This is a genomic window from Mycobacteroides sp. CBMA 271 (assembly GCF_009729205.1).
Taxonomy (GTDB): Bacteria; Actinomycetota; Actinomycetes; order Mycobacteriales; family Mycobacteriaceae; genus Mycobacterium.
On record NZ_VTHB01000002.1, the window covers coordinates 460,611 to 571,608 of the forward strand.

At 63.9% G+C, this 110,998-nt stretch carries 119 protein-coding genes, 2 pseudogenes and 1 riboswitch (2 of these 122 only partly in view); of the genes and pseudogenes, 43 read left to right on the forward strand and 78 right to left on the reverse strand.

Features of this window, described 5'->3' with window-relative positions:
* The 3 genes from FZI91_RS07575 to FZI91_RS07585 all read right to left on the reverse strand — a co-directional run.
* Positions 1-199, reverse strand: partial view of an MlaD family protein gene (locus tag FZI91_RS07575; RefSeq protein WP_162526502.1) — the 5' end (the start) only. 1,331 nt of this gene lie to the left of the window's left edge; 199 of the gene's 1,530 nt are visible here — the first part of the coding sequence; it begins with the start codon at positions 197-199; the stop codon falls past the left edge of the window.
* Positions 200-438: 239 nt separating this feature from the next.
* Positions 439-2,031, reverse strand: coding sequence for a fatty-acid--CoA ligase FadD5 (gene fadD5, locus FZI91_RS07580; RefSeq protein ID WP_162526503.1), 1,593 nt, complete (start codon positions 2,029-2,031; stop codon positions 439-441).
* Between the two features lie 11 nt (positions 2,032-2,042).
* Positions 2,043-2,849 (reverse strand): enoyl-CoA hydratase, encoded by an 807-nt coding sequence (locus FZI91_RS07585; protein WP_155938600.1) that lies wholly within the window; start codon positions 2,847-2,849, stop codon positions 2,043-2,045.
* A 105-nt stretch (positions 2,850-2,954) separates the two neighbouring features.
* Here FZI91_RS07585 and FZI91_RS07590 point away from each other — a divergent pair, with 105 nt between their 5' ends.
* Positions 2,955-3,632 (forward strand): GntR family transcriptional regulator, encoded by a 678-nt coding sequence (locus FZI91_RS07590; protein ID WP_155938192.1) that lies wholly within the window; start codon positions 2,955-2,957, stop codon positions 3,630-3,632.
* 57 nt (positions 3,633-3,689) lie between these two features.
* Here FZI91_RS07590 and FZI91_RS07595 read toward each other — a convergent pair.
* The 3 genes and pseudogenes from FZI91_RS07595 to FZI91_RS07605 form a co-directional block, all read right to left on the reverse strand.
* Positions 3,690-4,166, reverse strand: a pseudogene (locus FZI91_RS07595) (SRPBCC family protein); the annotation flags it as partial.
* A gap of 4 nt (positions 4,167-4,170) precedes the next feature.
* On the reverse strand, positions 4,171-5,088 hold the full coding sequence (locus FZI91_RS07600; RefSeq protein ID WP_162526504.1) for an alpha/beta fold hydrolase: 918 nt from the start codon (positions 5,086-5,088) through the stop codon (positions 4,171-4,173).
* 12 nt (positions 5,089-5,100) lie between these two features.
* Positions 5,101-5,793, reverse strand: coding sequence for a TetR/AcrR family transcriptional regulator (locus tag FZI91_RS07605; RefSeq protein WP_155938193.1), 693 nt, complete (start codon positions 5,791-5,793; stop codon positions 5,101-5,103).
* Between the two features lie 150 nt (positions 5,794-5,943).
* Here FZI91_RS07605 and FZI91_RS07610 point away from each other — a divergent pair, with 150 nt between their 5' ends.
* A complete protein-coding gene (locus FZI91_RS07610; protein WP_155938194.1) occupies positions 5,944-7,122 on the forward strand; it encodes a low temperature requirement protein A in 1,179 nt (392 codons plus the stop codon).
* Positions 7,123-7,164: 42 nt separating this feature from the next.
* Here the strand turns inward: FZI91_RS07610 and FZI91_RS07615 are convergent, their stop codons facing one another.
* From FZI91_RS07615 to FZI91_RS07665, 11 genes are all read right to left on the reverse strand, one after another.
* Positions 7,165-7,518, reverse strand: coding sequence for a hypothetical protein (locus FZI91_RS07615; RefSeq protein WP_155938195.1), 354 nt, complete (start codon positions 7,516-7,518; stop codon positions 7,165-7,167).
* Positions 7,519-7,591: 73 nt separating this feature from the next.
* On the reverse strand, positions 7,592-7,975 hold the full coding sequence (locus FZI91_RS07620) for a hypothetical protein (RefSeq protein ID WP_162526554.1): 384 nt from the start codon (positions 7,973-7,975) through the stop codon (positions 7,592-7,594).
* 89 nt (positions 7,976-8,064) lie between these two features.
* Positions 8,065-9,510, reverse strand: a complete 1,446-nt coding sequence (locus FZI91_RS07625) for an NAD(P)(+) transhydrogenase (Re/Si-specific) subunit beta (RefSeq protein WP_162526505.1) — start codon at positions 9,508-9,510, stop codon at positions 8,065-8,067.
* Entirely contained in the window at positions 9,507-9,836 is a 330-nt protein-coding gene (locus FZI91_RS07630; RefSeq protein ID WP_155938196.1) for an NAD(P) transhydrogenase subunit alpha, read from the reverse strand. Before FZI91_RS07630 ends, FZI91_RS07625 begins: the two co-directional genes overlap by 4 nt.
* Positions 9,837-9,838: 2 nt before the next feature.
* On the reverse strand, positions 9,839-10,927 hold the full coding sequence (locus FZI91_RS07635; protein ID WP_155938197.1) for a Re/Si-specific NAD(P)(+) transhydrogenase subunit alpha: 1,089 nt from the start codon (positions 10,925-10,927) through the stop codon (positions 9,839-9,841).
* A gap of 131 nt (positions 10,928-11,058) precedes the next feature.
* Positions 11,059-12,102, reverse strand: coding sequence for a glutathione S-transferase family protein (locus FZI91_RS07640; RefSeq protein WP_162526506.1), 1,044 nt, complete (start codon positions 12,100-12,102; stop codon positions 11,059-11,061).
* A 91-nt stretch (positions 12,103-12,193) separates the two neighbouring features.
* Positions 12,194-13,120, reverse strand: a complete 927-nt coding sequence (locus FZI91_RS07645) for a class I SAM-dependent methyltransferase (protein WP_155938198.1) — start codon at positions 13,118-13,120, stop codon at positions 12,194-12,196.
* A complete protein-coding gene (locus FZI91_RS07650; RefSeq protein WP_155938199.1) occupies positions 13,117-14,055 on the reverse strand; it encodes a class I SAM-dependent methyltransferase in 939 nt (312 codons plus the stop codon). The genes FZI91_RS07645 and FZI91_RS07650 overlap by 4 nt, the downstream gene beginning before the upstream one ends.
* A gap of 9 nt (positions 14,056-14,064) precedes the next feature.
* Positions 14,065-14,997, reverse strand: a complete 933-nt coding sequence (locus FZI91_RS07655) for a class I SAM-dependent methyltransferase (protein WP_162526507.1) — start codon at positions 14,995-14,997, stop codon at positions 14,065-14,067.
* Positions 14,998-15,164: 167 nt separating this feature from the next.
* Positions 15,165-15,923: a crotonase/enoyl-CoA hydratase family protein gene (locus FZI91_RS07660; RefSeq protein WP_155938201.1), complete on the reverse strand. Its 759-nt coding sequence runs from the start codon at positions 15,921-15,923 to the stop codon at positions 15,165-15,167.
* Between the two features lie 46 nt (positions 15,924-15,969).
* The gene (locus FZI91_RS07665; RefSeq protein WP_155938202.1) at positions 15,970-17,028 is read right to left on the reverse strand and encodes a phosphotransferase family protein; all 1,059 of its coding nucleotides are present in this window, start codon (positions 17,026-17,028) and stop codon (positions 15,970-15,972) included.
* Between the two features lie 104 nt (positions 17,029-17,132).
* Between FZI91_RS07665 and FZI91_RS07670 the strand changes: the two genes are divergently transcribed.
* Positions 17,133-18,431 (forward strand): nucleoside permease, encoded by a 1,299-nt coding sequence (locus FZI91_RS07670; RefSeq protein WP_155938203.1) that lies wholly within the window; start codon positions 17,133-17,135, stop codon positions 18,429-18,431.
* Entirely contained in the window at positions 18,428-19,258 is an 831-nt protein-coding gene (locus FZI91_RS07675) for a tyrosine-protein phosphatase (RefSeq protein WP_162526508.1), read from the forward strand. Before FZI91_RS07670 ends, FZI91_RS07675 begins: the two co-directional genes overlap by 4 nt.
* Before the next feature lie 74 nt (positions 19,259-19,332).
* Here the strand turns inward: FZI91_RS07675 and FZI91_RS07680 are convergent, their stop codons facing one another.
* From FZI91_RS07680 to FZI91_RS07755, 16 genes are all read right to left on the reverse strand, one after another.
* On the reverse strand, positions 19,333-19,812 hold the full coding sequence (locus FZI91_RS07680; protein WP_155938205.1) for a DUF456 domain-containing protein: 480 nt from the start codon (positions 19,810-19,812) through the stop codon (positions 19,333-19,335).
* 12 nt (positions 19,813-19,824) lie between these two features.
* On the reverse strand, positions 19,825-20,571 hold the full coding sequence (locus tag FZI91_RS07685) for a hypothetical protein (protein WP_155938207.1): 747 nt from the start codon (positions 20,569-20,571) through the stop codon (positions 19,825-19,827).
* A 45-nt stretch (positions 20,572-20,616) separates the two neighbouring features.
* Entirely contained in the window at positions 20,617-21,975 is a 1,359-nt protein-coding gene (locus FZI91_RS07690; protein WP_155938209.1) for an MlaD family protein, read from the reverse strand.
* Positions 21,972-23,153: an MlaD family protein gene (locus FZI91_RS07695; RefSeq protein WP_155938211.1), complete on the reverse strand. Its 1,182-nt coding sequence runs from the start codon at positions 23,151-23,153 to the stop codon at positions 21,972-21,974. Before FZI91_RS07695 ends, FZI91_RS07690 begins: the two co-directional genes overlap by 4 nt.
* 5 nt (positions 23,154-23,158) lie before the next feature.
* Entirely contained in the window at positions 23,159-24,292 is a 1,134-nt protein-coding gene (locus FZI91_RS07700) for an MCE family protein (protein ID WP_155938213.1), read from the reverse strand.
* 34 nt (positions 24,293-24,326) lie between these two features.
* Entirely contained in the window at positions 24,327-25,352 is a 1,026-nt protein-coding gene (locus FZI91_RS07705) for an MCE family protein (RefSeq protein WP_162526509.1), read from the reverse strand.
* Positions 25,349-26,401: an MCE family protein gene (locus FZI91_RS07710; protein ID WP_155938217.1), complete on the reverse strand. Its 1,053-nt coding sequence runs from the start codon at positions 26,399-26,401 to the stop codon at positions 25,349-25,351. Before FZI91_RS07710 ends, FZI91_RS07705 begins: the two co-directional genes overlap by 4 nt.
* Positions 26,398-27,921 (reverse strand): MlaD family protein, encoded by a 1,524-nt coding sequence (locus tag FZI91_RS07715; protein ID WP_162526510.1) that lies wholly within the window; start codon positions 27,919-27,921, stop codon positions 26,398-26,400. Before FZI91_RS07715 ends, FZI91_RS07710 begins: the two co-directional genes overlap by 4 nt.
* Position 27,922: 1 nt before the next feature.
* The gene (locus tag FZI91_RS07720) at positions 27,923-28,783 is read right to left on the reverse strand and encodes an ABC transporter permease (RefSeq protein WP_155938221.1); all 861 of its coding nucleotides are present in this window, start codon (positions 28,781-28,783) and stop codon (positions 27,923-27,925) included.
* A gap of 11 nt (positions 28,784-28,794) precedes the next feature.
* Positions 28,795-29,661: an ABC transporter permease gene (locus FZI91_RS07725; RefSeq protein ID WP_155938223.1), complete on the reverse strand. Its 867-nt coding sequence runs from the start codon at positions 29,659-29,661 to the stop codon at positions 28,795-28,797.
* Between the two features lie 427 nt (positions 29,662-30,088).
* Positions 30,089-30,544, reverse strand: coding sequence for a MaoC family dehydratase (locus tag FZI91_RS07730; protein ID WP_155938225.1), 456 nt, complete (start codon positions 30,542-30,544; stop codon positions 30,089-30,091).
* The gene (locus FZI91_RS07735) at positions 30,544-31,509 is read right to left on the reverse strand and encodes an NADPH:quinone oxidoreductase family protein (RefSeq protein WP_155938227.1); all 966 of its coding nucleotides are present in this window, start codon (positions 31,507-31,509) and stop codon (positions 30,544-30,546) included. The genes FZI91_RS07730 and FZI91_RS07735 overlap by 1 nt, the downstream gene beginning before the upstream one ends.
* Positions 31,506-32,372: an SDR family oxidoreductase gene (locus FZI91_RS07740; protein WP_155938229.1), complete on the reverse strand. Its 867-nt coding sequence runs from the start codon at positions 32,370-32,372 to the stop codon at positions 31,506-31,508. The genes FZI91_RS07735 and FZI91_RS07740 overlap by 4 nt, the downstream gene beginning before the upstream one ends.
* A gap of 66 nt (positions 32,373-32,438) precedes the next feature.
* The gene (locus FZI91_RS07745) at positions 32,439-33,857 is read right to left on the reverse strand and encodes an aldehyde dehydrogenase family protein (protein WP_155938231.1); all 1,419 of its coding nucleotides are present in this window, start codon (positions 33,855-33,857) and stop codon (positions 32,439-32,441) included.
* A gap of 156 nt (positions 33,858-34,013) precedes the next feature.
* A complete protein-coding gene (locus FZI91_RS07750) occupies positions 34,014-34,889 on the reverse strand; it encodes a class I SAM-dependent methyltransferase (protein WP_375234389.1) in 876 nt (291 codons plus the stop codon).
* 68 nt (positions 34,890-34,957) lie between these two features.
* Positions 34,958-35,875 (reverse strand): class I SAM-dependent methyltransferase, encoded by a 918-nt coding sequence (locus FZI91_RS07755; protein ID WP_155938233.1) that lies wholly within the window; start codon positions 35,873-35,875, stop codon positions 34,958-34,960.
* Positions 35,876-36,247: 372 nt separating this feature from the next.
* Here FZI91_RS07755 and FZI91_RS07760 point away from each other — a divergent pair, with 372 nt between their 5' ends.
* Positions 36,248-37,504, forward strand: coding sequence for a KasA/KasB family beta-ketoacyl-ACP synthase (locus FZI91_RS07760; protein ID WP_155938235.1), 1,257 nt, complete (start codon positions 36,248-36,250; stop codon positions 37,502-37,504).
* A 333-nt stretch (positions 37,505-37,837) separates the two neighbouring features.
* Positions 37,838-38,350: a hypothetical protein gene (locus tag FZI91_RS07765; RefSeq protein WP_155938237.1), complete on the forward strand. Its 513-nt coding sequence runs from the start codon at positions 37,838-37,840 to the stop codon at positions 38,348-38,350.
* Here the strand turns inward: FZI91_RS07765 and FZI91_RS07770 are convergent, their stop codons facing one another.
* Positions 38,351-39,553 (reverse strand): acyl-CoA dehydrogenase family protein, encoded by a 1,203-nt coding sequence (locus FZI91_RS07770; RefSeq protein WP_155938239.1) that lies wholly within the window; start codon positions 39,551-39,553, stop codon positions 38,351-38,353.
* Between the two features lie 330 nt (positions 39,554-39,883).
* Here FZI91_RS07770 and FZI91_RS07775 point away from each other — a divergent pair, with 330 nt between their 5' ends.
* From FZI91_RS07775 to FZI91_RS07790, 4 genes are read left to right on the forward strand one after another with little or no spacing between them, the layout of a single operon-like run.
* Positions 39,884-40,261 (forward strand): DUF427 domain-containing protein, encoded by a 378-nt coding sequence (locus tag FZI91_RS07775; RefSeq protein WP_155938241.1) that lies wholly within the window; start codon positions 39,884-39,886, stop codon positions 40,259-40,261.
* A 46-nt stretch (positions 40,262-40,307) separates the two neighbouring features.
* Positions 40,308-41,009, forward strand: a complete 702-nt coding sequence (locus tag FZI91_RS07780) for a class I SAM-dependent methyltransferase (protein ID WP_155938243.1) — start codon at positions 40,308-40,310, stop codon at positions 41,007-41,009.
* Positions 41,006-41,734 carry an alpha/beta fold hydrolase gene (locus FZI91_RS07785; RefSeq protein WP_155938245.1) on the forward strand — a complete coding sequence of 243 codons (729 nt, stop codon included), beginning with the start codon at positions 41,006-41,008 and terminating at the stop codon, positions 41,732-41,734. The genes FZI91_RS07780 and FZI91_RS07785 overlap by 4 nt, the downstream gene beginning before the upstream one ends.
* Entirely contained in the window at positions 41,722-42,951 is a 1,230-nt protein-coding gene (locus FZI91_RS07790) for an MFS transporter (RefSeq protein WP_155938247.1), read from the forward strand. The genes FZI91_RS07785 and FZI91_RS07790 overlap by 13 nt, the downstream gene beginning before the upstream one ends.
* On the opposite strand, the gene FZI91_RS07795 is transcribed toward FZI91_RS07790, so the two are convergent.
* On the reverse strand, positions 42,942-44,363 hold the full coding sequence (locus FZI91_RS07795; RefSeq protein WP_155938249.1) for a short-chain fatty acyl-CoA regulator family protein: 1,422 nt from the start codon (positions 44,361-44,363) through the stop codon (positions 42,942-42,944). The genes FZI91_RS07790 and FZI91_RS07795 overlap by 10 nt on opposite strands.
* 118 nt (positions 44,364-44,481) lie before the next feature.
* Here FZI91_RS07795 and prpD point away from each other — a divergent pair, with 118 nt between their 5' ends.
* From prpD to FZI91_RS07810, 3 genes are read left to right on the forward strand one after another with little or no spacing between them, the layout of a single operon-like run.
* Positions 44,482-45,996 (forward strand): 2-methylcitrate dehydratase PrpD, encoded by a 1,515-nt coding sequence (gene prpD / locus FZI91_RS07800; RefSeq protein ID WP_155938251.1) that lies wholly within the window; start codon positions 44,482-44,484, stop codon positions 45,994-45,996.
* Positions 45,993-46,913 (forward strand): methylisocitrate lyase, encoded by a 921-nt coding sequence (prpB, locus tag FZI91_RS07805; protein WP_155938253.1) that lies wholly within the window; start codon positions 45,993-45,995, stop codon positions 46,911-46,913. Before prpD ends, prpB begins: the two co-directional genes overlap by 4 nt.
* Entirely contained in the window at positions 46,910-48,031 is a 1,122-nt protein-coding gene (locus FZI91_RS07810; protein ID WP_155938255.1) for a bifunctional 2-methylcitrate synthase/citrate synthase, read from the forward strand. Before prpB ends, FZI91_RS07810 begins: the two co-directional genes overlap by 4 nt.
* On the opposite strand, the gene FZI91_RS07815 is transcribed toward FZI91_RS07810, so the two are convergent.
* The 6 genes from FZI91_RS07815 to metE all read right to left on the reverse strand — a co-directional run bounded on the left by FZI91_RS07815 (position 48,028) and on the right by metE (position 53,983).
* Entirely contained in the window at positions 48,028-48,522 is a 495-nt protein-coding gene (locus FZI91_RS07815) for a hypothetical protein (protein WP_155938257.1), read from the reverse strand. The two genes, FZI91_RS07810 and FZI91_RS07815, sit on opposite strands and share 4 nt — an antisense overlap.
* Positions 48,523-49,074, reverse strand: a complete 552-nt coding sequence (locus FZI91_RS07820; protein WP_155938259.1) for a hypothetical protein — start codon at positions 49,072-49,074, stop codon at positions 48,523-48,525.
* A gap of 21 nt (positions 49,075-49,095) precedes the next feature.
* On the reverse strand, positions 49,096-49,905 hold the full coding sequence (locus tag FZI91_RS24290; RefSeq protein WP_162526512.1) for a DUF6578 domain-containing protein: 810 nt from the start codon (positions 49,903-49,905) through the stop codon (positions 49,096-49,098).
* A gap of 99 nt (positions 49,906-50,004) precedes the next feature.
* Positions 50,005-50,535 (reverse strand): GNAT family N-acetyltransferase, encoded by a 531-nt coding sequence (locus FZI91_RS07830; protein WP_155938261.1) that lies wholly within the window; start codon positions 50,533-50,535, stop codon positions 50,005-50,007.
* Positions 50,536-50,681: 146 nt separating this feature from the next.
* Positions 50,682-51,572, reverse strand: a complete 891-nt coding sequence (locus tag FZI91_RS07835) for a mycobacterial-type methylenetetrahydrofolate reductase (RefSeq protein WP_155938606.1) — start codon at positions 51,570-51,572, stop codon at positions 50,682-50,684.
* 140 nt (positions 51,573-51,712) lie between these two features.
* Positions 51,713-53,983 carry a 5-methyltetrahydropteroyltriglutamate--homocysteine S-methyltransferase gene (gene metE / locus FZI91_RS07840; RefSeq protein WP_155938263.1) on the reverse strand — a complete coding sequence of 757 codons (2,271 nt, stop codon included), beginning with the start codon at positions 53,981-53,983 and terminating at the stop codon, positions 51,713-51,715.
* 139 nt (positions 53,984-54,122) lie between these two features.
* A riboswitch (cobalamin riboswitch) is annotated at positions 54,123-54,332 on the reverse strand.
* A 99-nt stretch (positions 54,333-54,431) separates the two neighbouring features.
* On the opposite strand from metE, the gene FZI91_RS07845 reads away from it, so the two are divergent.
* Both FZI91_RS07845 and FZI91_RS07850 read left to right on the forward strand, forming a co-directional pair.
* Positions 54,432-54,854, forward strand: a complete 423-nt coding sequence (locus FZI91_RS07845) for a PaaI family thioesterase (RefSeq protein WP_162526514.1) — start codon at positions 54,432-54,434, stop codon at positions 54,852-54,854.
* On the forward strand, positions 54,854-55,450 hold the full coding sequence (locus tag FZI91_RS07850) for a TetR/AcrR family transcriptional regulator (RefSeq protein WP_162526515.1): 597 nt from the start codon (positions 54,854-54,856) through the stop codon (positions 55,448-55,450). The genes FZI91_RS07845 and FZI91_RS07850 overlap by 1 nt, the downstream gene beginning before the upstream one ends.
* Here the strand turns inward: FZI91_RS07850 and fadD8 are convergent.
* The 6 genes from fadD8 to FZI91_RS07880 all read right to left on the reverse strand — a co-directional run bounded on the left by fadD8 (position 55,447) and on the right by FZI91_RS07880 (position 62,630).
* Positions 55,447-57,036 carry a fatty-acid--CoA ligase FadD8 gene (gene fadD8 / locus FZI91_RS07855; protein ID WP_155938265.1) on the reverse strand — a complete coding sequence of 530 codons (1,590 nt, stop codon included), beginning with the start codon at positions 57,034-57,036 and terminating at the stop codon, positions 55,447-55,449. The genes FZI91_RS07850 and fadD8 overlap by 4 nt on opposite strands.
* 161 nt (positions 57,037-57,197) lie before the next feature.
* Positions 57,198-58,145, reverse strand: a complete 948-nt coding sequence (locus tag FZI91_RS07860; RefSeq protein WP_155938268.1) for a D-2-hydroxyacid dehydrogenase family protein — start codon at positions 58,143-58,145, stop codon at positions 57,198-57,200.
* Positions 58,145-59,413, reverse strand: a complete 1,269-nt coding sequence (locus FZI91_RS07865) for an amidohydrolase family protein (protein WP_155938270.1) — start codon at positions 59,411-59,413, stop codon at positions 58,145-58,147. The genes FZI91_RS07860 and FZI91_RS07865 overlap by 1 nt, the downstream gene beginning before the upstream one ends.
* An 18-nt stretch (positions 59,414-59,431) precedes the next feature.
* On the reverse strand, positions 59,432-60,205 hold the full coding sequence (locus FZI91_RS07870) for a class II aldolase/adducin family protein (protein WP_155938272.1): 774 nt from the start codon (positions 60,203-60,205) through the stop codon (positions 59,432-59,434).
* Positions 60,192-61,790, reverse strand: coding sequence for a class I adenylate-forming enzyme family protein (locus FZI91_RS07875; RefSeq protein ID WP_155938274.1), 1,599 nt, complete (start codon positions 61,788-61,790; stop codon positions 60,192-60,194). The genes FZI91_RS07870 and FZI91_RS07875 overlap by 14 nt, the downstream gene beginning before the upstream one ends.
* A 57-nt stretch (positions 61,791-61,847) precedes the next feature.
* The gene (locus tag FZI91_RS07880; RefSeq protein ID WP_162526516.1) at positions 61,848-62,630 is read right to left on the reverse strand and encodes a FadR/GntR family transcriptional regulator; all 783 of its coding nucleotides are present in this window, start codon (positions 62,628-62,630) and stop codon (positions 61,848-61,850) included.
* Between the two features lie 120 nt (positions 62,631-62,750).
* On the opposite strand from FZI91_RS07880, the gene FZI91_RS07885 reads away from it, so the two are divergent.
* Positions 62,751-63,650, forward strand: coding sequence for an MBL fold metallo-hydrolase (locus FZI91_RS07885; protein ID WP_155938276.1), 900 nt, complete (start codon positions 62,751-62,753; stop codon positions 63,648-63,650).
* A gap of 11 nt (positions 63,651-63,661) precedes the next feature.
* Entirely contained in the window at positions 63,662-64,894 is a 1,233-nt protein-coding gene (locus tag FZI91_RS07890; protein ID WP_155938278.1) for a cytochrome P450, read from the forward strand.
* A gap of 3 nt (positions 64,895-64,897) precedes the next feature.
* Here FZI91_RS07890 and FZI91_RS07895 read toward each other — a convergent pair whose 3' ends face one another.
* Positions 64,898-65,995: an LLM class flavin-dependent oxidoreductase gene (locus FZI91_RS07895; protein ID WP_162526517.1), complete on the reverse strand. Its 1,098-nt coding sequence runs from the start codon at positions 65,993-65,995 to the stop codon at positions 64,898-64,900.
* A gap of 52 nt (positions 65,996-66,047) precedes the next feature.
* Here FZI91_RS07895 and FZI91_RS07900 point away from each other — a divergent pair, with 52 nt between their 5' ends.
* Positions 66,048-66,731, forward strand: a complete 684-nt coding sequence (locus FZI91_RS07900) for a VOC family protein (RefSeq protein WP_309224175.1) — start codon at positions 66,048-66,050, stop codon at positions 66,729-66,731.
* Positions 66,732-66,741: 10 nt separating this feature from the next.
* Complete coding sequence (locus tag FZI91_RS07905) at positions 66,742-67,623, forward strand: AIM24 family protein (protein WP_155938280.1); 882 nt, start codon at positions 66,742-66,744, stop codon at positions 67,621-67,623.
* Here the strand turns inward: FZI91_RS07905 and FZI91_RS07910 are convergent.
* Positions 67,610-68,488 (reverse strand): helix-turn-helix domain-containing protein, encoded by an 879-nt coding sequence (locus FZI91_RS07910; RefSeq protein WP_155938282.1) that lies wholly within the window; start codon positions 68,486-68,488, stop codon positions 67,610-67,612. The two genes, FZI91_RS07905 and FZI91_RS07910, sit on opposite strands and share 14 nt — an antisense overlap.
* A 92-nt stretch (positions 68,489-68,580) precedes the next feature.
* On the opposite strand from FZI91_RS07910, the gene FZI91_RS07915 reads away from it, so the two are divergent.
* Both FZI91_RS07915 and FZI91_RS07920 read left to right on the forward strand, forming a co-directional pair.
* Entirely contained in the window at positions 68,581-69,372 is a 792-nt protein-coding gene (locus FZI91_RS07915) for an SDR family oxidoreductase (RefSeq protein WP_155938284.1), read from the forward strand.
* Positions 69,369-70,442: a diacylglycerol kinase gene (locus FZI91_RS07920; protein ID WP_155938286.1), complete on the forward strand. Its 1,074-nt coding sequence runs from the start codon at positions 69,369-69,371 to the stop codon at positions 70,440-70,442. Before FZI91_RS07915 ends, FZI91_RS07920 begins: the two co-directional genes overlap by 4 nt.
* Here the strand turns inward: FZI91_RS07920 and FZI91_RS07925 are convergent.
* Genes FZI91_RS07925 through FZI91_RS07935 form a run of 3 tightly spaced genes read right to left on the reverse strand, consistent with a single transcriptional unit; the run spans position 70,417 to position 72,014 of the window.
* Entirely contained in the window at positions 70,417-70,902 is a 486-nt protein-coding gene (locus tag FZI91_RS07925) for a hypothetical protein (protein WP_155938288.1), read from the reverse strand. The two genes, FZI91_RS07920 and FZI91_RS07925, sit on opposite strands and share 26 nt — an antisense overlap.
* Positions 70,895-71,410 (reverse strand): hypothetical protein, encoded by a 516-nt coding sequence (locus FZI91_RS07930; RefSeq protein WP_155938290.1) that lies wholly within the window; start codon positions 71,408-71,410, stop codon positions 70,895-70,897. The genes FZI91_RS07925 and FZI91_RS07930 overlap by 8 nt, the downstream gene beginning before the upstream one ends.
* A 37-nt stretch (positions 71,411-71,447) precedes the next feature.
* The gene (locus FZI91_RS07935; RefSeq protein ID WP_155938292.1) at positions 71,448-72,014 is read right to left on the reverse strand and encodes a TetR/AcrR family transcriptional regulator; all 567 of its coding nucleotides are present in this window, start codon (positions 72,012-72,014) and stop codon (positions 71,448-71,450) included.
* A gap of 118 nt (positions 72,015-72,132) precedes the next feature.
* Here FZI91_RS07935 and FZI91_RS07940 point away from each other — a divergent pair, with 118 nt between their 5' ends.
* The 7 genes from FZI91_RS07940 (at position 72,133) to FZI91_RS07970 (ending at position 77,303) form a co-directional block, all read left to right on the forward strand.
* A complete protein-coding gene (locus FZI91_RS07940; protein WP_162526518.1) occupies positions 72,133-73,386 on the forward strand; it encodes an NADH:flavin oxidoreductase/NADH oxidase family protein in 1,254 nt (417 codons plus the stop codon).
* Complete coding sequence (locus FZI91_RS07945; RefSeq protein ID WP_155938296.1) at positions 73,383-73,799, forward strand: nitroreductase/quinone reductase family protein; 417 nt, start codon at positions 73,383-73,385, stop codon at positions 73,797-73,799. Before FZI91_RS07940 ends, FZI91_RS07945 begins: the two co-directional genes overlap by 4 nt.
* Before the next feature lie 51 nt (positions 73,800-73,850).
* Entirely contained in the window at positions 73,851-74,774 is a 924-nt protein-coding gene (locus FZI91_RS07950; RefSeq protein ID WP_155938298.1) for an oxygenase MpaB family protein, read from the forward strand.
* Positions 74,771-75,352: a TetR/AcrR family transcriptional regulator gene (locus tag FZI91_RS07955; protein WP_155938300.1), complete on the forward strand. Its 582-nt coding sequence runs from the start codon at positions 74,771-74,773 to the stop codon at positions 75,350-75,352. The genes FZI91_RS07950 and FZI91_RS07955 overlap by 4 nt, the downstream gene beginning before the upstream one ends.
* Before the next feature lie 26 nt (positions 75,353-75,378).
* Complete coding sequence (locus FZI91_RS07960; RefSeq protein ID WP_155938302.1) at positions 75,379-76,272, forward strand: NHL repeat-containing protein; 894 nt, start codon at positions 75,379-75,381, stop codon at positions 76,270-76,272.
* Between the two features lie 49 nt (positions 76,273-76,321).
* The gene (locus tag FZI91_RS07965; protein ID WP_162526556.1) at positions 76,322-76,942 is read left to right on the forward strand and encodes a TetR/AcrR family transcriptional regulator; all 621 of its coding nucleotides are present in this window, start codon (positions 76,322-76,324) and stop codon (positions 76,940-76,942) included.
* 73 nt (positions 76,943-77,015) lie between these two features.
* Complete coding sequence (locus tag FZI91_RS07970; protein WP_155938306.1) at positions 77,016-77,303, forward strand: YiaA/YiaB family inner membrane protein; 288 nt, start codon at positions 77,016-77,018, stop codon at positions 77,301-77,303.
* Here the strand turns inward: FZI91_RS07970 and FZI91_RS07975 are convergent.
* Together FZI91_RS07975 and FZI91_RS07980 are read right to left on the reverse strand one after the other, a co-directional pair.
* Positions 77,300-78,205 carry a hydroxymethylglutaryl-CoA lyase gene (locus FZI91_RS07975; RefSeq protein WP_155938308.1) on the reverse strand — a complete coding sequence of 302 codons (906 nt, stop codon included), beginning with the start codon at positions 78,203-78,205 and terminating at the stop codon, positions 77,300-77,302. The genes FZI91_RS07970 and FZI91_RS07975 overlap by 4 nt on opposite strands.
* On the reverse strand, positions 78,202-79,401 hold the full coding sequence (locus FZI91_RS07980; RefSeq protein WP_155938310.1) for a CaiB/BaiF CoA-transferase family protein: 1,200 nt from the start codon (positions 79,399-79,401) through the stop codon (positions 78,202-78,204). Before FZI91_RS07980 ends, FZI91_RS07975 begins: the two co-directional genes overlap by 4 nt.
* 121 nt (positions 79,402-79,522) lie before the next feature.
* Between FZI91_RS07980 and FZI91_RS07985 the strand changes: the two genes are divergently transcribed.
* The 5 genes from FZI91_RS07985 (at position 79,523) to FZI91_RS08005 (ending at position 82,636) form a co-directional block, all read left to right on the forward strand.
* Complete coding sequence (locus tag FZI91_RS07985; RefSeq protein WP_155938312.1) at positions 79,523-80,077, forward strand: RNA polymerase sigma factor; 555 nt, start codon at positions 79,523-79,525, stop codon at positions 80,075-80,077.
* Entirely contained in the window at positions 80,074-80,769 is a 696-nt protein-coding gene (locus FZI91_RS07990) for a Rieske (2Fe-2S) protein (RefSeq protein ID WP_155938314.1), read from the forward strand. Before FZI91_RS07985 ends, FZI91_RS07990 begins: the two co-directional genes overlap by 4 nt.
* Before the next feature lie 66 nt (positions 80,770-80,835).
* Positions 80,836-81,300 (forward strand): cupredoxin family copper-binding protein, encoded by a 465-nt coding sequence (locus FZI91_RS07995; protein WP_239001895.1) that lies wholly within the window; start codon positions 80,836-80,838, stop codon positions 81,298-81,300.
* Complete coding sequence (locus tag FZI91_RS08000) at positions 81,297-82,229, forward strand: metallophosphoesterase (protein ID WP_155938316.1); 933 nt, start codon at positions 81,297-81,299, stop codon at positions 82,227-82,229. The genes FZI91_RS07995 and FZI91_RS08000 overlap by 4 nt, the downstream gene beginning before the upstream one ends.
* Positions 82,226-82,636 (forward strand): hypothetical protein, encoded by a 411-nt coding sequence (locus FZI91_RS08005; RefSeq protein ID WP_155938318.1) that lies wholly within the window; start codon positions 82,226-82,228, stop codon positions 82,634-82,636. The genes FZI91_RS08000 and FZI91_RS08005 overlap by 4 nt, the downstream gene beginning before the upstream one ends.
* On the opposite strand, the gene FZI91_RS08010 is transcribed toward FZI91_RS08005, so the two are convergent.
* Complete coding sequence (locus FZI91_RS08010; protein ID WP_162526519.1) at positions 82,637-83,410, reverse strand: SDR family oxidoreductase; 774 nt, start codon at positions 83,408-83,410, stop codon at positions 82,637-82,639.
* Between the two features lie 149 nt (positions 83,411-83,559).
* Between FZI91_RS08010 and FZI91_RS08015 the strand changes: the two are divergent.
* A pseudogene (locus FZI91_RS08015) lies at positions 83,560-84,554 on the forward strand (LysR family transcriptional regulator).
* Positions 84,544-85,176: a phosphoribosyltransferase gene (locus tag FZI91_RS08020; RefSeq protein WP_162526557.1), complete on the forward strand. Its 633-nt coding sequence runs from the start codon at positions 84,544-84,546 to the stop codon at positions 85,174-85,176. The pseudogene FZI91_RS08015 and the gene FZI91_RS08020 overlap by 11 nt, the downstream one beginning before the upstream one ends.
* A 43-nt stretch (positions 85,177-85,219) precedes the next feature.
* Here FZI91_RS08020 and FZI91_RS08025 read toward each other — a convergent pair whose 3' ends face one another.
* Genes FZI91_RS08025 through FZI91_RS08035 form a run of 3 tightly spaced genes read right to left on the reverse strand, consistent with a single transcriptional unit; the run spans position 85,220 to position 87,824 of the window.
* Positions 85,220-86,374 (reverse strand): NotI family restriction endonuclease, encoded by a 1,155-nt coding sequence (locus FZI91_RS08025; RefSeq protein ID WP_155938322.1) that lies wholly within the window; start codon positions 86,372-86,374, stop codon positions 85,220-85,222.
* Entirely contained in the window at positions 86,371-87,639 is a 1,269-nt protein-coding gene (locus FZI91_RS08030; RefSeq protein ID WP_155938324.1) for a DNA cytosine methyltransferase, read from the reverse strand. The genes FZI91_RS08025 and FZI91_RS08030 overlap by 4 nt, the downstream gene beginning before the upstream one ends.
* Entirely contained in the window at positions 87,636-87,824 is a 189-nt protein-coding gene (locus FZI91_RS08035) for a hypothetical protein (RefSeq protein WP_155938326.1), read from the reverse strand. The genes FZI91_RS08030 and FZI91_RS08035 overlap by 4 nt, the downstream gene beginning before the upstream one ends.
* Before the next feature lie 202 nt (positions 87,825-88,026).
* Here FZI91_RS08035 and FZI91_RS08040 point away from each other — a divergent pair, with 202 nt between their 5' ends.
* Positions 88,027-88,686: a DedA family protein gene (locus FZI91_RS08040; protein ID WP_155938328.1), complete on the forward strand. Its 660-nt coding sequence runs from the start codon at positions 88,027-88,029 to the stop codon at positions 88,684-88,686.
* Here the strand turns inward: FZI91_RS08040 and FZI91_RS08045 are convergent.
* On the reverse strand, positions 88,683-89,303 hold the full coding sequence (locus FZI91_RS08045) for an ABATE domain-containing protein (protein ID WP_155938330.1): 621 nt from the start codon (positions 89,301-89,303) through the stop codon (positions 88,683-88,685). The two genes, FZI91_RS08040 and FZI91_RS08045, sit on opposite strands and share 4 nt — an antisense overlap.
* Positions 89,304-89,437: 134 nt before the next feature.
* Here FZI91_RS08045 and FZI91_RS08050 point away from each other — a divergent pair, with 134 nt between their 5' ends.
* Together FZI91_RS08050 and FZI91_RS08055 are read left to right on the forward strand one after the other, a co-directional pair.
* A complete protein-coding gene (locus tag FZI91_RS08050) occupies positions 89,438-89,752 on the forward strand; it encodes a hypothetical protein (RefSeq protein WP_155938331.1) in 315 nt (104 codons plus the stop codon).
* 225 nt (positions 89,753-89,977) lie between these two features.
* Positions 89,978-90,259, forward strand: a complete 282-nt coding sequence (locus FZI91_RS08055; protein WP_155938333.1) for a hypothetical protein — start codon at positions 89,978-89,980, stop codon at positions 90,257-90,259.
* Between the two features lie 51 nt (positions 90,260-90,310).
* On the opposite strand, the gene FZI91_RS08060 is transcribed toward FZI91_RS08055, so the two are convergent.
* Positions 90,311-91,393: a hypothetical protein gene (locus FZI91_RS08060; RefSeq protein ID WP_155938335.1), complete on the reverse strand. Its 1,083-nt coding sequence runs from the start codon at positions 91,391-91,393 to the stop codon at positions 90,311-90,313.
* 140 nt (positions 91,394-91,533) lie between these two features.
* Positions 91,534-92,247: a DUF1326 domain-containing protein gene (locus FZI91_RS08065; RefSeq protein ID WP_155938337.1), complete on the reverse strand. Its 714-nt coding sequence runs from the start codon at positions 92,245-92,247 to the stop codon at positions 91,534-91,536.
* Positions 92,248-92,465: 218 nt separating this feature from the next.
* Between FZI91_RS08065 and FZI91_RS08070 the strand changes: the two genes are divergently transcribed.
* On the forward strand, positions 92,466-93,365 hold the full coding sequence (locus FZI91_RS08070) for an amidohydrolase family protein (RefSeq protein ID WP_155938339.1): 900 nt from the start codon (positions 92,466-92,468) through the stop codon (positions 93,363-93,365).
* On the opposite strand, the gene FZI91_RS08075 is transcribed toward FZI91_RS08070, so the two are convergent.
* The 8 genes from FZI91_RS08075 to FZI91_RS08110 are packed head-to-tail and all read right to left on the reverse strand — an operon-like array spanning position 93,320 to position 100,906.
* Positions 93,320-94,396 carry an NAD(P)/FAD-dependent oxidoreductase gene (locus tag FZI91_RS08075; protein WP_155938341.1) on the reverse strand — a complete coding sequence of 359 codons (1,077 nt, stop codon included), beginning with the start codon at positions 94,394-94,396 and terminating at the stop codon, positions 93,320-93,322. The two genes, FZI91_RS08070 and FZI91_RS08075, sit on opposite strands and share 46 nt — an antisense overlap.
* 10 nt (positions 94,397-94,406) lie before the next feature.
* On the reverse strand, positions 94,407-96,023 hold the full coding sequence (locus FZI91_RS08080) for an AMP-binding protein (protein WP_162526558.1): 1,617 nt from the start codon (positions 96,021-96,023) through the stop codon (positions 94,407-94,409).
* A 23-nt stretch (positions 96,024-96,046) separates the two neighbouring features.
* Complete coding sequence (locus tag FZI91_RS08085; protein WP_155938345.1) at positions 96,047-96,352, reverse strand: acyl carrier protein; 306 nt, start codon at positions 96,350-96,352, stop codon at positions 96,047-96,049.
* A complete protein-coding gene (locus tag FZI91_RS08090) occupies positions 96,349-97,086 on the reverse strand; it encodes an ABC transporter ATP-binding protein (protein WP_155938347.1) in 738 nt (245 codons plus the stop codon). Before FZI91_RS08090 ends, FZI91_RS08085 begins: the two co-directional genes overlap by 4 nt.
* A gap of 5 nt (positions 97,087-97,091) precedes the next feature.
* Positions 97,092-98,198 carry an ABC transporter permease gene (locus tag FZI91_RS08095; RefSeq protein ID WP_162526520.1) on the reverse strand — a complete coding sequence of 369 codons (1,107 nt, stop codon included), beginning with the start codon at positions 98,196-98,198 and terminating at the stop codon, positions 97,092-97,094.
* Positions 98,195-99,385 (reverse strand): cysteine desulfurase family protein, encoded by a 1,191-nt coding sequence (locus tag FZI91_RS08100; protein ID WP_155938349.1) that lies wholly within the window; start codon positions 99,383-99,385, stop codon positions 98,195-98,197. The genes FZI91_RS08095 and FZI91_RS08100 overlap by 4 nt, the downstream gene beginning before the upstream one ends.
* The gene (locus FZI91_RS08105; protein ID WP_162526521.1) at positions 99,360-99,761 is read right to left on the reverse strand and encodes an iron-sulfur cluster assembly scaffold protein; all 402 of its coding nucleotides are present in this window, start codon (positions 99,759-99,761) and stop codon (positions 99,360-99,362) included. The genes FZI91_RS08100 and FZI91_RS08105 overlap by 26 nt, the downstream gene beginning before the upstream one ends.
* A complete protein-coding gene (locus FZI91_RS08110) occupies positions 99,761-100,906 on the reverse strand; it encodes an acyl-protein synthetase (protein ID WP_162526522.1) in 1,146 nt (381 codons plus the stop codon). The genes FZI91_RS08105 and FZI91_RS08110 overlap by 1 nt, the downstream gene beginning before the upstream one ends.
* A 130-nt stretch (positions 100,907-101,036) precedes the next feature.
* On the opposite strand from FZI91_RS08110, the gene FZI91_RS08115 reads away from it, so the two are divergent.
* Positions 101,037-102,581, forward strand: coding sequence for an acyl-CoA carboxylase subunit beta (locus FZI91_RS08115; protein WP_155938351.1), 1,545 nt, complete (start codon positions 101,037-101,039; stop codon positions 102,579-102,581).
* Between the two features lie 17 nt (positions 102,582-102,598).
* Here the strand turns inward: FZI91_RS08115 and FZI91_RS08120 are convergent, their stop codons facing one another.
* Positions 102,599-104,041: a carotenoid oxygenase family protein gene (locus tag FZI91_RS08120; protein ID WP_155938353.1), complete on the reverse strand. Its 1,443-nt coding sequence runs from the start codon at positions 104,039-104,041 to the stop codon at positions 102,599-102,601.
* A gap of 77 nt (positions 104,042-104,118) precedes the next feature.
* Positions 104,119-104,793, reverse strand: a complete 675-nt coding sequence (locus tag FZI91_RS08125) for a hypothetical protein (RefSeq protein ID WP_155938614.1) — start codon at positions 104,791-104,793, stop codon at positions 104,119-104,121.
* Between the two features lie 141 nt (positions 104,794-104,934).
* On the opposite strand from FZI91_RS08125, the gene FZI91_RS08130 reads away from it, so the two are divergent.
* A complete protein-coding gene (locus tag FZI91_RS08130; protein WP_155938355.1) occupies positions 104,935-105,354 on the forward strand; it encodes a PPOX class F420-dependent oxidoreductase in 420 nt (139 codons plus the stop codon).
* Between the two features lie 19 nt (positions 105,355-105,373).
* Positions 105,374-106,168, forward strand: coding sequence for an alpha/beta fold hydrolase (locus FZI91_RS08135; RefSeq protein ID WP_155938357.1), 795 nt, complete (start codon positions 105,374-105,376; stop codon positions 106,166-106,168).
* A 1-nt stretch (position 106,169) separates the two neighbouring features.
* Here the strand turns inward: FZI91_RS08135 and FZI91_RS08140 are convergent, their stop codons facing one another.
* The 6 genes from FZI91_RS08140 to FZI91_RS08155 form a co-directional block, all read right to left on the reverse strand.
* A complete protein-coding gene (locus FZI91_RS08140; protein WP_155938359.1) occupies positions 106,170-106,946 on the reverse strand; it encodes a glucose 1-dehydrogenase in 777 nt (258 codons plus the stop codon).
* 118 nt (positions 106,947-107,064) lie between these two features.
* Positions 107,065-107,580: a hypothetical protein gene (locus tag FZI91_RS08145; RefSeq protein ID WP_155938361.1), complete on the reverse strand. Its 516-nt coding sequence runs from the start codon at positions 107,578-107,580 to the stop codon at positions 107,065-107,067.
* A gap of 442 nt (positions 107,581-108,022) precedes the next feature.
* Positions 108,023-108,568: a nitronate monooxygenase gene (locus FZI91_RS24295; protein WP_375234386.1), complete on the reverse strand. Its 546-nt coding sequence runs from the start codon at positions 108,566-108,568 to the stop codon at positions 108,023-108,025.
* Between the two features lie 9 nt (positions 108,569-108,577).
* A complete protein-coding gene (locus FZI91_RS24300; protein ID WP_375234387.1) occupies positions 108,578-108,751 on the reverse strand; it encodes a nitronate monooxygenase in 174 nt (57 codons plus the stop codon).
* The gene (locus FZI91_RS24305; protein ID WP_375234388.1) at positions 108,733-108,864 is read right to left on the reverse strand and encodes a hypothetical protein; all 132 of its coding nucleotides are present in this window, start codon (positions 108,862-108,864) and stop codon (positions 108,733-108,735) included. The genes FZI91_RS24300 and FZI91_RS24305 overlap by 19 nt, the downstream gene beginning before the upstream one ends.
* 5 nt (positions 108,865-108,869) lie before the next feature.
* Complete coding sequence (locus FZI91_RS08155) at positions 108,870-109,886, reverse strand: alcohol dehydrogenase catalytic domain-containing protein (RefSeq protein WP_166548239.1); 1,017 nt, start codon at positions 109,884-109,886, stop codon at positions 108,870-108,872.
* A 518-nt stretch (positions 109,887-110,404) separates the two neighbouring features.
* Between FZI91_RS08155 and FZI91_RS24195 the strand changes: the two genes are divergently transcribed.
* Positions 110,405-110,542, forward strand: coding sequence for a hypothetical protein (locus FZI91_RS24195; RefSeq protein ID WP_309224176.1), 138 nt, complete (start codon positions 110,405-110,407; stop codon positions 110,540-110,542).
* 137 nt (positions 110,543-110,679) lie between these two features.
* On the opposite strand, the gene FZI91_RS08165 is transcribed toward FZI91_RS24195, so the two are convergent.
* Positions 110,680-110,998: the 3' portion of a hypothetical protein gene (locus tag FZI91_RS08165; RefSeq protein WP_155938363.1), read on the reverse strand. The gene runs 2 nt beyond the window's last position; 319 of the gene's 321 nt are visible here — the last part of the coding sequence; its start codon straddles the right edge of the window (only 1 of its three bases is visible, at position 110,998); its stop codon occupies positions 110,680-110,682.

Here is a 110,998-nt window from a genome sequence, read left to right on the forward strand (position 1 = left end):
TGACGTCTGACTTGGCCGGCAGGCCGTCTCCCACGTTCGTCAGCTCGGCCTGCACCCGCACGTAGTCGTTGAACCGGCCCGTCGACTTGATCAACAGTGCCCCCGCCACCAGGGCCGCGACCACAGCCATCACCGCGCCGCTCAGAAGAAGCTGGCGATCCGATGGGCCACGGCCGTCGGACTCAAAGGAGTTCGGCACGCAGACTCCCTCCAGCATCTAGGCATGCATCGAGGCTGCGCCACAGCGGGATCCGAAGCACCACCTGGTCCCTTTCGTCAGCAACGTGGCCCACAATATCTGCGAGTTCAGTCACACCGATCCCCCCGATGTGACGGTGATTACAGGAATGTACATGACGTACAGTTCTGCGTACTGCGCTTTACCAAATTATTCTGAATCCAGATTCATATTTGCTGCGATCCCCGAGACTGCACTGCCTATCCGGCTCCGCCGTACAGCTTGCGCAGGTCCGTCTTGAGCACCTTGCCCGACGGATTGCGTGGCAGTGCATCCACCACTACGAGGTCTTTGGGGTGCTTGTATCGGGCCAGCCGCTCGGTGAGGAACCCGTCAAGATCACCGATGCTCAGCCCCTCCCCGTGGATGGCCGCCACGGCGACCGGCACCTCGCCCCACTTCTCATGTGGGCGGCCGATCACGGCCACCTCCGTGATCTGCTCATGTTCGGCGAGCACGTTCTCCACCTCGGCGCAGTAGATGTTCTCTCCACCGGAGATGATCATGTCCTTCTTGCGGTCGACCACCCACACGAAACCGTCTGCATCCTGGCGAACTAGGTCACCGGAGTGGAACCAGCCACCCGCGAAGGCATCGGCAGTCGCCTCCGGGTTGTTCCAGTAGCCCTGCATCAGCGTGGGCGCCCGGTAGACGATCTCCCCGACCTCGCCGACCGGCACATCGTTCATGTTGTCGTCGACCACGCGCGCCGACACCGTGGGGATCACCCGGCCGACCGAACCCATTTTCCGGATTGCGTCCTCCCCCATAAGCATGCAGGTGACCGGCGACATCTCGGTCTGCCCGAACGCCGCGAGAATTCTTGCGTCGGGGAAGGTCTCGGACATCGTCCGCAGCAACACGTCGCTGGCCGGTGCCGCACCCCAGGAAAGGGTCTTGAGCTTGACCTTGTGCGGATTTGCTCGCTGCGCCGCACAGACCGCCTGCCACTGCGCCGGAACCAAGAAGATCCCGGTGACTCCCTCTGCCTCCAGCACGTCCAGCAGGGCTCCCGGATCGAATGCGCCGAGCGGGTGAATGACCGTGGGTAACCCCAACAGCAATCCCGTGATCATGTTCCCCACACCGGCGATATGGAACATGGGGACACCGATGAATGCGACGTCCGAGCTCAGGTCGACAGTGGTGCTCATCATGTATGTCATGGCCTGGCCCGACAGGTTGAGATGCGTCAGCACCGCCCCCTTGGGCCGTCCCGTCGTCCCGGAGGTGTACATGATGAGCGCCGGGGTATCGCCGGGCAGATCCACCTCGGGATGCGCATCACCCTCTTCGGACAGCACCTCTTCGTATCCGAGCGCGCCATCCTCGGTCTCCGAACCGGCGACAATCACCGTCTCGAGCGCCGGCACCTGCTGACGTACCACGGCGGCCACCGGAGCCAGCACCGTCTCGGTAATGGCCACCTTGGCCCCGCTGTTCTCGACCAGGAATGCGACCTCGGGAGGCGTCATCCGGAAGTTCACCGGGATCGCAATGGCACCGAGTTCGTTGATGGCGAGCCATGATTCGACATACTCGGGGCGGTTGAGCATGAGGATCAGCACGCGGTCTCCGAATCCGACACCGCGCCGGGACAGCGAGTCGGCCAGCGATTGCACCCGCTGATTCAGCTCCCCCCACGAGATGCTGCGCCCGAGATACCTGATCGCGGTGGCATTGGGTTGCATCAGCGCATGCCGCGACAGCTGGTTACACCAGTTCTGCCGCCGCGCGCGGTAGGGCTGCTCCAGGCTGGCGCTCTGGGCGGTCACGTCGATCGTGTCGGTCACAGACTCTCCTACTAACTGAAGTTGGGGCGACGGCCCTCGAGGAACGCGGCGAAGCCTTCTTGGGCATCGGGTGAGGTCAACAACTCGATCTGCCCCTCCCGCTCGCGGGCGATGGCCTCGTCGAACAGCTTGAGCGACACCGAGTTCATGGCCTCCTTGGTCAGCCGCATCGCGCGACGGGAACCGTGGGCGAGCCTGCGCGCCGATTTGTCAACCCGCTCGCGCAGTTGGTCCCCGGGCAGCACCTCGTTGACCAGTCCGGCCGCGAAAGCGTCTGCGGCATTGAGAGGTTGCGCCAACAACGCCATGGCATTGGCCTTCACCCTCCCGATCGACGCCGAGACCAGCGCACTCGATCCTCCATCGGGCATCAGCCCGATGTTGGCGAAGGCCAGCAGAAAGAAGGCCGTGTCGGCGGCATACACCAGGTCACATGCCAGGCCCACCGAGGCGCCGATACCGGCGGCCGCCCCCGTCACCTCGGCGATGGTCGGCGCCGGGCAATTCAGTACCGCACGGACCAAGCGTTCGGCGTTGTCCATGGTGAATTCGGCGGCCTGCAGCGGAGTCAGATCGCCGGATCCCGCCGCCAGCTCGGCGACATCGGCACCGGCGGTGAATGCACTCCCGGGTGCGCCGCCGCTGATGACGACGACCCGCACATCGTCACGTCCAGGGACCGATTCCAAAGCCTCCATCAGTCCCGTGGTGGCCGCGGCGTTGAGTGCATTCATCCGATCGGGCCTGGTGAACGTGATCCGCATGATGCCGTCGTCGACGGTTACATCGGGTGCACCGACAGGTTCATCGGGACTCAAGGTCATTGCCTCCTGGTTTGTCGCTTCGTCACGTCGGCTCAAATATATTTGATATGACTTTAGATGCAAGAGCGTCACCACAAGTGGAAATGGCAGGCAGATCGGATGAAAACTCCCCGGGCTCAAACCCGCGAAATCCGTCGGCCGCAGCTGTCCGAAGAAGTTGCTGGCCGACTTCGCGCAGCGATCATGACCGGCGAGCTGCGGCCCGGCGAGTACATCCGGATGGACGAGACGGCGGCTCAGTTAGGTGTCAGTGTCACACCCGTCCGCGAGGCGCTGCTGACACTGCGCGGCGAAGGCATGGTGGACGCGGTTCCTCATCGCGGCTATGCGGTGGCCGCGCTCAGTCGACAAGACGTCAAGGACATCTTCGCCCTGCAGTCCCATCTGGCGGTCGAGCTCGCCAAGGCCGCCGCGGCACGTATCACCCCGGAGCAGGCCGATGCTCTGGACGAGCTCAACGACGCACTCCGCAAAGCCACCTCGCCAGAGGAAATAACCTGGGCCGAGTTCGAGTTTCACCGTCTTCTCAACCATGTGGCAGACCGCCCCAAGCTGGCCTGGTTCCTACTGCAGGCGGTGCGCTACACGCCGCATCAGCTCTTCGCCGAGGATGCTTCGTGGATCGAGCCCACGACGAAAACTCACGACAAGCTCATTGCGGCACTGCGCGCGGGAGACATCGCCGAGGTGGTCACCCACACCGAGGTGCAGTTCATCGACGGCGCGCGCCGATTGATCGAGGTGCTAGACCGCGCCGGGATGTGGTCCGAGGTTTAGCGGCGGGCTGACCGGCGGCTGGTGCCCCGGCTGCGGCTGGTACGACGGGACAGATGCCGGCGGTTGCTGCGCGGGCGCCACAGTCGGCGGAACCTGTCCGGAGGCGATCTGCTCGGAGCGACTCTTCAGCGCCTCGGCCAGATGCTCGAGGACCTGGTTGGCGAGCTTCTTCACCATCGGCTTGGGGATCGGGAGCTTGATTTCGACGTCCATATCGACCGTGAGCAGACAGGTGGGCCCCATCGGGACGATCGAGAACGTCTGCTCCTGCTTCTCGAAGATGTCGCTCTCGAGCAGCCGCGTCGCCACCTGGGAGGCGTTCAGATAGGCGATCTCGGCGACATTTATCGAGGACATCCCGGACGTCTCCACCTTCAGCCGCACGATCTGTGGACGACCGTCGGGGAGGCGCTGCAGGATATCGACGCTGGTGATTTCCTTGTTCCACTCGGGGTAAGCCTCGTAGTTGGTAACAATGGAGACGATCACCTGCGGCGGCGCGGCCACCTCGACGGTCTGACTGACGACTGGCATTGGTTCACTGTACCTTCGTCGTCGCCGAACCCAAGAACTCGCGCACCTTGCCCTGGACCACGTCCGGCCGTTCCAGATGCACGAAATGCCCGCCGCCATCAATGATTTCGAACTGGCAGTCGGACAGATCTCGGCGTGCCGGCTCCACCAATCGCTGCGTCATGCATCCGTCATCACGACCGTGCAGATACAGCAACGGAGTGTGCGCCCCGTCCAGGAAAGATCTCTGGGTCTTCCAATACTTCCGCGAGGGCAGCAGCGCCCGCCGAATGTTGGCGCGGTAGTAGCCGATGACCGCCCGGCGGTTCCCCTTTTGCAGCATGGCGTCACCGGTGTATTGCACATCCTCCCCGGCGTCGTACCCCGGAGACCAGCGTCGCCAGTACAGCCGAAGAAGCCAGGGCAACAACAACTCTGGCAGCAGCGGCAACTGGTGGAACACCGTGTACCAGCTCATCAGCAGCTGCCGACCGACCACGCCGGGCCAGCCCAGCGGCCCCAACGAGGCGAACGCGGACCCCAGCACTTCGAAGGGCGGTACGGCCATTGTGACGATGCGGGCGAATGGCGACAGGCTGCTTCGAGCAAGCGCATTGCCGACCAGCGCTCCCCAGTCGTGGCCGATGTACACCGCACGCTCGTCGCCGCCGAGCAGCGCATGGATGTCAAGAATGTCCTGCATCAGGGCGCCCAACCCGTACTCGCCGTCGGCGGGTATCTCACTGGGTGCGTAACCGCGGGTGAACGGCGCCACCACCCGCCAGCCGTCGGCGGCCAGCTGCGGGCCGAGTAGGCGCCAGGTGTGGGCAGAGTCCGGAAAGCCGTGTCCACAGATCGCCAGCGGACCGTCCTGCGGGCCCCAGGTCAGCGCCTGCAACCTGACATTAGGCAGGTCCAGAGTCAGCGTGGGATCCGACACCACTGGGGCGCCGTCCTACTGGCTGCCGTCGGATGACGGCAGCGCTGCCGTCGTGGCAACTCCCAGCGGGTCGTTGATCCGGGTGGCCTCGTCGCGAATCAGTCCGCGGAGCAACGTGGTGCTGAACTCCACCGCGATCTCCTGGGCAGTGCGGCGTCCGCTCGGATTGAGCCAACGGTAGGAGCCCAGCACCATGCCGATGTATCCGAGCGCCATCACATGCGAGTCGCATTCGACGAATTCGCCGCTGGCGATGCCCCGCTCGATAATGTTCTGCACCCGTTCCTGCACCATGTCTTCGCGCTTGCGGATCTCGGCGACCTGCTCGGTCGACAGCCATTCCGAGAGGAACGGGTTCTCCTGGAAGTACACCGCGCCCTGCTCGCGATTCGAGAAGATGAGCGCAAGCATCCGGCTGGTGCATTGATACAGGGATTCACGCGCCGACCATCCCGGATCGTCTTGCAGGCACGCCAACGTCTCCTCGGCCGCCTTGAAATAGATCTCGTACAGGATGAGCGCCTTGGACGCGAAGTAGTGGTACACCGTGGCCTTGTTCAGGCCCGCGACATCGGCAATGTCGTCCATGCGGGTGCCGTGGTACCCACGGGCCGCGAACAACTTGGATGCCACGGCCACCAATTCCTCGCGGCGACCAGCACGGCGCTGCGAGGAGCCGCCTGCCTTACTGTCGGTCACCGGTTGCATGGTGCCTCACTATATGCGCAGGGTTTGCGCGCGCGGACAGAATCCCGATCAACTGGTTGGATTAGTGGATGATGCGTTCGCCGGCCGGGTAGGCATGAGCACGTTAAGCTGCCGACGTCCGCCGCTGCCTCGAGACCGGTAGGTAACCATATGATCGGTGGCCTGCGGGCCATGGTGTCCCGCGATCCGGCACAACCGCACCGCGCGTCCACCCCGCTAGAACTGCTTTTCGACCTCGTCTTTGTCGTCGCGGTGTCCCGCGCGTCCGGAACCCTGCACCATTTCTGGTCCGAGGCGCATTTCATCGACGGACTCCTCGGGTATGCGATGGGGTTCTTCGCGATCTGGTGGGCCTGGATGAACTTCACCTGGTTCGCGAGCGCCTTCGACACCGACGACTGGCTATACCGGGTGACGACGTTCGTCCAGATGGCCGGGGCGCTGACCATCGCCGCGGGAGTCGAGCGCGCGATGACGGGCTCGGACTTCGGCATCGTGATCGCCGGATACGTGCTGATGCGGATCGCGGCAGGCAGTCAATGGGTGCGCGCGGCGATCAGCGATCCCGCGATGCGCGCCACTTGTCTGCGGTACGTGGCGGGTATCGCCGTCGTGCAGGCGGCCTGGATCTGTTGGGGGTTCTTCGCGCCCGAGCATCTGCACTTCGGGCTGTTCATCGTGATCGCACTGGCCGACGTGTCGGTGCCCTGGTTCGCCGAACGCGTCGCCGCCACGTCATGGCACCCCGAGCACATCGCGGAGCGCTACGGCCTGTTCACCCTGATCGTGCTCGGTGAATCCATTCTGGCGTCGGCGAACTCGATCATCGGGGGCATCGACGAGAGCGACCACGCGGGCAGCATGATCGGCATCGCGGTGTCCGCCTTGGTGATCGTCGCGGCCGTGTGGTGGATCTACTTCGACGAGGAACAAGACTGCAAGGACGCCTCCCTGCGGGCGAGCATGCTGTGGGGCTACAGCCACTACTTCATCTTCGCCGCCGTCGCCGCACTGTCAGCCGGGTTCGAGATCGCCGTCGACGAGGGGCTGGGCAAGAGCCACCTGAGTCCCACCACCGCGGCCCTCACCACCACCGTGCCGTTCGCCGTGTATCTGGTGCTGGCGTGGCTAGTGCTACTCCTGCAGCGCCGAGACACCATCCTGAACATCGGGCTACCGACGATCGCCGTTGCCGCAGTAGCAACTTCGTCACTCCCCCATCCGTTGTACTGGCTGGCGGGCTGGGCGGCCTCGGCCGCGGCGCTAGTGACCTGGAGACGCATCGAGGACACCGAACCCGCATCGGCCGACACGCCGCGTTCTGTGTGACTCTCTCGGGACACGCGTCCAAAACCGTAGTCTCGACGACTCTCACCCGGGGATCGGACAGACCCCTTCCAAGGCAACGATCGGCGTCAGCGAGCCGGTGAGCGCTTCTTGGCCTCGCGGTGTCGCAAGATCCTCCGTGCCGGTGGCCGTGCCAAGAAAATCAGCCCACTGATCAAAACCTGCCGCCGCAGCAGCTGCGCGATCACGCACAATCGGATCCACTGACTCCGCGGCGGCAGTCCGGAAGATCGTCGCAAGAGCGCGATTCCGCGCGGCCCCCGCAGCGAATTCGCTCGAAGGATTCTGTTCACGCGGCAGCTGTCGCATCTGCACACGAGCACGCTCCACAGCGTCGCAGCGTGAGCCCTCAGCCGAGGCGAGCACCGGGTTCATCATGCATACAGCAACTATCAATCCCCCGCCAACCACTCTAGATAAAAGCATGAGCGAAGAATACCGGGTTGCGCGGTCAGCGTGCGGGACAGACCCGGTCCAACGCGGCCATCGTGTTCACCGCGCGGGCCATCTCTTCGCCGGGCGGCGCGAGCACTCCGTCGACGGAAGTCTGAGCCGCCATCACATCGGCGTAGCGCTGTGCAGCGCCCGAGGCGTCCAGTGCGCGCTCTTGCACGGTCACATCCGACGTGTCCTCCGCCGCCGTCCGCAGCAGGGTGGCAATCGCACGATTTCGGGCAATGGCGGTCTGACGAACCGCGACACCGTTCTCCAGTGACAGTCCCCGAATCTGAACCCGGGCCCGATCCACCGAGGCGCAGTCGTATGGGTCGGCCGCGGCCTTCCCAGGTGTCAACAACGCACAGACCCCGACGACAGCCGCCAACACCCGACGCACGACACCCTTCATACGCCGAGTGGGAATCTCGCGAGGATTTCCTACCGGATTTCCACGTGAGATTCCCACTCGACGGCAAAAAGACTGGGCTACAGCGCCTTCAGTTCCTCGATGACCGCGGACACCGACTTCTTGGCATCCCCGAACAGCATCGAGGTCTGCGGCTGGAAGAACAACGGGTTCTCGATACCGGCATAGCCCGAGCTCATCGAACGCTTCAACACGATGACCGACCGCGACTCGTCGACATTGAGAATCGGCATACCGTGAATCGGGCTGGACGGGTCATTACGAGCCGCTGGGTTGGTGACATCGTTGGCGCCGATCACGATGGTGACATCGGTCCGGTTGAACTCGCCGTTGATGTCGTCCATTTCCTTCATGGCGTCGTATTCCACATCGGCCTCGGCCAGCAAGACGTTCATGTGGCCGGGCATGCGACCGGCAACCGGGTGGATGGCGTACTTGACCTCGACGCCCTTGCTCTCCAGCAGATCCGCCATCTCCTTGACGGTGTGCTGGGCCTGCGCGACGGCCAGACCGTAACCGGGCACCACGATCACCTGGTTGGCGTAGGCCATCTGGATCGCGGCGTCAGAAGCCGAGGTGGCCTTGACCGCGCCCTGCTCGGCACCGGGGCCTGCCGCCGCGCCCGAGTCGCCGCCGAACGAGCCGAACACAATGGCCGGAATGGACCGGTTCATCGCGACGGCCATCAGGTTGGTCAGAATCGAACCGGACGCGCCGACGATCATGCCGGCCACGATCATCGCGGTGTTGTTCAGCGCCAAACCGGCTGCGGCAGCCGACAAACCTGTCATCGCGTTGAGCAGCGAGATGACCACGGGCATATCCGCGCCACCGATCGGGAACACCACGAACAGACCCATCACGCCGGCGAAGACCAACACCGCGACGATCAACCAGACAGGCTTGCCCGGGTGCAGCCCCAGGTACACGGCGGTGCCGACGGCCGCCAGCAGCAACACGATGTTAGAGGCCTGGAACAGCTTGGCCGAGGCGACCAACTTCTTCTCGACACTCTTCGGGATGGACTCCTGCAGTTTGGCGAAGGCCACCAGCGAGCCCCAGAAGGAAACCGAACCGATGATCGCGGCGAACAACGACCCGACTACCAGCGCGACGGTCGGCGACTGATCCGGCTTGAACTCCGAGAATCCCTTGGTCTCAATGAATTCCGTCCAGGCGATGAGTGCGACGGTGCCACCGCCGACGCCGTTGAACAGCGCCACCAGCTGCGGCATGGCGGTCATCTTGGTCTTCAGGGCCGGCGGGATTCCCAGCGCGACACCGATGGTGAGACCGGCGGCGATCAGGATCCAATCCAGCGTGGTCGCGGTCGGGATCACCTTGATCAGCGTGGCGACCACGGCGATGCCCATACCAACTGCGGCAAGCAGGTTTCCGCGTACCGCAGTCTTGGGCCCGGTCAGCCCGGACAGGCCGTAGATGAACAGTGCAAACGCGGCGATGTACAGGACGTCGACAAGGTAGGTGAGGCTTTCGGTGCTCACTTGGCCGCCTCTTTCTGCTGCTCAGACTGTGCCGGCTTCTTCGACTTGAACATGCCCAGCATGCGGTCGGTCACCAGGAAGCCACCGATCACGTTCAGGGTTCCGAAGATCAGCGCGACAAACGCGATGATCCGAGTGCCCCAGCTGGCGTCGGCGGGCAGGTTACCCAACACGATCAGCGCGCCTAGCACCACGATGCCGTGAATGGCGTTGGTGCCCGACATCAACGGCGTGTGCAAGGTATTGGGCACCTTGGAGATAACGGCGAACCCGACAAACCCGGCAAGCACCAGGATCGCGATGTTGGCCAGCAATGGTCCATACATATCTAGGAGACCTCCCGGGTAACGCAGGATCCCGCGACGATTTCGTCGTCGAAGTCCGGCGCGAGCGCGCCGTCTGTGATGAGTAGATCCAGCAGGGTGGTGATGTTCTTCGAGTACAGCTCGCTGGAGTGCTCGGGCATCGTCGCCGGCAGGTTGAGCGGTGAGGCGATCGTGACGCCGTGCTTGACGACGGTCTGGCCCGGCTCGGTCAGCTCGCAGTTGCCGCCGGTCTCGCCGGCGAGGTCGATGACGACGGAGCCGGGCTTCATGCCCTCGACCGCGGCGGCGGTCACTAGGCGGGGGGCCGGCCGGCCGGGCACGAGCGCCGTGGTGATGACGACGTCGAATCCCTTGATGGCTTCTTCGAGCGCCTTCTGCTGCTGTGCGCGCTCCTCCTCGGTGAGTTCTCGGGCGTATCCGCCCTCGCCGGCCGCATCTATGCCGAGATCGAGCCACTGCGCCCCCACCGAGCGGACCTGGTCGGCCACCTCGGGGCGCACGTCGTAACCGGTGGTGCGGGCGCCAAGGCGCTTTGCGGTCGCCAACGCCTGCAGGCCGGCCACACCGACACCCAACACGAGCAGGAGAGCCGGCTTCACGGTGCCGGCAGCGGTGGTGAGCATCGGGAAGAACCGGGTGGACTCGGAGGCCGCCAACACCACCGCCTTGTAGCCGGACACGTTGGCCTGCGAGGACAATGCGTCCATCGCCTGCGCCCGGGAGATACGCGGAATCGCTTCCAGCGCAAAGGCTTGCACGCCTGCACTGCGCAACGCGCCGATGCTGTTGTCGGCATTGCGCGGCGCCAGGAACCCAATGAGGGTCTGTCCCTCGCGCAAGCGAGCGACCTCTGCCGCAGTGGGCGGCGCAACCTTCACGACGACGTCGGCAGACCAGGCGTCACCCGTTGAGGCCCCGGCCTCGGTGTACAGCTCGTCAGGCAGCAGCGCGCGCTCTCCGGCGCCACTTTCGATGACGACGTTCACACCCTTGCCAATCAAGCCGGCGATCGCCTTCGGCACCAACGCGACGCGTCGCTCGTCGTCGCCCGACTCGCGGGCAACTCCAATAGTCACTGGTTGATCAGTCATCTAATCGCCCTTCACCCTGTTCAATGCTCTTCGCGCTAGCGCTCATCGCCGTGGTGCAGCATGCCGACGGATCCTAAGGAAAGGCATGCTTGTTAACAAGTCTTCCGTTTTTGTAAATCTTGCAAAGGTAGTTAACCAGGGCAAGGACCGCGATCTGGTACTCGTTCTGAATCGGCCGGCGGCCCCGGCGGACTTCCCTCACCGAACGGGCGACCACCCAACGCTTCCCGCCCGTGTGGCGTGAGCCAACCGCTCAGATCCGGCCCCTTCGGGACCACCCGGGTGGGATTGATGTCGGTGTGCACCACGTAGTAGTGCTCCTTGATCTGCCCGAAGTCGACGGTGTCACCAAAGCCGGGCGTCTGATAGAGATCTCGCGAATAGGCCCACAGCGCGGGCATCTCGGTCAGCTTCTCGCGGTTGCACTTGAAGTGTCCGTGATAGACCGGATCGAACCGGACGAGGGTGGTAAACAGCCGCACGTCGGCCTCGGTGATGGTTTCTCCGACGAGATAACGTTGTCCGGCAAGCCTTTCCGACAACCAATCCAGGGCCGTGAACAGGCGGTCATACGCGGCGTTGTACGCCTCCTGACCTCCGGCGAAACCACACCGATAGACACCGTTGTTAACCTCGGTGTAAATGCGGCGGCTTACCTCGTCGATCTCTGCACGCAGCGCCTCCGGATACAGCTGCGGCGCTCCGGGGCGGTGGTACTCGGCCCATTCGGTGGAGAAGTCCAGCGTCATCTGTGCATAGTCATTGGTGACGACCTCGCCCGTGGACTCCTCGACGATCGCGGGAACCGTGATGCCGCGCGGATAGTCCGGATACCGCTTGAGGTAGGCGTCACGCAGGAAATGGATTCCCAGTACCGGGTCCACCCCACCCGAATCAAGATCGAAGGTCCAGCTGCGCTTGTCATGCGTTGGACCGCAAAGACCAAGTGAAAGAACATTTTCCAGTCCAAGGAGGCGGCGGACAATCAGGGTGCGGTTGGCCCAGGGGCACGCTCGCGCGGCGACGAGTCGATACCTGCCGGATTCGACCGGATAGCCGTCACGGCCGTCCGCCGTGATCCGGGTGGTGATGTAGTTGGTGTCCCGCTTGAACTCACCGGGCTCGACGTACGTGGTGTTCTCGGAGGTCTCGGTGTTCTCTGGGGACGGGCTCACACACTCCAGTCTTGCACCGCGAGCCGCTGCGGAGACGGGGTTCATTGCGCTGTTTTGTCAGGTCCGCTCCACCACTGCCTGCCAGCCGCCCCTAGCCGGGCCGAACGGCGGTGAGGTAGTTACCTTGCTTCGTCAGCTCGACGATCTCCTGCGGCAGCTCCGGGACCTCCACCCCGTACGCGGCGGCCAGTTGCAGGGCATCCGCGCCCTGCACCGTCCACCCACGCGCGGCCAACCACTCCTGTACGTCTGCTCGTTCTTCGTCATAGAACAGCGAACTGATGTCCACCTTCGACATGGGATGGTCCTCGTCGGCGTATTTCTTCTGCACCTCACCCCATTTGGAGAAGTCCGGCCTTCCGCGCAGGGCTTCAACGGCGATCTGGCTTCCCGGCGCCGACAGCGCCACAACCCGCTCGAACAGCAGATCCTGTGCCGCAGAGGGCAAATAGATGATCAAGCCTTCGGCCGACCATGCCGTCGGAGCCTCGGGATCGAAACCCGCCGCGAGCAATGCGGCAGGCCAGTCGTCCCGGAGATCGACAGCGATTTCGCGCCGGTCGCTGGTCGGAGTGGCGCCGTGTTCGGCGAGGACCCGGTCCTTGAACTCCAGGACCTGGGGTTGATCGAGCTCGAAGACCTTGGTGCCCTCCGGCCACGGCAACCGATGTGCGCGCACGTCCAGTCCAGCGGCCAAAATCACCGCTTGTGTGCACCCGGAATTCGTTGCGCTCACAAAGAACTCATCGAAGAACTTGCTGCGCAAGCCGATCTGCCGCAGCGCGGTGGTTGGGTTCGTACCCTGCGCCTCGGGATTGTCCAGCAGCGCGATCAGGTTCGGTTCGCCTGCGGCACGCACGAAATGCTCCGCATACGTATCGCGCACCAACGGCTCGGCGTGTGCGTTCTCGATTGCACGCGCCGCCGCCACGCCCAGCGCCGTGAATCCGACACTCGACACGATGTCCCAGGAGTCGCCCTCGGTGCGCGACCAGTCCTTGTCCTCGAGATTGGTCATCGTGTGGTCCTTTCAGCCAGGGTGCACGTCAGGTAGTGCATAGCGCTGGCGAGCTCGCGGATGTCCTCGGGGACTTCCGGGTACTGCACGCCGTAACTATCCGCAAGCGCAAACATGTCCAGCCCCTGAGTGTTCCATCCACGTTCGGAGAACCACACCACGGGCGGCGTCTTCTCGTCGTCGTAGAACAGCTCAGTGATATCTATCTTGCCGAACGTGTCCTTCTCGGACCGGTACTTCTGTTCGACCTTGGCGAACTGAGTCATACCCAAGGCACCCGTCGGCCCCTCGATGGCGGCGCGGCTACCGGGAGCCGACAGCTCGGCCACCCGCTCAAACAGCAGTTCTTGCGCTGCCGCAGGCAGATACGGCAGCAGCCCTTCCGCCGACCAGGCGGTGGGCTGGCCGGGATCGAATCCGGCCTCCTTCAGCGCGGTGGGCCAGTCGTCGCGCAGGTCCACCGCGACGACTCGCCGATCACATGTTGGCGCGGCTCCCTGCTCGGCGTACACCCGGTCCTTGAAGGCCAGAACCTCCGGCAGGTCCAGTTCAAACACCGTGACGCCAGCGGGCCACGGCAGCCGGTGCGCACGTGCGTCCAGACCCGCCGCCAGAATCACCGCCTGCCGTATGCCGGAGGCCGCGGCCTCCAGAAAAAACTCATCGAAGAACCGGCTGCGCAAGCCCATACCGCGCAGATACTCGAACGGAGATGCTTGCGGCGCATCACGTTTCGTTATTGTCCCGATCAAATGCGGTTCGCCCGCCGCGAGCACGAAATGCTTTGCGAACGGGTCATCGATCAGCGCGTCGGGCCGCTCGCTTTCCACGGCACGCTGCGCGCTGACACCGAGCGCGGTGTATCCCACACTGGACACGATGTCCCATGAATCGCCGTCGGTGCGTGCCGAGCTTCCCTGGTCCGTACTGGTCATCTCAGCCTCTCAACGATCTCGAACGGCGGTGAAGTACCGGCTCTGTGCCATGGCGTCGGTCAGATCGTGCTCGCCGGCCAAGGGAGCGCGGTTATACCGCTCCAGCAGTTCACCGGCGCTGGTCGCGTCGACGGCCCATCCATGTCCGGTCAGCCACCGCGCCGGATCCTCGCGCTCGTCGCCGAACCACAGGCTCGACGGCGGGCCATCCTCTTCCACGAGACTCTTGAAGATCCGCTGCAGCGTGCCTTCGTCCTTCTCCATCGCATCGGACATCCGGTCTGCCTGAGTCCCCGGAGCACCGAAATCCTCGACGGCAACCCGGCTCCCAGGTGCGGAGAGGTCGACGATGCGCTGAAACAGCAGATCCTGGGCGGCGCCGGGCAGGAAAGGAAGTAGCCCCTCGGCCAGCCAGGCCGTCGGTTGCGTGGAATCGAATCCGACGTCCTTGAGCGCCGCTGGCCAATCGTCGCGCAGATCGATAGGCAGATCACGGACCGTGGTCGTGGCCTGTACGCCGTGCTCGTCGAGAACCCGGGTCTTGAACTCAAGCACCTTGGGGAGGTCAAGCGCGTAGACCGTGGTGCCCGCGGCCCATGGCAGTCGGTACCCACGGACATCGAGCCCGGCCGCCAGGATCACCGCCTGCCGAATGCCCGCTTCCCCGGCCGCGAGAAAGAACTCGTCGAAGTACTTGGTCCGTGCCCCGAGATAGCTCGAGAACAGCTGAACGTCCGGCTCCTGGGCGACCGCAGGATCGTCCAACAACTCAGAGAACACGGGAGCCTGGGCCTTCGTCGCAGCGACAAAATGCTGCGCATAATCGTCGCGCGCCAGCGGCTCGGGCTTACGCGCCTCGACGGCCCGCATCGCACTCACGATGAGCGCGGTGGCCCCCACGCTCGTCACGATGTCCCAGGTGTCACCTTCGGTTCTGGCCACAGCAGGTCTCCCATCAAACGCTGATGTCAGGTGTGCGTACATCTGAAAGCGCTGGTCACAGCCCTAACTCACTCGTGAGTTCGCACAACTAACAACAGTACGCCGATTGCCCGAGAGCGCCACTTGTCCGTTTTCGAAGAGACCCGAGGCTCCGCGAAAAGCTAAAGCTACTTGCCCTTCCAGACGGGGGCGCGCTTCTCGGCGAATGCCCTCGCGCCTTCCTTGGCGTCCTCGGACACAAAGATCGGCATGAGGATCTCGCCCTGCTTGGCGAAGGCCTCCTCCGGCGCCCAGCTCGCCGACTCGACGACGATGCGCTTAGTGGCAGCGACGGCCAAGGGACCGTTCGCGGTGATCTTTGCGGCCAGCTCTAGCGCGGTCTCCAAGGCCTGCCCGTCGTCGACGAGCCGGTTGATGAACCCGTACTTGGCGGCGTCCTCGGCGGTGAATGAGTCACCGGTCAGCGCCAGCTCCATAGCGACCTGGTACGGAATCCGATTCGGCAGCCGTAGCAGACCCCCGGCACCGGCCACCAGGCCGCGCTTGACCTCGGGGATGCCGAACTTGGCGCTGCGACCCGCCACCACCAGGTCGCAGGACAGCACCAATTCGGTGCCACCTGCCAGGGCGAAGCCTTCCACCGCAGCGATGATCGGCTTACGCGGCGGCACGTTGGTGAAGCCGAGGCCACGCTCGGAAAGTACCGCCTCGCCGCTCACGAATGCCTTGAGATCCATTCCGGCACAGAAGTTTCCACCCGCACCGGTGATAATCGCGACGGACAGATCATCGGAGCCGTCTAACCGCTCTGCCGCAGCGGCGAGTCCCAAGCTGACGGCCCTGTTGACCGCATTCCGCGCATCCGGGCGGTTGATGGTGATTAGCAGGACACGGTCACGCTGTTCAATCAGGACTTCGTCTGACATGGCTTTCCTTTGGGTAGCGAGCGAGTCGGTGAGTTAGTACGCGATGCTATCCGGCGGCCGGAATGAGGCTGCGGGCAACCGAAAGCAGCCTCGGAACGCCCTCGTCCAGCTCCGCAAAGAACGGGTCGTCGGTGGTACCCGCCAGATGTCGCTGGTAGGACACCTCCAGCAGGGTGGCGAGCTTCCAGCCGCCCAACACCTGATAGTAGATCAAATCGCCTGGGGTCCAATAGCTTTGATCACCAGTGCGGGCACCGCGGTAGGCCTCGGCGATCTCCAAGTGAGTGGGGCAGCCGTCCTGAGCGGTCACCGATCCGGTGAGCTCTGCCATGGCGACCTCCCCACCGGGTTCCGGGGTCATGTACAACAGGTATCCGAGGTCGGCCAGCGGATCACCGACGGTCGCCATCTCCCAGTCCAGGACGGCCGTGATCTGCGCCGTTGCCGAGTCGACGAGCACGTTATCCAGCTTGTAATCCCCGTGCACCACGGCCGCCGGACGGTCTCCGGGGTAATTCTCGGTGAGCCAGGTGGTGATGGCGGTGTGATCCTCCAGATCGCGGCCGGTGGGCAGCTCGTTGATGGACTCCCACTGCCCGCCCCACGTCTTCAATTGCCGTGCCAGATAACCCGATTCACGTCCCAGCTTGGCCTCCACCAACCGCGCGGGATCGGCATTGTGTATCTCGGCGAGCGCGACAGCCAGGTCCAGCACCAGCTCTCGCCGCGCGGGCCCGACGAACCATTCCGGCGAGACATCCCGGATCACCTCCCCCTCCTGACGCTCCATCAGATAGAAGGGAGCGCCGAAGATCTCGGCGTCGGTGCTGGCCAGGGTGACGCGCGGGACCCGCACCTGGGCGCTGCTGAGCGCGTCGAGCACGCGGTACTCGCGCATCACGTCGTGCGCACCCGCCTGCAGCCGACCGAACGGCGGACGCCGCATAATCCACTGCGCGCCAGAGCTTCCCGCAACCACATAGGTCAGGTTGGAGTGTCCCGCGGACAGCCGGCGAACCGTTACCTGCTCGCCCAGCTCCCGATTGAGGTAGTCCAGCAGGCTCGCGGGGATGGCGTCAGCGTCCGGTGTCACGTCATCGTCCATGACACATGTTTACCTGACGGCCTAAACCCTGAGAAAGGCACTAGGTCGTTCCTTAGCCATTCGCGCTGCCAACTGGGGCGATCTCATCCAGTATGGGAACTCGTATGAGAAATCGATCCACTCTCTCGACTCGACTGGTCGTGATGAACTTCCTGCAGTTTTTCGTGTGGGGAGCATGGCTGCTGACGCTCGGGGCGTACTGGTTCAACAACAAGCACTGGTCGGGTGCGCACTTCGGGGCCGCGTTCTCCACCATGGGCATTGGCGCGATCATCACCCCACCGATCATGGGCGCGATCGCCGACAAGTGGCTCAACGCCGAAAAGCTCTACGGGATACTGCATCTTGTCGGGGCCGCAGCACTGTTCGGTCTTCCCCTGGTGAACAGTCCCACCGTCTTCTTCTGGGTTCTGCTGCTCAACATGCTGTGCTACATGCCGTCGCTCTCGCTCGCGATCACAGTCGCCTTTAACGCCCTCAAGAACGCCGGCAGGGACACCGTCACTAGCTTTCCGCCCATCCGGGTGTGGGGCACGGTGGGATTCATCGCGGCGCTGCACACGGTGAGTCTGCTGAGGCTGGAGACCTCGGCCGGCCAGTTCTACGTCGCGGGTACGGCGGCTGTTCTTCTGGGTCTGTACGCCTTCACGCTGCCCGCATGCCCGCCGAAACTGGACAGCACGCGCAGCAGCACGTTCGCCGACAGGTTCGGCCTCACCGCCTTCACGCTGTTTCGTCATCGCAAGATGGCGGTCTTCCTCATCTTCGCGATGCTGCTCGGCGGCGCCCTGCAACTCACCAATGCCTATGGCGACACGTTCCTGCATGACTTCGCGAACGTGGATGCCTACCAGGGTCTGTTCACCGTCGAGCACCCGGCCATCATCATGTCTATCTCGCAGATCTCCGAGACTTTGTTCATCCTGGCCATCCCATTCTTCTTGCGCCGCTTTGGAATCAAGACGGTGACGCTCATGAGCATGGTGGCGTGGACGCTACGTTTCGGTCTGTTCGCGTACGGCAATCCCGGAGACGGGCTCTGGATGATCGTGCTGTCCTGCATCATCTACGGCATGGCCTTCGACTTCTTTAACGTCTCGGGCCAGCTGTTCGTCGAGGATCAGTGCGATCCGGCGATCAGGGGGAGCGCGCAGGGCCTGTTCATGCTGATGACCAACGGGGTGGGCGCCATGTTGGGCAGCCTCATCAGCGGGGCCGTCATCGAGAACTTCTTTACCTACCCCGACCAGAGCAAGGACTGGCACAGCATCTGGCTGAGCTTTGCCGGATACGCCCTGGTGGTCGCGGTCGCCTTCTTCGCGCTGTTTCGCCACAAGAGGGGCGAAGGCATCGGCGTAGACCCTGAAGACGCAGGAACACCGCCCGCTACCGTGGGGGTGTGACGATTTCCAGCGCCGAATCGACCGCCTCCCCCGCAGACAGCACCGTGGAGGGCATCTGGAACTTTCGAGATGTCGGCGGGCCCGATTCCCCCGTCTCCATCCGGCCCGGCGTGCTGTTCAGATCCTCTGAGCTCAGCGGTCTCACCGCGGCGGGTGCCCAGACACTCCGTGAATTCGGCGTCACCGACCTGTACGACCTACGTAGCCCCTCCGAGATCGCACGCACCGGATCAGACAGGGTGGACGGCGGAATCCGGGTACACGAGGTTCCGTTTGCCACTCCGGTGGCCGGGGAGGAACGCGCCCCCCACGAGATCGCCTACCGGCAGATGATGATCGAAAGCATGACCTCGGGCCGCGGCCCCGACCCGGCATCGCAGGTCGAGTTCATGCTCTCCGAGTACCGGCGATTCGTCGAACTACCCGGTACGCTCGTCGCCCTCAAGGCGGTGGCCGATCAACTCGCCAGCGGTGCAACGGCTTTGGTGCACTGTGCGGCGGGCAAGGACCGAACCGGCCTCCTGATCGGGGTCGTGCTGCATTCGGTCGGCATCGACTACACCGATATCGCCGCCGACTATCTGTTGAGCAACGCGGCGATCAGCGCCATGCGCGCCCACATCTCCGCGCAGATGAACGCCGCCGAACCCGAGCTCGCGCAAACCATGGCCGCCATGCTCTCCGACGAGGTGCTCGGCGTCCGCGAGGAGTACCTCGACACCGGATTCAGCCGAGTTGCCAACGTTTTCGGGTCATCCGAGGCGATGCTGACGGCCGCTGGGATCGACGGCGACGGCCTCACCGCGCTGCGGTCGGCGCTGATCTGATCCGGCGAGAAGGCACTCAGGTACAGAAATCGATTGTTTTGTGTACCTGAGTGCCTTCTCGCGGGGCATAGGAATCAGACCAACACAGCGCCGAGCCAAATTCCGGCCGACACCATGGCGCCCACCATTTCAATACCGATCGAGGTGGCCACCGCTTTCACCGCGGTGACCGTCGCACCCCACGCCTGTTTCTGACTGTTGCGTCGAATGAATTCGACGAGGTAGATGCCCAGCACGAAGCCGATCACCAACCCCACCACCGGGATGACGAAAAACCCGATGATTGCCGCGATCCCGCCAAAAACCAAGCTGAGCGCGGGCACCCCCGCCTCTCGCATGCGTTGGGCCGGCCACACGTACTTCACCACCGTGGTTGCTATGGCCAACGCCACCACGATTCCCAGGACCACCCAGGCCTTCGTGGTTGATTCAATCAACGCCCACGTGCCGACAGACAGCACCACCAAGGTGGTTCCGGGAACCATCGGCACCACGATGCCGACCATCCCGATAGCGATCCCCAGGGCAACGAGCAGCAGCCCACCGACGGCCATCGAAGGCGGGTCTTAGGCCAGCTCGACGTTACTGGCGAGCCAGCGTCCGTCGACCTTCTCCATCGTTATCTGCACACGGCTGCGGTCCATGCGCGGTTCCTGAACCGCCACATTGGTTACTGCCTGATCGATGAACAGCAGCACCTCGACCTTATCCGGCGTTGCCGACTTCACAGCGGAGTCAACGACAGCTCCGGTTGCCTTTGCCTTGTTCTCGACCATGACCTGACGCAAGGCGGCACTGGATTCGGCGTAGTTCTTCTTGAAATCGCCAGTCGACTTGTCCAAGGTCTTGCTGGACGTGTCATCGAGCTTCGTGCTGTCCACGTTGATCATGACGTTGGCGAATTCCTGCGCCGCGACCAGCGCCTCACTCGACGAACTCTGTTCGATGCGCTGCTCTTCGTAGAGCCGGCCGATGACGGCCGTCCCCGCGGCTACAGCGATCACGGCAACGGCGGCAGCGGTCAAGGCCCAATGACGGCCCTTCATGCCCCCGGACTTGCCGTCTTCCTCGTCATCCGGTTCGAGGCTGATGTCCTCGTCGTCTTCCGAGTCATTCTTTGAGTCATCTTTCGAGTCATCGGAATCCTTCGGCGATGCCTCGGCATCGAAGTCGGCGACCTCCGAAGAGTCCGCTACTTCCGAACCCGAATCGGCGGCGGTGTCAGCCGCCTTGTCCGCGGTGGACTCGACGTTCTCCGTTACCACGGCCTCTTCCGCCTTCTTGGCGTCCTTGCCTGCAGCGTCGTCTGCCATGGTTGTGCTCCTTGCGCTTCCTACTGATACCTATCCGGGTACGCCTTAACGACCGGTAGGCGGAGTATTACCGAAACCGGGCGGTGGCGCAGGCGCCTCGGGAGGCAAGGGTGCATCCCCAGGAATCGGGAGAGGCCACTGCGGTCCACCATACGGCGTCGGAACGCTCCACTTACCCCGTGGCGTCGGATCGGACACCTTCGCCAGGTCCGCATTGGGCGGCGGACCCGCGGTGTCGTCATCTGCGGGCCGCGGCGCGTTCCGAGCACCACGAACCAGCACCGCCGGATCGGGATTGGCGCAGTAGGTGGAGTACAGCGCCGGCTCATAGAAGCTGGCATCCGACACAGGCCTGCGCGGTGTCGCGTAATCGCAGGTCGGCCGCGGATACAGCAGGTCTGCCAGCGCCCAGATGGCGCCGTCGTGGAAAATCGTCGAGACGCTCTCCAGCGTAGATCCGCGCACCTCGGGCCCCGGGAACAGCGCGTTGAGCGCGGGCACCCGCACGTAGTTGATCTGCGCGACGGTGGCGAGGTTGCCCAGCAGTTGCACCATGGTGTCGGAGTTGTCGGCGAAGATGTTGTCCACACCGTGCAATGTCTGCGGCGCCCGACCGAGCAGTGTCCGGAATCCGCCGTCCATCTTCTTCAGCCCGGCGAAGGTGCTGCCCAGCTGCTGGCCGGTCGAATCCAGGCCCGAGTTGAGGTCGACGAGGGTCGAGAAAGTCACCCTGCCGGACTTGAGCAGGTCAACCGTTTCCGGCAGCACCCCGTCCAGGGTGGTGATCAGGAAGGTCCCGCCGTCGAAGATATCGGCGAGCTTGTCGGCCCCCTGGGTGCTGACACCCATCTCCTGACGAATGACCTTGAGCTTCTCGGTATCGAGCTGCGCGAGCAGACCGTCGGAATCCGCCAGCACCTGCGCAAGGGTCATCGGCGTGCTCGCCTGGCCCATCGCGACGATGCTGTTGTTCCCCAGGAACGGGCCGTCGTTGGTCGTCGGGCGGAAATCGAGGTACTGCTCACCCGCCGGCGAGAGTCCAGAGACCCGCACTTCGCTGCTCACCGGTAGCTTCACGCCGCTCTCGATCGACGCCGTCGCGACCACGCCGCCCTTTTCCAGGTTGACGGACTGCACCCGGCCGATCGGGACGCCACGCAGCGTGACTTCCTGATTCGGCAACAGCCCACCGGATTCGTGCAGCTGCACCTTCACCTGGTACTTGGACTCGATCGGGTTGACCTTCAAGGTTCCGAACATCACGTAGCCGGCACAGACAACGAGAATCCCCACCAGGCCGACCACGGACAGCCACTTCCAGCTGCGCTTGAAGACGTCGGACAATGCCACCAGTCCGCGGGAGATCGACTCCAGCAGACCCCCGCTTGTCTGGGGCGCGGTCATCGGCCCGGTCCCGGTTCCGGCGAGGCCGGCGCGGCGGCCGGTTGAGGCGCGGCTGGCGGTTCCGGGGCTGGCGGGTTGGGTCCCTGACCCACGACCCGTTCCTGCAACCGGTACAGCGAATACTTGAAGCTGCCAACGAGATAGCCCCAGTCGGCCTGCTTAGGACCGTGGAACGTTGGGTCGCCCTTGTACCCGGCATCGGGCCAGTTGCCGAGCGCCAGCTTGGCCATGTTGACGTCGACGGACAGTCCGCTACCCGAATTGGCCTTGACGGCAACCGGTATCAACCGGTTCAGTGCGACCAGGCTGGTATTGGGGCTGGTGGTGATGTCGTTGAATCCGCGGGCGATCGAGTTCAAGTCGGCGATCATACTGCGGGTGTCGGTGCCCTGGATCGACGGGAACTTCGCCAGCTGATCGGAGATGTGGCCCGCCGTGTCGGCCAAATCGCCGACCTGATTGGGGTCGATCGCCCGCAGCGCGGGTGCCGAGGACTCCAGCAGATCGTTGATCGTCTTTTCCCGCGCCGACAGCGTCGAGGCCAACCGGGAGGTCTTGTCGAGCGAGTTCTGGATCTGGGCCGACCGGCCGTTGAGCGTGCCCATCAACTGATCGGACTGCTTGACGATCTCACCGAACACGATGCCGTTGCTGCCTTGTCCGCCAGACGACTTTCCAAACCCGTTGACCAGGTGTGTCAGATTCCTGATGACACCGCCGTTGACGAGGACGGCCGCGGAGGCGAGCACACCCTCGACCGTGGCGGCCGAGGACGTCGTGTCGAGACCCAGCTTGTCGCCGTTCTTGAGAAGCTGGCCCGATGCCTTGGCAGGTGGCGTGACGGCCACGAAAACGTCGCCGAGCGGGGTTGCCGTGCGGAGCTGCGCGGTCGTACCGACGGGCAGTCGCACACCCTCACGAATCCGTAGCTGCACCACCGCCACGTAGTCGAGCGCCTCCATCGATTCGACCTCGCCGACATCGGCGCCGCCCAGACGAACCTTGGCCTTCGCAGGGAGGTTGAGCGCATTGGCGAATCGCGCGGTCAGCTTGTAGGAATCCGAGCCCATGTTGGGGGCGGGAAGCGGCAGGCTGTCGAGTCCCGGTGGGGTGCACGCAGATACGGCAAGAACACCGGCCAGGGCGAGCGCGGCCAACCTGGGCTTCGAAATGCTCATCACAACTACTGCCCCATCCTGGCCATGCCGTCGAGCATGTACGTCAACCCGAAGTCGGGTCCGTAATCGGCCATCGTGCCGGTGCTGCATCCGAGCTGCCGCAACCCCATCATGTTGCAGATTTCCTTGGTGAACTGGCTCTCGAACAGCAGCTTGTCCAACAACGGATGCAGCCGAATCGACCCGTTCACCGGGTCGATGACGCGGTCCAGATTGTCCAGCGTCAGCGGCAGCAGATCCAGGGTTTCCTTCAGCTCGCGCTGGTTGTCGGTCAACGACTGCATGGTGACGTTGGTGTTGCCCAGCAGACCCTTGATGACGTCGCGATTCTTCTCGATGAGCTCGGCAGTGTTCTTGAGGACCTCGTTGGCCTTGCGCCCCGTGGTTCCGGTACCGAACTTCTCGGCCGCCAACACGTCTGAGGTGCCGTGCACCGCCGAACCGAACTGGCGAATTGCCTTGTCGTTCTCCGCCATCGCATTTACCAGTGAGCTCACGCTCTTGATGATGGTGCTGAGCTGATCCTTGGTCTCGGCGCCATCGGTGGTCATCTTGAGCGCCTTCGACAATTCGTCGAGCGCGGTCTTGACCTGTTCGCCGTTACCGGCAGCGGTCTGTGCTCCGATGTTGACGAGGTCCGCGGCCGGTCCGCCGCCCTTGCCGTCGCCCTTCATCGCCGAGCTGAGCTTGTCGACGGTGGCGAGCACCCGGTCGAATCCGACAGGCGTGCGGGTGCGGTCGAGCGGGATGGTGTCGCCGTCCTTGAGCACCGGCCCCTCGGTATAGGGCGGGCTCAACGCGACATGCCGGTCGGTGAGCACCGAGCTGGTGAAGGCGGCCGCGACGACGTTCGCGGGCACCTTCACGTCCCGATCCACGTTGAACTTGACCTCGACGTAGGTGCCCTTGGCGGTCACCGACTCGATGCTGCCTACCGGCAGGCCGAGCACCTCGACCACATTGCCTACGAAAAGGCCCGACCCCTCATCGAATTGGGCGGTGACGGAGATCTTGTCATCCACCACGCCGGCCTTGCGTAGACCCAGGTACCCGCCGATCAGGGCCAGCACCACGAGCACCGACACCGCACCGATCATCAGTACCCGGCGAGACTTGGAACCTTGCTGCGGCATGGTCATGCAGGGTTCCCTTCCTTGCGCTCATTCGCGATGCTCATTCGCAGTCCTTGAAGTATTCGAGCATGCCCCACTGCTCGGCGCGGCTGCTGATGGCGCACATCCAGTTGTCGACGACCAGACCGTTGATCAGGTTGATGTTCAGGGAGTAGGCCGAGCCGGTCGCGTTGGTCAGGTTCCGCAGCGGTACGGGCAGGATCTGCAACAGGTTTCGTATGTAGTCGTCGTGATCGCTGGCCATCGCGGTCACGTCCTTGAGCTGGCGCAGCAGCGTCTCGAATGCGGGCCGATCCTTGACAACAACCTTGCTCAGCAGATCGACCACCTTGGTGATCGAAACCATCAGGCGCTGGAACGAAGCCTTGCGGGATACAAACTCTCCCAGCAGGTCCCGGCCTTGGTAGACCAGGTGTCCGAGGTTCGCCTGCTGCCGATGCAGCGTTGACGTCACGGTGGATGCACTCTTGAGGAGCTCACCGATCTGCGTGCGCCGGGTGGCGACGATTCCGGACAGTTCCTTGAGGTTCTTCATGGCGTCGGGCAGCGCCTCGGGTAGCCCGTTGAGCTGCTTGGCCAGAATCTCGATGGACTGGGCCAACTTGGCCGTGTCCACCTGCTCGTAGGTGGCGGCCGTATCCGCGAGCAGCGCCTGCAGGTCGTACGGCACCTCGGTGTGCGACAGCATGATTCGCTTGTTCGGGATGGCGCCCGCACCACGCGGACGCAACTCGACGTACCGCGAACCCAGCAGTGTGGTGGTCTTGATGGCGGCCTGGGTCTCGGAGCCCAGCTTCACTTCGTCGCGCACCCGCATGTCGACGAGCACCTTGGTGCCGTCGAGCACAACGCTTTTCACCTCGCCGATGTCCACCCCGGCGACGCTGACGTAGTCACCCTTCTTGAGCTGAGCCGCCTGCGCGAACTCGGCCTGGTACCGGGTGTACCCGACACCGATCTGGCGGAACATCAGCATGGCCGCGATGATCGCCACGACAACTCCGACGGCGATCATGCCGATCCAGAACTTGCTGCGGTCTTCTAGCGTGCGTTCACGGGGGCTCATTCGATCCCTCGGCATTTCGGTGTGTATTTGGCGACACCACCGTGTGTGGCGTGCCGGACGATGGCGGGCACCAGGTCGTTGAGGCCCGGGAAGAATCCGTTGATATTCAGCGAGCAGGCGTACGAATTGCCGTACGCGCCATCCTGAGTCGTGCGCGCCAGACCCTTGAGGAGCAGCGGCAGGTTGGCGCCGAGGAACGCGAACTGATCCTTGTTCGCAAGGATGTGCGCCGCCGTGCCCGGCTCGCGGTAGATCATCTCCTGCAGTTGCGGGTACACGTTGTCGCCGATGGTCTGGATCCGATTCACCACGTGGGTGGCCGAACCGAGCGAGGACACCAGGGTCTTGCGGCGGTTGTCCAGCTCGCCCACCACGTTTTGGCCCTGCACAACGAGTTGGTCCAGGTTGTCGTTCTGCTTGGCGACGTTGTCCAGCACCGTGTTGAGGTTCTCGATGAGCTCACCGAGCGACCGATCGCGTCCGGCAAAGGATTTGGTGATCTCGGTGGTCTGCGCAACCACATGGGCCAGCGCGCCGGTGTCACCCGCGAAGGCATCGATGAGCCCGTTGGACAGGTTGTCGACCTGCTTGGGGTCCAGCAGGGTGAACAACGGCTCGAATCCGTTGAGCAACGCGCCGACGTCGAAGGATGGTTCGGTGCGCTCTACCGGGATCACGCTGCCCTCGGCGAGACGTTCCGGGCTGCCATCGGGTCCCCGGGACAGCGAGATGTACCGCTGCCCGATGATGTTCTGATAGGTCACCGAGACAATCGAATTGCCGTACAGGTTCTGGTTGCTCTTGACCCGGAACTTGAGCTTGGCGAGCGCACCATCCAATTCGATCGAATCGACGCGGCCCACGCGCACACCGGCGATACGTACGTCGTCGCCGGACCGCACGCCGGTGACATCGGTGAAGATCGCGGTGTAGCTCTTGGTATCACCGGTGGTGTCGCGGCGCAAGGTGCCGTACACCAGTGTCGTCACGCCAATGGCGAACGCGACGAACAGCGACAGCCCGATCACCGCGGCCCGGAAGTTCTTCATCGTGTTCCTCCCCGGCCCGCCTGCGCACCGACCGGATTCGCTTGCGCCGAATCACCTTCGGCGTTGTCCTGGCTAACCGAGATCGTCATCCCGCGAGCCACCGGGCCGAGCAGCAGCTGCTGCGCGGTGTTCGGATTGCCCCCCAGTGCCTTTCCGAGCTGGTCACGCTCGACCGCACTGCCCACGGGTCCAACGTTTCCGCCGAACGAGGCGGGCGCCACGCCTGCAGGCGCAGGATTGGGCGGCGGTCCAAATGGCGGCAGCACCGGATTGGCGGACCTGTCGACCTCCTGCGGGTTGGGACCTCCGCCGTGCAGCATGATGTCGGCCGCGGTCGGCGGGAAGATGGTTCCCGCCGGCGGCGCGATGTCCGGCGGCGGCTTGTAGCTGCCCGGCTGGAGCACCTCGGGGATGTCGATCCATTGGCGCGTCTCGGGCGCCGTGGTGCAGCTGGGCCCGGCGAGCTCGCCATAGCGCGGGCAGTCATCACGCACATAGGTCCAGGCCGGCGTGAACGACAGGATCAGGTTCAGGCCGAGAACCTGGCGACCGGGATCCCAACCGTTGGCGAAAATCGAATCCGACAGCACCTTGATACGCGAGGCGATCGGCTCGAACTTGTCCGAGTTCTGCGCGAGGACACCGACCACCGGGGTCAGATGTGTGCCGATGCCGATCATCTGGTCGATGTGGTTGTCAATCGCGGTAGACGCGGTCCCAGTCGTGTGCAGACCCGCCGACAGCAGCCCGCGTACGTCGGACTCCTTCTGCGCGATGGTGCGCAACGGCACCAGCGCGTTCTCCAGGTTGTCGAGCAGTCGCGGTGACGTGGTGCTCAGCGCCTCGGTCATCTTCTCCAGCGCCGCGATCGTCGAAGGATCATTGGGGCTGGCGGTGACCATCGCATTGAATTCGGTGAGGATGCGTTGCAGCCGGGCACCGGAGGTCAACAGCTTGTCGCCGCGTCCCTGGGTGGCCTGCCCCAGCACGCCGATGATGCCGATAGGCGGGTCGCCGCGTTGCCGTTCGGTGGCGGCGAGCACCTCACGCAGCTTGTTGGTCGTGGTCTGGAAGAGCACGGTGGGCAGCTTGGTGTCTTCGGAGATCACCGCGCCGTTGCGCAGCGCGGCACTGTCACCGTTGTCGACCAGCTGTACCGAGGACACCGCGAACACGTTGCTCGGCACCACGCGCGCGGTGACCGTGCTCGGAATTCCACTGGCGTGCTCCGACTTCAGGTCGATGTGCACGACGTTCGGCTTGCCGTCTTCGGCAGGAGTGACGGACGTGACGGCGCCGACAAGCATGCCGCGGAACTTCACGTCGGCCCGTTCGGGCAGGCCGTCGCCGACGTTCGTCAGTTGCGCCTCAACCTTGACGGTGTCCTCTAGGTAGCCCTTGGACTTGGCGAGCAACAACCCGGTCACCAAACCCAGGATGGCGAGCACCGAAACGCCCGCGATGAGCAGACCACGATCGGACCACCCACGACCACTTGCCGAGAAGGAGCTGCTGCTCACGTCAACCACCGAACCTTGCGCCGGCATCGACTCCCCACAGCGCCATGGTGAGCAGCATATTCACGATGATCACGACGGTGATGGCCGCGCGCATCGCGTGCCCGGCGGCCACACCCACGCCCTCGGGTCCACCGGAGGCGTTGAATCCGAAGTAGCACTGGATGGTCGAGGCGATCCAGACGAAGATGACGGCCTTGATCACCGAATAGACGATGTCGGTACCGGTCAACATCATCGTGAAGTAGTGGTTGTAGGCACCACCGATCGAGCCGCCGCTGGAGATCCCGACGAGCAGGCGGCAGGTGATGTAGCTGATCACCAGGCACAGCAGATACAGCGGAACGACGGCGATGGTGGAGGCCAGCAGTCGCGTGGTGACCAGGTACGGGATGGGCCGGATCGCCAGCGCGTCCAGTGCGTCGATTTCCTCGTTGATGCGCTGCGCGCCCAACTGTGCGGTGAAGCGGCAACCGGCCTGCATCGCGAAGGCCAACGCCGCCATGACGGGCGCGAGCTCGCGGGTCGACACCAGGGAAGAGATAAAGCCGGTGGCCGGACCCAGGCCGATGATGTTCAGGAGGTTGTAGGCCTCGATACCGATGAGGGCACCGATCGTGCCGCCCAGCACGGCCGCGACGCCGACAGTGCCGCCGCCGGTAACCAGCGATCCGTTACCCCAAGTGACATCGGCCAGCAGCCGGAAGAACTCCTTGGAGTAGTAACGCAAGGCATTCGGGATGGACGCGAGGGCTTCGACGAAGAACGCGAGCATGTGCCCGAGCCGCCGGATCGACTGAGCGATCGCATGCCCGAAATCGATGATGGGCTGAACGCCCTTGGGGCGATACGCAGAGATAGTCATAGCCCGCCCCCTTATATCCCGTGCCGGGGGAAGACCATGACGTACACCTGGCTGACCAACACGTTCACCAGCATGAGAATCAGGATCGATTCGACGACGGCGGCGTTCACCGAGTTGGCCACACCTGCGGGACCGCCCTTGGTGGTCAGACCCTTGTCGCAGGCAACGACGGCGACGATGAGGCCGTACAGAATCGCCTTGAGGAGCGCCAAGATCAGATCGTCGACTCGCGTGAAGGAGGCGAAGGTGGCGACGAAGCTGCCGGGTGCTCCGTGCTGGAAATACACGTTGAACAGATAACTCGCCAGGAAGCCGACGAAGCAGGTAGTACCCGTCAGCCCGACACCCACCAGGACCGCCGCGGCGACGCGGGGCACGACGAGGCGGCGAATCACCGACACACCCATCACTTCCATAGCGTCGATCTCTTCTCGCATGGTTCGCGATCCCAGGTCTGCGGTGATGGCCGAGCCGACCGCGGAGGCCATCAGCACCGCGGCCACCAACGAGGCGCCCTGGCGCACGATCGCGACACCGCTGGCCGCACCGGCCAGCGAGGCCGCACCGACCTGGCCTGCCAGCAACGCGAACTGGATGGAGAGGGTGACACCGATGGGGATGGCAACGAGCAGCGTCGGCACCACCGCGCTGCCGGCCATGAACGCACCCTGGTGGATGAATTCCTTCCACGGGAAGACGCGGTGAACGATGTCGGAGAACATGTACTGCATCGACCGAACGCCGAGCACGACCTGGCTGCCCGCGGTCTCCACGGCCTGCACCGGATGCTTGCGTACGTACTCCTTGAACGCGCCCGAAACCGCGTCGCGAGAAGGTGTGGCGGGCCGCGCCGGGCTGGTCCCCTCAAAAGTGGTCATCGTGTGCTCGCGATCGACAGCACCGAATACCCAAGGGCAACACGTCCGCGTGCTGGCTGACCCACGTGATGCCCTCTCATCCAAACCTCTCGGGCCCACCATCTTCGCTGGTCACAGAGAATCGAAGAGTCCGAACTGAGCAGTAACATAACACCTGACTGACGTGATCTACACATCGTCGTAGATCCAGTGAGATTTTCGCCACCCCGTCAAGTTTTGTGTCCAAATCGTTGACAGCGGGCGACAAACCGGCAGGTCGCGATTCTATTGGGCCAGACCGAAAATGACCACAGGAGCCTTGCTGTCCTTCGCCCTTCCCGCGCAGTGCGCGAAATGCGCTGTAGCGCCGCCCCTCCGCGCCGAGAGTGAAGCCATTGCGGGATTTTGGCGGATTTTCCTCATTAGCTTCACTCTCGGCGAGGCGAGGCTATGCGATGTAGCGCGAAATCGATTCGGCCACACAGGCCGGCTTGTCAGAACCTTCGATCTCCACCGTCGTCACGATGGTCACGTCTACGGCACCGGGCTTCTGCTCGACATTGGTCACCTCGGCGCAGGCCCGCAGCCTCGATCCCACCCGCACCGGATTGATGAATCGAACCTTGTTGTAGCCGTAATTGATTCCCATGGCGATGTTGTCGACGCGAATGAGCTGCAATTGAAACTGCGGCAACAAGGCCAGCGTGAGCAGCCCGTGGGCGATGGTGCCACCGAACGGGCCATCCGCGGCACGCTCGGGATCCACATGAATCCACTGGTGATCGCCGGTGGCATCGGCGAAAGTGTTGACGCGCTCCTGATCCACCAGCAGCCAATCGGTGGTCCCGAGATCTCCGGCGGCGACCTCGTCAATCCCGTTGAAGATCTTGCCTGTTTGGCCCATCACGGAACCAAAACCATCTTCCCGAATACCTTGCCGTCGGCGAAGTCCTGCAGCGCCTGCCGACCTTCCGACAGCGGAACCCGCACGCTCACCGGAGGCCTCATACCCTCGGCGACAAGCTTCTCCAGTCCTGCCTGGGTCTCGTATAGGTAGTCCGAATGCGTACGCAGAAACTCGCCCCAGGCCACACCGACAACCGAGGCATTGCGCAGCAGCAGGCGATTCACCTTGACGGTCGGTATTGCGCCCGCGGCGAATCCCACCACCAGCAACCGTCCTTCGGAGGCCAGCGTGCGCACCGCATCGTCGAAGGCGGGCCCGCCAATGGGGTCGACCACCATGTCGACTCCGACGCCACCGGTCGCCTCACGCACCGCCTGGGCCCAGCCCTCCCGCAGCGGCAGCACGACGTCGGCACCCACGCTGGTGACGAATTCGGTTGCGGCCGTCCGGTTGACCACGGCGATCACCCTGGCGCCCATGCCCTTGGCAATCTGGATCGCGGCGGTACCGATACCGCCCGCCGCACCCAGTACCAACACCGTCTCCCCCGGCTGCAGCTTTCCGCGGCGGGCGTACGCGAAGTACATGGTGTGGTAGTTCGCGATCAGCGCAACGGCCTCGGCATCGTCCAGCTGCGGTGGGGTGGGCAAGACGTTGGAGGGAGCCACTGCCACGCGTTCGGCATATCCGCCAATGAAATTGAAAGCCATCACCCGGTCGCCGGGGTTGATCCCGGAGCCCGCCGGTGCCGATCGCACCACGCCGGCAGTCTCGATTCCCGGGACGAAGGGCGGCTCCATTTTCAGCTGGTATTCGCCCTTGGTCATCAGATAGTCGGGGAAGCAGACTCCCGCGGCCTTGACGTCGACGATGACGACATTAGGGCCGGCTCCCGGTGTTTCAACATCGGTGTAGACCAGACCTTCGGGGCCCGAGAGCGACTGCGCCTGAATCGCTTTCATGCGAGCGACGGCGGGCCGGCCTTGGCGGCATCCGCTAGGTCAGCAATTACCGGCCACGCATGTGCGATGTCGTCCACGCTCGGCGGGCGCTCGAAAGTAACTCCGGCGTTCTCAAACAGCGCGACCCGCTGCACCTTTCCGCCACCCACCACGAAAACCGACCCATTGTCGGTGCTTTCCTCGGTGCACAGGTATCCGACGACCGGGGCCACGAACGACGGCGGCAGTTTGTCCAACACCGCCTCCGGGGCGATGTCGACGGTCATGCGGGTTGCCGCGATCGGCGCGATCGCGTTGGAGTGGATGTTGTACTTCGCACCCTCGAGGGCCAGGGTGTTGATGAGGCCGACCAGGCCGAGCTTGGCCGCACTGTAATTGGCCTGCCCGAAGTTGCCGAACAGTCCGCTGGTCGAGGTGGCGACCACGATCCGTCCGTAGCCCTGCTCACGGAAATGCGGCCACGCGGCGCGGGTGATGTTGTATCCGCCGTACAGGTGAACCTGTTGCACCGCATGCCAACTGTCGTAGGTCATCTTGTGGAACGTGCCGTCCCGCAGGATGCCGGCGTTGCTCACCACGCCGTGGATGGCACCGAACTCGTCCAGCGCGGTCTTGACGATGTTGGCGGCGCCCTCTTCGGTCGCCACGCTGTCGTAGTTGGCCACGGCGCGACCACCGGCCGCCTTGATCTCGTCAACCACACCGTCGGCCATCACCGAACCGGCCCCGGATCCGTCACGGGCACCGCCCAAATCGTTGACGACGACCTGCGCGCCCTCTCCGGCGAGGGTGAGCGCGTATTCGCGGCCCAATCCCCCACCGGCTCCGGTCACGACGATTACCCGGTCTTGCACTCCCGGCATGCAGAACTCCTATTCACTTGACACTTCATTGGGTTGTTGAATAGCACAGCGAATCGAACCTCTTTGCTACATAAGCTTTTTCATCAGCTTTAGGTTCTTATCGAGGTATGGCGGATATGGCAGCTTGATGTCCATCTTGGTGCTCTTGTACAGGGTCGACTTGAGGTGGCTGAACTCATCAAAGCCGGCCTTGCCGTGGTAGGCACCCATACCGCTGGCACCAACGCCACCGAAGGGCAGCTTCGGGATGACCGCGTGGTACAGCAGGTGGTTGATCACCGTGCCACCGGCCGGCACCTCGTCGATGTATCGGTTACCCACCCGCTTCGACTCGGTAAATGCGTAGGCCGCCAAGGGCTTTGGGCGTGAGTTGATGAATCCGATGGCGTCATCCAGCGAGTCGGCCGTCAGCACCGGCAGGATCGGCCCGAAGATCTCGTTCTCCATGAGCGGCTCGTCCGCACTCGGGTCGACCACGATCGTCGGCTCGATGGTGAGCTCAGACGCATCGGAGCCACCGCCGGTGACGACGGCTCCTTCTGTCGCGGCCAGGTACCCCACCAAGCGATCGAACTGACGCTGGTTAACCACCCGAAGTCCCTTGGATTCCTTGTCGGACTGGAACTCCGCCCACGCGGCCGTGATCTTCTCGACCAGTTCGTCACGCACCTTCGGGTCGACAAGGACGTAGTCGGGGGCCAGGCAGACCTGACCCGAGTTGAGGCCCTTCATGTATCCGATACGGCGGGCGGCCACCTCGATGTTCGCGTCGGCGGCCACATAGACGGGCGACTTGCCACCCAGCTCCAGTGCGACCGGCGTCAGGTGCTGCGCGGCACCTTCCAGAATGCGCTTGCCGATCTCGGCGCCACCGGTAAAGAGCGCCTTGTCAAAGCCCTGGGCCAGCAGTTCCTGCGTGACCTCGCCGTCGCCCTCGACGACGGCCACCGCATGCGGGTCGAGGTACTGCGGAATGAGCTTGGCCATCAACGCCGACGAGGCAGGTGCGATCTCCGACGGCTTGATGGCCACGGTGTTGCCCGCGGCCAGCGCACCGACCACCGGTCCAAGCGTCAGATACAGGGGAAAGTTCCATGCACCGATGACCAGCACGGTGCCGTACGGCTCGGGCACCGACCATGCCTTGGCGGGCAGTTGGGCGAGCGGAAGACCCCGCACCCGCCGGCGTCGCATCCACCGGCGAAGGTTCTTGCGCGCATGGACGACCTCGACGACCGACCCAACCACATCGGCGATCCAGGCTTCGGCCGAGGATCGACCCAAGTCCTCGTGCAGTGCGGTGGCGATGACGGCTTCGTTCTCGGAGAAGAGTCGCTCCAAGCCGACGAGCTGCGCCTTGCGCCAGTGGTAGTCGCGGGTGCGACCGGTCGCGAACGTTTCCCGCAGGCCCCGGACGATCTCCGGAATCCGCGAGGGTTCGGGCGCAGCGTGCTGGTCGGCGGGCGTAGAGATCTCGGTGGTCATATCCGTTCCTCTCGATTGCAGGCTCATCATCGAGCGCATCTCCGCAGGTCACGCATATTCACACGGCCCAGCGATGGCAGCTAAGTGAGCTGTATCACCGATGGTAACCAACTGGTTGGGGCGTGAGAACCCCAGCACCCCTGCCGCGAGTGAGCCCTAGCGCTTGAGCTCGGCCTCGATCAGGATGTTCCCGCGCACATCCTCATCGGCGTAGGCCGGTCGGCCCGCATCCGCCATCTCCACCTCGGCGGGTATCGCCCGAACCGTCCAGCCCCGGCCGGCGAGCCACTGTGGGACATCGGTGCGGTCCTCGTCGTGGTACATCAGCGAGCCGACGTCGATCGACTCGCCGTCGATTCCGGCGAGCGTGCGCGCCCGGTCGAAGTGCTCGCGCATCCTGCTGCGGAACTCTTGGCGCTTGGCATTGTCTGGGCCGACGGCCTCGACAGCGATCCGACTACCCGGCGCGCTCTGGTCCGCGATCAATTCGAAGAGCCGGTCCTGCGCCTCCGTCGGCAGATACATGAGAAGCCCCTCGGCCAGCCAGGCGGTGGGCAATGCGACATTGAAACCCTCCTGCTGCAGTGCCGCCGGCCAGTCCTGTCGCAGATCGATCGGTACCTCACGTCGCAGGCAGGCGGGTTGCACATGATGCTCGCCGAGTGTTTCGCGCTTGTACTGCAGCACAAGCGGCTGGTCGATCTCGTACACCGTGGTCCCCGCCGGCCAATCCAGGCGATAGGCACGGGAATCCAGCCCAGCAGCCAGGATCACCACCTGGGTGATTCCCGCGTCGGCCGCCCGCCCGAAGAATCCGTCGAAGAATCGGGTACGCACAGCCTGGTAGTCCACCGCGTACTGCATGATGCGCTCGGCCTCGGGATCGAGTTCGGCGAGCTGCCGGCGCAGGTTGTCGCTAGCGATCGCCGACCAGGCCCCATCTCCCGCCCGCTCCACCAGCAGGTGCGCGAAGGGGTCACTGATCAGCGGTGTGGCACTGCGGGTTTCGGCTGCCCGCGCCGCGGCCACCATGACAGCGGTAGCACCCACACTGCTCGCGATATCCCAGCTGTCGTTCTCGGTCCGCGTGGTCCCGTTCGTCACCGGAGCTCTCCCTGGATCAGCTGGCCTCGGAACGTCCCCTTGTCGACGTCCTCGGGTACCGGCCGGCCGAGCCGCGCCATCTCGTCGTGCGCGTCGGTCTTGGTCACCGACCAGCCGCGCGCCCCAAGCCATTCGGCGGCATCTGCACGGTTCTCGTCCTCGTAGATCAGGTTCTCGATCTTGACGTCGATATCGACGGCGGTTTTGAAGGCGGCGCGCACGCGTTCCCGACGAGCGGCCTCTTCTTCACTCTCGTCGAGCACCAGCTTCCCGTCGTACCCCTCCACGGCGATGCGACTTCCTGCGGCACTCAACGCGCCGACGTCGGTGAAGAGACTGTCTTGCGCGTCGGCGGGTAGGTAAGGCAGCAGACCTTCCGCGAGCCACGCGGTCGGTTGGGCGGCGTCGAACCCGGCCGCACGCAGCGCGGTCGGCCAGTCCTCACGCAGATCGATGCCGACGGTACGGCGCTGTGCGGTCGGCCGATGAGCGGAGAGAGTTAACGCCTTGAACTCCAGAACCTGGGGCTGATCGATCTCGTACACGGTGGTGCCCGCCGGCCAGTCGAGGCGGTACGCGCGGGAATCCAGGCCGGTCGCCAGGATCACGATCTGCCGGATGCCCGCAGCGGTCGCGGCGAGGAAGTACGCGTCGAAGAAATGCGTGCGGGTGGCCTGGTAGTCGACCATCCGGCTGTAGATTTCGCCGGCCTCGGGGTCCGGCCAGTCGATGTTGCCGGCGGCGAGCCGCTCCCAGCCCGTCGACTTGCCGGTCGCGTCGACGAGAACTCGCGCAAACGGATCGCGGATCAATGCGTCGGGCCGCAACGTTTCCACGGCGCGGGCCGCCGCAACACCGAGAGCGGTCGCCCCCACGCTGGACGTGATGTCCCAAGTGTCCCCATCGACCCGCATGTGGCTCCCATCTCAAGGCAAACTAGACCCAATAGTGAGCAATGCTACAGATCTCCATCCGTGGCGGGCACTGTGCGGCGGGTCACATCCGCCCTGGTTGAGCGCAGGTAACTCGACCCTTCATTCATTTGCCCGTTACCTTGGAGACGCTGCGCTATGGGGCGTCAACCGTCAGGACACACCTCATCGATTTGTGCAGTTCCCACACAAATTTCGCATAAGGTTCATGACCGAATCTGCTTGGTGACCCACCCTGACGGAGTTCGCTAGCAGACGACTTACTAAAATTCGGTCTAGCAGACAGCTCGAAGAAGAGTTTGGAAAGGGGATAAACGTGCTCGCCACGTACATGTCCACGGGGGGATCTCGATAATGACCCGACCATCCACCGCAAATGGCGGCTTCCCGAACATCGTCATCACCGGTATGTCGATGATGACCTCGATCGCGCCAGACGTCGAGGGCACCTGGCGGGGGCTCTTGAACGGCGAGAGTGGCATCCACACTCTCGAAGACGATTTCATCGCCCAGTACAACCTGCCCGTCAGGATCGGCGGCCATCTCAAGGTCCGCGACTTCGACAAGGACATGACCAAGATCGAGCACCGTCGACTGTCCTATGTCCAGCGCATGGCGGCGTTCCTGGGCCGCCAGGTGTGGGAGGACGCCGGCGCACCCGAGGTCGACCTGGAGCGACTCACGGTCTCCGTCGGCACCGGCCTCGGCGGTGCCGAGAAGATGGTCGAGGCGTACGACGCGATGCGCGTCAACGGATCAAAAGTCGTTTCACCCCTGGCCGTTCAGATGTTTATGCCCAACGGGCCGGCCGCCGTCATCGGGCTGGAGCGCAAGGCTCGGGGCGGCGTCATCACGCCCGTGTCGGCGTGCGCCTCGGGCAACGAGGGTATCGCCCACGCATGGCGCCAGATCGCCTACGGCGATGCCGATATCGCCATCTGCGGTGGTGTCGAGGCGGTCATCGAGGCCGTGCCCATCGCGGCGTTCGCGAACATGCGCATCGTGATGTCGACGAACAACGACAACCCAGCGGGGGCATCACGTCCCTTCGACAAGGACCGCACCGGCTTCGTGTTCGGTGAGGGCGGTGCACTCCTGGTCATCGAGACCGAGGAGCACGCCAAGGCCCGTGGCGCCCGGATCTATGCCCGCCTGCTGGGGGCGGGGATCACCTCGGACGGCTTCCACGTGGTGGCCCCGCACCCTGACGGCATCGGCGCCGCCAAGGCGATGACCCGCGCGCTGGAGACCGCGGGGCTCGACGCCAAGGACATCGATCACATCAACGCCCATGCCACCGCGACGAGCGTCGGCGATGTAGCGGAGGCCAACGCGATCCAACGCGCAGGCTTGCAGCACACCGCGGTGTACGCCCCCAAGGGTGCGCTGGGCCATTCGGTAGGTGCGGTCGGCGCCGTCGAGGCGATCATCACGGTGAAGTCGTTGCAGGAAGGCGTTATTCCACCCACGCTGAACCTGGACACGCTGGATCCGGAGATCGACCTCGATGTCGTCAGCAAGGCGCCCCGCACGGGCGACTACAAGTACGCCATCAACAACTCATTCGGGTTCGGCGGCCACAACGTGGCCATCGCTCTCGGCAAGTACTGATCTAGTCCCCGACACGCCGTCTGGCGGCGGATTCGTCTCGCACGATTCCGCCGCGAGGCGGCGTGTCGGCGTTCGCACACAAATTCGATGGAACCCAGGTCCACCCCGGCGGCGTCGTATAGACGCCTGCAGACCTAGAGGGGGACCTATGACGTCAACAGAGCCGGGGCCGGCGCGGCCGATACCACCCGTGAAGACGTACACATTCCACGCGAACACAGGGGACGAATCCGCACCAGGAGGCGACACGCGTCATCCCGGCAGTCCAGGCCCGCGATGACGTACTTCACCGGCGACGTCACCATCCCTGCGGAACCCACTGCAGGAGAGGTCATGTCGATAGAGTGGCTCCAGTCGCCGATATGCGCCCCCCACGGCCGGGGAGCCAACCAGCAGCTCGATTGGTTCATCGAACGCTCGGCGGCCGAGCGCGGGGTGTGGCAGGCGTTGTTCAACACCGCATGGTTCGTGTCGTCTGTCGATCGGGAGCGAAAGCGACGGTTATTAGGAATCAAGGCGAGATGGCCCGTCTGCGATCTCTGCGTAAAACGGCTCGATCAGCGTCGACTTGCGTTCCGGCTCTTGGTATTTCTCTGGCTGGTCGCGATTATCGCCCTCATTGTGGTCGACGACCACGCATCGGCCGCGGTGCTACTCATGTTGTCTTGCGGGCTCTTCGTATCCGCGATTGTGGCGGCGATCCAATCCGGTATCGGCCGGATCATGCAGAGCCGGGTGAATAACGGGGTGACCGCGGTGATCGTGCATGACCCGCATCCCGCGTTCTACGAGGAAGCCACTCGGCAGATCCGCCTGCGCACGCAGAACGGCTCCAACATGTACTAGCTACCGGAACGCCGCGATACCCGTGAGTGCCTGGCCGATTACCAGCGTGTGCATTTCACTGGTGCCCTCGTAGGTCAACACCGACTCCAGATTATTGGCATGCCTCATGACGGGATACTCGCCCGAAATGCCATTGGCGCCAAGGATTGTGCGGGCCGTCCTGGCAATCTCGATGGCCTCCCGCACATTGTTGAGCTTGCCCAAGCTCACCTGCGGAGTGATGAGCGTGCCGGCATCCTTGCGGCGCCCTAGGTGCAACGCGAGCAGCACACCCTTGCCGTACTCCAGCGCCATGTTGGCCAGCTTCTCCTGGGTCAGCTGGAATCCCGCGATCGGACGATCGAACTGTTCTCTGGTCTGGGCGTAATCGAGTGCGGTACGTAGACATTCGCGTGCGGCACCCATCGACCCGAAGATGATGCCGAACCGCGCCTCGTTCAGGCACGACAACGGCGCCTTGAGCCCAATCGCCTGCGGAAGCCGATTCTTCTCCGGAACTCGCACGTCACTGAGACTGAGTTCTGCCGTCACCGACGCGCGCAACGACATCTTGGAGCGAATGGTCTGTGCGTTGAATCCCGCCGAATCCGTCGACACCAAGAAGCCACGCACACCATCGTCGGTCTGCGCCCAGATGACCGCGACATCGGCTATCGATCCGTTGGTGATCCACGTCTTGGTTCCGCTGAGAATCCAGTCGCTGCCCTCACGTCGGGCGTAGGTACGCATTCCGCCGGGATCGGATCCGAAGTCAGGCTCGGTCAGGCCGAAACAGCCCAGCTCCTCCCCTGCCGCCATCCGGGGCAGCCATTTCTTCTTCTGCTCATCGCTGCCGTAGGCATAAATGGCGTACATCGCCAGCGATCCCTGCACGCTGACTAGTGAGCGTATCCCCGAGTCACCCGCCTCCAGCTCCATGCACGCCAATCCGTATGCCAGAGAGGAAGTTCCGGGGCATCCGTAGCCCTGCAGGTGCATGCCGAGCACACCGATCTTGCCCAGCTCCAAGGCCAGCTTGCGGACCGGTAGATCGCCGTGCTCGTACCACCGCTGCACGTTGGGCACCACGCGTGCGTTAACCAGCGCACGCACACTGTCGCGGATCGCGCGCTCCTCGTCGCTGAGCAGCGCGTCAATGCCGAACAGCTCGTCGGGGTCACTTCGTTTCGAACCGCTTTCTCGAAGATCAGGTTGGGCTGCCATGTCGCAGACGATAGCGCTCTAAGGCCATGCGCCGACTAGAAACTGAAGCGGTACAGCCGATCGAAGCTGTGCAACCACGGCAGCCGAGCCAGCGCCGCGTAGATCGTCCGAAAGAACCGTGCCGGCACCGGGGATACAGCCGTCAGGGTGTGGTGCTCTCCACGCAATACAACCGCGAATCAAGTACAACCACGCGACCTCGGTCACCGAGTAACCAATCATCCGATAGTTTGGCTTGCCGACGCCCGCGCGGCGGGCCACCCGTTTCGGTATCCGCACTTCAGAACTAGCACTGATCGTGCGCACCGAAAACGGCCTACCCTCGAAAAGATGTCCACCCCCGATCGGCCTCATCTGGTCCCCGGCCCGGACCACCCCATCGACATCGGCCACTCCGGCGCTCGCGTCGTCGTCACGGCGGGCGATATCACGATCGCCGACACCACCCACGCCCTGCGGCTGCAGGAGGCGTCGTATCCGGCCGTGCACTACCTGCCGCCGGAGTCCGTGAACTGGGAGATCCTGGAGCAGACCGATACCCACACCTACTGCCCCTTCAAAGGCGAGGCCTCCTACTACTCGGTGCGCACGCCAGACGGGACCATCGAGGACGCCGTCTGGACCTATGAGGAGCCCTACCCGGCGGTTGCCCAAATTGCCCGTCATCTCGCGTTTTACCCGGACCGGGTCAACATCACGGTCGAGTGAGCACACAGCTCTGGCAAGCTCCGGGTTGCTCGCGTACGTTGACCCCATGACGTTCGATGGTCTTCGCGCAAGCGGCTCATCCGCCAATGGTCTTCGCGCAAGCGGCTCATCCGCAGTCCAACGGCGAGCTTTCAACGACTACGTGACGCGGTTCTGGGGCCGTGCCGCCAAGGCCTACGACTGGGCACCGCTGCAGCAATGGGTGTACCGGCCTGCCCAGGACGAGATGCTCGCCCTGCTGCGTCTGCATCAATCGCAGCGCATTGTTGATATTGCGTGCGGCACAGGCATTCTCGCTTCCCGTATTCACGATGAGCTCGCACCCGAGCAGGTGTACGGGGTCGACATGTCCGAGGGGATGCTCGCGCAGGCCAAGACGCGCTCACCGTTGGTCGATTGGCGGTTCGGTCCCGCCGAGCAACTGCCGTTCGCGGACGGTGCACTCGACGCAGTGATCACCACCTCGGCGTTTCACTTCTTTGACCAGCCGGCTGCGCTCGCCGAGTTCCATCGAGTGCTGGCCCCGGGCGGGTTCGCGGCGGTCACCACCTTCACCCCCGACCGCACATCCCCGCTGCTCCGACGCTTTCTTGGCGACCGCGTGCCTGCCAGCATGCCGACGACGACCGAGATGCGGCAGATGTTCGAGACCGCCGGTTTCGACATCGCCGTGCAGCGACCGGTCCACCATCCCGTCACCATTCCGTTCGTGGAATTCGATCGTTTGACGGTGGGCGTCAAACGATGACGCGGTGGCTGCTCCTGCGCGGCCTGAGCCGCGAGCAGCGCCACTGGGAACAGTTTCCCGAAGTATTCGCCAAATCACTTGGCGTCCAGGTCGAATGCCTGGACGCGCCAGGATTCGGTACCGAGTCGCACCGCACCTCGCCGGCAACCATCTCCGCGATCACCGATGACATCCGGTCCCGACTAGACCGAGGGAACGACGACTGGTCGCTGCTCTCGATATCGCTCGGCGGCATGATCGGACTCGATTGGTGCGCGCGCTATCCGGGGGACTTCGAGCGCGCCGTCATCATCAATTCGAGCACCGCCTCGACGCCGGTGTGGAGGCGCTTCCTCCCGTCGTCGATACCGAACCTGGTGCTCGGACGGTTCCGCGACGACGAGCCTCGTGAGCGCGCGATCCTGGCGCAGACCGCCAACAACCCCGATCTCGACCTGGATGCACTCGCCCGACGCTGGGCGGGATACCTACAGACACAACGGCCGTCCGGCACCAGCATCGCTCGTCAGATCAGCGCCGCCGTCACTTTCCGGATGCCGCGGCGCATCGACATTCCGCTGCTGGTCCTCACCTCTACGCACGATCGAATCGTGAGCTGCTCCGCGTCGCGCACGATCGCCGACACGTTCGGCGCGCCCGTGGCCGTGCACCCCACCGCCGGACACGACATCCCGCTCGATGACGGCCCCTGGATCGCTGGACAGGTGGCCCAATGGATCAGCTGAGCTCAAAACCAGAATACGGCACTGTGTCACAACGCATTTCGGCATGGCGGTTCGTCACTACCTTCGGCGTCATCAGCATGCTCGCCGATATTGTCTACGAGGGTGCGCGCTCCATCACCGGGCCGCTGCTGGCTTCCCTGGGGGCTACGGCACTCGTAGTCGGTGTGGTCACCGGAATCGGTGAGGCGGCGGCGCTGGCCCTGCGCCTGGTGTCGGGTCCCCTCACCGACCGCACCCGCATGTTTTGGGCGTGGACCATCGCTGGTTATGCGCTCACCGTGATCACGGTGCCGTTCCTGGGGGTGTCCAGCGTGCTCTGGATCACCGCCACGCTGGTGATCGCCGAACGCGTCGGCAAGGCGGTCCGCAGTCCCGCCAAGGACACACTGCTATCGCACGCCACCTCGGTCACCGGTCGCGGCAAGGGTTTCGCCGTACATGAGGCGATGGACCAGCTGGGCGCCATCACCGGCCCGCTCGTGGTTGCGGGCATGCTCGCGATCACCCACGGTGCCTACCTGCCGACGTTCGCAGTGCTTGCGATCCCGGGGGCCGCCGCACTAGCCCTGCTATTCTGGCTACGCCGACGGGTGCCTCGCCCCGAGCTGTACGAGGATCCGTCTGATTCGCCCGACGTACCGGTCGTCGTACGCCAGAAACTCCAACTTCCACTGAAGTTTTGGCTGTACGCGGGATTTTCCGGGCTCACGATGTCCGGCTTCGCCACCTTCGGCGTGCTGTCGTTCCACATGGTCACCCGCGGCATCCTGTCGCCCGCGGCCGTGCCCCTTGTGTATGCAGTCGCGATGGCCGCCGACGCCGTAGCCGCGCTGGCCTCCGGTTGGGCCTACGACCGGATTGGCCCGAAAACCCTTGTAGTTCTGCCTATCGTGGGAGCCGCCGTGCCCATGCTGGCCTTTACGGAATCGCTGACGGGCATCGTGCTCGGTGCACTGTTGTGGGGTGCTGCGGTGGGCATCCAGGAGTCCACGCTGCGCGCGGTGGTCGCCGATCTCGTGCCGTCGGGGCGCCGAGCCACCGCCTACGGTGTCTACGCGGCCGTGCTCGGTGTGGCCACTGCGATCGGCGGAGCCCTCACGGGTTACCTGTACGACGTATCGATCCCCATGCTCATCGGGGTAGTCGGCGTGATCCAGCTGGTGGCCCTGATCGCCGCGGGACCATCGGTGCTGCGGCACACCACTCATCAGGTGTAGGGCAAGCTACTGCTGGCATCCTCATCGACGCGGACGCTGCGCCCAATATAGGGAAACGCCCTCTGCGCACACGACTCCCGCACGCACACCTTGCAACCAGGACCCATCGGTACGGCATTGGACGGATCCTCCAGCGCGATGCCGGTCGAGTACACCAGCCGATGCGCATGGGCGATATCGCACCCCAACCCGATCGCGAATGACTTTGGTGTACTGAGGAACCCACCCGTCGACGTGCTACTTGTCCGTGCGACCCAAAAGTAGGTGCGCCCGTCGGGCATCTCGGCAACCTGGGTGACGAACTGGCCCGGATTCGAGAACGCTTCGTGTACGACCCACAGCGGGCAGTTTCCGCCCACCCGCGAGAAGTGAAATGCCGTGGCAGATTGGCGTTTCGATATGTTGCCGGCCCGATCGGTCCGCACCAGGATGAACGGAACACCCCGCATCGAAGGGCGCTGCAGCGTGGATAGCCGGTGACAGACCGTCTCGTGCCCGACCTCGAACTGCCGCGCCAAGAGGTCGACGTCGTAGCGGGTTGACTCCGCCGCGCGATGAAACTGCTTATAGGGCAACAGAAACGCGCCCGCGAAATAATTGGCCAGTCCGATCCGGGCGACGCCGATGGCCTCGGGGCTAAGCTGATCGGCGCCAGACAGGATTGCCGCCATGGTTTCGGTCTGGGTCAACAACGCGAGTTGGGTGGCCATTTGGAAGGCGCGCTGGCCGGGTGCGAGCCAGTGCGCAATGCGCAGCACCCCGGTATCGGTGTCGAACCGGCGCTTCGCCGAATCCGTCAGTGCACCACCCTTATCTAGGGCGACGGTGATGCCGTGGTCTTGCTTCAGCACCGCCGCGAGCTGCACATCAAGCTCACCCGTGTGCAGCCCATAACGCTCAAACAGATCCTCGGCGGCGGTGTCGAGTTCGCCCAGATAGTTCTTGTGATCGTAGAAGAAGTCACGAACCTCCTCGAAAGGCATGGGGCGCAGGGGTTCACGTATCGAATCACCGATCGTGGCGGCGTTCTCGGTGGCGCGGTAGCTCTCCAGTTCTGCAGTGACATCCCGCAGCCTCCGGTGCATGCCCACAAGGGTCTGGCCCACCGACGGCATGCGGGCGACCAGCTCTTCCAGTTGCAGATCGCTGACCTCGCCCACCGCCGCCTCGGTGAAGATCTCACCGAGATCCGCGACCAGCCGAGCGTCGGAATCCGGCGAGAAGTAGTGCGGCGACAAATCGAACCGTTCGGTGAGCCGCAGCAGCACCGCCACAGTGACCGGGCGCGCGTCATTTTCGAGTTGGTTCACGTAACTCGTGGACAGATCCAGGACACGCGCGAGCGCTGCTTGCGTCAGGCCGCGCTCCTCGCGCAACCTCCGCAACCGCGCTCCGGCGAACGGTCTGGACATGCACCCAGGATAACCCTCCATGCATTCGCAATGTTTGCAACATCCACGAACTAAGGATACAGAAATACGCATTTACATGGCCTTTTAATCACCTTCGCAGCTGCGTAACGTGCGGATCATGCACGTTCACTCAGTACGCACCCGCCGCAGCGCCGAGGACTTCCCCCGCGACCAACACCTCGCCTGGAAGATCGCGGAAGTCGCCGCCGACCCCGTCGCTGTTCCCGCCGATACCGAGGCGATGGTCATCAATCGGGTCATCGACAACGCCGCTGTCAGTGCGGCGTCTGTCATCCGTCGTCCCGTCACGGTCGCACGCCGTCAGGCGCAGGCGCATGCGGTTCCTTCCGGTGCGCGCGGCGCCAATGTCTTCGGTGTGAGTGGCGGATACTCGGCCGAGTGGGCCGCCTGGGCCAACGGGGTCGCGGTGCGCGAGCTGGACTTCCACGACACCTTCCTGGCCGCCGACTACTCGCATCCCGGGGACAACATTCCCCCGCTGGTGGCGGTCGCTCAGCAGCTCGGCATCGGTGGCAACGACCTCATTCGCGGCCTGGCCACCGCCTACGAAACCCAGATCAACCTCACCCGTGGGATCTGCCTGCACGAACACAAGATTGACCACGTCGCACATCTGGGGCCGTCTGTGGCGGCAGGCCTGGGCACCATGCTGAAGCTCGATACCGAGACGATCTACCAAGCGATCGGCCAGGCACTCCACCTCACCACCGCGACCCGGCAGTCACGCAAGGGACTCATCTCCAGTTGGAAGGCCTATGCCCCGGCCTGGGCAGGCAAGGTCGCCATCGAAGCCGTCGATCGCGCGATGCGCGGCGAGGGTGCACCCTCGCCCATCTGGGAAGGCGAGGACGGCGTCATCGCGTGGCTGCTCGGCGGTCCCGAGAAGGTCTACGAGGTACCGCTGCCGGGACCGGGCGAGGAGAAGCGGGCGATCCTGGACAGCTACACCAAGGAGCATTCGGCCGAATACCAGAGCCAGGCCCCCATTGACTTAGCACGCAGGCTCCGTGACCGCATCGGCGATCTCGAGCAGATCGCCACGATCGTCCTGCACACCAGCCATCACACGCATGTGGTCATCGGCACCGGGTCGGGTGATCCGCAGAAGTTCGACCCCGACGCTTCACGCGAGACGTTGGACCACTCGGTGATGTACATCTTCGCGGTTGCGTTAGAAGACGGAACCTGGCATCACGAGCGGTCGTACGCGCCTGAGCGCGCGCACCGTCCGGAAACCATCGAGCTGTGGAACAAGATCAGCACCGTCGAGGATCCTGAGTGGACCCGCCGCTACCACTCGACCAATCCCGATGAGAAGGCGTTCGGCTGCAAGGCAGTGGTGACCCTCAAGAACGGTGAGGTCATCACCGACGAGCTGGCAATCGCCGACGCACACCCGCTGGGTGCGCGGCCCTTCGCGCGGGAGAACTACATCAACAAGTTCACGACGCTATCGGACGGCGTCATCGAGCCGCACGAGCAGAGCCGATTCCTTTCCGTGGCACAGGGATTGGTGGATCTGAAGGCGGGATCGCTCGGTGCACTCAACCCGCTCATCGACGCCGTGGTGCTGGACAAGGCGCCAACGACCCCGGGCGGGATTTTCGGATGAGCGCGCTGTTGGCTTCCACCACAGACGCGGCGGCAAAACGTGCCGCGTTTCGTACGGGCCTGGCCTCCGGTGAGCTGCTGCGCCTGCCTGGCGCCTTCTCTCCCTTGGTGGCCAAGCTGATTCAGGAAATCGGATTCGAGGGCGTGTACGTGTCCGGCGCGGTGCTCTCGGCCGACCTGGCGCTGCCCGACATCGGGTTGACGACGCTCACCGAGGTGTCGGCTCGTGGCCGGCAGATCGCCTCGATGACCGATCTGCCGACGCTGATCGACGCCGACACCGGTTTCGGTGAGCCGATGAGTGCCGCCCGCACGGTGACCGTACTCGAAGATTCCGGTCTGTCGGGCTGTCACTTCGAGGATCAGGTAAACCCGAAGCGATGCGGGCATCTTGACGGCAAGGCCGTCGTGGAGACCTCGGAGATGGTTCGACGGCTGCGCGCAGCGGTGTCGGCCCGACGCGACCCCAATTTCGTGATCTGTGCACGCACCGATGCCGCGGGCATCGAGGGGTTGCCCGCGGCGATCGAGCGCGCCAAGGCCTACGCCGACGCCGGTGCCGATCTCATCTTCACCGAGGCGCTGAGCACCATCGGCGAGTTCGAACAATTCCGGGCCGCGATCGACGTTCCGTTGCTGGCCAACATGACCGAGTTCGGCAAGTCCGAACTGGTGACGGCGGACCAGCTCCGTGAGGTCGGCTACAACGTCGTCATCTATCCCGTCACCACCCTGCGGCTCGCGATGTTCGCGGTGGAGCAGGGGCTACGTGAAATCGATTCGGCCGGAACGCAGTCGGGCCTGCTGGATCAGATGCAGCACCGCAGCCGGCTGTATGAGCTGCTCCGGTACGCCGAGTACAACCAGTTCGACACCGAGATCTTCAACTTCAGCCTCAATGGAGGAGGAGCCCGATGACTACCGCAACACCAACCATTCACAAGGGTCTTGCCGGCGTCGTAGTAGACACCACCGCCATTTCCAAGGTGGTGCCTGAGACCAACTCGCTCACCTACCGGGGCTATCCGGTGCAAGACCTGGCCGCCCAGTGCAGCTTTGAGCAGGTCGCCTACCTGCTCTGGCACGGCGAGCTGCCCAGCGAGGGCGAGCTCGCCCTGTTCAACCAGCGAGAGCGTGCACAACGTCGTTTGGATCGCTCGTTGATGTCGCTGCTGGCCAAGCTGCCGGACACCTGCCATCCGATGGACGTGGTGCGCACCGCCATCAGCTTCTTGGGTGCCGAGGATCCGTCCGAGGATGACAGCACACCAGATGCCAACTACGCCAAATCACTTCGCATGTTCGCGGTGCTGCCGACGATTGTCGCCGCCGACATGCGCCGCCGGCGCGGACTAGACCCGATACAACCTCACAGCCATTTGGGCTACTCGGCGAACTTCCTGCGGATGTGCTTCGGCGAGGTGCCGGATCCGGTGATCGTCAAGGCGTTCGAACAGTCGATGATCCTGTACGCCGAGCACAGTTTCAACGCCTCCACGTTCGCCGCCCGGGTGGTGACCTCGACGCAGTCGGACATCTACAGTGCGGTCACCGCGGCGATCGGCGCACTCAAGGGTTCGCTGCATGGCGGCGCCAACGAGGCCGTCATGCACGACATGATCGAAATCGGCGATGCTGCCAAGGCCGCGGAATGGCTGCAGGGCAAGCGCTCCCGCAAGGAGAAGATCATGGGCTTCGGCCACCGTGTCTACAAGAATGGTGACTCCCGGGTGCCGACGATGCGCGCCGCGCTCGGCGACATCGCGCGGGTGCGCGATGGGCGAACCTGGCTTGAGATCTACAAGGTCCTCGAGAACGAGATGAATGCCGCCACCGGTATCAAGCCCAATCTTGACTTCCCAACCGGACCTGCCTACTACCTGATGGGCTTCGACATCCCCAGTTTCACACCGATTTTCGTGATGAGCCGCATCACGGGGTGGACAGCCCACATCATGGAGCAAGCCGCGGCGAACGCACTCATCCGGCCGCTGAGCGAGTACTCCGGTAAGCCACAGCGGTCGCTGGCGTCCTAATTCTCGACGATCACCGAGGCACTTTCCCAGTAGCCACCCTGCCCAGGGACCGCCAGGACCCCGATGACACGATCGCGTGGCGGTCTATCTGGACAGTGCTCGGTGACTCGCACATCGAATCGATATGCAGGCAACGGCAACTGATGGATGATCGTGGTGGGCTGTACTCCCCGGTCCTTCATGGACATCAGCCGCAGGGTGCAGCCAGGTGCCGGCATCGCCGCCGCTATCCGCTTGTCCAGCTCGACGTTCTCGGCGGTTGGCTCAGTGATATCCCGAGCGTGTTTGATGAGGCCAAGCCTGTTGGCATCACGGCTGTTTAGCCCCGCCACGACGCGCTGCGCGGCGAGCCGCTGCTGGTCCGCCGGATACTCGGCTTGCCCAGGGTGGTGACTAGCTTCGAGCGCGGTGCCATAGACGCATGCGGTCACGACTACTTCCACGAGCACTATCACCAGAGCCAGGAGTGCCCACTTCCACACCTTTCCCATCTACAGCTCGATCACGAATGCTGACGGGGTCCAGTACCCGCCTTCGGTGGGCCTGGCAATCACCCCGATGGTGCGCGGCAACGGCGGCTTGTCCGGGCAGTGTTCGGTGAGCAGCATGTCGAACCGGTGGGTCCGCGAGATGCCCCACGGAAATGTCTTGCCACCCTGCTCACCGAGGTCGGCGACCGCATCGAACGTGTATTGGCATCCGGGAAGCGGCATCGCAGCCTGAATGAGCCTGTCCAGTTGGGCATTCGCTGCTGCTTCCCTCGGGTCCCCACGGCTCACCCGGGCCGTCGAAAAAACCATCGCCGGGGCATGGGTGTTCAAATCGGCGACCAATTCCCGAGCCTGCAGCTCCTGCCGTTCGGCCGTGTACTCCTTCAACTGGCCTTGCGCGAGATCCTCGGCTTTCACCCATCGGATCGTCAGCACCACGGGGGCAATCAATGCAGCCGCCACTACGACGGCGATCAGTCCATGTCGTATCCATTTCCGCGGTCCGCTGATAATCGGGCCGGCGGATTCGGCCACCTGTTCGTCATCCACCATGACGTCCCCCTCTGTGCGCCTTCAGTCACAGAGTAGACGCACAAACAGCTCCTCCGGTGGCGCTGCGGACCTGTCGATGGTCTCGAACGCGGTGTAGAAGCCGCAATGCTCGGTGCGGCTGACCTGCAAGGCTTCCCCGGCGACAATCCCGCCGCCACACTCGCAACCTTCTGTCGACAGCCGCGGATCGCAGAGATCCACGACAACGCGATCGCCCACGACAGGCAGCGTCGATCCGAACACCTCGGGTGGCCCGGTGAGGTGGATGGTTCGGGCCGCACAGTCCCGCTTCTCCCGCAGAGCCAGCACCTCAGCCTCGGAGGGTTCCATAACCGACCTGACCCGCAGCCCCACAACGGCTCCCGAGATCGTTCGGCGTCCAATTTCACCCGTCGGCGGCCTCTCGGGCCATCGTGTCGCAAGCTCCACGGGTCTGTACTGAAACGATGACGGCCGGTGCCGCATGCAACCGGACTCATCCAGGTAAGTGATGCCGGATACGTCGTACAGCTCCTCGACGACTCCCGACAGGCGCGGCCAACTTTGATCCTCATGCCATGTGGCCCAAAGGATTACCAGAGCCTCAGCAGGATCACCGAGGTCTGGATCCCACGCCGCGCAGCCGTAAGGAAACCTGACAATCTCGCGATCCGCCTCCCAATCGACAGCGGACGCCGTTGCTAACAGATAGCCATCCCCCGCAGGGTGCGCAGAGACCTGCCATTCGACGGACTGACCCAGCTCGGGAGTCCGGCCGCAGCACTGATACTCCCAATGTGTAATACCAAGATATACAAGAGATTCATTCCGAGTGGGAATCTTGTTGAGCACTCACAGCACCGGGTGTTAGACGGACGGAGCACGAACGCTCCGGACCCGGTGTACCTCCAAGGAGGTTAGCCAGCGTCACCGCTGGACGTCAATACCCCCTCATTCGGGCCGCGATAACAGTCCGCCCACCCACCAGTCCCTTGGCTCGCCCGCTTGGTAGGCCCGCCGCCGCAGCAGCCCCTCCACCTGGAACCCGAGGGCCTCCGCGACGGCGCGTGAACCGGTGTTTCCGACGACAGCCCACCAATCGATCCGGTGGATGTCCAGCTCATCAAATCCCCACTGGCACAACCTTCGAGCCGCCTCAACTGTGAGCCCCTGACGGCGGTACTTGGGGGCCGCCCAATAGCCAAGATCCACTACCCCGCGCTCCAGACACTTGAGCACGCAGGTGCCCACAAGTTCGCCGGTGGCCGCCAGATAGAAGCCCAACCCGTATTGCACCCCATTCGCCCATCCGGCAGTCGACGCTGCAACGAACCGCCGTGCATCTTCGGCCGTGTAAGGCGAGGGCACTGGAACGTACCGCGCGATCAGCGGGTCGTTACAGGCCTCCGCCAATGAGGCTTCATCAGCAGGCGTCACACAGCGCAACAGCAGCCGCTCCGTGTGCAAGGTAGCGGGCTCCATGGCGTCAGTCTCAACGGCAGAGTCCCGTCAGTCAAAGGATTTCGGAGCACACAAACAAGTGCCCGCCTATGAGCGGCATTCGATCCAATGCTGTGTTGTCGCTCGTAGCCGGGCACATGTCATGTTGGTCCGCCGCCGGACTTCGGTCAGGACATCTGGTCCGGCGCCCAGTAGCCGAGCATCTCGGCGAAGGTTTCAAACGCCGGCCTGGCAAGACCGTACGGCGCTTCGAAGTGCAGACTCAATGGGAATCCGAGCTCCGCCACGCCATCGATGACGCGTTTGTAGAGATCGACAAGTCGGCGCCGCCTGACATCGGGTTCACAGCCGGCGAGTGACCGGACGAAGGCCTGCTCCTGCGCGACGGCCTCGTTTCCAGGGTCCTGAATAAGCCAATTGATGAGGCTCACTTTGGATTCCATCTTGGCAACAAACCCAAAAGACAACAAGATCTCGGGCCGATGATCACTGGTGCGGGCGAACTCACGCAGAAAACCAACTACCGCATCGGAATACAGCAGCTGGGTCATGCCGAAGGTGGCACCCTTGTCGCATTTGAAGGAGAACCTGCCCTGTTCCCCCGCCCGCGTGGGGATCAGAATCGCACCCCTGTTCACCACAAGGTCATCGAACTTGGACAGCGCATCGGTCGGCGGGATTCCCTCCCCATCACCATCGTTCATGGTGCGGGGCACACCCACGAAGATCACGCCGTCGAACCCGGCACTGCCGAGACCCGTCAGGCGATTCCGCAGCGACGTCTCATCCGAGAAGGAGGTGACCTGCGTGCACAACCCGCGCATACCGGGAATCTCAGACTGAACGATCGACCAGTAGTCGACAACATCCAGTTTGGGCTTCATTTCCAGCGGCCGGTCACCGTCTTCCACGATCATCGACGGAATCATGACGTGGCGGATGCGTCCTTCGATGCCGGTCTCGGCCGAGAACTGCACCAGCTTCCGCAGTTCCTCCGACCCGCGGTCGAGTCCGCCCTCGACGTTGGGTGGCACCAACTCCAGCGCAATGGTCTTCAAGGGCACGAGGTACCTCCAGAACTTTCCTGACCAAGATCGGTCAACCAGACGATCGTAGCGGCGGCATCATCTGCCGAGGACCGCTGACGCTGGGGTGTGGAACGGGCTTCGATCGTTCCACACCCCGGCGAGACAAGGGTTTACGCCCCGGCGCGAACCTCGGCGGCCGCGACCACCAGGTTTCTCAGCGAGGCGGTCACCTCATCAACCTTCCGGGTCTTCAGACCGCAGTCCGGGTTGACCCAAAGACGCTGAGCCGGAACGGCCTTCAACGCCTCGCGGAGCGAGTCCGCCATTTCCTCACTGGACGGAACCCGCGGCGAATGGATGTCGTACACACCCGGCCCCACACTATTGGAAAACCCGATCGCGTTGAGGTCGCCGAGCACCTCCATATGCGAGCGCGCCGCCTCAATCGACGTGACGTCGGCATCCAGATCCGCGATGGCGCCGATCACCTCGCCGAACTCCGAGTAGCACAGATGCGTGTGGATCTGTGTCGCATCGGACACGCCCGAGGTCGACAAACGGAAGGCCCCGACAGCCCAGTCCAGGTACGCCCGCTTGTCGGCATCGCGCAGCGGTAGCAGTTCGCGCAGCGCGGGCTCGTCCACCTGGATGATGGCGATCCCGGCGTTCTGCAGGTCGACCGTCTCGTCCCGGATAGCCAGAGCGATCTGATTTGCAGTGTCCCCCAACGGCTGATCATCGCGTACGAACGACCACGCGAGGATGGTCACCGGCCCGGTCAGCATGCCCTTGACATGCTTCGCGGTCAGCGACTGGGCATAGGTGGCCCACTCAACGGTCATCGGGTTCTGCCGTGCCACATCGCCGTACAGAATCGGCGGACGCACGCAGCGGCTGCCGTAGGACTGCACCCAACCATTCTGGGTGGCAAAGAAGCCGTCCAGCTGCTCGGCGAAGTACTGCACCATATCGTTGCGCTCTGGCTCGCCATGCACCAGCACGTCCAGGCCCAGGTCCTCTTGCAGTGCAATGACATCGGCCACCTCGGCACGCATCCGCCGCAAGTATTCTGCGTCGTCGATCTCCCCCTTGGTGAGGGCCTGACGCGCCTTACGGATCTCGACGGTCTGCGGGAAGGACCCGATGGTGGTCGTCGGCAGTTCAGGCAGCTTCAGCCGTTCATCCTGGCTGCGGCGACGCTCCGCCGCATCGCCACGCGAAACACCAGCGGCCAGAATCGAATCCAGACGATCCCGGATCTGGCCGTTGTTCAGACGCGGGTCCGCCTTACGTGATTCGACGGCCGCGTTGGAGGCCGCAATCTGTTCAGCAACTGCGCCACGACCTTCGTTCAGTGCCCGCGACAAGATGACGACTTCCTGGACCTTCTCATCGGCGAAGGCCAACCAACTCCGCAGCCGATCATCGAGCTCGGTCTCGGGCTCCAGCGAGTACGGCACGTGCAGCGTGGAGCAGGACGTAGCGACAGCCACCGACTTCGCGCTTCCCCGCAGCGTGGCAAGCGTATTCAACGCCGACTCCAGGTTGGTGCGCCAAATGTTCCGCCCGTCGACAACGCCTGCCACCAGGGTCTTTCCGGCAAGTTCCGGTACCGACGCCACGCCTGACGCCGATCCGTAGATCAGGTCAACACCGATCGCCTCAACCGGAGTGCGCGCCAACGCAGGTAGGGCCGCACCGAGGTCGCCGAAGTAGGTGGCAACGAAGATGGCCGGTCGGTCGGCAACCGTACCGAGGCGGCCGTACACCCGCTCGGCAAGCTCCGGGCCATTCGGCAGGATGTCGGTGACGAGCACCGGCTCGTCGATCTGGACCCAGGTAACGCCGGCCTCGGCAAGCTGCACCAGTAGTTGCTCGTAGAGCGCGGCCACTTCGTCAATGCGCTCGATAGGCGCATTCGCACCGTCGACCGACTTACTCAGCGCCAGGAAGGTGATCGGCCCGACGACTACCGGACGCGCGGGAATGTTCAGCGCCTGAGCCTCTTTCAGCTCACCGAACAGCTTTGCCGGATTGAGCTCAAACTTGGTGTCCGGCCCGATCTCCGGCACCAGGTAGTGGTAGTTAGTGTCGAACCACTTGGTCATTTCCAGCGGCGTGACATCGGCATTGCCGCGCGCGGCGGCGAAATAGCGATCGAGGTCGTCGGCGATGCCGGCAACACGCGGCGGCAGCGCGCCCAGCATCACCGCGGTGTCGAGTACCTGGTCGTAGTAGGAAAAGGTGTTCACCGGAACGGAATCCAGCCCGGCGGTGGCCAACGCGGTCCAGTTGTCGCGGCGCAATCCGGCGGCGACGGTCTCCAGCTCGGTACGGGTGGTGCGGCCAGCCCAGAAACTCTCGGTGGCCCTCTTGAGCTCACGCCGCGGCCCAATGCGCGCGGAACCGAGGGTGGTGACGGTAAATGGTTGTGCAGTCATGAGCAGTCCTTCATCCACAGCGGGGTGGGCCACCGCCAGGGGACGAAGAACCGAGCACGGCACCACCGATACGCATATCTGTTCGGTGAAACCGATTCGGCCATACGCCCATTCCGCGAGGCGATGATCCGTCGGGTGCGGCGCACCCGACACAACTGGCAGGTCTTCGGACTTACAGGCGTTACCCGGGCTCAGGTTTTCCTACGGGCCGTCGCTTCCCAGGTCAGTGGTGCTCAACCCAGTGCATAAGACGGCGATCGTTCCTGCATACCGCTGCGGGACAGTCCCGGATTCTCACCGGGTTCCCTCTCATGACGGATCCCGCGGGACCTGTCATTCGATGCCAGCAGTGACCCCGGACGAACCCGAGCCACTCCTAGCAGACCAGCTGCATCTTCATCATATGCGCGCTACCCAATCCAATTATTAGCGACTATTCTCTATTATTGTGATCACCCTGGATCAAGCCCAACAGGTTCTCGATGCGCAGCCCTTCAGCCGGCTCCTGGGCACATCCATCGGCCGAATCGACGAATCGGGAATTCAGCTCGTCCTCGATATCCGCGACGAGCTGCGCCAGCAGAGCGGATTCATTCACGGCGGGGTGCTGAGCTACCTCGCCGACAACGCCATCACCTACGCGTGCGCACTGGGTCTGGGCGGCGACATCGTCACCAGCGGATACACCATCGAATACGTGTCCCCAGCACGTGACGGCGCGCGCCTTCTCGCCGATGCATCTCTGGTCAGTTCCGGACGAACCAAGGCCCTCGGTCGCTGCGAGATCTCCGTCGAGGACCACGACGGCAATACCAAGCTTGTCGCGGTAGCCCAAGGCACGAGCATGGTTCGGCCTAGTGGTTCGGCCTAGTGGGGCGTAAGCCGCAGTACACCACCGACGACATCCTCGACGCGGCGCTGGGCTTGGTGACCTCGGCCGGCCCCTCGGCCGCCACCGCGACCGCCGTTGGCAAGGTGCTTGGCGCCCCGTCGGGTTCGGTGTATCACCGGTTCGCCAGCCGCGATGAGCTCATGGCTCGCCTCTGGCTGCGTTCGATTACCCGCTACCAGGACGGGCTTCTCGCGGCGCTCGCCCTGCCCGATGCCGAGATTGCGCTGCACGCGGCGATCGACCATGCCTTCGACTGGACTCAGGAGAACCGCAACGAGGCGCAGCTGCTCCTTCAATACGACAAGGCCGATCTGGTCGCCCATTGGCCCAATACCCTCGCGGCCGAGCTCAAGGCGCTCAACGCACGGGTGCGGAAATCCTTGCGCGAGTTCACCGAACGCCGATATGGCTCGGTAACTCCCGAACTGCTCGACAAGGTGATGTTCGCGCTGATCGATATGCCGTACGCGGCGGTTCGCCGGCACCTACCCGATAGGGGTGAGCCCGCGCCGTGGTTGCGCGAGTTCATCCATGCCGGCGCACAGAACCTTCTCTCGGGAGCAGAGAAGGCCTAGACCGTCGCGTACTTCTGGCGCAGGGCCTTCTTGTCCAACTTGCCCAGCGCCGTCAGCGGCAGCGACTCGGCGATGATCACATGCTTGGGCGACTGCACCGAGCCCTTGCGTTCCTTCACCGCGGCCTGAATCTCCGATGTCATCTTGGAAACCGCCGCGTCATCGGCGGACGCATCGGAACGAAGCACCACGATCGCGGTGACCGCCTCGCCCCACTTCTCGTCCGGTACGCCGATGACACCGACCTGGGCGACCGACGGATGTTCGGCGACAACGTCCTCCACCTCACGGGGAAATACGTTGAAGCCGCCGGTGACGATCATGTCCTTGGTGCGGTCGACGATGAACCAGAAGCCGTCCTCGTCCTCTCGTGCGATATCGCCGGTGCGCAGCCAGCCGTTCTTGAAGGTGTCGGCGGTCTGCTCGGGCAACTCCCAGTAGCCGCCCGCCACCAACGGTCCGGCCACGCAGATCTCGCCGGGCTCGCCCTGCTTGACCGGCTTGTCGTTCTCGTCAAGAAGCGCGGTCCGCAGGAACGCCGAAGGCCGGCCACAACTGGAGAGCCGCTTGGCATCGTGGTCACCCTTGGCCAGGTAACTGATCACCATGGGCGCCTCGGACTGACCGAAGTACTGCGCGAAGATCGGTCCGAATCGCTCGATGGCCTCCGCCAACCGCACCGGGTTGATCGCCGAGGCGCCGTAGTAGACGGTCTGCAGCGAGGACAGATCGCGGGTGTGCGAATCCGGGTGATCCATCAGCGCGTAGATCATCGACGGCACCAACATGGTGGCGGTGATCTTGTGCTCCTCGATCGCGGCCAGCACGGCAGCCGCGTCGAACTTGGGCAGCACCACCATGGAGCCGCCCTTCATCAGGGTCGGCATGAAGAAGGCGGCACCGGCATGTGAAAGCGGGGTACACATCAGGAATTTGGGACGCTCCGGCCATTCCCATTCGGCCAGCTGGATCTGCGTCATGGTCAGGATGGACTGCGAGGTCCCGATGACGCCCTTGGGCTTGCCGGTTGTCCCGCCCGTGTAGGTGAGGCCGTTGATGTGGTCCGGTGACAGATTGGTCGGCGTCAGGGGCTTCGCCTCGAAATCCTTGGCTGCCGCGACCAAATCATGTCCGACCGCGGCGAGTTCCGGCGGCACCGGCCCGAGCGTCAGCACGCGGGTCAGGGTCGGAACCTTCTCCACCAGGGCAGCAGCCCGCTCCACGAATTGCGGCGTCGGGTCGATGACGAGTGTGGTGATCTTGGCGTCCGCCAGCACGTACGCGTGGTCGTCCAGTGATCCCATCGGATGCAACGCGGTGCGGCGAGTGCCCAGCAGCTGCCCCGCCCCAATCACCAGCAGCACCTCGGGTCGGTTGAGGGCCAGCATGCCCTGACCGTCGGTCGTATCCGGCACCAAGGACGTGAACGCCTGGATGTACCTGCTGATCTCGTCGGCCATCTGCGCACCGGTCAAGGTGACGTCGCCGAGCACCAACGCGGGCGCATTGGCGTTCCGCTTGAGTGCGGAAACCAGCAGGTGCCCGGAGTTGATCGACCCGTGCAGCGGGTCAAATGGATCAGGCATCGCACTCCTTGTTGAATCGTCGCAGATCAGCCACTCCGCTCGACGGTAGAACATGTTCTAGTTTTGGGCAAGAACGCACCTGCGCACCGAAACCGATGTTGTGGCGGTTTCGTCTCCCACATATTCGCCACAACCTCGGTTTCGACGGCTGCGACAGCCCGCTACGGCGTCAGCAGTCGGATCGGATTGCCGGTGCAGTAGGCCGCGATGTCCTCCACAATCTCGCGGTAGAACAGCCCCATCAGATCCTTCGTCACGTAGCCGAGGTGTGGGGTCAGCAGCGTGTTCGGGAGCGCGGCGAGCGGATGGCCCGGAGGGAGCGGCTCCTGTGCGTAGACATCGAGTGCCGCGCCGCGAATCTGCCTGCTACGCAATGCCTCGATGAGGGCGGGCTCATCGACGAGACCACCCCGGGAGGTATTGACCAGCACCGCATCGGGTTTCATCAGCGCCAATTCGTCCTTCCCGACGATCCCTCGGGTGGATTCGGCGAGCACCAGATGCAGGGACACCACGTCCGCGGTGGCCAGCAGCGTCTCCCGGTCCACCCGCTGCACGCCGGCACGCTCGGCCCGTTCATCGGTGAGGTTGGGGCTCCAGCCGATCACATTCATGCCGAACGCGTTTCCCACTGCCGCAACCCGACGGCCGATACGACCGAGGCCCACCAGTCCCAGCGTCGCTCCGGCCAGATCGGTACCGACCGTCGTCTGCCACCGGCCGTACCGCAGCGCCCGATCCTCGGCAATGAGATGGCGCTGCAGCCCAAGGATTAGCGCCCAGGTCAGCTCGACTGTGGGCGTGATCGACCCGCCGGTTCCCGACACCACGATCCCGCGGTCCAGGGCGGCGGCGACGTCTATGGCCGCATTGAAGGGACCCGTCGTCACCAGCAGCCGAAGATCCGGCAGCCGCGCCAACAGGTCACGATCGATGCGGGTGCGTTCCCGCATCGCGACCACAACCTCGTGACCGACAAGCGCGTCGGCCAGCCGATCACCTGGCGGGATGTGCTCCCGGATCGACGTCACCCGCACTCGCCGCGGAATGCTGGACCAATCGACGCTGTCCGCCAGACCCTGATAGTCGTCCAGAACCGCGATGCGCATCAGTACGCGTTCGGGTCGTTCTGCACCTGCACCGGCACCGGATGCCGGTACAGGTTGGCAGCGTTCTCCCATGTCAGCTTCTTGACGACGTCTGCCGGTAACCAACCGATTTCCTCGTGGATGACGCGCTGCGTGTGCGGCCACGTCGAGTCGCAGTGCGGGTAGTCCGCCTCCAACATGATGTTCTCGGTGCCGATGCGCTCGTGCTGGATGAAGGAGGATTGGTCCTCCACCGCGCAGAACCAGAAGTTCCTCGTGAACACCTCGGCCGGGGACAATGTTTCGCCGAGCGCCTTCCACGTCCCGTACATCTCGTGATAGCTCAGCATGTGATCGAGCCGGTCCAGAAGACCAGCCACCCAGCCGATTCCGCCCTCGGACAGGCAGATCTTCAGGTCCGGGTATCTGCTGGGCAGCCCCGAATACAGCCAGTCGACACCCGCCGAGATGGCGTAGGCGAAGAACAACACACCCTGTACATCTGGGGGTGCGTCGTCGGTGGTGGACGGCGCCGACCCCGACGAGCCGATGTGCAGGTTCACCACCGTTCCCGTTTCTGCGCAGGCCGCCATCATCGGTTCCCAGTAACCGGAATGAATTGACGGCAGCCCCAACATCGCCGGATTCTCGCTGAATGTCACGGCGTGAAAGCCTCTTTCGGCGTTCTCGCGGATCATCTGCGCACCCACCTCAGGGTCCAGCAGCCACGGCAGCTGACACGGAATGATCCGTCCCGGGTAAGAGCCCGCCCATACCTCGTGGTGCCAATCGTTCCAGGCGCGTACCGAGGCCATCGCGAGGTCGCGGTCCTTGGTAACCAACTGCAGTCGCTGGCCGGCGAACCCCGGCAGGAACGACGGGAAGTTCAGCGAGGCGTACACCCCGTTGAGGTCCATGTCCTTCACCCGCTCGTGGATATCCCAGGCACCCCTGCGCATTTCATCGAACCTGGCCGGCTCGAACCCGTACTCCGAGACCGGTCTGCCCACGACGGCGTTGAAGCCGACATTGGGCAGGGCCTGCCCGTCATACATCCAGGTTTGTCCGCCGCTTTCGGTCTCAATGACCTTGGGCGCGAGGTCGGCGAATTTCGCGGGCACCCGGCCCTCGAAGGTGTCGGGCGGCTCGACAATGTGATCATCGACGGAGATCACCGTGTACAGCCGTTCGGCACGTTCGGGTTCGGGCAAGAACGTGACGACGCGCTCATCACCGGTCTGTGCGGTGGTGAAGTCGAGAGTGTTGGCAAGATCGTCCAGGGATTTCATCGGTTTCCTTGCAAGAAGTTACGACAACACGTCGGGGTCGGCTTTGATGGTCATGCGGGCGGCCCCGGCCCAATAGATATCGGCCGCGCGCTCGATGAGTGAGGCCCGCATGCCGTACATGTCGGCTCGGTCCATCTCCGAGGGCTTCCGGCCGGTAAGCATGACGTGGTACGCGAGCTTGCACACCCGCTCAACGGAGGCCGCCCGATACACCGCCTCGGCGAGGTTGCCTCCTGTCGCGATGACACCGTGATTGGCCAGGATCGTCAGGTTGACGTTTCCGATCCTCTCCACGAGATCCCTTGCCCGGGAAGGGGTATCAATCTCGCCGTCATAGACATCGATAAAGCGCATATCGTCCAGAAACAGTGCGCCCGTCTGGTGAACCAATATCGGCAGCTCCCCCAGGGCCGCGATCAGGCTGACGTAGTACGGATGGTTGTGGACGACTACACGCGCGTCGGTACGGGCCCGGTGCAGCTCGGTGTGGATGTGGATCGCCGGGGTGACATCCCACCTGCCGCGCACCACCTGCGCGTTATCGTCCACCTCGCAGATGTCCGACGCGGTGAGTTCCTGCCACCACAGTCCCCAGGGATTCACCAGCATGCCCGGCCGCCCCGCTGGCTGCCAGGTGATGTGTCCGGCCATGTTTTCCGCGAAACCTATTGTTGCCAAATGCCGGAACGCGATCGCCAGCGCCTGCTCATCGGTCAGGTCTACGCCGATCGGCGGGATCACCGACGGCCCCCAGACCTTCAGACCGCCGTCGCGCACCCTATCGGCGTTCATAATCGGCTCCCAATCGCGAACGGATATCTTCGCGCAGTAAACCTTTGGCCACCTTGCCGCCCGATGAACGCGGCAACTCGTCGAGGACGACTAGTCGCTCCGGCAGCAGCTCTTTGGAAACGCCTTGGGCCAATAGATGTTCGACGAGCGCGCCGAGGTCAATCTGCTGCAGGCTGGCCAGTTCGGCGTATACACATACCTTCTCGCCGAACACCGGATCTGGCATTGCGACCGCCGCCACCACCGCGATGGCGGGGTGCGTGGCCACCGCCTCCTCCACCTGCACCGCGCTGATGTTCTTTCCGCCGCGCACCACGAAATCGGAGGTGCGGCCGGTTACCGTCAGGTATCCATCCTCGTCGACCTCGCAGATATCGCCCATGCGCATCCAACCGTCGGGCGTGAACAATTTGTCGTGGTCCGCACCGTCGAGGTAGCCCAAGCTGGTCGCCGGCCCCTTGCAGGCCGGCTGGCCTCTGCCGCCGCCAGTCACGTCGCGATCTCCGTCGAGCAGCCGCACCGACATTTCCGGCACCACGCGCCCCGCGGTACGCAGCCGGCGTTCGCGCGTGTCGTGCAATGTAGTGCCGCTGAGCAGACCGGTCTCATTGGATCCGTAGAACTGCAGAATCGTTGCGCCGGTGAGATCCTCGAACTCGGCGGCCCGCCGATATGGCAACGGTTCTCCACCGGTGAACACGACGCGCAACGAGCTCAGGTCGTAGTCACGGGAAGCCCTATCGGCCAAGATCATCATGAGTTGCGTACTGACACAACACAGCACGGTCACTCGGTGCCGCGCGATGGCGTTGCACACCGCCGTCGGACTGAATCGCTCAACAAGAACGGTGCTGGCACCGAGGTAGATCGGTGTGGTGTGCGTGGTCCAGATGCCGAAACCGAATGGTGTCGGGATGACGGGCAGGAACACGTCATCGGGGGTCAAAGCCCCGTTCTCCATCGCCTTCTGATGAAAGTAGTGCCACCGATTCTGGGTGTGCACCACACATTTCGGCAGTCCTGTGGTTCCCGAGGTGGAGTTGATCAAGAAGACGTCGTCGGTACCCAGCGCTTCGTGGCCGGAGAGCTCTTTCGGTATCGACTCCGTGTCAATCCGCAGACCGACGAAATCATTTTGCAAGACAAGGGTTTTCGGCGCGTTTCCGGTCTGTTCGGCAAGTTCCCGGTGTGCGGGGTCACAGATCAGTAGCCTGGGTTGAGTCGCACGCAGGATCTCGGCGGCCTCTCGCGTTCCGGCCCGAGCTCCGATGCCAACCACTGCGGCCCCACTGCGTTCCGCCGCGACGAACAGCACGTGGATGCCGACGGTGTCGGCATGCCACACCGCGACCCGATCTCCCGGCGTTACGCCCAGCCCGTGCAATTGGGCGGCAAGGGCGTCTGCCGCGAGATCGAATTCTTGCCACGACATCGGCGCATTGGGGTGATCGATGTAGGCGGGCCTATCCGGCCGAGACCGTGCAGAGCTGCGGACGGCTTGCGACAACGTCAGGTCCGACCACCAGCCCCGAGCGCGGTATCGGGCGGCCTCATCGGATGCCATACCTGAGCCCTCCGCCGTCATATCCAAATAATAAGGAAATGATGGTCGGTGTCAACGGCCAGCCGACTCCACCGCTGCCTATGCCCCGCGCCCCGCGGACTTCGTCCATGTGCGCACCATCGCCGGATCTACCACTCCGCTCCACCCCGGATAACGCTGCGCGTTCACCAGATGCGCGGCAGCGAGATCGCGTGCGCGCTGAGCGTCGCCCACGTCGATCGCGTCGATCACCTGGCGGTGATCCTCCAACACCGCACGCCGCTCCTCGACGGGGACCGCGCCATGGTCGGTTACTTGCGCAGACCAGTTTTGCTCGTGGCTCGACCACAACGCTTCCAGCGCACCCGCCAGGATGATCATCGTCTCGTTTCCGCAGTACTGGACCAGCGCCTCGTGGTACCTGCGGCTGGCCGAAGTCACCTTCTGCAGATCCTCCACCGACTCCAGCGCTTCCTCATGCAGGCGTCGCAGAACGGGCACCACCACACTCTTGCGGTCCGAGCGCTGGGCACACAGCGCGGCGCAGGCCGGTTCCACTTGCAGCAGCGCGGTGCCCACATCGGCCAGACCGACCGCCTGGGTCCCCAGCACCAGCCCCAGGGTGTACGCCACGTTTGCCGCCCGCGGTCGATGAACCACGGCGCCACCGAGTTTTCCGCGCCGTACCGTCAGGAGGCCCTCGGCCTCCAGAATGCGCATGGCCTCGCGCAGCGACGGCTTACTGACGTGGTACTGCACCAGCAATTCGTCTTCCTTGGGCAGGATGCTGCCGTCAGCCAGCTCACCGGCAAGGATCCGTCCCCGTAATTGGTCCGCTACCTGCTCGGCAAGCCGCTGAAAGCGAACGATCGGCTCCCGCACGCATCGAGTGTGCCAGAACAGGGCGCCTAAGCCGGGGCACCGCGCTTCTTTCTCTTGAATCCAAATGATTTGTATCGTAGCGTGAGCCGGGTCACCTAGGTTCGGCACGATGGACGGTTCATGGACGATGGTCTTCGCGCAAGCGGCTCATCCACACACGACGGTCTTCGCGCAAGCGGCTCATCCACACAGCAGTGGACTATCGGCGCGGTCACCATTCACTCGGTGCTGGAGGCGGTGATCCCCACTCGTCCTGAGCGCTTGTTCCGAGAACTTCCCGCCGAGCTGCCGCCGTCGTTGTCGCCCCACTACGTAGACGATGCGGGCTTGCTGTCGGTTGCGATCCAATCCTTCTTCATCGAATGCGGCGAAGACCTCGTTGTCGTCGACTCGTGTTTCGGCGAGGACCACGACCTTCCCTATCGACTGCCCATCGATCCCGACCAGTACGCGCGCTCGCTGGCCGCCGCCGGGTTCACCCCCGACGCCGTGACGGCCGTCGTGTGCACGCACCTGCACCTCGACCACGCCGGGCGCAACACCACCCTCGTCGACGGCGTCTGGGTGCCCACCTATCCCAACGCCGAGTACCTGATCACCGAGCCCGAATACACTTTCTGGCAAGACAATCCGGAGATGAATCGCGCCAAATCGGAAAGCGTGGAACCTCTTGCTCGGCACGACGTGCTGCGGCTGACCGATACCGACCACGCCATCACCGAGAACATCCAGCTGGTACCGACCCCCGGGCACACGCCCGGGCATTGCGCGGTGCGGGTCGAGTCGGCCGGCGCGGCGGCATTGATATGCGGCGATGTCATCCATCACCCATTGCAGATCGCCTACCCCGATATCTGTGCCTTTCCCGACGCCGATCCTGAGACGTCAGTGGCGACCCGCACCCGGCTGCTGGAACAACTCGCAACCGATCAGACATTGCTGGTCGGCACGCATTTCGCCGCACCGTCCAGCGGAACCATCAAGCGCGGCAACGAATTCTACGAGTGGGTGCCGAGCTAAGGAGAACAGCGATGACATGTCCGTTCGGAGCCGGATTCGACTTCACCGATCCGCAGCTGATCCGGCAGCGGATTCCGCACGAGGAGTTCGCGCTGCTGCGTAGGACCACGCCGGTCTGGTGGAATGCCCAGCCGCGCGGCGCCTCCGGGTACGACGACGAGGGCTACTGGGCGATCACCAAACACGCCGATATCCGGGAGGTTTCGCTACACGACGAGATCTTCTCCTCACACGCCAACACCGCCGAGATTCGCTCCGCCACCGCGCATAACCCGGACGTGCACGAACTGAGCCGCAAGAACGTCATGCTCTATCTGGACGCACCCCAACACACGAAGCTCCGGCGGATTGTCGCGCGCGGTTTCACACCACGAATCATCAACGGCCTCAAGGACGAGCTGACCAAGCAGGCGGAGGCCGTCGTGCACGCCGCCGCCGACAAGGACTCCGGAGATTTCGTCCACGACATCGCGGCCGAACTGCCACTGCTGACCATCTGCGAACTCATCGGGGTGCCCATCGAGGACAGAGAGCAGGTGTTCGCGTGGAGCAACCGGTTGCTGGCCGGCGGCAACCGAGATGATGCCGCCATCGCCGATTCCATGGCGGCGTCGGCCGAGGTGCTCGGATACGCATATCAGATGGCCGAGGACCGCACCCGCCATCCGCGCGACGATATCGCCACGGCCCTCGTCAACGCGACGGTCGATGGAGAAGCCTTGACACCCTTGGAGTTCGGCTACTACGTGATGATGCTGATGGTGGCCGGCAACGAGACCACACGGAATGCGACCACCCACGGGATGCAGGCCTTCTTCGACCACCCGGAACAGTGGGAGCTGTTCGTGCGCCAGCGCCCTGCCTCCGCGGCCGACGAGGTGGTGCGCTGGTCCACTCCCATCACCTGCTTTCAGCGCACTGCCGTGCAGGACACCCAGATCGGCGGTGTCACCATCGCCCGGGGCGAGCGCGTCGGGATGTTCTACAGTTCAGGAAACTACGACGAAGAGGTCTTTGCCGAACCGTTCACCTTCGACATCCTTCGAGACCCCAATCCGCACTTGGGATTCGGCGGTCACGGTGCCCACTATTGCATCGGAGCCAACCTCGCACGCCTGGAGATCGACTTGATCTTCAATGCCATCGCCGATATCGCACCACGCATCGCACCCACCGGCGCCCCGGCGCGGGCCGCACTGCCCTGGGTCAACGGCATCGAGTCGTTACCCGTCCGGTACGGGTAACGGTCAGAATGCAGTAAATCCCTTGGCCCGCTGCGTGTCCCGCGGTCCCCACAGCGTCGAGGAGACCTCCGCACGCACCAGCGGAATCACCTCTTCGGCGAATCGGCGCAGCGTGTCCTGCTGTTCCTCGAAATCCGCCTCGGCGCTCAGCGCGATCGATTGGAAATCGTGACCAAAAGCCTCGTGCCACTCCAGGATCTTCTCGGCCACGCGCTCGGGCGATCCTGCCAGCACCGGGCCGCGATCGGCAGCGTCCTCAATAGACTCGAAGGACGGGAACTTGCCCACGGCCTTCGGGTGATCCTTGAGCGTGGCCCACTGTGCGAGTCGCGCCTCATAGATCGGCCGGTATTGCGCTATCGCCTGCTCGGTGGTGTCGGCCAGGTACAGCCCGCCCGAGCCGGCACCGACATACTGCCGCGCCGGATCGTGCCCATGTTTCGCGTACAGCTCGCGGTATCTGTCGATCAGAACCTTGTAGTTTTCCTTGGGCTGCAAGGCATTCGCGGTGACGATCGGGTCGCCCCATTTGGCGGCGAGTTCGACGGCGAATGTCGAGGTCGCCGACCCGTGCCAGATCCGGAACGGCCCGTCGTAGGGCCGGGGCAAGGTGGTGGCGTCGGTCAGCGGATGCCGGTGCGCGCCCGTCCAATCGACGTTTTCCTCTCGAAGTAGACGCCGCAGCAGCTCATAATTCTCCTGCAGGTATTCGTACTGCTTGGCGATGTCGAGACCCATCAACGGGTATTGACGGTCTTCATTGCCCTTGCCGATGACGATCTCCAGACGACCGCGGCTCAACTGGTCGATGGTGGCGAAGTCCTCGGCGGCACGCACCGGGTCCAGCAGGGACAGCACCGTGACGCCGGTGGACAACAGGATTCGGTGGGTCGCGGCGGCTACGGCACCCAGCAGCACCGTCGGCGCCGAGGACAGCACGTCACCCGCGTGCCGTTCCCCGACGGCGAAGGAATCGAAGCCCAGGCTCTCGGCCAGTACAGCCGTCTCTACGACGCGGTTCAACCTGTCGGCTGCTGGAAGCAGCGCCCCGCTGGCGGGATCGGGCAGATGGAAGACGATATCGAGCAGCTGAAACCGCACGCTCTTCAGTATGAGTCGGCGGCCCGTCCACTGGCTCGGGCAGGATGAAGCTGTGACCGGGACATCTACAGGAATCACCGCACTTCACGGCGTCATTATTGACACACCGAATCGCGATGAGGCGAAGGCGGCGTACGCGCGATTGTTCGGAGTGCCGGACGTGCATCCACAACTGGAGCTGGGCCTGCCGTCCTGGGCCTCCGCTCCCGGCCTGGCCTTCGCCACCGAATCGCTGGACGAGACCGCGCGAGTGCTGGCACGCCGAGGGCTCGAGCTCACACCGTCGGCGGGATACCGCAGCGGTGTCGCTAACGGGCTCACATACGGCTTCACCCTCGCCTCACCGAACCAACCGGTCGCCGAAGCCGACGCACGGGAGATCGATCACCTGGTACTCGTTTCCCCTAACCGCGACCGGATCATCGCAACGTTGTGCGGACGACTCGGCTTCGATCTGCGTTTGGATCGCCAGCAGCCGTGGGGTGTGCACCAATTGTTCTTCCGCTGCGCCGGTCTGGTGGTTGAGGTGGTGTTGAGTGGCGACGACCCTGCCGGCCCGGACGCGCTGTGGGGAATCGCCTGGCGCACCGCCGATATCGAGGCCTCACATGCTCGCCTGACGGCAGCCAATGTCACGATCAGTGACATCCGCGACGGTCATAAGCCCGGAACGCGGGTCGCCACCGTCAAAGATCGAGGGCTGGCGGCGCCCACGATACTGATCGAACAGCGCTAGCTTGGTTGTCATGACGACTCCGAACCCCGGAAGCTGGCAACCCGATCCCGACGGACGGTTCGAGTTCCGGTGGCACGACGGCCAGCGCTGGACCGATCAGGTCGCGCACCAGGGGAAGGTCAGCGCTGTTCCGTTGGGTGGCGCCGCGCCCGCCGAGCCGCAGTCCGCGCCTCAGGCCGCCGCGCAGCCAGCGGCTCAAGCTCAGCCCATCGGCGACGGATTCTCGGGCATCAGCGGCGAATTGGTGGACGGGCGGTTCAGCGAGAACGAGGCGAAGCCAATCTCCAACCAGAACTCCAAGCTGCTGCGAGTGCGCCTCGGAGAACCCTTCCTCGCGCGTCAGGGATCGATGGTCGCCTATCAGGGCAACGTCGACTTCTCCTTCGAGGGTGGTGGCGCAGCCAAGTTCCTGAAGAAGGCGCTGACCGGCGAGGGCCTGCCGCTGATGCGCTGCTCGGGCCAGGGCGACGTGTTTCTGGCCGAGCGGGCCTTCGATGTGCACCTGCTGAACCTGAACAACGCGGGCCTGTCGATCAGCGGGAAGAACGTGCTCGCGTTCTCGGCGGGACTGAACTGGAACATCGAGCGAGTCAAGGGCGCCAGCATGGTGACGGGCGGGCTGTTCAACACAACGCTGCGTGGCACCGGTTGGGTCGCGCTGACCACCGACGGTCCGCCGGTGGTGCTCAACGCCGCTGAGGCCCCGACCTTCGCCGATACCAATGCGGTGGTCGCATGGTCGGCGAACCTACAGACACAACTCAAGACCAGCTTCAAGGCCGGTGCCCTGATCGGCCGCGGCTCGGGCGAGGCCATTCAGGTGTCGTTCCAGGGTCAGGGGTTCGTCATCGTGCAACCGTCCGAGGGCATCCCGGTGGTCACCGCCGGCTAGGTCGCGGCGTAGAGCTCAGCACTTCCGAGAGTTCGCGCGCACCCTTGGTCACTGTGGCGATGAGCGCCTCCCGCTGCACGCGCGTCGCGCTGGGCAGCAGTGGGCCCAGCTGAAGTTCGTACGTGGCATCGGCCCCGTCGAAGATGGGCGCCGCCAGGTAACTGATCGGGAGCACCTCATCGGATACCAGTTCATCGCGCGAATACGGACGCGAGGTGAGCCGGGAGAGCTGGCGCAACAACCGTTCGCGCAGGGCCGCCTCCATCACCTCCGAACCGACCGAACCCAGCAGGTCCGAGAGCAGCTCCACCATCCCTGTGTCATCGTGGTCGGGGCGATAGACCACGAACCCGCAATCTGAAACCTGCTGCAGGAGCCGCTGGCCGGAACGCGCACTCAGTCCCCGCGCGGCGCCAAGCCACTCTGAGCGCTCGTCGGAGGAACGCCACGGCATGACCGCCGATCCCGCGGGAAATCCCAACGGGATGGTCTGGCCCACCGCGAATCCGGTGACCGCCCGAGGTCCCGCCTGCGCCTTGGCGACGATGGTCAACATCTTCGGACTGATCCGGCTGACTGTCGCCCCGGCTTGCCCCTCCTTGGCGATCCGTCCGAGCATGTCCTGAAACTCCCGGGGCATGGAGGTCTCGACGGGACAGGGTAAAGCCGGACCAATGCGATACCGAAGCTCACCATCCCGCGCCACCCACCCCGCGGCCTCCAGCTCGCCCACCACCGCGGTAGCAGTAGCACGGGAGATCCCGGTGGCCACTGCAATCTCGCTGATCGACTTGGGTTGCGTTGTAGCAGCAAGCATTTCCACGATTTGTACCACTCGAGCCGTCGGCGGTGAGGCGGCTGGCATGGATACTCCCCTCTTGCGCGATGCGAGGTCCAGGTCTACAGTGCATCGACTATTCGCCCCAAGGTAGTCGAATATTCGACACGGAGGAAGACATGATTCTGGACCGTTTCAGGCTCGACGGCAACGTCGCGGTCGTCACCGGCGCCGGCCGCGGGCTCGGTGCGGCCATCGCCGAGGCCTTCGCACAGGCCGGTGCCGACGTAGTAATCGCCTCGCGCACCGAAGCCCAGCTGCGCGAGGTCGCCGCCAAGGTGGAGGCGGTAGGCCGTCAGGCCGAGGTTGTTGTCGCCGATCTCTCGGATACCGACGCATCCGCCTCCCTCGCACAGAAAGCGATCGATCGGTTCGGGCGCCTCGACATCGTCGTCAACAACGTGGGTGGCACTATGCCGAAACCCTTCCTGGACACCACCATCGAAGACCTCGCCGAGGGCTTCTCCTTCAACGTCCTCAACGGCCATGCGCTGCTGCGTGCCGCAGTCCCGCACCTGCTCAAATCCGATAACGCCTCGGTCATCAACATCACCTCCACCATGGGACGTGTGCCCGGGCGCGCCTTCCTCTCCTACTGCACCGCCAAGGGCGCCCTGGCCCACTACACGCGCACCGCCGCAATGGATCTGAGCCCCAAGATTCGCGTCAACGGCATCGCCCCCGGTTCCATCCTCACCTCCGCGTTAGAGGTGGTGGCAAGCAACGACGAGATGCGCGGAACCCTGGAGAAAAACACGCCGCTGCATCGGTTGGGCGACCCGACCGACATTGCCGCCGCCGCGGTGTACCTCGCATCACCGGCCGGCAGCTTTCTGACCGGCAAGGTCCTCGAAGTCGACGGCGGCCTCATCGCCCCGAACCTCGACATCCCCCTCCCGGACCTCGCATGAGCAGGGCACGCGTAGCCGTTTGGGGCACAGGCAATGTCGGCCAGCATGCGCTGGCCGGCGTGATCACCGACCCGAACATGGAGCTCGTCGGGGTATGGGTCTCCGGACCGAACAAGGCCGGCAAGGACGCGGGCGAAATCGCCGGGCTCAACATCACCACCGGCATTGCCGCGACCAGCGACGCCGCCGAGATCCTGGCCCTCAAGCCCGACTGCGTGGTGTACACGGCGATGACCGACAACCGGCTGATGGAGGCCCTCGAGGACCTGCGATCGATCCTTGCCGCCGGAATCAACATCGCGGCCAGCGCGCCGGTGTTCCTGCAGTATCCGTGGGGTGTACTGCCGGAGAACATGCTGGAGCCCATCGAAACCGCAGCACGCGAGGGTAATTCGTCAATCTTTATCGGCGGTATCGATCCCGGGTTCGCCAACGACCTGCTGCCGTTGGCCCTGATGGGTACCTGCCAGCGCATCGACGAGGTGCGCTGCATCGAGATCGTCGACTACGCCACCTACGACAGCGCTACGGTGATGTTCGACGTTATGGGATTCGGCAAGCCGATGGACGAGACGCCGATGCTGCTGCAACCCGGGGTACTGTCCCTGGCCTGGGGTTCGGTGGTGCGCCAGCTCGCGGCGGGTCTGGGCGTCGAATTGGACGAAGTCACCGAGACTTATGAAAAGCTGCCTGCACCCGAGGATTTCGAAATCTCCTCGGGGCACATCCCGGCCGGCACCATGGCGGCACTGCATTTCCAGGTGCGCGGCATGAAGGACGGCAAGCCCGTGACGGTCCTCGAGCACTTCACCCGGCTACGCGAGGATCTTGCTCCCGATTGGCCGCAGCCTGCGCATGAGGGCGGCACCTACCGCGTCGAGATCACCGGCGAGCCCAGCTACATCCTGGACCTGGGCTCGTTCAGCGCACGCGGGGATCACAACTACGCCAACCTGATCGCGACGGCGATGCGTGTGGTGAATGCAGTCCCGGCGGTCGTTGCGGCCGATGCCGGCGTCCGGACCACGCTGGATCTCCCGCTGATTACGGGGAGAGGTCGGGCGGGCTGACGCTGCGGCGTCTCCGCCAGATCAGATACGAGCTAGAGAGGAAGAAGGCGCCGACACTGCCCATCAGGATCAATCCGACAAGCCCCGCCATGTCCCAGTTCGCGGCGCGAGACCCGATCCGATAGACGGTCTCTCTCGGCCCGATGGCGATGAGTTGGGTTCGTGCGGAAACGGTTTCACCCGCCGTCACGTCGTACAGATAAACGGTTCGACGGTCGTCCGTCACCCAGCCCTGCCCGGCCTTGTTCACACTGCTTCGGTTGCCATACATGTGGCCCATCGAACTTTCCGTGACGTGGACCTCCACGGTGTCGCCGTATCCGGCCTTGTAGGCGACCATGTTGATCGGGCTGGCCCCCAGGACAAGCGCCATCGCGGAAAACAGCACGCCCAAGACGGCGAAGAGCGCGATACCCGCCGGACCCCGCGCCCAGGCGGGACCGCGCCCGACTTCAGCCATGGGCGAATTCTATTGCGTGGCGCAGCCGTCGGGTGATGATCGCGGCGTGCGTCCAGTTGCCCAGCCATACAAGAATCGCGGCGGCGCCGCCGGCCAGTCCGACGGCGCCCGGAAGCAGCGAGACAATCTGCAGGGAACACCACGCCAATCCCGTTGCACGCCAGATACTTACGCTGCGGGTGCGCACCGCTGCTGATCCAACCAGGCTAGCCGCGACGTCGTTGACGATGAAGAAGTCCTCGACAAAGTTGAAGGGGATCGCGAACATCAGCCATACCGATCGCGGTGACCGAATGCGGTCTTGCTCCGGCACGCATACGAGGATCTGCTGCAGGGTGCGGCAATACAGCGCCACCAAACCGAAGAACACCACGACGGTGATCACTGCCGCAGCCGATCCGGTCGCGCTGACTTCCCCGAGGATCCCAGATCCCCACCGCGGCGCCCATACCGGTTGCAGAAGCAGCGCGACCAAAGGGATGGTGAGCACCATGGTCCACAGACGCATCAGCCGACCTTAGAGGGCCAAGGCTGACTGTTGGCCGCTACTTGGCCGGCACGTACAACCTGATGAGTTCCGTCAGGCGGCCGCCGACATCGTCGAGAGTCTCCGTCGACTGCTCCGCGATCGACATAATGACCGCTCCCTCGATCGCGGCGATCATCATTCTCGCCAGTGACCGCGCGGGAGCCCAGTCCACTCCATGGCGTGTCAGACGTTCGGTGAGAATCACTTGCCAGTCCCGAAACGCCTCGGCAGCCACTTCGGCCGCCTTGGGCGCCTCGGTACGCCCCAGCACGGCGGCCACGATCGGGCAGCCGGCCTGCATCTCAGTCTCGCCGAGTTGCGCCTTCCATAACTCGATGAACATCTCAATGCCCCGGGCAGGGTCAATCCCGTCACCCGCCGCCTGGATGATGGCCGTAAGTTGCTGCCCTGCAGTACGCGTCGCCTCGGCGACGAGTTCCTGCTTACCGCCAGGGAAGTTCAGATAGATGGTCCGCCGCGAGACACCGCTGTCCTCCAGCAGTGCATTGAGACCGGTGCCCGCGACGCCCCTGCGCCGCACCAAACCAGTCACGCTGGCGATCAATGTATCCCGTGCCGACATCCGCGTACTGCCTCCAACTTCCCGTTCGCTACACCACTCAGTCTACCGATATGCCCGCGACGTGGGCGGATATCAACAATCATTGCGGTATACCAATCAGTGTACTACCGTCGCCCACGTGCCCGCTCTACACGATCCCCTTCCACTGGCCTCGGGTCAGGTTCTCCAAAACCGGCTCATGAAGTCGGCACTCAGCGAGGGACTCGGCGATACTGCCCAGGGGCCGGACCACAGGCTCGTCGAGTTGTACCGCCGTTGGGGCACCGGCGGATTCGGCCTCGTCGTGACCGGCAATGTGATGGTCGATCGCAGTCATCTGGGCGAACCAGGGAACGTCGTCATCGAGGACGACCGTCATCTCGACGGCCTGTCCCGGTGGGCCAAAGCGACCAAGGACGGTGGCGGCCTCATCTGGATGCAGGTCAATCATCCAGGCAGGCAAGCCAACCCGCTTGCCACCAGATCCCAACCGGTGGCGCCGTCTTCGATCAAGATGAACGTCCCCGGGTGGCAGGCTCCGCGCGAGCTCCTCGACGACGAGATCGAGAACATCATCGATCGGTACGCGACCACGGCGTCGATAGCCGATGCCGCCGGGTTCGACGGTGTGCAAATCCACGGCGCACACGGCTACCTCGTAGCCCAGTTCCTTTCACCTCGCACCAACCGACGTTCCGACCGGTGGGGCGGCGACTCCGAACGACGAATGCGATTCGTCCTCGAAGTTGTGCGGCGCACCCGCGCCGCAGTAAGCCCTGGATTCTCGGTGGCCATCAAGCTCAATTCCGCGGACTTCCAGCGAGGAGGCTTCACGGAGGAAGAGTCGCGGGCAGTCATCGCGGCACTCGCCTCAGAGGAAGTCGATCTGATCGAAATCAGTGGCGGTACTTATGAATCCCCGGCAATGGAGGGCAGGCCGCTGGTCACATCGGCGTCGACCCAGGCCCGGGAGGCCTACTTCCTCGAATACGCCCGCACCGCCCGCGAGGCGGCCGGCGATGTGCCCCTCGCCGTGACGGGCGGGTTCCGTACCGAAGCCGCGATGTCCGAGGCGGTCCGGTCGGGTGACTGCGATGTCGTGGGTCTCGGGCGCCCTACCACCGTCAATCCCGAAGCCGCCGACAGCCTGCTCACGGCGCGCCAGGTACGGCTCACCGTCCCGGATGCCGCCCTCCCGATGCCGGCGTGGGTGACTAACACCGACAGAGCGAAATCTTTCCTCGCCGCACTGGAACTCCAGTGGCATAACACCCAACTGCACCGGCTCGGTGCGGGGACCAACCCGGACCCCACCATCGGCCCGTGGATCACCGCGCTGCGGCTCCTCAAAAACAATGGTGTCGACGCTTTTCGGAGAAGGAGAAGTTCATGACCGACAAGACACTGCGCAAGTTCCGCAGGGAACGCGCCATGGGGCGCTACCTGCTCAATCCGGCCGTCGGCGCCCTGACGAAGCTCGGACTGCGCACCGCACTGGCCTCCGAGCTGGAGACCACGGGCCGCAAGACCGGGCAGCTGCGGCGTGTACCGGTCTCCGTGCAGTTCGATGCCACCGGCGCCTGGGTAATCTGCCAGCACGGCACCCGCTCGGGTTGGGGCAGCAATATCGCCGCCAACCCGAATATCCGTCTGCGACAGGGAGACCGGTGGCGCACTGGCGTCGCCCAATTCCGTCCCGACGATGATGTCGTGGCCCGGGGGCGCAAGTTCGGACTCATCGGCGCCCGCGTCGTCAAGGCCCTGGAGACCACACCCGTCTCGGTGCGCATCGACTTCGCCGACTAACACCTATTGGCACAGTTGCGCAGATTTGTGCCATTGAGCTAGTCTGGCCTCATGGTCGATCAGAGCGCCATCAGTCTGGATGAAGGACTCCGCGAGGCAATCCCGATGCCCGTGGACAACAGCGACTCCGAACTTCGCCTGGGTGCGGAGTCGCTGGTCTGGAAGTTCTATGGAGACGTGCGGGGAGTCCTCGGTTTCCAGCGGCTGGCCGGGACCGAGAACTGCATCGAGCAGCTGGGCAAGGCCGTCGAGGACCACTCGGTGATCTTCAGCGACACCATCGGCCGCGCAAAACGCTCTGGCCCGCCCATCATGAAGACCATCTACTCCGCGGACCCGCAGAAGTGGGGCCGCACCATCCGCGATTTCCACAAGCCGATCAGCGGAACCATCAGCGACGGCTCGCGTTATCACGCCCTCAATCCCGAGCTCTTCTATTGGGCCCATGCAACATTCGTCGATCAGGTGCTGTACATCACCGACACCTTCATCCGGCGACTCTCCTACGACGAGAAGGTGCAAATCTTCGAGGAGAGCAAGGTCTGGTACAGCCTCTACGGCGTCAGCGCCCGCAATCAGCCGCAGACCTACGACGAGTTCGTCACCTATATGGAGGGCATGTTCGACAGGTTTGTGCCCACCAAGACGATCCTCTACGCCACGGGCTACATCCGCCAGGGCGTGCCCGGACCCAAACAGATCCCCAAGCCGATGTGGCGCGTGTTGTCGGCGCCTTTGAATGCCTTCGTCCGAACCGTGGTCGTCGGGACGCTACCCCCGCAGATGAAGGACGTCTGCCGGCTGGAGTGGAACGACAAGAAGGAACGCAACTTCCAGCGCTTCGCCAAGGTGATGCGGGCGGTGAATCCGGTGTTCAACAAGCTGCCGGTGCGCATGCTCTACCTGCCGTGGGCATCCGAGGGCTGGAGGCGCGAGGGCGTCGACCCCCGCCCGTTGCATAACCAGGCGGCATGACCATACTCGCGGGAGTGACCAGCGCCCCGCCCGCAGACGCACTGCTGGACGCCGCGCGCACCGAGTTCGAACGGCACGGGATGCGCCGCGCCAACATGGACGCCATCGCGCGCCGCGCTGGGGTGAGCCGACGAACCCTCTACCGCCGCTTCCCCACCAAGGAGGCGCTCTTCGAGCAGCTCATCGAGGCGGAGAGCGTGGCGATCTTCGGGCAGCTGGCCGTCGCCGCGCAGGGCCAGGATGCTCAGGGCGCCATCGTCGAGTGCTTCACCTTGGCCATGCGGCTCATCACTGAAAGCCAGTTGGCGAGCACCATCATCGAGAACGAACCCGAGCTGGTCATCGGGCTTAACACGCCCTCGGGCGATAAGGCCATCGTGCGCGCCAGCGCACTGGTGGCGACCTCGCTGCGACACAGCGGTGTCACCATGCCCGACGACGCCGTGCTGACCGTTTCGGAAATCCTTGTGCGCCTGGTCGCTTCACTGCTGACCAACCGCGCTGGCGTCCTCGATATCACCGACACCGCCGCCGTCCGGCGGTACGCGCAGACGTATCTGGCACGTTTGGTGTGGTGAGTCGCGGCCCTGGCTAGGCTCTGGCCATGGCCAAGTTCGCCGCGCTGATGTGCCTGTGTCTAGTCGCTCTGACCGGATGCGGAAACACGCATTCGCCGGGTCCATCGAGCAGCGCCCCGTCCACATCCACGGCCCCGTCGTCGCAGCCCCTGCCCAAGGTCGCGGGCCGCACCGTGCTGCCCATCACCGAGGTGACGAACCCGACGGGGCTGGCGGTCGATGCGGCGGGGAACGTCTACGTCGGCGACTATGACAGCAAGCGCGTCATTCAGTTCTCCCCCAGCTCGAACACCCAACGGGCACTGCCGTTCACCGACGTAGACAACATCAACGGGCTCGCAGTCGATACCGCGGGCGCCGTGTACCTGGTCGACAACATCAATCCCGATCGGGTCAAGAAGCTCTCTGCCGGAAGTTCTGCCCAGGAAGTACTGCCGTTCCCCAGCATCTCCAACCCGGCCGGCGTAGCGGTCGCCAGCGATGACACCGTCTACCTCACCGGCTACACCAACAACCAGGTGCTCGCGCTGCGCGAGGGCGCCACCAGCCCGGAGCTGCTTCCGATCTCGGGGATCGACGCGCCGGTGGGGGTGGCGGTCGATTCGCGGGGAACCGTCTACGCCGCCAGCGCGCACCAAAATCGGGTGCTGAAGCTGGAGCTGGGGAAGACAGCACCGTCCGAGCTTCCCTTCACCGGGCTGAATAACCCGTACGGCGTGGCCGTCGGCCCTAACGACGATGTCTACGTGGCAGATACCGAGAACAAACGAGTGCTGCGGCTACCCGCCGGATCGAGCACCCAGCAGGAGTTGAAGGTGCCAGATCTGAACCGTTTGAGCTGGTTGGCCGTCGACTCCGCAGGAAACATCTACGTCACCAACGACCAACAGCAGGTTCTGCAGTTGCCGTTCGGTTTCTGACCCTCAGTCGGGATCTGACTAAACTGCCTGCATGGCTACCCGGCGGCAGATGTACGCAGAACAGACCCGCTCGGACCTGCTGGACTCCGCACGCCGGCATTTCACCACCACCGGATACAACAGCGTGACCGTCGACGACATCGTCAGCAGCATCGAGGTCAGCAAGGGCACCTTCTACTACCACTTCTCCGATAAGCAGGCGATGTTCACCGCGCTGCTCACCGAATGCCTGACCGACACCGCCGATACCGTGACCACCGCCATCCGCCGCCTGGACAAGCCCGGCGCCAACGGTCCGCAGGTCGCCGCCGCCTCCGCCTGGGTGTACCTGTCGCGATCGCTCAACGATGGGACCTACCGGGAACTCATGCGCCAGGCGCCCATGGTCCTCGGCGAGGAGTCGTACCGCCATATCGACGAAACCATCGTGCTGCCGCCGTTGGTCACGCTCATGGAAACCCTTGCCGCGCGTAAAGAATTGAAGTCCGGCGTACACACACGCATGGCCGCCCGGATGCTGATGACGATGTTCGTGACCGCCAACAGCATCATCGCCGAATCCGACGATCCCGCAACGACGATGATCGAGGTCGCCGACACCATCGCCACCATGTTCAGCGGCATCGTCCTCGGCGACGTCCCCTTGTCGAAGGCCGCCGCGGCGGGGTAAGGCGTACGTTTGCGCCCGCAATTCGGGTAGCTCTACTCATGTCCCACGCCCGCGGGACTGTCATCGTGGTCGCATGAGCACATCCGAACCCGTTTCCAAGGCCACCGCGGCCTATTACATCCAGTCCGCCATCGCCTTTGGCGTGTCGTTCGGATCAACATTGTTGGGCATCGTCTACCTCCCACTGACCACCTGGCAACGCGGATTTCTCGCGGTCTGCATGGTCTTCCTGGTAACGAGCTGCTTCAACCTGGCCAAGTGTGTCCGCGACGCTCACGAGACCCAACAGGTACGGCATCGGATCGACGAGGCCAGACTCGACAAGATGTTCGTCGAACACAACCCGCTCAAGACTGCCTAGGCGCCGAGCAGCCGGTCTCCCGCGCGCAGCAGGGCGCTCGGGACCTCATGTCCGACAACCGATTGCACCACTCGGGCGGCCTCGATCGCGGCATCAAGATCCACGTCGACACCAATGTCGCTGTCCCGCAGCAGATACACCAGATCTTCGGTGGCGATATTGCCGGTGGCACCCGGCGCGAATGGACAGCCGCCGAGCCCACCGATGGACGAGTCGAGCCGTGTCACCCCGGACTGCACGGCGGCGTACGCACTGGCCAGACCGGATCCGCGGGTGTTGTGGAAATGCGCGCCCAGCGGTACCTCGCCGACGATCGGTAGCACTGCCGCAACAAGGTTCGTGACGCGCCGCGGGGTGGTAGTGCCGATGGTGTCGGCCAGCGCGTAGCGGTCGACGTTCCAGTCTCGGGCCCGGCGCAGGATGTCGAGCACCCGCCGTTCGGGGGTGGGCCCGTCGAATGGGCAGTCCCAGGAGCAGGCGACAATCACCTCCACTGTGGCACCAACATCGTGGGCCAGTGCCACGATGTCCTCGATGCGGGCGGTTGCCTCGGTGGTGCTGCATCCGACGTTGGCCTGACTGTGGCCGTCGGATGCCGAGAGAACGTACTCGATCGAGGTGAGCCCGGCCGCCAGGGCACGCTTGGCGCCATTCGGACTCGCGACCAGGGCCGAGAACTCGATATCCGGATAGTTGTGCAGCTGCGCCGACAATTCCGCCGCGTCGGCCAATGCCGGCACCTTGGAGGGCGACACGAACGCCGTCGCCTCCACCTCACGCACACCCGTGGCCGCGATCGCATCGAGCAGTTTCAGCTTGTCCGCCAACGGGATCGGCGCCTCAAGCTGCAGCCCATCCCGCAACAGCACCTCGCGGATGGTGACATGGGCAGGCAGATTCATAGCGTCCCTTCGGCCCGTAGGTTCTCGATATCATCGGCGCTCTTACCCAACAGCCCCAGATAGACGTCGTCGTTGTGCTGCCCCGGCCGTGCCGGGCCCGCGCTCCGAACACCGCCCGGAGATTCGGACAGCACCGGAACCACACCCGGCCCCAGCACCGACCGGCCGAGCGTCTCATCGAAATGCTCGACGAGCATCTCCCGCGCCTTGAGCTGCGGATCCTGCACCACGTCGGCGACGGTGTTGATGGGGCCGGCGATCACCCCGGCGGCACTGAGCACGTCGATGATGTCGCGGGGTTGGCGCCCCGCCGCCCATGCCCCGATGATCCCGTCGAGCTCGTCTTGATTACGCCCGCGGGCAACGTGATCGACGAATCGCTCATCGGAGCTCAGCTCCGGTTGGTCCATCGCCTCGCACAGCCTGCGGAACACGGTGTCCTGGTTCGCGGCGATCACCACCCAGCTGCCGTCGGCGCTCTGGTAGATGTTCGACGGCGCGATGCCCTCTAGACGGGTTCCCGACGGCCCCCGCACCACCCCACCCACGTCATAGTCAGGAATGGTGGATTCCTGTACTGCCAAACAACTTTCGGTCAGCGCCACATCGACAACCTGTCCACACCCGGTGACGGTCCGACGGTACAGCGCGGCCAGCGCGCCCTGGGCGGCGAACATCCCGGCGAGGGTGTCTCCGATCGAGAGCGCCATGCGCGGCGGGGGGCCGCCGGGGAAGCCGTTGAGATGCCGCAGGCCACTGGCCGCCTCAGCCACCGACGCGTATCCGGCCTTGTGGGCGTCGGGCCCGGTCTGCCCGTATCCGGACACGCGGACCAGAATGATGCCCCTGTTGCGTTCGGCAAGGACGTCATAGCCCAGGCCCCACTTCTCCAGCGTGCCGGGCCGGAAGTTCTCGACGATCACATCCGACTTTTCGACGAGGTCGAGGAACAGTGCGCGGCCGGATTCGGTGCGCAGATCCAGGGTGATGGCCTTCTTGTTGCGGGCGTGCACCGTCCAGAACACGTGGTGTCCGTCGACCTCCGCCTGCCCCCAGGTCCGTAGCGGATCCGGTGCGGCGGGCGGTTCGATCTTGAGCACCTCGGCGCCCATATCGCCAAGCAGCCGCCCCGCGAAAGGCCCGGCGATCAGGGTGCCCAGTTCCAGCACCCGGATCCCATCAAGAGCACCCGTCATTCCCGTGACGCTACCCCGAACCACATGGCCGCCTGGATCGTGTAACCAGTGGCACTACTTCTTCATGGGCAGATATCTGGCTGCCCGGTGAGGGATGCTCGGGACGGGACAACAGACGGTGATGACGCAACGTGATCCCACCGCCCGGCGCGGCTTGCGGGCCGTTCCGGGTGGTGGTGACCACTATCCGGACTGGCAGTCCGTGTACGCAGACAACGCCGTCTGGGTCTATCGCACCATCTTCGCGCGGGTGGGCAACAAACCGGACGCCGAAGATCTGACGACCGAAGTGTTCCTCGCCGCGCTGCGCCCGCTTCGCCTCACCGCCACCAAGGCCGAGGTGCGGGCCTATCTGCGGACGACAGCGCGCACCGTGCTGGCGGCACACTGGCGCGAAACGCTGGGCCGCGAGATCACCTCGATCCCCGATCTGCAGGACATCGCCGACCGACCGCCCGAGACCGAAGAATCCATCAGCACGGCACCGCAACACGCGAGGGCGGTCCTGGACGCACTACCGGACAACTATCGTCGAATCCTGGAACTCCGGTTCCTGCAGAGCTGTTCGATCAAGGAGTCCGCCGCAACCATGGGTGTCACCGTCGCCAACGCCAAGGTGCTGCAGCACCGCGCACTGCGTCTAGCCGCCCAGATCCACGAACAGGACCCATCATGAATCCGCGTGGGCTACGCCGCTACGTCGACGACCTACTCCGGGGACGTCGGCCCAAGGCATTTCGCCCCGACGATTTCGAGGCAGCGCAGATCCGGACCGCGATCGAGCTGCGCGCGAGTCAGCCCGGAGACGACACTCCGAGCCAAGAGTTTCTCGCCGATCTACATGAACGTCTTGCCGAGCAGATGGGTGATGCCCCAGCACCTTCCGGCCAGAAGCGGTGGCAAGCACCCACCCGTCGAACCGTCCTCGTCGGCACCTCCGCAGCCGCTGCCGCCGCCGCGGTTGCCGTCACCACCGACCGTCTGGTGGTGCGGAAGGAACAAACAGATCCGCAACAGGCCTCGGGCGAGATCGTGCCGAACACGGGCAGTTGGCAGCGCGTCGCGGCCAGCAGTGCGGTACCCGAAGGCGGGGTGCGTCCCTTCGACCTCGGATTCGTCAACGGATTCGTGCGTCGGACCGCCGGCCAGGTCGAAGCGGTCTCGGGTGTTTGCACACACCAGGGCTGCAAGCTCTGGTTCGACGGTGCGCAAGACCGGTTGCAGTGCCCGTGCCACACCACATCGTTCAGCACCGACGGGCGGGTGCTCACGCACCAACTGCCGATCGCGCCCAAGCCGCTGCCCAAGCTGGAGGTACGCGAGGCCAACGGTCATATCGAGGTATTCGCACCCGACCGTCCCGTGTAACCCGCTCCCCTATCCCTGGGTGGTAGTCCGCGACTCACCGCGGATTCGTTCATGGAAGGGGCCCTCATGCTTTTGCGCTCTCCATCGCGCTACGCCGTGCTTGTCGCGGTCGCTATCCCGCTGGCAGCGTGTTCCGGTGGCGGCAGCACATCGTCGGATGCACCGCTGTCGATCACCATTGCCTCCGATGCCAGCGGCACACCCGGGATGACCGGGCACAGCATGCCGGAGATGTCCGGCATCATGGCATCCCGCGGCAACACCCCGAGCGCGCCCGCTCCCGCCGGGCCCGCCGTCCACATCGAGAATTTCGCCTTTAACCCCGCAACGTTGACGGTGCCCGCCGGTACCACCGTCACCTGGACCAACAAGGACGAAGAGCCGCACAACGTGGTGGCCGAAGACGGATCGTTCCGCTCGCCAGGGATGGACGCTCAGGGCACCTTCTCCTACCAATTCGCCACGCCGGGCACGTACCAGTACGTATGCGGCATCCACCCCTTCATGAAGGCAACGGTGGTAGTCCAATGACCGACGACAACGATCCGCAGAGCATGACGCGGCGGCAGCTCATCCGACACACCGCCTGGTTCGGTGCCGCAGTTGGATTGACTGTCGTTGGCGGAGAGGTTATCTCGCATATCGCGGGATCGTCCCCTGCGAACAGCGGCACTCGGCCTACGCTGCGTTTCGCGCAGATCAGTGATAGCCACATCGGGTTCAACGGCACCGCGAATCCCAACGTCGTCGATTCGTTCGGTCGCGCAATCGATCAGATCAACAACCTCGGCTACACCCCAGATTTCGTCATCCACACGGGCGATCTCACGCATCTGGCTACCGACGCGCAGTTTGATCAGGTCAAGCAGATGATGTCCGGGCTCAGCACGCCGCACGTGTTTACCGTTCCGGGAGAGCATGATTCGGTGGAAGACGCCGGACAGAAGTACCGCAGCGTCTTCGGCGGCGGAACCCGCGGCGACGGGTGGTACAGCTTCGATATCGCCGGTGTCCACATCATCGGGCTGGTGAACACCCTCCATCTGAAGAAGCTCGGACATCTCGGGGATGATCAGCTCGAGTTCCTCCGCAAGGACCTCGAACCGTTGTCTTTAGACACCCCGATCATCGTGTTCAGCCACATCCCGCTCTTCGCCATGTATCCCGACTGGGGTTGGGGTACCGATGATTCCGCTCAGGCATTGAGTTACATGAAACGGTTTGCGTCGGTGACCTGCCTCAATGGGCATGTCCACCAGCTCTTTACCAAGACCGAAGGAAACATCACCTTCTACAGCGGCACGACGACGGCGTATCCCCTACCGAAGCCGGGCGACGGCCCCGCGCCGAAGCCAGTGACGCTGCCTGCCGGCCAACTGCAAGACATCCTCGGCATTCGCGAGGTCAGTTACCGCAAGGGCAGTGCGGCGCTCGCGATCAAGGAGGACAAGCTCATATGAACATTGCGCTTCGCCTCGGCCTGGCCGCGACCTTGGCCACCAGTGGGTACGCCCACGCGTACCTGTACATGCATGGATACCAACATATTCCGACGATCGGCCCCGGTTTCCTGATCCAGGGCAGCGCCTTCATCGCGTTGGCCGTGCTGATTGCGGCGGGCGCCCCCGGGTGGATGACGGGGCTTGCGGGTCTGGGTTCTGCCGGAGCGCTGGCGGCGTTCGCCCTCTCCCGCACGGTCGGCCTGTTCGGATTCTCTGAACGTGGTTGGGATCCCTCACCGTATGCCAGCATCAGTGTGGTGACGGAACTGGCCGCCGTCGTCCTGGCGAGCGTTCTACTCGCCAAACACGTACGGCGGCCAGCCGTGACTCCGACCTCCCGGACGGAGCCGTTAGCGCAACAGTGACTATTTGGTGGTGTAGCCGCCGTTGATCAGGATGGTCTGCCCGCTGATCCACCAGCCATCGCTGACGAGGAACCTGACGAACGGTGCGATGTCTTCGATATCCGTCAAACCGGTCTTGGAGAACGGCGAGAGTGCGGCAGCGGTCTTGTGGTACGCGACGGCATCCTCGCCCTCGGCCGGGTAGAAGAACGGGGTGTCCATCGGGCCGGGACCGATCGCCGTTACCGAAATGCCGCGCTCCCCGAACTCCTTGGATGCCGCACGGGTGAAGTGCTCCACCGGTGCCTTCGTCCCGGCGTATGCCGCGTAGTAAGGGGTGTACGCACCCAGCAGTGAGGTGACCAGCGTAAGAATCTTGCCGTTGTCGTTGACGTGCTTTCCCGCCTCCTTGAGGAACAGGAACGCGGACTTGGAGTTCACCGCACTCGCCGAGTCGTACTCCTCCTCGGTGATCTCGGTGAACGGCTTCTTGATGACCTTGCCGACCGTGTTAATGGCGATATCGGGACGCCCCACCGCTTCGACGGTCTCCGCGAACAGTTTGCTTACTGCATCTCCGGTGGTCAGGTCGCCCTGCAGGGCAACCCCCTTTGCGCCGGCTGCCTCGATGGCGGCCACCGTTTCATCGGCCGCCGCCTTACTTGACGCGCTGTTGTAGTGCACCGCCACGGCCCCGACTCCGTGCTCGGCCAAATCTCGGGCGATGAGTCCGCCCAGATTCTTGCCGCCACCAGCGATGAGTACAGTCTTACCATTTAGTGAATGATTTGTCACTCGATTATCTCCATTTCCGTGCACCCGAAACGACCCTCGATGAGTGAGCACAGGCGTCACCCACTCCCTTGTCACGATCGTAGGTTTTACTTGCACAAGGGAAAACCACATTATTCTTGTGAATACACAAGAAGGAGTTGTCATTGCAGATGAAAGAGGTCACCGAAGATAGTTCGCTGGCAGACCTGTTGGACTCCCGACGATTGTTTCAGTTCGTGGTCGCCGCGAAAGCCCCCACATTGGCAGCCGCCGCAGCCGAGCTATTCATCACCCAGCAGGCTCTATCGTCGGCGATCCGCCAACTGGAACGCGATCTCGGCGTCGAGCTGTTCTCACGCGCACAACGCAACCTGCAACTGACCGATGCCGGCCGGGAGCTGTACACCGGGGCCAAACCACTGCTCGCCGGGATACGCGCACTGGCCAACACGACGCGAAATCTTTCGAACCCACAGCGGGCCTTCGTAATTGGACACTCTCCGGCGATCTCTAGCGCGGAGGTGTACCGGCTCATCGAGCCGGCAGTGATCGCCAACCCTACGGTCTCCGTCACCGTGCGACAGGTCTTTCCTGGCACCATGCGCGACGGGCTGCTCGACGGTGCACTGGATCTGGCGCTGCGCCGTGGTGTCGACATGCCCACCGATTTGGCCACCGACACGCTGCTCTATCAGCCGCTGCGTATCGCCGTCGTACAGTCCCATACCCTCGCCTTGCGCGACCGCATCGACATCACCGATCTCGCCGAGTTCCCGATTGTGGTGTGGGCTCCGCCCCGTCACTCGTTCTATACGGACCTACTGGTTTCGCATTGCCGCCGTAGCGGTTTCGAACCCCGACTGCTGGTCAATCCGGTGCAGGGCACCCCTCCGTACACGGCGGTGCTCGCGCACCCCGATCATTGCGTCTTTGTCACCGACGACCCCGGGGATATCTATCGCGGAAAGGTACGGGTCATCGAGATCGCCAATCCCCCACTTGTTCCAATTCAGGCCGTGTGGCTGCCACATACGGTATCCGCCATCCGCAGCGCGTTGTTCGAGGCCGTCCAGCGCTCCTAGGTGTTGTCAGCGCGCCATCTTGGCCGGAAGATGGAGGTACTCAAGGACGCTTCCATGTCGCACACACATCGGATGTTCACTGACCGCCAGGACGCCGGGCGCGTTCTGGCCCGCATGCTTGCGCCGTACGCCATGCACGATGTGGTGATCCTCGCGTTGCCGCGCGGCGGGATACCGGTGGGACGGGAGATCGCGGCGGCCCTCGGAGCACCTCTCGAGGTATTGGTGGTCCGCAAGCTCGGAGTTCCCGGACACGAGGAGTACGCCATGGGCGCCATCGCCAGCGGTGGCCTGATGGTTATCGATAACCAGATCGTGCACATGATGGGAGTTACCCCCGAACAACTCGATGAGGTGTCCACCCGTGAGCGTCGCGAGCTATCCCGCCGCGAGAGGGTCTACCTGAATCATCGTGGCGTCGAAATCAATGGCAAGACAGTCATCCTCGTGGACGATGGGATCGCCACCGGCGCCACGATGCGCGTGGCGCTGCTGACGATCAGGAAGGCCGCGCCCGCGCGGGTGGTGGCAGCTGTTCCCGTCGCCCCACGATCAGCATTCCACCGATTCAGTGGTCTTGTAGACGATTTCGTCGTCGCTTCGTCGCCCTCCCGATTCCTCGCGGTCGGCAATGCCTACCAGGACTTTCATCAGGTCTCCGACGACGAAGTGTGTGCCCTTCTCACTTCGCCGGGTTGTGTTTGAAGCTCGCGCTGACGATGCCGTGATCGCCGCGTTCGGTGCGCTACTAGCGGAGCAGATCTGCGATGTGGACCCCAACCCGGCGATTCAGGGCGTGGACTACCGAGTCCTCGTGATGCGATTCTCCAATTGCATTGGCTGGCGCTACATCCAGGGCGAGGCGGCTCAGAGTTGCCGCGTCGGTCGCGATGACGAACTGAATACTGATGGGCGTGGTGCTACCGTCCGCGGGCGGTTCTTCGTCGATATCGAAGACGTAGATCCAGTTTGGTGCCAGCTGACTCATATCCGGCATCGCCTCCCCTGGGGCGCGCAGGCGGTGAGTCCCGTCCCCCATATCGACGACATCCGGTGCTCCCAGGAAGGGCTGCCAGGAGTCCCAGACGGGCCGCGGTAGCGCCAGGATGCAGCCTGAGGACGATGCGCGCCGGGCGATCTGGAATTTGAACATCACCTGGTAAAAGGTTCGCTTAAAGACGTTGCTGATGTTCGGTCCCTCAACCCGCCTGCCGGGCCAGTCCGGATGCGCAGCGACTTGACTCGCAAAGTCATTCGCGTGAAGGTCAAGACCGCCACGCAGGGCATCCACGGCATGGCGGTACGAACCGTGAGTGTCGGTGGTCTGCACCTCGACAACTCCATATCGCCCCAACGTGACGCTCGACGCATCTTCCGGGGACGGCACCACCTCGACGACCGTGATGTCGAACGAGAGCTCCGGGCTCGCCGGAGAGCGCGGCAATGAGATCTCGCCGCCGAATCCTTTCTGGAATGTCAAAAATTGCAACGGCTTTGATGGGTTCAGTGCATCGGCGATCATTCCGTCACGGACGGCTTCGTCGCGGAGGCTCGTCACGGGGATTACGCGAAGCGCCTCGTTGGTCTCAAGGCCAAAGAGCCGTCTAACCATCGCGTCCATCAGGTCATCGTCCAAAGCCCGGTTCGGACATACCAACCAGTCCTGCCGGGGACCGTTGCTGACCGCGCTGATCGTGCACACTCCGCGGCTGTTCTCGCTCTTGACGCAGGTGACCTCTTCCTCTGCCACGCGCGAGAGAAACGGGCAGCACTGCGCACGCTGATCGCGCAGGGCCTCGGCGTGATCGGCAACCAAGGGAAATACGCGGTGGCCAAACCACTCTGCGACGTGCGGACGCGCGAACTCGCGTTCGGCCTGCGACCTGGCAGGGCGACGGGTCATGCCGCGTACCGCTCTACCAGCTCGCCGTAGTGACCGATGAACGGAATGGGCCGACGCCTGAACGGCTGTGACAGCCGCTCGCCGCGCGCGGCGCCCGAAAGGCACGAAATAACCTCCGCAGCAACCGCTTTTGCGAGCGGTACCGGTACCGCATTGCCTACCTGGGTGTACTTACTGGTATTGGTTCCGGCGAATGAGAACCAGTCGGGAAAACCTTGAATTCTCGCGGCTTCACGAATCGAGATGGTGCGATGCTGCTCGGGGTGGGTGTACTCCCCTGACTTCGGATCGCGAAACCTCGTGATGATGGCCCGGGGAACTCCTTCCCAATCCATCCGCCGGTACCTACGCGTGTGATCCTTCCGCAGGGCCCTCTGCATGCTGCCGGGGAGGAGTTCGTACGGCAGGTCTCGCCAATCCTGCCCGGGCTCCAGGTAGCGCAGACGCGTCAACGTCAATTCGGTCAACGCGGCGGCATAGTGATCATGCAATTCGGAGGCCGGCATACGGCGCCCGTTCATCTTTCTCCGCGCCGCCCTCTGGAAACCATGAGTCGGTGCGCCGAAATAACCCGAAACAGACTCTCCTGCATTGACTTCCGGCAGGTCACCGATTGCGGCACGTGTTGTCAGCAGGCCTTTATACGCATCGTCTGGAATCGTGACGTTGGAGACCAAGTCTCCAATGCCGTCCGAACCATGCGTCGGCGCGGGAAATCCAAATCCCGCAGGGACTTCCAGGTCATCACGCCAGGCAATAATCACCAGGCGCCATCTCATCTGCGGTGCACCGTACTGCGCAGCCAACAGCTCAGCACATGCTGCGCGGTAGCCCAGGTTTTCCAAACCGGTCAGTATCGCGGCGAGATACGAGCCCTGCGACAGGGTCACCAGGCCGGGCACATTTTCGATCACAACAACCCGAGGCTTAATCGCACCCGTGGCTCGTAACACCTCGCGGTACAACGTGTTTCGTAGATCGGCAATCTTTCGCGAGCCGATCATGCTGAATCCCTGACACGGAGGCCCCGCAAACAGCATGTCTAGTTCACGAGGTTTCAGGCCAATCGACTTGACTAGGTCGGCATCGGACAGAGTCCGGATGTCCCCATCGAACATGTTTCCTGACAGGTGACGCCGATGCGTTGCTACGGCGTACGGGTCGATATCGGCCGACCACACCAGATCGAATCCTGCGTCGACCAAGCCCAGGCTGCCCCCGCCCGCACCTGAAAAGAGGTCGATCGCTGTGAGGTCCTGTTTCATGCCGAACCAGCCTCATGGTCAGCCAAACCCGCAGTGATGAGACGACCCACGGTGTCGGAGATGGACTCAGACGACGCCTCCGCGGCGGCCGACAGCTGATTGGCCACCGACAATGGAACCCGGATAAGGATTGCCTTCCGCTCCCCACGCCATTGCGGTCGACGCCGACGGGAGCCTTTAGTCACAGAAGGATCCTGATACACGTTTGCACGCCCACCCCGCACGCGACACTGGCGTGTCGCGAAATAGTCGAGTCACACCACTCACATAACCAGGAGCCACCGACACGGGCGCCAGACGACGTCATCCGTATCGACCGAGAGCATGCCAGACGGGGTTCTCGTGTTGTTTCCTGTCCAGCAATGTTGCCTGGCTAGCTTCCAGCCCATGGACATGGGTCTGGCACCCGCGGACGTCATGGATCCGATGTATTGGCTGGGCGAGGGCGGACTGTTCGGCGGCGCCGTCCTGGCGGGAGTCATGGTCATCGTCTTCATCGAAACCGGCCTGCTGTTTCCCTTCCTACCCGGCGACACCCTGCTGTTCTCTGCTGGACTGATTGCTGCGCAGCCGAATTCCCCGATTTCGATCCAGGTGCTGGCGCCCTGCGCCGCGGTGGCCGCCCTGCTGGGCAGTCAGTGCGGGTATTTCATCGGCCGTCGGCTCGGGCCGGCCTTGTTCAAGAAGGAAGACGCACGTTTCTTCAAACAGCGCTATCTGACGGCCTCGCGCGATTTCTTCGACAAACATGGACCCAAGACACTTCTCATCGCGCAGTTCATCGGCGTGGTACGCACCTTCACCCCCGTCATCGCCGGCATGTCCGGAATGCGTTACCCCGTATTCCTGCTGTACAACGCCATTGGCAGTGCCGCCTGGGGCATTGGCCTGACGACGGTCGGCTACTTTCTGGGCAATGTAGCGTTCGTCGGCGAGCACCTGGACGTCATCATCCTGGTGATTGCCGTCTTGTCTACGCTGCCTGCCGCCGCAACAGCGGCGAAGGTGTACCTGGACAAACGGCGCGCGGTCGCCGACAACGGCTAGGAACCCTCCGCGGCTTGGCGGTCGTAATGCCGCTTCACTCGGGCGCGATTACCGCATCTCGGCGTGCACCATTCCCGGCGAGGGTGCTCCTTGACGAAGTAGAGCACGCAGGGCGAGGCCAGGCACGCACGCAGCTGGTGCCGCTGCACGCCACCGAAGAAGTCGACCGCCTGACGCGCGATCAGCCCAACGGTCAACCGTGCCTGCGATCCGCGCGCGGTCACCGTTCTTGCGGGCTCGCCATCGGTGGGCCACACCAGCTCCGCCCGGGTACGTGCGAGTGCGTTGATCGCGGCGACGGCCTGTGCATGCGTCATGCCGGATGTCGGGGGGCGCGGATCCTCGGTGACTTCGGCCGCCAGGCACCGTAGGGCGTCGCGCAGCACCCGTAGGTCAGCGGCGACAAACCGCGCATCCTCCAGCGGGAAGGCAATAGTCTGCGCACCCGATTCGGCCAGGATCCGATCGGCCATCGCGTTGAGCCAGGAATGCACCGCGACATCGCCGTCCAGGGCGTCACGAACGTCCCCGCGATCACCGCGCATGGTGTTCATCAGCTCCACGGGAAGCGGTTCGCCCAAGAGTGCGGCGATCGTGCCCGACGTGCTCATACCCATTCCTCGACCCTATCTCCCCTAATGGATAGCGCCACTTGTAACCATGTGCCCTATCTAACAGTGCAGAGGAAATACCTACTAATGGCTGGTGGTTATCCATGCCATTAGCACTTCTCACGGCGGAAGGAACTGCCATGAACACCAAGATCACCTCGTTCGCCCAGTCGGCCACCCGGACCGCGGTCTCATTCCTGGTCGCACTGGCGGCGCTGGGGGCGATGGCCGTGGCATCCTTCGCCTTCACGGCGCAGGCCTCTGCGGCGGGAGGGAGCGGATCCTCCGCATCCGACACCGTCGACAGGCTGCAGGCCCAGGGGTACACGGTTCAGCTGAACGGCATCGCTGACGCCCCGCTTTCCCAGTGCATCGTGACGGGTATCGAGGGGCTGCGCGGCGCCACCGCATTCTCAACGGTGTACGTCGACATCTCGTGCCCCACACACAACTGAATCCAGCCCGAAAAACAAAACGCGGCCCCACCCCGGTCCTATGGCCGTGGCGGAGCCGCGTTTGGCGTATTCGATTGTCTTGCTTTACCGAACAGTCTCCTGGCGGCGGTTATTCCGTTTCGAGCCGACTGACTTATCACAGACCATCCAGGATGGCATCAGATAGCGCTCACGTTATTAGAAGCATCGCAAGAAGATCTTCAAAAGTATTGGAGTGCAGACGAAATGACCACCATCACCGCCACCTCGAAGACAATCTCCACCAACGTCCGTCGTGCTGTCGCCGTCGCTGGTATCGGTCTTGCAATCCTGGTTCCGACCTACGCCGCCGTCGAACTGACCGCTGCCCCGGTGTCCGCCGTCGCGGGCGAGAGCAATGGGGGCGCCGGTGGAAACAATCGGGATCACGCCCGGATGGGCACCGGACAGTACTCGATGAACAACTCCGGCCCGCAGATGCGGTACACCTCGCCCCCTAGCGGCCGGTACATCGGCGGCATCAACTAATCCCGCCAAAGACCAAGGGCCGCTTCCGGATAGATCCCGGGAGTGGCCCTTTCAGTTCTGCCAGTCGGGTACGCCGCCCAGCCGCTCTTGATCCGAGATCGCCCGGAAATCGAGTCCGTAGGTCTTGGACAGCCTGGCCTCGGCATTTCGGATTGCCTCTCGCGAACCTTCGTCTTGGGCAAGCTTCGTGGCGTCAATCCGTCCGACGGTGACAAAGCGAGCAAAGTCAGGATCAGAGGCGAGGTCCGGGTGGGCGTTGAGCAGTCCTTGCAAGATCGCCACCGTCTGGGCGAATGAGTTGTTCAGGACAATGGGGGCGACGAGCTGTCGCATCGCGTCCGCACTCCTACCCGTACTCGAGTACTGAGTCGGAGTTTCGGTAGCCTTCGCCAAATCCTCTGCAATCCACGAGTATCCGACCGTCTCGGTGAAGCCTGGAACCTGCTCCAAGACGGAGAGGGTGCTCTCGGCGAGTTTGTTGGCGACGCCGTCCTTATGCGCGTCCCGCCATCGGTTGGCCTCTCTGCCAAACAGGTTCGAATCTTCCCCGCCTGCTTGCATCACCTGGTTGAGTCGTCCGCCGACCTCCAGTGAGCTGGGCCGCCACATGTCGTACGGTCCGAATTGACCGGCGTTCACGACGAGCTTCACACACTGCACCGACGCGGAGCTGTTGGCGATGAGGGCAGATTCTCGGTCCTGATCGAGGATCGAGAACAGATCACGCATCGATTCGGCTTCTGTGAACGTCCAGATGTCGCGGGATCCGAATCCGTGGCCGCTCGCTCCCGCTAACTCGGCGAGGTGCGGCGCAAGTCCACGACTGATGGATCTCAGCAGTTCGGGTTCTGCCTCCCCGAACGTCCCACCGCCAGGCAGATGCTTGAGTTTGGGAGCCGTGTCGACAAGCTCATGCGCAACCACGCTCGCACTGCGGGCGTCAGGGACACTGCTCCACCGGTCCTTCGCAGAGCGCAGCAGCTCGGCACGCGCGTTGACGATCTCGTGATCCCGGGACAATTTGTAGCCGAGTCCCGTTGCGACTGCTAGGGCGACCAATACCGCTGCGATGATTCGGAAGCGGCGAGATCGCCAACGGTTGGGCACCTCATCGCTCTGACCTTCACGCGGCATCGCCCACCCCGTCTGTCTGCCAAGAATCTGCTTGCCAGCACAGTACAACTGCAGGACCGAGGCCGGCACACTGTCAACCTAAGCCACTGACGAAGTCGGACCGCACCCTAGTTCCGTCCCGGACGCGGTCCGACTTGCTCTCAGTTCGAGCAGCAGCATCCACCCGCCTGCGCCGTGGCCAGCTCCTCCGACACAACCTCTACCTTGCCGTCGGGACGCCAGTCGAACGGGAAATGCTTACTCGAAGCGCCGCGATGCTCGTGCGACCATTCGAACCCGACGGAGTGGTCCTTCTTGACGACGCCCCAGGTCGCGACCTGGCCCGGTCCGACCTCGGCGCCCGGCGCGTTGGCGGTGGTGACGCGGCGATTGGGGTCGGCGGTCGGCCCGGTCAATGCCTCGACGTGCAGGTCCACTTTGCCGGGGATCTCGGCACTCCAGCTCGCAAGATCGTCGGCCTTAGTGAAGTTGATCGGCACGTATTCGATGCCGCGCAGCTCCTCGATGAGGCTTGCGAACTCGGCGGGCCAACCACCCTCTTTGCCGGTGAAGATTCGTTCCAGCGCGATGCGCTGGCGGGCGTCCGCAGCCTCATCGATGTAGAACATCAGCCTCATCGTGGCGTTCGGGTCGCCGATCCACATATTCCCCTTGAACTCGCCCTGGGCGATCACGCCCAGACCGCTCACATCGACATCGTTCCAATGTCCTTCGCTCACATGCCACACCAAGGTGAACAAGCAGTCTCCATGGGTGGGCTCCTGCGCAAAGCTGCACGGGCAAGGCAGTTTGCAGCTGCACACATCGAACCAGTCGCCCTTGAGGTTCCAGTCGTAAGTTTCCGTCGCCGACATTTCGTCCGTTCCTTTCTATACCCCGAGGGGGTATCTGACATGCCGAACGTAGCAGTGCTCGCCACGCCTTGGCAAGTACCCCCAGGGGGTACTTGTGCCGGCCTTGTCCGACCCACACGCCGAGCTGCGACCCGTACCCGAAGCTTCGGCCGCGTACAGCAATCAGCATGCGCATACCAGCGGCAACATCGACGGTCGCGGTTGATATAGATAGGCGTATGTCCGAATCAGCCTTCGACCCGGCGCCCATCAGACAGATCTGGCACGAGCTAGGCATCCCGGGGATTGTGGACGTGCACACCCACTTCATGCCCAAGCCCGTCATGGACAAGGTGTGGGCCTACTTCGACTCGGTGGGCCCGCTGGTAGGGCGTCCCTGGCCGATCGTCTATCGCGCCGAAGAGTCGAAGCGGGTCGCGACGCTGCGCGAGTTCGGCGTGCTCCGCTTCACCTCCCTGGTCTATCCGCACAAACCGCAGATGGCGGCCTGGCTGAACCAGTGGGCCACCCAGTTCGCCGCAGAAACGCCTGACTGCATCCACACCGCTACCTTCTATCCCGAGCCCGAAGCCGCCGACTATGTGCGCGAAGCGATAGAGGCCGGGGCGAGCGTCTTCAAGGTCCACATCCAGGTTGGCGCCTTCGCACCCAACGATCCCCTGCTCACCCCGGTGTGGGGTCTCATCGAGGACGCCGGCGTTCCCGTGGTGATCCACTGCGGGTCCGGTCCGGCGCCGGGCGAATTCACCGGACCTGAGCGAATCCGGTTACTGCTAAAGCAGTTCCCCCGCCTACGCCTGATCATCGCCCACATGGGCATGCCCGAATACAGCGACTTCCTCGATATCTGTGCGCAGCACGACGAGGTCCGGCTCGACACCACCATGGCCTTCACCGCATTCTCCGACGAGAAGGCGCCGTTCCCGGAAGCCGATTACCCGCGGCTTATCGACCTAGGCCACAAGATCCTCTTCGGCAGCGACTTCCCGAACATCCCATACGGATACGCCGAGGCGATGACGGGGCTTCGGGCCTTGCCCGGCGTCGATGACGACTGGGTGCGCGGAGTTCTCTATCGCAACGGCGCCGAGCTCTTCGGCGTGGAGGACCAACGCTGACGCAACAATCGGTCGACGACATAGGCCGCATCCCTGCCGACCCCGCGCAACGTCGCCGAAGACAACGACCGCTGCCACTCGAGCCCGACGTAACCCAACCCCCGGTGCGTCGTCGACACGCCGTTCCGGTGCCGTGGAACGCCGCAGGCATCGAGCGTGCCTAATCCAGCCAGATAGTCGACGGCCGGTCGGTACCCCGTCGCCCACACCACAGTGTCGACCGATTCGGTGCTTTCATCGCTCCATGCCACGGCAGCACCGTCCATATCCGTGAACATCTTTCGACAATCAGGACGTCCGGCCTCGAGCGCCGCTCGATAGCGGCCACCGTCGAATACCGGGGCGGTCGGACGACGCGGCAGCCATGAACCGACCGGAGCCGTATCGAATCCAGTTCGGGTGTACCAGAAATGCATGTCAAACCCGAACGGACGCTGGGGCACCAACCGCACTCCCCCACGGGTAGCCAACGTGACGGTCGCCGCATCTGCGAGCTCCACGGCGATCTGCACTGCGGAATTTCCCGCCCCAACCACCACCACCCGCTGTCCACCGAACTGTGCGGCCTCACGGTACTGCCCGGCGTGTAACTGGTGACCGGTGAACTTTTCTAACCCGGGAATGGCTGGAATGTAGGGGTTTCCGTGTGTGCCGGTCGCAGAGATCAGGATCGGCGTAATCAGTGTGTCGCCGCATTCGGTCGTCAGCGCGTATCCGCCGACATCCTCGCCGACACGCGCCACTTGGCAACGCAACCGAAACTCCACGTCGAGCCGCACCGCGTAGTCCCGCAAGTACTCGATGACCTCGTCACGGCGCGGGTAGCGATCCGGATCGCCAGGGAACGACCGACCAACCATGCCGGAGTACCGGGCAGGACTGAACAAAGTCAGGCTGTCGTAGTAGTGCTTCCACGCCCCCCCGGGTTCGGAACCCGCGTCCAGGATGACCGGCCGTAATCCCCTGTCAATCAACGCTGTTGCAGCGGCGAGGCCCGCCTGCCCGGCACCAACCACGACAGCATCACACATCTGCGACACGTCAACCTCTCACGGAAGGGAGAACACCCGCTCGATACTGCTCGCGCACCTTGAGCCGCTGGCGCTTCCCACTGGTGGTCAGCGGGATCGTCCGAGCCGGCACCAGCACCACCTGGTCCAGTGAGAACCCGAACGCGGCACGCACGCCCGCCGCTATCCGGGTGCGCAGCTCCGCATACTCATCGGCCGCTGCCCGGGTTCCCACCACCGCGACCACCGACTCGCGGGCGCGTTCTTCGTCGGGCACAGAGAAGACAACCGACACTCCCCCGGCACCGGAGATGCTGTCAATCTCCCGCTCAACGTCGTACGGCGGAAAGTTGCGCCCCCGCACGATGAGCATCTCCTTGCGTCGACCAACCACGAACAGTTCACCCTCGGCAAGGAATCCGCGGTCGCCGGTGTCGTGCCATCCGCCCTCGGGAACGGTGACCCCGCCATCGGGAGTCAGATAGCCCTGCATCACCGACGGTCCGCTGACATGGATGTCACCCACTGCGCCGTCGGATACCAGCGCGCCTCCGGGTCGGACGATTCGAAGTTTGAGCCCGTCGATCACCCGTCCACAGGACACGGCGGGCACGCCGTCCTCCGGACTATTTCGAGTGCGCAATGGTTGCAGCGCAACGGTTGTCGCGAGCACCGTTTCCGCCATGCCGTAACACGGAACCAACGCGTCGGCCCGCATCCCCAGTGGTGCAAGCCCTTCGCTGACATCGCGCATCACCGAATACGGAATCGGCTCGGCACCAACATAGGCATGACGGAGGCGTGACAAATCGACATCCGATGGCGCGCCGGAGCGTCTGACCGCATCCAACACGGCACGGTACGCAAACGGTGGACCGGCGGTGTGCGTCGACCCGTGGTGTGCCATGTGCCGTATCCAGGACAGCGGATCTCGCAGGAATCCCATCGGTGCCAGCACCCCTACGCGCAGGCCGTAGAGGAGCGCGGCAAGCACCTGGATGAATCCCATGTCGTGATAGAACGGCAGCCAGCTGAACACCCGATCACGTCCACGCAATACCCTTGTGCCGTACGCGATTGAGCTGGCGTTGTGCACCACGTTGCCGTGCGTCAACAGCACCGCTTTGGGGGCCGAGGTGGAGCCCGAGGTGAGCTGGATGTGGTGGACGTCGCCGGGCTGGGCGTGCACCCGCTGCGGCCAATCGATCGGGTCGGCATCGGTCAGCTCGCCATACGTCACGACGACCGGGTGCGTCACCGCCACCGCCACCCGCGACGGCGCGATGACCATGGCAGGGTTCAATACCGCCAGCGCTGACGAAAGATGCGCAACCCCTGCCGATTCCAATCGTGACGGGATGGGTGGCGGGGCGATAGCACAGGGAGCTGCGCCGAGCAGCAGCACCGCCAGCAGCGTCGTCAGATACTCCTCATCGCTCGCGGCCACCATGGCCACCCGATCGCCCCGGCGCAAGCCGCGGTCCGCGAGCGCCGCCGCGCGCACCCTGGTGGTGTGAACCAGATTGGCCCCCGGCAGCGTGTAAAGGTGATTCCGCGAGTCATAGAAGTCGATCTGCTCCAGATCGGAGCGCAACAGGGTGGGGTAGTCGATTGCACCGGTGGCCATGGCCGGCGCATTCGCCTGCACATGCTGGCGAATAGCGTTATCGCTCATCCCTGTTCGCGACGCTTCGCCTTATCGGCAAGACGCTGGCGGATCAACGCGCCGATATCCCCGACCACCGTGAATCCGAATGCTTCCTCTTCCGGGATGAAGACGGAGAACCTGTCTTCCAGCTCGTTCATCAACGCCATCAGCACCACGGAGTCAACCGGAAGCCCCAGCAGCGGGGTGTCGGCATCGACGGCGTCGAGATCGACCTGCGCCAGATCCTCCGGGGGCAGCAGCCTGCTCAAGGCGGCTCGGAGGGCCTCGACGACCTCGATATCGTCGGGAAGCACAGCGATTTCGGTCATTTTTCCTCTTTCTCCAGCAGCACGCCATCCTCGAGGTGCAGCACGCGGTCAGCGATATCGGTGAGGCGCAGGTCGTGAGTCACGATCACCACCGCGGCACCTTGGGTTCTCGCGGCATCCGCAAGCTGTTCGGCCACTTTTTTTCCGGTCGCCGAATCCAGGTTGGCGGTGGGCTCGTCGGCGAGGACCAATCCCGGTCGTGCCACCAGCGCACGAGCAGCGGCGACCCGTTGCTTCTCCCCGCCCGAGAGTGCCGAGGGACGGTGTTCGGTCCGGTGGGCCAATCCGAGCTCTGCGAGTAGTTCTCGTGCCCGCGACATAGCGGCGTTCTTCCCTACTCCGGCGTAGCGCAGCGGGAGCGCTACGTTCTCAGCGCTCGTCAACGCAGTGAGCAGGTTGTACTCCTGGAACAGAAATCCCAGACGTTCCAACCGGATTCGTGCGCGCTCCCGCTCGCCCAGTTCACCGATGTCCTGGCCGCCGATCCTGACCCTCCCCGACCTCGGGGTCAGGAGCAGCCCCATGACCAGGAGCGCGGTGGTCTTGCCGCCACCCGAGGGACCCACGACAAGCACAACTTCACCGGTGTTGACCGTCAGATCTAGACCGCGCAGCGCGTGCACTGCGGCATCGCCGGTTCCGTACTGATGCTCGATACCCACAAGTTGCAGCACCGGCCCTTGCGATGTGTCCGGCGGATCCGAACCATCGTCACGAATTTCGCAGCAGCTCATCGGGCTCACCTCCGGAACGCCTGTGCGGGATCGATCCGGGTAACCCGCCGGACCGGGATCAACGATCCGATGATGGCCATGGCGCCGGTGGCGGCGGCCATCGCGAGAAGCATGGTGGGAGTGACCTCCACTGTGACGTCTCCCAAACGATCCTTCACCAGAAACTGCACACCGTAGGTGATCCCCGCGCCCACCAGGTATCCGAGTCCGGCGATCAGTACGGCCTGGGTAATCACGGTGCGGCACAACTGTCCTGGGCGAACCCCCAGCGCACGCAGCACACCGAAATCGCTCATCTGTTCGGTGGTCACCGCGAGCACGGTCAACCCCACCAACGCGACCCCAACCAGCGCGGCTATGCCGATCATCGTCTTGAGTGGCCGCCCGATCATCGAGATGACAATGGCGCGACTGTTCTCGGCGAAGGTGGCCGAGGTCAGTGCGTCCGCACCTGGGACCTGCTCACGGACCGAGGTCGCCACCTGATCGGCCGTGAATCCATCGGCGGGCTGAACGAGGAAGTAGGACACACGATTTCCGGCCCGCAACAAGTGTGCGGCGTCCGGCAGGGAGATGAATGCGTAGAAGTTGCCCACAGCAGCCGTCTGATTCGATAGTCCGACGACCGTGAAATCGCCGTCCACGAGCTGCACGGTATCGCCGACGTGAATCTTGTTCTTCTTGGCCAACACCCTGTCCAGCACGACCTCGCCGGAGCCGGCGACGTTACGCCCCTCCGACAGCGACCAGGGGCCGCCCACGCCGGTACCCGTGTCGTATCCGACGACGAAATACGCTGTGTGCCCGCCGTTGTGCACAAAATCGGACGGCAGGCCGAGGATCGGGTCGGTCGACCGCACCCCGGGGACGTTCTGCAGCTGGCCCTTGGCGTCGCCGGGCAGCCAAGACACCGCGCGGAACATCTGAGTCACACCGGGCTGCACCACCCACACCGCCCCCTTGGAGTGGTCGATGTAGGTGGTCACCTGCTGGGTGGTGCCCACGAAGATGCCGGACATCACCAACACCAGGATGACTGCGACGGCCACCCCGATAACCGACAGGACGAACCGGGCGCGCTCGGCCACCAGGTTTTTGACGGCGACGATCACCGCGCCATACCTCCCGCTACGGCGCGCAACCGCGCAACCGCCCGAGTGGTAACCGCGATGACCGTTTCCACATCCTCCGGCGATACGCCCGGCCCCAGAGAGAATCGCACGGTGGCACGGGCTTGATCCTCGGTGAGCCGCATCGCCTGCAAGACATGGGAAACCGAGTCTTCTCCGGCATGACACGCCGATCCGGTAGACACGTAAATACCGTGCATGTCGAGATAGTCGGCCAGGGTATCTGCACGAATACCCTCGAAACGCACACTGACGGTCTCCTCCAACACTGGCTCGGCCACGTTGAGATGGACCCCGCCCACCGCACGCAGCCCGTCGATCAGCTGCTCACGTCGATCCCGCACGTCCAGGCGGTAATCCATCGACACCCTGCGCAGACACACCTCGACCGCGGCTGCCATACCGAGTGCCCCCGGCACGTTCTCGGTACCCGCGCGCAGCCGGTTCTCCTGCGGGCCTCCGCGCATCACGGGCGACAGCCGATGTCCGCTCCGGATGACCAACGCACCCATTCCGCGCGGGCCGCCAAACTTGTGCCCCGATACCGAGATCATGGTGGCACCAACGCCTGTCAGGTCCAACTTGCCTGCGGTATGCACAGCATCGACGTGGAATGCGATACCCCGCCGCGCCGCGACACCGGCGATCTCCCCCACGGGCTGGACGGCACCCGTCTCGTTGTTGGCGTGCATTACCGAGACCAGCACCGTATCGGGGCGCAGTGCACGTGCCACCGCCTCGGCGTCGACGTGTCCCGACGACGCGGGATCTACGAACGTCACCTCGACACCCAGGTCGTGCAGCGCGCGGGCGTTGGCAAGGATGGCAGGGTGCTCGATGGAGGTGGTCACCAGGTGGCCCCGAAATCCCACGGCTGCAAAGGTTCCCCACAACGCCAGCGTGTTCGCTTCGCTGCCTCCGGAGGTCAACACCACCTCGCCGGAATCGGCGCCGAACATCCGCGCGATGGTATGGCGCGCGACGGCGAGAGCATCGGCGGCGTCACGTCCGGCGCCGTGGCGGCTCGACGGGTTGCCCACCAGCCGGTGGGCGTCCTGCATAGCCTGCGCGGCGTCGGGGTGCAGTGGCGCGGTGGCGGCGTAATCCAGATAGATCTCGGACGGCGCTGCCTGGACGGGCGGGCTAAGAACCAGGGATGGTGCTGACATCTTCGTCAATTCCGTTGCGGTAGTTGTTGGCTAGACGGCGCGCGACATCGGCGCCGAGGGCGGCGACATGCTGCTGTTCGGGCGAGAAGCCTCCCGACCAATCGGCGATCTGGGTCGCCTCGACGGTCGCGATCGCTTCCACCGGCAGTCCGACGAGACGCTCAGTGAGAATGGACGCCACCGCCAAGGAGGCCGAGCACCCATAAGCCTCAAATCCCATCTGGCTGACGGCGTCATCGCGGATCTTGGCGGTCAGCAGAATCTGATCCCCGCACACCGGGTTGCCGATGAAGGCGGTCACATCGGCCTGCGCCAAGCGCCCAGAGTTACGGGGGTTGGTGAAGTGATCAACCACCGTAGGACTGAACCGGGGCACTAGACCCCGACTCCGGTGTTCGCCAGTTCACACTCGGTGACGACTTCCCGTGAGTCTATGTACTTTTCGATGCTCACGGCGCAGCAGCCCAGCTCCGCGCCTTGACGGCGGCGACGGAACTTCACGGTCTGTCCGGTGCGACCGCAGGGGCAGTCGCCTTCGTCCACCTCACCGATATCGTCGGACAGCAGGAAGCCCGGGTACGCGGTGTTCAGTGCGTCGAGGATTGCTATCCCGCCGGTTTTGCCCGGCCCCAGCTCGATGGAGGCATCGGTGACGTCCCGGATCGAGATGTAGCACCATGGCGGCACATGCTTGCGCTGATGCTCGCACTCGATGGCGAGCATGTTCGACTCGATCATCCCGTACATGTCGCGGATGCGGGTGCGGTCAATGCCGAACACTCGCTGCGCCTTCTCGTTGAAGTCGTCGCGCCCGATGGAATTACCGGTGTACTGCTTCCACCCACCGAGCATGATGATCAGCGATTCAGGATCGAGGCTGAGCGGAATATCCTCCAGTTCCAGGTATTTGAGGAAGCGCGCGATGATGAACGGCGGACCGATGAGGTGCCGCGTCATCCGCCCCTCCCAGCTCTGCAGTTGCGCCAGGGCCTCCTCGGGGTCGAAGGAGTACTCACGCACGATGTAGCGGTGGTCGTCCAACATTCCGGTGAGGAGATTGAAGATCTTCACCATGCCCATCTCCGGCACCTCGGCGGTGGACGGGCACAGGAACAGTCCCGCGCCCTGCGAGATTCCGAAGAAGTCCCGGTATCCGCCGAAGATTCCGACCGAGGCCCGAGTGACTGTCGTCGCGTCGCGCCGGGCCACCGACGGCACTCCGCTGGTGCCGGTGGAACGGATCTCGATCTCGACGTCCTCAAGCCCGCAGGTCATGAGCACGTGTGCCCCAGCCTGTTTGAACATGCTGACCGGAAGCAGCGGGATCCGGTGCAGATCCGACCATCCGTGGATGTCACTCGGGGTGAGGCCCACGGCGTCGCATTGGGCCCGGTAGAAGCCGTTGCGTTCGAAGTGCGCCGCGAATGATTCGCGCACCACATCGGTGAGCGACCGCTGCCACTCGTCACGCGCCACCCGAAGGGCGTCCCCGGGCATCCCCAGCATGGTGACCAAATCCACTGCACATCTCCTTTGACTGCTCTCGTGCCCGCTGCCCACAGAGGGCACCGGTGGAGTGGTCGAATCATGGTGAGGAAAAGTTCCCGCAGATTCTCGGGTGTTCTGCGAGCGGTATGGAAGAGTCCGCACCATGGCCGATGAACCCTTGCGCGACGACCATGCCGAGCTACTGCGGAGACGCGCGCTCACCGAGGACGCGGCCCGGCCGGAGGCGGTTGCCCGCCGTCACAGCGCGGGTGGTCGCACCGCCCGGGAAAACATCGCCGATCTGGTCGATGACGGATCGTTCGTCGAGTACGGACGATTCGCCATTGCCGCGCAACGCCACCGGCGCGAGGTCGCCGATTTGATCGCCCGCACACCCGCCGACGGTCTCGTCGCCGGCACCGCGCGGATCGCAGGCAATCCGTGCGCCGTGCTGTCCTACGACTACACCGTGCTGGCCGGAACGCAGGGCGCACTCGGTCACCACAAGAAGGACAGGCTCTTCGATCTGATCGAGCGCATGAAGCTCCCGACGGTGTTCTTCGCCGAGGGCGGCGGCGGACGTCCGGGCGACACCGATTACCCCGTGGTGTCGATGCTCGATGTCCGCGCGTTCAAGTTGTGGGCAGCGCTATCGGGAGTGGTGCCACGCATCTCGGTGGTCAAGGGCAGGTGTTTCGCGGGTAACGCCGTGATCGCGGGGTGCTCCGATCTGATCGTGGCCACCAAGGACACGTCCATCGGCATGGGTGGCCCCGCCATGATCGCCGGCGGAGGGCTCGGCGAGGTACATCCCGACGACGTGGGACCGCTGTCGGTGCAATCGCCCAACGGCGTAGTCGATGTGGTCGTCGACGACGAGGAACAGGCCGTGGCCGTCGCCAAACGGCTGCTCGGCTACTTCCAGGGTCCGATAGCACCCGGTCCGGTGGCCGACCAAACCCTTTTGCGGACAATGATTCCCGAACGGGCGCGGCGCGCCTACCCGGTGGGTCCCGTCATCGAAACGCTGGCCGACGAGGGTTCGGTGACGTTCCTGCGCGAGAAGTTCGCCCCCGAGATGGTGACCGCGTTAGCACGTATCGAGGGCCGCGCCGTCGGCGTCCTCGCCAATAACTCCATGGTGATGGCCGGGGCGATCACCGCCGCCGCATCGGACAAGGCGGCCAGATTCCTCCAGTTGTGCGATGCGTTCGGGCTGCCTGTGCTCTCGCTGGTCGACTGCCCGGGATACATGGTGGGTCCCGCGGCGGAGGCAGATGCGTTGGTGCGACGGGCATCTCGCATGCTGGTCGCCGGAGCAGTGCTGCGTGTACCGCTGGTCGCGGTCATCCTGCGCCGCGGGTATGGCCTGGGCGCTCAGGCCATGACCGGCGGCAGCCTGCAGGAGCCGCTACTCACCGTGGCCTGGCCCGGCGCACATCTGGGCCCCATGGGCCTGGAAGGCGCGGTGCGGCTGGGACTGCGCAAGGAGCTGGAGGCGATTCCCGACGAGGCGGCCCGGGAAGAAGCGGTGCGTCAGGCCACTGCCGCGGCACAGGAGAACGCCAAGGCGCTCAACGCCGCTCAGATCTTCGAGATCGACGACGTGATCGACCCGGCCGAGACGCGAATGCTCATCGCATCGACCTTCGCGGCGGCCACGCGGGAGCCGCTACCGCCGCGCAGGTCCGTCGTCGATACGTGGTAATTCCTTAGCGGAATGCCTCAGTTAGTGCTCGGCACCCAGTTGCCGTGGAATCCGCTGGGCACTCGGTGCGGCAGTTTGATGCTCGCGATGTCTTCGAGGGTTTGGGCGTCGAGGATAGCTAGCTCGCTGCGGTCGGTCGTCCTGTCGTAGAGGTAGCCCATCAGCACGCCGTCATCCTCCGCCGAGGTATCCGATGACGGATGAAACACAAACTCTCCCAATGCCTTATCCGCGCCAAAGGACCGAACCACGGAGCCACCACCGACAAAGTCATGCTTGTACAGCGTGCCCACACCGGCAGCCCCCTCACCGATAGCGGGTGCATATCCGTACCGGTGCCGCTGACCGATCACCCGCTCGTCGACCCGCGGGAACTCCTGGCCGCGGTCGTCGATCCGTGTTTCGCGGACCTTCCCATCAGCCATGTCGACGACCCAACGGTCCAGCGTCGGCAGGCCCTCGTTGGGCCCGAGATGATCGGTGTCGAACATCTTCGGATGCCGCACCAGATCGAGCACCACGGTGTCGCCCTCGTCGTACGCGTTGAGTGGGTGGAACACGTAGCACGGCTCGACGTCGAACCACCGGACGTCGGAGCTGCTTCCTTCGCGCGGCATGACCCCCACTCGCGCCGGGTACATCGGATTCCATGAGTAGGGCAGCCGACGGTCGGCGCCCGTGAGCAGTGGCTGCCGGGCGGCAATGGGGTCCGGGATGCGGATCCGGCCGATCAATGCCGAGAGCAGCAAGCGGGCCGGTAGCCGGAGGGCCCGCGGCACAGTCGCCGAGGCCGCCTGCGCGGCATCGAAGGTGACAGGCAGGTCGTAGAACACCACATGTTTCTCGGTCAGCGAGAAGTCATGCATCATGGGGCTGCCGCTCACCTCGATGTCGACGCTGCGCCGGGCGCGACCATCGGTGCCGATCACCGAATACTGGACATACCTCCCGCGATGCATGCTGTATGAAACCGCATGTAGCTCACCGGTTTTTGGATCACGCTTAGGATGCGCGGTGTATCCGCCGGTCAGCGTGCCGTCGAAGTCACACACCCCCACGGTGTCCAGCTCATCGGTGAGCTCGTAGTTGGCAATTCCCCCTTCGATGAGCGCAATGGTCTTGCCGGCGTGGCCGACGACATTGGTATTGGCGCCCATCGGCGAGATCCGGAACTGACCCGCCGGGGCGTCTCCGCCCAGTTCCTTGGCGAGCTGGGGTGAGCGCACCCAACGGTTTCGGTACCACTCGGCCCTACCATCCCGGACACGAATACCGTGGACCATGCCGTCACCCATAAACCAGTGATACAGCTCGGGATCGATCTCACCGATCGGGTTGGGGCCGTTGCGCAGATAGCGGCCGTCCAGATGCGCGGGGATGGTGCCCACCACGTCCAGATCGGTCAGTGTGTATTCGTGTTCGAGCGGGGCGTGCTCGCCCTCGAGATAACGGTTCGTCATGGCGAAACCTCACGTCGACGGGGTGCTCAACCTCTGTATAGCACCGGGGACGTGCCGTGAACAGGGTGCAATGTGCGCTATTGCGACGCTTCGACGAACTCCCGTCGCCCGTAGTGCAGGCTCGCGTGTTGCCAGTCCCCGCCCGAGGAAGCGACCAACCGCCGGGCGGCGTCGACGTCCGCGATGTCGGCTACCAGGATCAACCATCCGTCCTCGGTAACCGACCCACCGACCAAGGCCTCGCGCGCATCGACATCAGCGGCCAGCGCGTCGTGGAACCGCACCCGGTCGATTCCCGGAATCTCCACTGCCACAGCGTTTATCGCCGTATCCCCGGCCTGCAGATATTCGAAGGTCAGCACCGATTCCTGTCGGTACTGTTCACGCACCTGCTCGCCGATGCGTTGTAGATCGTCGCGATTCACGCACGCCAACTCGAAGGCCCGCGAGCGCTCGTAGGTCATGCGACCGCCATCCTGCGACCAATACACGCCGTCGACGGGTGTCGAGCGCACGGGCAGCACGAGGTTCTGGACCGTCATCACACTCACCTGCAGTGAGAACTCGTCGAGAGGATCCTGCAGTCGACTATCCGCAGGGTCGGTGATCACTGCGGTGTTGTCGGTGGCGAAAAGCTCGGCCTGCGGCCGGGCCGGATCCCCCGGAACGCATGCCTGCGGGTCGGCGTGCGCGTACGCGGTGGGCGGCCCTCCCACGACGAGCGCCAGCACAGTAAGTCCGATCCCGATCATGCGCGTCACTCTTTCCATTATTTCGACACGCCCCCTTGTGGCGGAAGTGTGCGATACGAATCGGCCACAAGGCCGCGTGTCGAAGCGCCTGGTCGAGCCGATTTGATGTGAAGTGCACTTGAGACCCTAGGTTCGGGATCCATGACCTCTATCCATGATTCGGCTGTCCGTGAGTTCCTCGACTCGAACCCCGCCCTGGTGGGGCAACTCGGATACCTCGGAGCCGATGGGCGACCGCTGGTGCTGCCCATCTGGTACCGGCTCACGGACGATCACCTGCAGTTCGTCACGCATCTGGATACCTTGAAAATCAAGGCGTTACAGCGTGATCCGCGCGCCGTCATCACGGTTGCGACGCCGACAGAGCCCTACCTCTACGTTCAGCTCCAGGGTGAGGCCAAGGTGGACCCCGACGAATCGACGGCACGCGCCGCGTTGCTCGATATCACCGCGCGGTATCTGGGAGCCGAGCGCGCCGAGGCATACGTCCGCGACCATCACAGCGGACCCGGCGAAGTCGTCGTTCGCTTGCACCCGCTCCGCGTGCACGCGGGCCTCTGACAGCCCAAGGAGACTCTCGATGTACACCATGACCCTCAATGGCACCCAGATCAGCTTTGACGATCAGGGGTTGGGCGCGGGGCCCGCGCTCCTGCTGCTCACCGGCTGGGGGCACGATCACCGTGCGTACGACGAGCTGCTCCCGTATCTGGTCCCCCGCCATCGCGTGATTCGGATGGATTGGCGCGGCCACGGCATCGACCGCACACCCGTTGCCGACTTCGGTCTGGCCGAGCAGATTTCCGATGTCATCGGGCTGCTCGACACCCTGAGCGTGGAAACCATAGTCCCCGTCGCCCACGCCCACGCCGGGTGGACGGCGCTTGAACTCGCCGAACGTCTCGGTGTCGCGCGGGTGCCCGCCGTCATGATCGTCGACCTGATCATGACGCACGCGTCTGCCGAATTCCTCAACGGCATCCGGGCATTCCGCGATCCCGCACGCTGGCAGTCCAGCCGATTGACGTTCCTCCAGGCCTGGTTGGCCGGCAGTAGCAACGACGCCGTCAATCGACACATCCGTTCCGAGATGGGCGGATTCGGGTTCGATGTGTGGGCCCGCGCCGGCCGAGTCATCGAGGATGCCTACAACACCTGGGAGTCACCGATGGCGCGGATCGAGAAGCTGACCGCGCCTCGGCCCGTCCGCCACATCTTCTGCGGGACCGAGCACACCTACTATGACGATCTGCACGAGGAGTTCGGCGCGCGGATTCCTTGGTTCAGCTACAAACGGCTGGACGGAACCACGCACTTCCCGCAGCTGGAACTTCCCGCGCAGGTCGCCGCGGAGCTGGAGGATCTGCTCTCGTGAGTTACTGCCCGATCATCGTTTTCAGGGTCGGGCCCGCGGTCCAGCCGCCATCGACGGCGAGCTCGGCACCGGTGATGTAGCTCGCGTCGTCGGACAGCAGGTAGGCCACGGCGCCGGCCACCTCGTCGGGGGCACCGACCCGTCCCATCGCGGTGATCGGCATGTTGCCCTCGCCCTCCTGGAATCCAGCCTGTGCCGTCATCGGGGTGTACACGACACCGGGGTGCACGGAGTTGACGCGAATCCTCTCGGAACCCAGCTCGATGGCCGCGACTTTGGATAGACCACGCACACCCCATTTGGACGCGCCGTACCCGGAGGTGAGCGCCAATCCGACGAGACCCGCGGCCGACGAAATGTTGACGATCGAACCCCCACCGTGCACGCGCATCGACGGGATAACCGCCTGCATGCCGATGAAGACGCCAACCAGGTTCACGTCGATGACCTTCCGGAAATGCTCCAGGGGTTCGTCGGCGACCAACGAGGCGCTGGAGATACCTGCGTTGTTCACCAGCCCGGTGACCTCACCGAACTTCTCGACCGCAGTGCTTACTGTGGCGGCCCACTGCGCCGGATCGGTCACATCAAGGTGGATGAACTGCGCGGCGTCGCCGAGTTCTCCGGCCAGGTTGTGTCCATCGACGTCCAGGACATCCGCAATGATGACCTGGCCACCCAGCGATACGATCCGATGAGCGAAGGCCGCACCGAGGCCGCGTGCTCCACCGGTGACGATGACGTTCTTTCCTTGCAGCAGAGACGAATTGCCATTCATCACTCCACACAACCACAACCCCGACAGCAGCGGCGGGTTTCTCCCGCCCAACGGGAGGAGTGAGCGATCCCACCGGCGCACCCCAATTATGGGGTGGCACCGGCGGTTTGAAGGTCCGCTAGATCTCGACCGATTCCGGCTCGACAGGCGCACCATCCTCGGGCGCCGGCCCGGGATTCGCTGCGAGCACCGTTGCGGGAATCACCTCAGGACCTTCGGCATGAGCCGGTACATCCAGGGGCGAGGCCTCGGCCGCGTCCGCATTGTCGATCGGCAGGTACATGTGGCGCTTGAACTGCGACTGGTAGGCGCCACCTCCACCGATGCGCACACCGCCGCCCTCACCACTGGAGACAGGAGTGCCGTCAGGCAGCGTGACAGCGGTGTGACCGCCATTCCAGCCGATAACCACGGCACCGGGTGCGGTGCCGTACTTGAAACCACGCGCAAGAAGCGCGCGCTCCTGGTTCCCGGTGTTGAACCGAGAACCGAACGCGGGGCGGTCGGTGGCGACGTTGGAGACCCAAGAGGCCAGCCCGGAGCAGTCAGTGCCCCGTGCGGTATCTCCGCCCGAGATGTATGGCGTACCCGAGACCTGATGGATAAACGCCAGCAAAGCAGCGAGATCAGACATGGGTAGGGACGCTAACCACGAGATTGGCGGCTTGCCAAAATGTGTGGCTTCGGTCATATTTGCTGAGGATTATGACGAGAATTACTGTCCGCCAATGGCTTACTGATTACCGTAGCGCACGTTGGATCATGTTCCTAATCCAACAAACTTGCAGTACACCGTCGGTTTGTTGAATGTTCATAAATTGCGATTCATAATTTGCTGCGCCGCATACGCTCTGGTCACTCTTTCTACACATTCACGCATCTCTTGAGTTAACGCAGGAAAATTTCTGTTACCCATGCCACGTTTTTGGGGACGTCTGTCTCACTCCGTGGGACACCTGGCGCGCTACCGATTTCACCGTCACGAACGCCGATATCGGGCGAAAATTGGACGCTCCGTACTCTTTTCAGAGAGGGCCGGCTGCTAGCTCAGTGCAGCTTCCAGGTCGGCCATGATCTCAGCGATAGATCCGGTTCCTCGCACGCTTGAATCCGTCACCCGCCCAAACGTTCGTGCCGTCCGGATCCCCCGCGCGCACCGTTGCCGCCCGGATGGGGCTCGTCAGATAGTGCACCTCGGTGTAGCCCCACGGCGCCTGCGCCTCATGCTCGCTGATGAATCTATTACGCAATCCCCGCGCATATCGACCCGAAAATACCTTGGTCACAATCGTTTCAGAAAAGTCGGGATCTTGTAGCGCGGCCCGACGGACCGGGCTGCTCCCGGCCTCGTCAGCAAGGAGAAATGTCGTACCCAACTGTGCGGCAACGGCTCCCGCCGATAGCGCGGCAGCAAGGTCCGAACCGGTGGTCACGCCGCCCGCGGGGATCACCGGCACCTCGAGTTTCCCGATCAAGCCGGCAAGCAGACTGGTCAGCGGTTCCGTTGCGGGCGTGGCCGCCGGATCGAAGGTGCCACGGTGGCCGCCGGCGTCCGGCCCCTGCGCGGCCAACATGTCGACACCAGCGCCGAGTGCGAGCTCAGCCTCCCCAAATGTCGTCACGGTGGCTCATCACTGAAGCGAGGCACTCCACATCCACGCCGTACCGTTCGGCCTCACAGGCGAGCCCGTTCGCATACTCGGTTGCGGTACAAACAGATTCACGCCAAGAGCACCTGTAGTCAGTGCGCGTGCGGCCGTGATCCGATCCGCGAGAGCGTCGGCAGTCAGATATCCGGCGGCCACAAATCCCAGTCCGCCCGCATTGGTCCCCGCGCCGCCAGCTCCGGAGTGCTCAGCCCTCCGGCCATGGGCGCCACGATCACCGGACCGGCCATGGCGCGGATATCGAATGCCACGACAGTCACGCCTTGGCGTCGAGGACGACGCGGAACCTGGCCGCGCCGGCCATCATACGCTCATACGCCTTCGGCGCGTCCGACAGCGGCATGATCTCATTCATCGACCGAATTCCTTGGTGCTGAGCGAGATTCAGATTGTCCTCGTTCTCGATGGCGCTGCCGGTCAGCGATCCGACAATCGAACGGGTACCGAAGATCAGATCAGGGATGCTCACCTCGATGGGTTCGGAGTCGGCACCGACGACAATCAGCTTGCCGTTCGGCGCCAGCCCGGCGACCAGCGGTGACATCGACGACCCGCTGGAGGCCGTCGCGAGGACAGCAGTGGCTCCCCCGAGCGCCCTCAAGGCTTTCGAGGGATCACCCGCCGTGCTGTCGATGTACTCATCGGCGCCGAGTTGGCGCGCCAGATCCTCCTTTCCGGTGCCACGCGCGATGGCCACTACCCGGTAGCCCAGCGACTTGGCGTACTGGATACCGAGATGACCCAGCCCGCCGATGCCCTGGATTGCGATCAGCGAACCTGGGCGTGCGTTCGCCGTCAGTAGCGCGCGATAGACGGTGAGGCCAGCGCACAGCAGTGGCGCCGCGTCGAGCGGATCAACACCCTCGGGAACACGCACCAGCCCGCTGGCCTGGGCATAGGCCACCTCGCTGTAACCCCCGTCGACGGTGGTTCCCGTCTGGTTCTGATTGGCGCAGTTCACGAAATCACCGCGGCGACACTGCTCGCACTGGCCACAGTGCCCGTTGAGGTATCCGACACCCACACGTTCGCCGACATGCCAGGCATGCACGCCCCCTCCGACTGCCTCGATCACGCCCACGATTTCGTGTCCCGGCACAACGGGTTTCGACGGATCCGCCCGCATGCCTTCTGCCGCGAAAGCATCGGTATGGCAGACACCGCACGCCTCGACGCGGATCCGCACCTCACCGGGCTCGGGATCTCTGACCTCACGCTCTACCCAACGAAAATCCCGCTGGCCCGTCACCTCGAACGCGCGATATGTGGACACGGTTACTCCTGTAGGTCGTGGTCATCTGCCGGGCCGGCTAGATCAACATCAAAGATTGGCACATATCGCCGTACGGCGATAGATGCTTACTGGAGCTCAACGACGCGTCATTCCGATCCATTCCGGTCTGGGACGTCCGTACCTCACGTGAGGCGAAATACACGATTGCCGTGTCGATTACCTGGAATCAATAAACACTCGCCCCCGTTACCCACAGAACGCAATGACAAGCGTCGAAGACAGGAGTCACTCAGATGGACATGAAACTGGAGGTCATAGTGATTCCTGTATCCGACGTAGACCGGGCGAAGCGTTTCTACGAGAGAAACTCGGCTGGCGGCTTGGCGCCGATTCTGCGACTGATGAGGCATTCCGAGTAATCCAGTTCACACCCCCTGGTTCTGCCGCATCCATCATCTTCGGCACCGGAATATCCTCGGTAACAACGGGTTCTGTCCAGGGAATACATTTGATCGTCAACGACATCAAGGCTGCGCATCGACCTGTCCGAGCGAGGCGTGAAGGTCAGCGCGGTCTTCCACGACGAAGGCAGCGTGTTCCACCACGCCAGTTACGGATCTTTCGCATCGTTCGATGATCCCGACGGCAACGGCTGGGTGCTTCAGGAAGCAACCACCCGGCTTCCGGGGCGCTGATCCAGCGCTCGGCCAATTTAACTGCGCTGGTAGGGATTTCCTCCGAACTACGAGGAAGTCCGTCGTAGCGATCGCCAGTGCGATCATCGCAGGATGAATCCACGTCCGCGCCCCCTCAGATATCGACCATGGGTCCCTCAGCGCCCGGACGCAACACCGTGTGGCATGTCGCGCAGGCCGCGGCGGCGATGGGCATCGGCAGGTTCGCCCATGCCCCCATCCTGCCGCTGATGTCGGCGCAAGCCGGACTTAGTGCCCGGGCCGGGCTGGTTGGGAAGTGGCGCATGGCTTTTCGTGGGCCTGGCGGCTGCACCCTCGGCGGTGCTGCTGATGTGGCTCAACAGGCACTGGTCGCGTCCCATGGTGTTCGTGTCGGCGCTCGGCCCACAGGCGGTGGACATCGCACTGCCGGCGCTCATCCCCGGGGTGCCCACAGCGCTGTTCGGCGCTACCTTC

Coding starts and splice junctions, on each gene's coding strand:
- FZI91_RS07905 (WP_155938280.1), top strand. CDS start 66,742: ATGACGACTCCGAACCCCGGAAGCTGGCAACCCGATCCCGACGGACGG.
- FZI91_RS08005 (WP_155938318.1), top strand. CDS start 82,226: ATGAACATTGCGCTTCGCCTCGGCCTGGCCGCGACCTTGGCCACCAGT.
- prpB (WP_155938253.1), top strand. CDS start 45,993: ATGAGCGCGCTGTTGGCTTCCACCACAGACGCGGCGGCAAAACGTGCC.
- FZI91_RS07760 (WP_155938235.1), top strand. CDS start 36,248: ATGACCCGACCATCCACCGCAAATGGCGGCTTCCCGAACATCGTCATC.
- FZI91_RS08090 (WP_155938347.1), bottom strand. CDS start 97,086: ATGAGCTGCTGCGAAATTCGTGACGATGGTTCGGATCCGCCGGACACA.
- FZI91_RS07690 (WP_155938209.1), bottom strand. CDS start 21,975: ATGACCGCGCCCCAGACAAGCGGGGGTCTGCTGGAGTCGATCTCCCGC.
- FZI91_RS07635 (WP_155938197.1), bottom strand. CDS start 10,927: ATGACTGATCAACCAGTGACTATTGGAGTTGCCCGCGAGTCGGGCGAC.
- FZI91_RS07925 (WP_155938288.1), bottom strand. CDS start 70,902: ATGGCTGAAGTCGGGCGCGGTCCCGCCTGGGCGCGGGGTCCGGCGGGT.
- FZI91_RS08030 (WP_155938324.1), bottom strand. CDS start 87,639: ATGAAACAGGACCTCACAGCGATCGACCTCTTTTCAGGTGCGGGCGGG.
- FZI91_RS08000 (WP_155938316.1), top strand. CDS start 81,297: ATGACCGACGACAACGATCCGCAGAGCATGACGCGGCGGCAGCTCATC.
- FZI91_RS07630 (WP_155938196.1), bottom strand. CDS start 9,836: ATGTATGGACCATTGCTGGCCAACATCGCGATCCTGGTGCTTGCCGGG.
- FZI91_RS08065 (WP_155938337.1), bottom strand. CDS start 92,247: ATGTCGGCGACGGAAACTTACGACTGGAACCTCAAGGGCGACTGGTTC.
- FZI91_RS08020 (WP_162526557.1), top strand. CDS start 84,544: ATGTTCACTGACCGCCAGGACGCCGGGCGCGTTCTGGCCCGCATGCTT.
- FZI91_RS07745 (WP_155938231.1), bottom strand. CDS start 33,857: ATGACCACCGAGATCTCTACGCCCGCCGACCAGCACGCTGCGCCCGAA.
- FZI91_RS07660 (WP_155938201.1), bottom strand. CDS start 15,923: ATGTCAGACGAAGTCCTGATTGAACAGCGTGACCGTGTCCTGCTAATC.
- FZI91_RS07990 (WP_155938314.1), top strand. CDS start 80,074: ATGAATCCGCGTGGGCTACGCCGCTACGTCGACGACCTACTCCGGGGA.
- FZI91_RS07830 (WP_155938261.1), bottom strand. CDS start 50,535: ATGGAGCCCGCTACCTTGCACACGGAGCGGCTGCTGTTGCGCTGTGTG.
- FZI91_RS07785 (WP_155938245.1), top strand. CDS start 41,006: ATGACGCGGTGGCTGCTCCTGCGCGGCCTGAGCCGCGAGCAGCGCCAC.
- FZI91_RS08050 (WP_155938331.1), top strand. CDS start 89,438: ATGAACACCAAGATCACCTCGTTCGCCCAGTCGGCCACCCGGACCGCG.
- FZI91_RS07995 (WP_239001895.1), top strand. CDS start 80,836: ATGCTTTTGCGCTCTCCATCGCGCTACGCCGTGCTTGTCGCGGTCGCT.
- FZI91_RS07730 (WP_155938225.1), bottom strand. CDS start 30,544: ATGGGCCAAACAGGCAAGATCTTCAACGGGATTGACGAGGTCGCCGCC.
- FZI91_RS07985 (WP_155938312.1), top strand. CDS start 79,523: ATGACGCAACGTGATCCCACCGCCCGGCGCGGCTTGCGGGCCGTTCCG.
- FZI91_RS07605 (WP_155938193.1), bottom strand. CDS start 5,793: ATGCAACCGGTGACCGACAGTAAGGCAGGCGGCTCCTCGCAGCGCCGT.
- FZI91_RS08070 (WP_155938339.1), top strand. CDS start 92,466: ATGTCCGAATCAGCCTTCGACCCGGCGCCCATCAGACAGATCTGGCAC.
- FZI91_RS08130 (WP_155938355.1), top strand. CDS start 104,935: ATGACCTCTATCCATGATTCGGCTGTCCGTGAGTTCCTCGACTCGAAC.
- FZI91_RS07695 (WP_155938211.1), bottom strand. CDS start 23,153: ATGAGCATTTCGAAGCCCAGGTTGGCCGCGCTCGCCCTGGCCGGTGTT.
- FZI91_RS07975 (WP_155938308.1), bottom strand. CDS start 78,205: ATGAATCTGCCTGCCCATGTCACCATCCGCGAGGTGCTGTTGCGGGAT.
- FZI91_RS07885 (WP_155938276.1), top strand. CDS start 62,751: ATGGACGATGGTCTTCGCGCAAGCGGCTCATCCACACACGACGGTCTT.
- FZI91_RS07670 (WP_155938203.1), top strand. CDS start 17,133: ATGAGAAATCGATCCACTCTCTCGACTCGACTGGTCGTGATGAACTTC.
- FZI91_RS07965 (WP_162526556.1), top strand. CDS start 76,322: ATGTACGCAGAACAGACCCGCTCGGACCTGCTGGACTCCGCACGCCGG.
- FZI91_RS07935 (WP_155938292.1), bottom strand. CDS start 72,014: ATGTCGGCACGGGATACATTGATCGCCAGCGTGACTGGTTTGGTGCGG.
- FZI91_RS07775 (WP_155938241.1), top strand. CDS start 39,884: ATGTCCACCCCCGATCGGCCTCATCTGGTCCCCGGCCCGGACCACCCC.
- FZI91_RS07770 (WP_155938239.1), bottom strand. CDS start 39,553: ATGGCAGCCCAACCTGATCTTCGAGAAAGCGGTTCGAAACGAAGTGAC.
- FZI91_RS08025 (WP_155938322.1), bottom strand. CDS start 86,374: ATGACCCGTCGCCCTGCCAGGTCGCAGGCCGAACGCGAGTTCGCGCGT.
- FZI91_RS07865 (WP_155938270.1), bottom strand. CDS start 59,413: ATGAAATCCCTGGACGATCTTGCCAACACTCTCGACTTCACCACCGCA.
- FZI91_RS07720 (WP_155938221.1), bottom strand. CDS start 28,783: ATGACTATCTCTGCGTATCGCCCCAAGGGCGTTCAGCCCATCATCGAT.
- FZI91_RS08125 (WP_155938614.1), bottom strand. CDS start 104,793: ATGATCGGGATCGGACTTACTGTGCTGGCGCTCGTCGTGGGAGGGCCG.
- FZI91_RS08145 (WP_155938361.1), bottom strand. CDS start 107,580: ATGTCTGATCTCGCTGCTTTGCTGGCGTTTATCCATCAGGTCTCGGGT.
- FZI91_RS07665 (WP_155938202.1), bottom strand. CDS start 17,028: ATGGACGATGACGTGACACCGGACGCTGACGCCATCCCCGCGAGCCTG.
- FZI91_RS07765 (WP_155938237.1), top strand. CDS start 37,838: ATGTCGATAGAGTGGCTCCAGTCGCCGATATGCGCCCCCCACGGCCGG.
- FZI91_RS07705 (WP_162526509.1), bottom strand. CDS start 25,352: ATGAGCCCCCGTGAACGCACGCTAGAAGACCGCAGCAAGTTCTGGATC.
- FZI91_RS08075 (WP_155938341.1), bottom strand. CDS start 94,396: ATGTGTGATGCTGTCGTGGTTGGTGCCGGGCAGGCGGGCCTCGCCGCT.
- FZI91_RS07685 (WP_155938207.1), bottom strand. CDS start 20,571: ATGGCAGACGACGCTGCAGGCAAGGACGCCAAGAAGGCGGAAGAGGCC.
- FZI91_RS08045 (WP_155938330.1), bottom strand. CDS start 89,303: ATGGGTATGAGCACGTCGGGCACGATCGCCGCACTCTTGGGCGAACCG.
- FZI91_RS07860 (WP_155938268.1), bottom strand. CDS start 58,145: ATGCGCATCGCGGTTCTGGACGACTATCAGGGTCTGGCGGACAGCGTC.
- FZI91_RS07755 (WP_155938233.1), bottom strand. CDS start 35,875: ATGCGGGTCGATGGGGACACTTGGGACATCACGTCCAGCGTGGGGGCG.
- FZI91_RS07980 (WP_155938310.1), bottom strand. CDS start 79,401: ATGACGGGTGCTCTTGATGGGATCCGGGTGCTGGAACTGGGCACCCTG.
- FZI91_RS07645 (WP_155938198.1), bottom strand. CDS start 13,120: ATGACCAATCTCGAGGACAAGGACTGGTCGCGCACCGAGGGCGACTCC.
- FZI91_RS07920 (WP_155938286.1), top strand. CDS start 69,369: ATGAGCAGGGCACGCGTAGCCGTTTGGGGCACAGGCAATGTCGGCCAG.
- FZI91_RS07950 (WP_155938298.1), top strand. CDS start 73,851: ATGGTCGATCAGAGCGCCATCAGTCTGGATGAAGGACTCCGCGAGGCA.
- FZI91_RS07615 (WP_155938195.1), bottom strand. CDS start 7,518: ATGATGAACCCGGTGCTCGCCTCGGCTGAGGGCTCACGCTGCGACGCT.
- fadD8 (WP_155938265.1), bottom strand. CDS start 57,036: ATGCCTGATCCATTTGACCCGCTGCACGGGTCGATCAACTCCGGGCAC.
- FZI91_RS07875 (WP_155938274.1), bottom strand. CDS start 61,790: ATGACGGCGGAGGGCTCAGGTATGGCATCCGATGAGGCCGCCCGATAC.
- FZI91_RS07750 (WP_375234389.1), bottom strand. CDS start 34,889: ATGGTGGCCGCGGCGCGGGCAGCCGAAACCCGCAGTGCCACACCGCTG.
- FZI91_RS07815 (WP_155938257.1), bottom strand. CDS start 48,522: ATGGGAAAGGTGTGGAAGTGGGCACTCCTGGCTCTGGTGATAGTGCTC.
- FZI91_RS07960 (WP_155938302.1), top strand. CDS start 75,379: ATGGCCAAGTTCGCCGCGCTGATGTGCCTGTGTCTAGTCGCTCTGACC.
- FZI91_RS07650 (WP_155938199.1), bottom strand. CDS start 14,055: ATGACCAGTACGGACCAGGGAAGCTCGGCACGCACCGACGGCGATTCA.
- FZI91_RS07795 (WP_155938249.1), bottom strand. CDS start 44,363: ATGTCCAGACCGTTCGCCGGAGCGCGGTTGCGGAGGTTGCGCGAGGAG.
- FZI91_RS07890 (WP_155938278.1), top strand. CDS start 63,662: ATGACATGTCCGTTCGGAGCCGGATTCGACTTCACCGATCCGCAGCTG.
- FZI91_RS07810 (WP_155938255.1), top strand. CDS start 46,910: ATGACTACCGCAACACCAACCATTCACAAGGGTCTTGCCGGCGTCGTA.
- FZI91_RS07610 (WP_155938194.1), top strand. CDS start 5,944: ATGATCGGTGGCCTGCGGGCCATGGTGTCCCGCGATCCGGCACAACCG.
- FZI91_RS07870 (WP_155938272.1), bottom strand. CDS start 60,205: ATGAACGCCGATAGGGTGCGCGACGGCGGTCTGAAGGTCTGGGGGCCG.
- FZI91_RS08140 (WP_155938359.1), bottom strand. CDS start 106,946: ATGAATGGCAATTCGTCTCTGCTGCAAGGAAAGAACGTCATCGTCACC.
- FZI91_RS07700 (WP_155938213.1), bottom strand. CDS start 24,292: ATGACCATGCCGCAGCAAGGTTCCAAGTCTCGCCGGGTACTGATGATC.
- FZI91_RS07780 (WP_155938243.1), top strand. CDS start 40,308: ATGACGTTCGATGGTCTTCGCGCAAGCGGCTCATCCGCCAATGGTCTT.
- FZI91_RS07945 (WP_155938296.1), top strand. CDS start 73,383: ATGACCGACAAGACACTGCGCAAGTTCCGCAGGGAACGCGCCATGGGG.
- FZI91_RS07915 (WP_155938284.1), top strand. CDS start 68,581: ATGATTCTGGACCGTTTCAGGCTCGACGGCAACGTCGCGGTCGTCACC.
- FZI91_RS08120 (WP_155938353.1), bottom strand. CDS start 104,041: ATGACGAACCGTTATCTCGAGGGCGAGCACGCCCCGCTCGAACACGAA.
- FZI91_RS07590 (WP_155938192.1), top strand. CDS start 2,955: ATGAAAACTCCCCGGGCTCAAACCCGCGAAATCCGTCGGCCGCAGCTG.
- FZI91_RS07970 (WP_155938306.1), top strand. CDS start 77,016: ATGAGCACATCCGAACCCGTTTCCAAGGCCACCGCGGCCTATTACATC.
- metE (WP_155938263.1), bottom strand. CDS start 53,983: ATGACTGCACAACCATTTACCGTCACCACCCTCGGTTCCGCGCGCATT.
- FZI91_RS08040 (WP_155938328.1), top strand. CDS start 88,027: ATGGACATGGGTCTGGCACCCGCGGACGTCATGGATCCGATGTATTGG.
- FZI91_RS08100 (WP_155938349.1), bottom strand. CDS start 99,385: ATGTCAGCACCATCCCTGGTTCTTAGCCCGCCCGTCCAGGCAGCGCCG.
- FZI91_RS07820 (WP_155938259.1), bottom strand. CDS start 49,074: ATGGTGGATGACGAACAGGTGGCCGAATCCGCCGGCCCGATTATCAGC.
- FZI91_RS07930 (WP_155938290.1), bottom strand. CDS start 71,410: ATGCGTCTGTGGACCATGGTGCTCACCATCCCTTTGGTCGCGCTGCTT.
- FZI91_RS07910 (WP_155938282.1), bottom strand. CDS start 68,488: ATGCCAGCCGCCTCACCGCCGACGGCTCGAGTGGTACAAATCGTGGAA.
- FZI91_RS08085 (WP_155938345.1), bottom strand. CDS start 96,352: ATGACCGAAATCGCTGTGCTTCCCGACGATATCGAGGTCGTCGAGGCC.
- FZI91_RS07725 (WP_155938223.1), bottom strand. CDS start 29,661: ATGACCACTTTTGAGGGGACCAGCCCGGCGCGGCCCGCCACACCTTCT.
- prpD (WP_155938251.1), top strand. CDS start 44,482: ATGCACGTTCACTCAGTACGCACCCGCCGCAGCGCCGAGGACTTCCCC.
- FZI91_RS08060 (WP_155938335.1), bottom strand. CDS start 91,393: ATGCCGCGTGAAGGTCAGAGCGATGAGGTGCCCAACCGTTGGCGATCT.
- FZI91_RS07740 (WP_155938229.1), bottom strand. CDS start 32,372: ATGCCGGGAGTGCAAGACCGGGTAATCGTCGTGACCGGAGCCGGTGGG.
- FZI91_RS07680 (WP_155938205.1), bottom strand. CDS start 19,812: ATGGCCGTCGGTGGGCTGCTGCTCGTTGCCCTGGGGATCGCTATCGGG.
- FZI91_RS07790 (WP_155938247.1), top strand. CDS start 41,722: ATGGATCAGCTGAGCTCAAAACCAGAATACGGCACTGTGTCACAACGC.
- FZI91_RS08135 (WP_155938357.1), top strand. CDS start 105,374: ATGTACACCATGACCCTCAATGGCACCCAGATCAGCTTTGACGATCAG.
- FZI91_RS07955 (WP_155938300.1), top strand. CDS start 74,771: ATGACCATACTCGCGGGAGTGACCAGCGCCCCGCCCGCAGACGCACTG.
- FZI91_RS07710 (WP_155938217.1), bottom strand. CDS start 26,401: ATGAAGAACTTCCGGGCCGCGGTGATCGGGCTGTCGCTGTTCGTCGCG.
- FZI91_RS08115 (WP_155938351.1), top strand. CDS start 101,037: ATGGCCGATGAACCCTTGCGCGACGACCATGCCGAGCTACTGCGGAGA.
- FZI91_RS07735 (WP_155938227.1), bottom strand. CDS start 31,509: ATGAAAGCGATTCAGGCGCAGTCGCTCTCGGGCCCCGAAGGTCTGGTC.
- FZI91_RS08055 (WP_155938333.1), top strand. CDS start 89,978: ATGACCACCATCACCGCCACCTCGAAGACAATCTCCACCAACGTCCGT.